Source organism: Polyangium jinanense, assembly GCF_028435365.1.
The window spans coordinates 1-85,761 of record NZ_JAGTJJ010000051.1 but is presented as its reverse complement, the minus strand read 5'-3'; the positions used below and the strand labels follow the sequence as shown (position 1 = coordinate 85,761).

Annotated in this window: 64 protein-coding genes and 2 pseudogenes; 25 read left to right on the top strand and 41 right to left on the bottom strand. The window is 68.4% G+C overall.

Annotated features, from left to right (window positions below):
* Positions 1-144 precede the first annotated feature (144 nt).
* Both KEG57_RS43270 and KEG57_RS43265 read right to left on the bottom strand, forming a co-directional pair.
* Complete coding sequence (locus tag KEG57_RS43270; protein WP_272423696.1) at positions 145-1,194, bottom strand: hypothetical protein; 1,050 nt, start codon at positions 1,192-1,194, stop codon at positions 145-147.
* Positions 1,191-2,309: a bifunctional chorismate mutase/prephenate dehydratase gene (locus KEG57_RS43265; protein ID WP_272423697.1), complete on the bottom strand. Its 1,119-nt coding sequence runs from the start codon at positions 2,307-2,309 to the stop codon at positions 1,191-1,193. Before KEG57_RS43265 ends, KEG57_RS43270 begins: the two co-directional genes overlap by 4 nt.
* Before the next feature lie 124 nt (positions 2,310-2,433).
* Here KEG57_RS43265 and KEG57_RS43260 point away from each other — a divergent pair, with 124 nt between their 5' ends.
* Positions 2,434-2,586 carry a hypothetical protein gene (locus KEG57_RS43260; protein WP_272423777.1) on the top strand — a complete coding sequence of 51 codons (153 nt, stop codon included), beginning with the start codon at positions 2,434-2,436 and terminating at the stop codon, positions 2,584-2,586.
* A 26-nt stretch (positions 2,587-2,612) separates the two neighbouring features.
* Here KEG57_RS43260 and KEG57_RS56290 read toward each other — a convergent pair.
* Positions 2,613-2,759: pseudogene (locus KEG57_RS56290) on the bottom strand (FmdB family zinc ribbon protein); the annotation flags it as partial.
* A gap of 260 nt (positions 2,760-3,019) precedes the next feature.
* Between KEG57_RS56290 and smc the strand changes: the two are divergent.
* A complete protein-coding gene (gene smc, locus KEG57_RS43250) occupies positions 3,020-6,625 on the top strand; it encodes a chromosome segregation protein SMC (RefSeq protein WP_272423699.1) in 3,606 nt (1,201 codons plus the stop codon).
* A 326-nt stretch (positions 6,626-6,951) separates the two neighbouring features.
* Here smc and KEG57_RS43245 read toward each other — a convergent pair whose 3' ends face one another.
* The gene (locus tag KEG57_RS43245) at positions 6,952-7,983 is read right to left on the bottom strand and encodes a DUF933 domain-containing protein (RefSeq protein WP_272423701.1); all 1,032 of its coding nucleotides are present in this window, start codon (positions 7,981-7,983) and stop codon (positions 6,952-6,954) included.
* A gap of 72 nt (positions 7,984-8,055) precedes the next feature.
* Here KEG57_RS43245 and KEG57_RS43240 point away from each other — a divergent pair, with 72 nt between their 5' ends.
* Positions 8,056-8,532 carry an acyl-CoA thioesterase gene (locus KEG57_RS43240; protein WP_272423702.1) on the top strand — a complete coding sequence of 159 codons (477 nt, stop codon included), beginning with the start codon at positions 8,056-8,058 and terminating at the stop codon, positions 8,530-8,532.
* On the opposite strand, the gene KEG57_RS43235 is transcribed toward KEG57_RS43240, so the two are convergent.
* From KEG57_RS43235 to KEG57_RS43185, 11 genes are all read right to left on the bottom strand, one after another.
* Positions 8,495-9,946: a class I adenylate-forming enzyme family protein gene (locus KEG57_RS43235; protein ID WP_272423704.1), complete on the bottom strand. Its 1,452-nt coding sequence runs from the start codon at positions 9,944-9,946 to the stop codon at positions 8,495-8,497. The genes KEG57_RS43240 and KEG57_RS43235 overlap by 38 nt on opposite strands.
* Positions 9,928-11,001, bottom strand: a complete 1,074-nt coding sequence (locus KEG57_RS43230; RefSeq protein WP_272423705.1) for an enolase C-terminal domain-like protein — start codon at positions 10,999-11,001, stop codon at positions 9,928-9,930. Before KEG57_RS43230 ends, KEG57_RS43235 begins: the two co-directional genes overlap by 19 nt.
* Before the next feature lies 1 nt (position 11,002).
* Positions 11,003-11,953 carry a 1,4-dihydroxy-2-naphthoate polyprenyltransferase gene (locus KEG57_RS43225; RefSeq protein WP_272423706.1) on the bottom strand — a complete coding sequence of 317 codons (951 nt, stop codon included), beginning with the start codon at positions 11,951-11,953 and terminating at the stop codon, positions 11,003-11,005.
* The gene (gene menD, locus KEG57_RS43220) at positions 11,950-13,737 is read right to left on the bottom strand and encodes a 2-succinyl-5-enolpyruvyl-6-hydroxy-3-cyclohexene-1-carboxylic-acid synthase (protein ID WP_272423708.1); all 1,788 of its coding nucleotides are present in this window, start codon (positions 13,735-13,737) and stop codon (positions 11,950-11,952) included. Before menD ends, KEG57_RS43225 begins: the two co-directional genes overlap by 4 nt.
* Complete coding sequence (locus KEG57_RS43215) at positions 13,734-15,143, bottom strand: isochorismate synthase (protein WP_272423709.1); 1,410 nt, start codon at positions 15,141-15,143, stop codon at positions 13,734-13,736. Before KEG57_RS43215 ends, menD begins: the two co-directional genes overlap by 4 nt.
* Positions 15,144-15,884, bottom strand: coding sequence for a bifunctional demethylmenaquinone methyltransferase/2-methoxy-6-polyprenyl-1,4-benzoquinol methylase UbiE (ubiE, locus tag KEG57_RS43210; RefSeq protein ID WP_272423711.1), 741 nt, complete (start codon positions 15,882-15,884; stop codon positions 15,144-15,146).
* Positions 15,881-17,089, bottom strand: a complete 1,209-nt coding sequence (locus KEG57_RS43205) for a hydroxymethylglutaryl-CoA reductase, degradative (RefSeq protein WP_272423712.1) — start codon at positions 17,087-17,089, stop codon at positions 15,881-15,883. The genes ubiE and KEG57_RS43205 overlap by 4 nt, the downstream gene beginning before the upstream one ends.
* Positions 17,086-18,075, bottom strand: a complete 990-nt coding sequence (gene aroF, locus KEG57_RS43200; RefSeq protein WP_272423713.1) for a 3-deoxy-7-phosphoheptulonate synthase — start codon at positions 18,073-18,075, stop codon at positions 17,086-17,088. Before aroF ends, KEG57_RS43205 begins: the two co-directional genes overlap by 4 nt.
* 5 nt (positions 18,076-18,080) lie before the next feature.
* The gene (locus tag KEG57_RS43195) at positions 18,081-19,151 is read right to left on the bottom strand and encodes a polyprenyl synthetase family protein (protein ID WP_272423714.1); all 1,071 of its coding nucleotides are present in this window, start codon (positions 19,149-19,151) and stop codon (positions 18,081-18,083) included.
* A gap of 62 nt (positions 19,152-19,213) precedes the next feature.
* A complete protein-coding gene (locus KEG57_RS43190; protein WP_272423716.1) occupies positions 19,214-19,783 on the bottom strand; it encodes a GbsR/MarR family transcriptional regulator in 570 nt (189 codons plus the stop codon).
* A gap of 226 nt (positions 19,784-20,009) precedes the next feature.
* The gene (locus tag KEG57_RS43185; RefSeq protein WP_272423718.1) at positions 20,010-21,758 is read right to left on the bottom strand and encodes a phosphoenolpyruvate carboxykinase (GTP); all 1,749 of its coding nucleotides are present in this window, start codon (positions 21,756-21,758) and stop codon (positions 20,010-20,012) included.
* A gap of 139 nt (positions 21,759-21,897) precedes the next feature.
* Here KEG57_RS43185 and KEG57_RS43180 point away from each other — a divergent pair, with 139 nt between their 5' ends.
* Positions 21,898-22,758 (top strand): metallophosphoesterase, encoded by an 861-nt coding sequence (locus KEG57_RS43180; RefSeq protein WP_272423719.1) that lies wholly within the window; start codon positions 21,898-21,900, stop codon positions 22,756-22,758.
* Here KEG57_RS43180 and KEG57_RS43175 read toward each other — a convergent pair.
* Genes KEG57_RS43175 through KEG57_RS43155 form a run of 5 tightly spaced genes read right to left on the bottom strand, consistent with a single transcriptional unit; the run spans position 22,755 to position 29,964 of the window.
* On the bottom strand, positions 22,755-24,731 hold the full coding sequence (locus KEG57_RS43175) for an FTR1 family protein (protein WP_272423720.1): 1,977 nt from the start codon (positions 24,729-24,731) through the stop codon (positions 22,755-22,757). The genes KEG57_RS43180 and KEG57_RS43175 overlap by 4 nt on opposite strands.
* 44 nt (positions 24,732-24,775) lie before the next feature.
* Entirely contained in the window at positions 24,776-25,726 is a 951-nt protein-coding gene (locus KEG57_RS43170; protein WP_272423721.1) for a GNAT family N-acetyltransferase, read from the bottom strand.
* Positions 25,723-26,916: an aminotransferase class V-fold PLP-dependent enzyme gene (locus KEG57_RS43165; RefSeq protein WP_272423722.1), complete on the bottom strand. Its 1,194-nt coding sequence runs from the start codon at positions 26,914-26,916 to the stop codon at positions 25,723-25,725. Before KEG57_RS43165 ends, KEG57_RS43170 begins: the two co-directional genes overlap by 4 nt.
* Positions 26,917-26,932: 16 nt before the next feature.
* On the bottom strand, positions 26,933-28,162 hold the full coding sequence (locus KEG57_RS43160; protein ID WP_272423723.1) for a hypothetical protein: 1,230 nt from the start codon (positions 28,160-28,162) through the stop codon (positions 26,933-26,935).
* A 56-nt stretch (positions 28,163-28,218) separates the two neighbouring features.
* Complete coding sequence (locus KEG57_RS43155) at positions 28,219-29,964, bottom strand: M14 family metallopeptidase (protein WP_272423725.1); 1,746 nt, start codon at positions 29,962-29,964, stop codon at positions 28,219-28,221.
* A gap of 123 nt (positions 29,965-30,087) precedes the next feature.
* Here KEG57_RS43155 and KEG57_RS43150 point away from each other — a divergent pair, with 123 nt between their 5' ends.
* Positions 30,088-33,534: a serine/threonine-protein kinase gene (locus KEG57_RS43150; RefSeq protein ID WP_272423727.1), complete on the top strand. Its 3,447-nt coding sequence runs from the start codon at positions 30,088-30,090 to the stop codon at positions 33,532-33,534.
* Positions 33,535-33,884: 350 nt separating this feature from the next.
* Here KEG57_RS43150 and KEG57_RS43145 read toward each other — a convergent pair whose 3' ends face one another.
* The 4 genes from KEG57_RS43145 to KEG57_RS43130 form a co-directional block, all read right to left on the bottom strand.
* The gene (locus tag KEG57_RS43145; protein ID WP_272423728.1) at positions 33,885-36,173 is read right to left on the bottom strand and encodes an Rv1355c family protein; all 2,289 of its coding nucleotides are present in this window, start codon (positions 36,171-36,173) and stop codon (positions 33,885-33,887) included.
* Entirely contained in the window at positions 36,170-38,470 is a 2,301-nt protein-coding gene (locus KEG57_RS43140; RefSeq protein ID WP_272459603.1) for a hypothetical protein, read from the bottom strand. The genes KEG57_RS43145 and KEG57_RS43140 overlap by 4 nt, the downstream gene beginning before the upstream one ends.
* A gap of 880 nt (positions 38,471-39,350) precedes the next feature.
* A complete protein-coding gene (locus tag KEG57_RS43135) occupies positions 39,351-39,815 on the bottom strand; it encodes a hypothetical protein (RefSeq protein WP_272423731.1) in 465 nt (154 codons plus the stop codon).
* Between the two features lie 163 nt (positions 39,816-39,978).
* A complete protein-coding gene (locus KEG57_RS43130) occupies positions 39,979-40,977 on the bottom strand; it encodes an RNA polymerase sigma factor (RefSeq protein ID WP_272459602.1) in 999 nt (332 codons plus the stop codon).
* A 116-nt stretch (positions 40,978-41,093) separates the two neighbouring features.
* Here KEG57_RS43130 and KEG57_RS43125 point away from each other — a divergent pair, with 116 nt between their 5' ends.
* From KEG57_RS43125 to KEG57_RS43115, 3 genes are read left to right on the top strand one after another with little or no spacing between them, the layout of a single operon-like run.
* Entirely contained in the window at positions 41,094-41,633 is a 540-nt protein-coding gene (locus KEG57_RS43125) for a L,D-transpeptidase family protein (RefSeq protein ID WP_272423734.1), read from the top strand.
* A gap of 47 nt (positions 41,634-41,680) precedes the next feature.
* Complete coding sequence (locus KEG57_RS43120) at positions 41,681-42,130, top strand: EVE domain-containing protein (protein ID WP_272423735.1); 450 nt, start codon at positions 41,681-41,683, stop codon at positions 42,128-42,130.
* A gap of 32 nt (positions 42,131-42,162) precedes the next feature.
* Positions 42,163-42,933, top strand: a complete 771-nt coding sequence (locus KEG57_RS43115) for a hypothetical protein (RefSeq protein ID WP_272423736.1) — start codon at positions 42,163-42,165, stop codon at positions 42,931-42,933.
* 345 nt (positions 42,934-43,278) lie between these two features.
* On the opposite strand, the gene KEG57_RS43110 is transcribed toward KEG57_RS43115, so the two are convergent.
* Entirely contained in the window at positions 43,279-44,097 is an 819-nt protein-coding gene (locus KEG57_RS43110; RefSeq protein ID WP_272423737.1) for a fatty acid desaturase, read from the bottom strand.
* Between the two features lie 86 nt (positions 44,098-44,183).
* On the opposite strand from KEG57_RS43110, the gene KEG57_RS43105 reads away from it, so the two are divergent.
* From KEG57_RS43105 to KEG57_RS43085, 5 genes are all read left to right on the top strand, one after another.
* The gene (locus KEG57_RS43105) at positions 44,184-45,134 is read left to right on the top strand and encodes a fatty acid desaturase (protein WP_272423738.1); all 951 of its coding nucleotides are present in this window, start codon (positions 44,184-44,186) and stop codon (positions 45,132-45,134) included.
* Positions 45,135-45,138: 4 nt separating this feature from the next.
* On the top strand, positions 45,139-45,990 hold the full coding sequence (locus tag KEG57_RS43100; protein WP_272423739.1) for a hypothetical protein: 852 nt from the start codon (positions 45,139-45,141) through the stop codon (positions 45,988-45,990).
* A gap of 61 nt (positions 45,991-46,051) precedes the next feature.
* On the top strand, positions 46,052-47,137 hold the full coding sequence (locus KEG57_RS43095; RefSeq protein ID WP_272423740.1) for a 3-oxoacyl-[acyl-carrier-protein] synthase III C-terminal domain-containing protein: 1,086 nt from the start codon (positions 46,052-46,054) through the stop codon (positions 47,135-47,137).
* On the top strand, positions 47,134-48,240 hold the full coding sequence (locus tag KEG57_RS43090) for an NAD(P)/FAD-dependent oxidoreductase (RefSeq protein ID WP_272423743.1): 1,107 nt from the start codon (positions 47,134-47,136) through the stop codon (positions 48,238-48,240). The genes KEG57_RS43095 and KEG57_RS43090 overlap by 4 nt, the downstream gene beginning before the upstream one ends.
* Positions 48,241-49,124: 884 nt before the next feature.
* Positions 49,125-49,892, top strand: coding sequence for a hypothetical protein (locus KEG57_RS43085; protein ID WP_272423744.1), 768 nt, complete (start codon positions 49,125-49,127; stop codon positions 49,890-49,892).
* On the opposite strand, the gene KEG57_RS43080 is transcribed toward KEG57_RS43085, so the two are convergent.
* Positions 49,889-51,124 (bottom strand): tyrosine-type recombinase/integrase, encoded by a 1,236-nt coding sequence (locus KEG57_RS43080; RefSeq protein WP_272459605.1) that lies wholly within the window; start codon positions 51,122-51,124, stop codon positions 49,889-49,891. The genes KEG57_RS43085 and KEG57_RS43080 overlap by 4 nt on opposite strands.
* Before the next feature lie 489 nt (positions 51,125-51,613).
* Positions 51,614-52,042: a hypothetical protein gene (locus tag KEG57_RS43075; RefSeq protein ID WP_272459601.1), complete on the bottom strand. Its 429-nt coding sequence runs from the start codon at positions 52,040-52,042 to the stop codon at positions 51,614-51,616.
* A gap of 1,959 nt (positions 52,043-54,001) precedes the next feature.
* On the opposite strand from KEG57_RS43075, the gene KEG57_RS43070 reads away from it, so the two are divergent.
* Positions 54,002-55,186: a hypothetical protein gene (locus KEG57_RS43070; RefSeq protein WP_272459600.1), complete on the top strand. Its 1,185-nt coding sequence runs from the start codon at positions 54,002-54,004 to the stop codon at positions 55,184-55,186.
* A 2,002-nt stretch (positions 55,187-57,188) separates the two neighbouring features.
* Here the strand turns inward: KEG57_RS43070 and KEG57_RS43065 are convergent.
* From KEG57_RS43065 to KEG57_RS43055, 3 genes are read right to left on the bottom strand one after another with little or no spacing between them, the layout of a single operon-like run.
* The gene (locus KEG57_RS43065; RefSeq protein WP_272459599.1) at positions 57,189-61,229 is read right to left on the bottom strand and encodes a DUF6531 domain-containing protein; all 4,041 of its coding nucleotides are present in this window, start codon (positions 61,227-61,229) and stop codon (positions 57,189-57,191) included.
* Positions 61,207-62,691: a hypothetical protein gene (locus KEG57_RS43060; protein ID WP_272459598.1), complete on the bottom strand. Its 1,485-nt coding sequence runs from the start codon at positions 62,689-62,691 to the stop codon at positions 61,207-61,209. Before KEG57_RS43060 ends, KEG57_RS43065 begins: the two co-directional genes overlap by 23 nt.
* A gap of 9 nt (positions 62,692-62,700) precedes the next feature.
* Positions 62,701-65,004, bottom strand: a complete 2,304-nt coding sequence (locus tag KEG57_RS43055) for a type VI secretion system Vgr family protein (RefSeq protein WP_272459597.1) — start codon at positions 65,002-65,004, stop codon at positions 62,701-62,703.
* Positions 65,005-65,311: 307 nt separating this feature from the next.
* Here KEG57_RS43055 and KEG57_RS43050 point away from each other — a divergent pair, with 307 nt between their 5' ends.
* The 6 genes from KEG57_RS43050 to KEG57_RS43025 all read left to right on the top strand — a co-directional run bounded on the left by KEG57_RS43050 (position 65,312) and on the right by KEG57_RS43025 (position 70,658).
* Positions 65,312-66,193, top strand: coding sequence for an RNA polymerase sigma factor (locus KEG57_RS43050; protein ID WP_272459596.1), 882 nt, complete (start codon positions 65,312-65,314; stop codon positions 66,191-66,193).
* 39 nt (positions 66,194-66,232) lie between these two features.
* Entirely contained in the window at positions 66,233-67,471 is a 1,239-nt protein-coding gene (locus tag KEG57_RS43045; protein WP_272459595.1) for a hypothetical protein, read from the top strand.
* 2 nt (positions 67,472-67,473) lie between these two features.
* Entirely contained in the window at positions 67,474-68,658 is a 1,185-nt protein-coding gene (locus tag KEG57_RS43040; RefSeq protein ID WP_272459594.1) for a hypothetical protein, read from the top strand.
* Positions 68,659-69,374: 716 nt separating this feature from the next.
* On the top strand, positions 69,375-69,680 hold the full coding sequence (locus KEG57_RS43035; RefSeq protein ID WP_272459593.1) for a hypothetical protein: 306 nt from the start codon (positions 69,375-69,377) through the stop codon (positions 69,678-69,680).
* 9 nt (positions 69,681-69,689) lie between these two features.
* Complete coding sequence (locus KEG57_RS43030; RefSeq protein WP_272459592.1) at positions 69,690-70,052, top strand: hypothetical protein; 363 nt, start codon at positions 69,690-69,692, stop codon at positions 70,050-70,052.
* A 36-nt stretch (positions 70,053-70,088) separates the two neighbouring features.
* Positions 70,089-70,658, top strand: a complete 570-nt coding sequence (locus KEG57_RS43025; protein ID WP_308215665.1) for a suppressor of fused domain protein — start codon at positions 70,089-70,091, stop codon at positions 70,656-70,658.
* Between the two features lie 178 nt (positions 70,659-70,836).
* On the opposite strand, the gene KEG57_RS43020 is transcribed toward KEG57_RS43025, so the two are convergent.
* Entirely contained in the window at positions 70,837-71,166 is a 330-nt protein-coding gene (locus KEG57_RS43020; RefSeq protein WP_272459591.1) for a helix-turn-helix domain-containing protein, read from the bottom strand.
* Between the two features lie 545 nt (positions 71,167-71,711).
* Here KEG57_RS43020 and KEG57_RS43015 point away from each other — a divergent pair.
* A complete protein-coding gene (locus KEG57_RS43015; RefSeq protein ID WP_272459590.1) occupies positions 71,712-73,046 on the top strand; it encodes a hypothetical protein in 1,335 nt (444 codons plus the stop codon).
* 184 nt (positions 73,047-73,230) lie between these two features.
* A complete protein-coding gene (locus tag KEG57_RS55935; RefSeq protein WP_272459589.1) occupies positions 73,231-74,934 on the top strand; it encodes an N-6 DNA methylase in 1,704 nt (567 codons plus the stop codon).
* 503 nt (positions 74,935-75,437) lie between these two features.
* Here KEG57_RS55935 and KEG57_RS43005 read toward each other — a convergent pair.
* The 5 genes and pseudogenes from KEG57_RS43005 to KEG57_RS56280 all read right to left on the bottom strand — a co-directional run.
* On the bottom strand, positions 75,438-75,971 hold the full coding sequence (locus KEG57_RS43005; protein WP_272459588.1) for an RNA polymerase sigma factor: 534 nt from the start codon (positions 75,969-75,971) through the stop codon (positions 75,438-75,440).
* Entirely contained in the window at positions 75,928-76,401 is a 474-nt protein-coding gene (locus KEG57_RS43000; protein ID WP_272459587.1) for an RNA polymerase sigma factor, read from the bottom strand. Before KEG57_RS43000 ends, KEG57_RS43005 begins: the two co-directional genes overlap by 44 nt.
* 123 nt (positions 76,402-76,524) lie before the next feature.
* Complete coding sequence (locus KEG57_RS42995) at positions 76,525-77,037, bottom strand: hypothetical protein (protein ID WP_272459586.1); 513 nt, start codon at positions 77,035-77,037, stop codon at positions 76,525-76,527.
* Positions 77,038-77,067: 30 nt separating this feature from the next.
* A complete protein-coding gene (locus tag KEG57_RS42990; RefSeq protein ID WP_272459585.1) occupies positions 77,068-77,898 on the bottom strand; it encodes a hypothetical protein in 831 nt (276 codons plus the stop codon).
* A gap of 246 nt (positions 77,899-78,144) precedes the next feature.
* Positions 78,145-78,294: pseudogene (locus tag KEG57_RS56280) on the bottom strand (SEC-C metal-binding domain-containing protein); the annotation flags it as partial.
* Positions 78,295-78,348: 54 nt separating this feature from the next.
* On the opposite strand from KEG57_RS56280, the gene KEG57_RS42985 reads away from it, so the two are divergent.
* A complete protein-coding gene (locus KEG57_RS42985) occupies positions 78,349-78,510 on the top strand; it encodes a hypothetical protein (RefSeq protein WP_272459584.1) in 162 nt (53 codons plus the stop codon).
* Here KEG57_RS42985 and KEG57_RS42980 read toward each other — a convergent pair.
* The 3 genes from KEG57_RS42980 to KEG57_RS42970 are packed head-to-tail and all read right to left on the bottom strand — an operon-like array spanning position 78,500 to position 81,447.
* Positions 78,500-79,843: a hypothetical protein gene (locus KEG57_RS42980; protein ID WP_272459583.1), complete on the bottom strand. Its 1,344-nt coding sequence runs from the start codon at positions 79,841-79,843 to the stop codon at positions 78,500-78,502. The two genes, KEG57_RS42985 and KEG57_RS42980, sit on opposite strands and share 11 nt — an antisense overlap.
* A 15-nt stretch (positions 79,844-79,858) precedes the next feature.
* The gene (locus KEG57_RS42975; RefSeq protein WP_272459582.1) at positions 79,859-80,377 is read right to left on the bottom strand and encodes a hypothetical protein; all 519 of its coding nucleotides are present in this window, start codon (positions 80,375-80,377) and stop codon (positions 79,859-79,861) included.
* 2 nt (positions 80,378-80,379) lie between these two features.
* On the bottom strand, positions 80,380-81,447 hold the full coding sequence (locus KEG57_RS42970) for a plasmid mobilization protein (RefSeq protein WP_272459581.1): 1,068 nt from the start codon (positions 81,445-81,447) through the stop codon (positions 80,380-80,382).
* Between the two features lie 1,249 nt (positions 81,448-82,696).
* Here KEG57_RS42970 and KEG57_RS42965 point away from each other — a divergent pair.
* The gene (locus tag KEG57_RS42965) at positions 82,697-83,569 is read left to right on the top strand and encodes a GGDEF domain-containing protein (protein WP_272459580.1); all 873 of its coding nucleotides are present in this window, start codon (positions 82,697-82,699) and stop codon (positions 83,567-83,569) included.
* Positions 83,570-83,864: 295 nt separating this feature from the next.
* On the top strand, positions 83,865-84,689 hold the full coding sequence (locus KEG57_RS42960; protein ID WP_272459579.1) for a hypothetical protein: 825 nt from the start codon (positions 83,865-83,867) through the stop codon (positions 84,687-84,689).
* A 26-nt stretch (positions 84,690-84,715) separates the two neighbouring features.
* Here KEG57_RS42960 and KEG57_RS42955 read toward each other — a convergent pair whose 3' ends face one another.
* On the bottom strand, positions 84,716-85,447 hold the full coding sequence (locus tag KEG57_RS42955) for a hypothetical protein (RefSeq protein WP_272459578.1): 732 nt from the start codon (positions 85,445-85,447) through the stop codon (positions 84,716-84,718).
* A gap of 131 nt (positions 85,448-85,578) precedes the next feature.
* Positions 85,579-85,761, bottom strand: a 183-nt coding sequence (locus KEG57_RS42950) for a hypothetical protein (protein ID WP_272459577.1), incomplete at its 5' end; no start/stop codon positions are given.

Genomic DNA, 85,761 nt, shown 5'->3' with positions numbered 1-85,761 from the left:
GTCTTGCCTCGGCCTGTTCGATGAACTGCGCATCGCGCAGTTCATCGACCCCGGGTCCAGCGCTTGCGCTGGTCCGGGTCCAGGGGTGGACAACCCCTGGTCGGGGTCCGGGGTGAAACCCCGGCGCTACGCTGCAGCGCACCGTCAGCGCGTCAAAAGCGGCCAAACCCACCCGCTCGACGGTGCCTGCCCTGTCGTCGCCTTCTTCGCGACGTCGCCGAGCATCCCCAGCAGAAACCGCGCGAATGACGTGTCGACCGGCATCGTGAAGGCGACGTCGTTCTCGCGCTGCGCCACCTGGATCTGCGGCACCGGGCCCATCAGCCCGAGTGACGACAAAAGCCCCATGAAGCCCGTGAGCTTCTGCAGATCGGCAAGATTCGTCGTCCCGGCCGCTGCAGACGCCGCGTCCGCGTACGTCAGCGACCCGGCGAGGTTCATGCCTGGCGGTTGGAAATTGCCGATCGTCCGCACCTTTTGCAGCCCCGTCAGGAACGGCATCTTCTGCGTCGCGGCCTCGACCGTCCCCTGCCCGCTGATGTCCCCCGCGAGCGCGAACGCCGCGTTGGGCGTGTTCAGGAGCTCGATCATCCACGGCGGCACGTCGCGCTTGATCTCCGTGGTCCGCAGCCGATCGAGCGCGCGGCGCATGCCCGTCTCGTTGCCCGTGAGTGCCGTGTGCGGCGTGAGCAACACGAAGCCCACGTTCCCTGCGGTGTACAGGTCCATGTCCGCGTACCGCGAGCGCACGAGGGGCAGGCCTGAGCTCACCTTCGTGCGCGCCTCGGCTGCGCGGTGGATCGAGGCGACGTCGAAGTTGCCCTGGACCACGGCGCAGAAATCGGCGCCCTGCATGGCGTAGATCCCGCCGTAGAGCCGCGTCACGTCGCGCGATGCGACGAAGTTCGACTCGGGTCCGAGCGGCAAGACCGCCGTGATGATCGAACCGACGTCCGGGCCCAGGCTCGACTGGAACATCGCCGCTGCGTCGAGGTAGCCGAGCATCACGGGGTTACTCGGCAAGAGCGCGACGGGATCCCGATCGATCACTGCCGGATCGACCTGCCGACCGCCGACGAGGACGACGTTCTCGTTTCCGCCCCCGCAGCCGGAGGGACCGAGGGCGAGGAGTGTGGCGGAGAGGGTGAAAGCAAAGAAGCGCGCCGGGCGGGCGCGACGAGCCGCAAAGGTCATGACGTTCGACGACGATCCTCCGCCTCGGGCGTTCGGTACGTGGGCCGCTCGAGCGGGAAAGAGCCCACGATCTTGAGCATCTTCGCCTCTCGCTTGATCCCCTCGAGGGCGGCGACGAGGTTCCTGTCGGTCACGTGGCCGAAGACCTCGACGTAAAACACGTACTCCCAGCCCTCGCCCGGCACGGGCCGCGACTGGATGCGGCGCAGGTTGCAGCTCCGCTCCTTGAAGTGCTGGAGGATCTCGTGCAGCGCGCCCGGCTTGTCGTGCACGCCGAACAGGAGCGCGGTCGCGTCGGAGCCCGAGCGCGGCGCCGGCAGGCGCGAGACCACGCCGTACCGCATGCGCACCTCGCCTTGATCGCCGATGTTCTCCCGCGCCACGCGCACGGGCGTGTCTGGAGCGAGCGCCCCGCGCGGGACGATCGCGGCGCTGCCGTGGTTCTCCGCGGCGAGCTCGAGCGCGACGAACGGCGAGCGCACGTCGGAGACCGCCGTCCGCGGGTGGTTCGACTCGAGGTACCGGACCGTGGCCCCGTGATCTTGCGGCGTGACGTGGATCTTCTCGACGTCGCTCGGGTTGCCCGTGGCGTTCGCGAGGACGAGGACTTGCGAGAGCTCGTGCTCGCCGACGAGCTTCAGGTCCGCGGCGGCGATGCCCTGGATGGTCGGGAAGATCGGACCGTCCTCGAGCGACTCGTAGGGCACGACCGCGAACTCGGCGCGCTCGCGGGCGACCTCGTCGAGGGCGCCGAGGACGGTCTCGCCGCGGACGAGCTCGGCGCTTGGGCCGAACTGCTCGCGCGCGGCCATCCAGCCGAAGCCCCCTTCCGAGCCGAGGAACACGACACGCGGCGCCACCTCGAAGACGCGGCAGGCGGCGTCGATGGCGGCGAAGGCCGTCCGGACAGCACTTTGCGGAAGCGGCGGCTCGGCCGCTCGTTCGAGAGCGAGCAAGTGTTGCCCGTCTGCGATGGGCGCAAAACGAGCAGTCCCGCTGCGCAGCTTGATGATGTCCTGGGCGACACGCGCGCGCCGCTCCAGCTGGCGGAGCATCTGGTGATCGATCTCCGCGAGCTGCGCACGAAGCTCATCGAGCCGCTTTCTCTCGTCCATACCCCGACAACCTAGCATTCCTCGGACCGACGCGGGGCGGCCTTACCGTACACGCTTCAGGGCTCCGCTCCCGAAAGGAGCTCTGCACCCGAGCCACGCGCGTCGGGACGAGAGGCCCGCCCGCGTGGGGATCGCGCCGGATCAGGACGTGGCTGCGGAGGACGTCGAGGACGTGCTCGACGAGCTCTCCGAGGACGAGGTCGACGAGGAGGAGCTGCTCTCGGAGCTACTGCTGCTCTCGGACTTGGACGACGACTTGTTGCTGGACGAGCTGTAGAGGTCGGCGTACCAGCCGCTTCCCTTCAGGATGAAGCCCGTGCCACGGGAAATCTGCCGTCGGGCGGTTTCCTTGTGGCAGCTTGGGCACTCCTTGAGGGGATCTTCACGAATCGACTGCTCGGTTTCCCACTCGTGAGCGCAGGACATGCAGGCGTACTCGTAGGTAGGCATAAAGAATACCTCGCGGAATTTCGCCGTGCAGGTACGGCTTCGTTGGACGCCTGTCAAGGCGCCGGGCGACTGCCAGCCATTCTGGCCACCCAGGCGCCTGGTGGCTAGCCCTTTCGTCTCCACTGCGGACGTCTGACGCCCCGAACATCTGAACACCTTGCCGCGCCCCCCCGGCGGGTGTAACCCTAGCCCTGCGCGATGCGTGGCGGTACGTGGCATTATGTGACGCCATGTGACCGTCCCATCGCCGGTGACGTCGGATGCGTATTCGGAAGCTCGAGATTGCCGGCTTCAAGTCGTTCGTCGACCGGACGGTGGTCCATTTCGACGTCGACGTCGTGGGCATCGTCGGCCCGAACGGCTGCGGCAAGTCGAACATCGTCGACGCCATCCGCTGGTGCATGGGCGAGCAGAGCGCCAAGCACCTGCGCGGCCGGAGCATGGCCGACGTCATCTTCAACGGGTCGGAGTCGCGCGGGCCGCACGGCATGGCCGAGGTCACGCTCACCTTCGACAACACCGACCCCGAGCTCGCCCAGCAGCTCCCGCTCGAATACAAGGACTACGCCGAGATCGCCGTCACCCGCAGGCTCTACCGCGACGGGACGAGCGAGTACCTGATCAACAAGACCCAGGTCCGCCTGAAGGACATCACGGACCTCTTCCTCGGCACGGGCGTCGGCACGAAGGCGTACTCGATCATCGAGCAGGGCAAGATCGGCCTCATCGTGTCGGCCCGAGCCGAGGATCGGCGCATGCTGATCGAGGAGGCCGCGGGCATCACGAAGTACAAGGCCCGGAAGAAGCAGGCCGAGCAGAAGATGGAGCAGACGCGGCAGAACCTGCTGCGCATCGGCGACATCGTCTCGGAGATCTCGCGCAGCCTCTCGTCGCTCAAGCGCCAGGCCGCGAAGGCGGAGCGCTACATCGCCTACCGCAAGGAGCTCGAGGACCTCATGCTGCACGAGGCCTCGCACAAGCTGCTCGAGATCATCGTGCTCAGGCAGCGCGAGACGATCGCGCGGGCCGAGTACGCCGAGAAGGTCCTCGCCTCCCGCACGGCGCTCGCCGCGCGCGACGCCGAGCTCGAAGTGCAGAGGCTCGCCGCGCACCAGACCGAGGAGCAGGCCGAGAAGGCGCAAAACGCGGCGTTCTCCGCCGACAACGACGTGCGCACGTTCCAGGCCGAGCTCACTCGCGCCAAGGATCGGTTCAAGCACCTCGAAGAGCGCAGGGCCGCGGCGACGGTCGAGCAGCAGGACCTGGAGAAGACGATCGCGGATCTGCGGGTCGAGCGCGCAGAGCTCGAGAAGCAGCTCGAGAACGTGGCGTCCGAGGAGCAGCGCGAGAACCGCGAGGCGCTCGAAGAGCACGAGCGGCTCGAAGAGGTGCGCGCGGGCGAAAAAGAGGCCGAGCAGGAGGCCTCGCGGCTGCGCAAGCAGGCGGCGGACGCGGCGGCGAAGGTCGCGGCGGCCGAGGCGATGCTGACGGGCTACGAGCGGCGCTTCTCGGACATGATGGTGCGCCGCGAGAAGCTCGACGACGAGCACGGGCGGCTCGTCTACGAGCTGGAAGAGCTCGAAAAGAAGCGCGAGGTGCTGGCAGCGCAGGTCGCGGAGCTGGCGGCGCAGAAGAAGACGTCGATCGAGCAGCGGGCCACGCTCGAGAACGAAGCGAAGACGCTGCGGGAGCAGGCGGTCGCGAGCGATCGCAAGGTCGAGCAGGCGAAGAACGAGCACAACCAGAAGCGCAGCCGTCTGCGCGCGCTCGAAGAGATCCACGCGCGGCTCGAAGGCGTGGGCGCCGGGCCGAAGAGCCTGCTCAAGACGAAGGATCCGTCGATCGTGGGCCTCGTGGCCGATCGGATCGAGGCGCCTTCCGAGCTGCTCCCCGCCTTCGCGGCGCTGCTCGGCGACAAGCTGCAAGCGATCGTCGTGACGAACACGGAGCGCGCGTCGGCGCTGCTCGGCGATCTCGCGGCGAAGAAGCAAGGGCGCGCGACGCTCGTGCCGGCGCGGCCGCGGTACGTGGCAGGCGGGCCGACGTCGCTCCCGTCGGGCGAAGACGTGGTGGGTCCGCTGTTCGAGCGGCTGCGGTTCTCCGCGGAGGACGAGCCGCTCGTGCGAGCGCTCGTGGGCGACGCGGTCGTCGTGCGCACGGCGGAGGCGGCGATCCGGCTGGCGACGTCGGGAGCGACGGTGACGCTCGTCTCGCTCGACGGGACGGTGGTTCGTCCGGATGGAACCGTGAGCGGCGGCGCGGGCGACGCGGTGGCGGCGGGGATGCTGGAGCAGAAGCGGGAGATCCGCGAGCTGCACGACGTCGTGGCGAAGCTCGGCGATCAGGTGACAGCGCTGCTCGAAGCGCAGACGGCCGAGCGGCAGCGGATCGCGGAGCTCACGGCGGCCGTGGACAAGGCGCGGAGCGAGGCACACACGAGCGAGATCGCGCTCGTGACGGCCGAGAAGGATCTACGTCGCGCGGAGGAGCAGCTCGCGGCGTCGCAGAAGCGGCGCAGCGCGGTCCAGCGGGATCTCGAAGAGATCATGGGCGCGCTGGAGAACGCAGGCGGCGAGCAGGAAGAGGCGCGCGAAAAACTCGAAGAAGGTCGGCGGCTGCGCGAGGAGGTCGGCGGGAGGCTCGCGACGAGCGAGGAGCTCGCGGCCGAGTGGAAGGAACGCGTGATCGCGCAGCAATCGGTGGTGACCGAGCGCAAGGTGCGCCTCGCGCGCGTGCGCGAGCGGGCGACGGCGGCGCGCGCGACGGTGGAGCGTTTGGCGCGGTCGTGCGACGAGCTCAGCGGGCGGATCGCGCGGCTCGACGGGGAGCGGACGGACTGCGCGGAGGGCGCAGGCGTCGCGGCGGCAACGATGATGCTGTCGCGGGAGAAGCTCGACGACGCGGTGCAACGGGCGCAGAAGGCGCACGCGTCGCTCGAAGATGCGCGGCGCAGGCTCGACGAGGCGCGGCAGATCCTGGCAGCGAAGGAGGCCGATCTGAAGGGCCTCCGGCAGGACCTCACGGACGCCACGGAAAAACTCCGGCAGCACGAGATGGCGCTCGCGCGGCTCGACATCGAGGAGAACCACCTCATCGATGGCGTGCGCGAAAAGTTCCGTGGCCTCTATCTGCCGACGGTCGTGGGCGACTACCACAAGCGCGCGCCGGTCGATCAGCAGCACCGGGCGCGCATCCAGGAGCTCGGCGAGCTGCTCGATCGCATGGGTCCGGTAAACCTCGACGCGATGCGCGAGTACGCCGAGGCCGAGGAGCGGCACAAGTACTACGCGCAGCAGAAGGACGATCTCGAGAGCGCACTCTCCGATCTGGAGAAGGCGATCGCGCAGATGAACCGCGAGTGCAAGAAGCTCTTCAAGACAACGTACGACGCGATCAACGCGCGCTTCAAGGCACTCTTCCCCAAGATGTTCCGCGGCGGCGCGGCGGAGCTACGGCTCACGAACCCCGAGGACATGCTGGAGACGGGCATCGAGATCCTCGCGCAGCCGCCAGGCAAGAAGCTCGGCAACATCGAGCTCATGAGCGGCGGCGAGAAAGCGCTCACCGCGGTGAGCCTCATCTTCGCCATCTTCCAGTTCAAGCCCTCGCCGTTCTGCGTACTCGACGAGGTCGACGCGCCGCTCGACGAGGCGAACGTCGCTCGTTACAACGAGGCGATCCGCTCGATGACGGCGCACTCGCAGTTCATCCTGATCACGCACATCAAGCGCACGATGCAGTCCGTGGACGTGCTCTACGGCGTGACGATGCAGGAGCCAGGCGTGTCGCGCATCGTGAGCGTCAAGGTCAACGAGAACGCGAAGTCCTCGAAGGACAACCCCGCCGAGGCGGTGGCGGTGGCGTAGCCGCTGCGCCGGGGCTCTGCCCCGGGCCCCGCGGGGGCTGTTCGCCCCTCGACCCGAACCAGGGCAAGCCCTGGACTCGGGTTGGAAGAACTGCGCGATGCGCAGTTCTTCCACAGGCCGGTGGCAAGACCAGGGACAGCGTTGCCAGTCACGGCGGTCTTGGTTGGCAGGGTCGTCGCTGGTCTTGCCTCGGCCTGTTCGATGAACTGCGCATCGCGCAGTTCATCGACCCTGGGTCCAGCGCTTGCGCTGGTCCGGGTGCAGGGGCGGATAGCCCCTGCTGGGGCCTGGGGCAACGCCCCAGCGCAACGGCCCCAAGAAGAGACTCAGGTCCCGGCGCGGAAGTGCACGACATCGCCGTCCTTGACGATGTAGTCCTTCCCTTCGAGCCGCATCTTGCCCTGGGCCTTCAGCGCGGCCTCGGTGCGAGCGATCTCCAGGTCCTCGGGCCGGTAGATCTCCGCGCGGATGAAGCCTCGTTCGAGATCTGAGTGCACCTTGCCTGCGGCGCGCTTCGCGTTCGTGCCGCGACGGATCGGCCAGGCGCGGCATTCGTCGGGGCCCGCGGTCAGGAAGCTGATGTAGTCGAGCAGGCGGTAGGCCTCGCGCACGAAGACGTTGCGCGCGGGCTCGCCGAGGCCGAGTCCTTCGAGGAAATCTTTCTGCTCCTCGGCTGGCAAGGCCGCGATTTCCGCCTCGATCGAGCCGCAGAGGGCCATCTTCACCCACTGCTTGCCGTGCTTCGTCTCGCGAAGGTGCGCGCGGGCCGGGTCGTTCCATGCCTCCTCGGAGAGGTTGTAGAGCGTGATGAGCGGCTGCATCGAGAGCAGCTGGATCCCCGGGCCGAGCGCGCGCAGCTCCTCCTCGGAGAGGTCCAGCGTGCGTAGCGGCTCGCTCTTCTCGAGGTGCTCGATCATCTTCGTGTTCACCTCGACCTCGGGGCCCTTCTTCGACTCTTTTTTGAAGCGCTCCTTGCGCTTCTCCAGCGTGCCGAGGTCGAGCAGGAGCAGCTCCTCGTCGAACGCCTTCTCGTCGCGCGGCGGGTCGGACGGCGCTGTGAGCGAGGGGTTTTCGAAACCTCGCACCACGTGCACGATCACGTCGGCATTGCGCATGCCCTGCAAGACGGCGGGCGGGAAGGCGCCGCCCGAGCGGGTGCCGCTGCCGACGTCGACGAACGTGATCTCTGCGAAGGTCGTCTTCTTCGGGCTGAAGATCGAGGCGAGGAAGTCGACGCGCGCGTCGGGCACCTTGATGTTGCCGTAGGCGATCTCGCGATCCGCCTTGCCGCCAGGCGCGAGCGCCCGAAACACCGTCGTCTTGCCTGAACCTGGGTAACCGCAGATTCCTACGTGCATCCTCGCCCCTCTTTCCGAAGTCCCCTGCTTCGAGCCGCGCGACGATACCACGCTTGCGGTAGGCTCCCGGCCATGTCCGACCGACCCCGCCTCCCCGCCGACGAGCTCGTCCACGCCACCACCGTCCTGCATGCCGAATCGCGCCCCGTCCGCTTCCAGGACGTCGACGCCGCCGGGATCATCTACTTCGCCCGCGTCCTCGAGTACTTCCACGACGCGTTCCTGAGCCTTCTCCGACGCGCGGGCATCGACCTCGCGGCCGTCTTGCGCGAGGGCAAGTGGGGGATGCCGCTCGGGCACGCCGAGGCGGATTATCTGGGACCGATGCGGTTCGGCGACGACGTGGTCGTGGAGGTCGTGAAGCTCGTGCTCAGCGAACGGTCGCTGCACGTGGGGGCGCGGGTGCGTTCGACCGAGGGGCGCGTGCTTGCGATCGGGCAGGCCGTGCACGTGTGCATCGATCGGGAGACGTTCCGGTCGAGGGGCCTCCCCGAGCAGGCCGTGGCAGCGCTCACGGCCGTCGGGGCACAGGTGAAAGGCGCGGGCTGAGCTCGCGGATGGCCCGGGCGCGATCGAGCTTGCCCGAGGCCGTGAGCGGCAGGGATTCGACGGCGGCGACGAGGCGCGGGCGCTTGTGGGGGGCGAGGCGCGCCGAGGCTTCGGCGACGAGGGCGGCGGCGCGGGCTGGGTCGGGCGCGTCGAGGGCGAGGCCCGCGGCGACGATCTGGCCCCAGCGTTCGTCCGGGACGCCGAAGACGACGGCGCGCGTGACGCCGGGGAGCGCTTCGAGGGCCTGCTCGACCTCGGCGGGGTAGACGTTCTCGCCGCCGGTGACGACGAGGTCGGTGCGGCGGGCGTGGACGAAGAGGCGGCCTTGTTCGTCGAGGGCCCCGAGGTCGCCGGTGTCGAAAAATCCGTCCACGGTGAGCGAGGTGCGAAGGGGCTCGCCGGGGCCGGCGAGGTAGCCGCTCATGAGCATGGGGCCGCGTACTTGAATGCGACCGACGTCGCCGGGAGCCGCGAGCGTGCCGTTCTCGAGAACGGTGCGCACGTCCACACCAGGGAGCGCTTTTCCAGATCCTGGCTCGGTGGTTCCAGGGGCGCGGAGGGGCTGGCAGGTCACCTGCGAGCAAGCTTCGGTGAGGCCGTAGGTCGTGAGGGCGAGGACGCGGCGGGCGGCGGCCTCTTCGAGGAGCGCGGGGGGCGCGCCGGCGCCGCCGACGAGGACGAGCCGGAGCGTGGCGAGGGTGCCGTCGCGGTCGGCGTCGAAGAGGGCGCGGAGCATGGTCGGGACGACCGAGAGCAGGGTGACGCGCTCGCGACGGATGGCGCGAAGGACGGCGTCGGGGTCGAAGCGGGGTTCGAGGACGATGGGCCGTCGGGCCTCGATGCAACGCGTCACGATGGAGAGGCCACCGACGTGGGCGAGGGGCATGCATGCGAGCCAGCGGTCGTCGGGGGTCCAGCCGAGGTTCTTGGCGCTGGCCGTGGCGCTCGCGACGAAGGCTCCGCGGGAGAGGACGGCGCCCTTGGGGCGGCCCGTCGTGCCCGAGGTGTAGAGGATCGCGAGCGGCGTGGATGGGGTGGAGGTTGTCCGTGAAAATACGCCAGATTTCGGAAGGTTGTCGCTTCGGATGAAAGGCTGAATCTGAAGATCTGGGCGCGCATCTTCGGTGATGACGCGCACCTCCGCATCGGTCAGCCGCGGGTGAATCGGAACGAGGGCGACGCCGAGCTCGATCAGGGCGAGGATGGTGACGACCGTGCCGACGTCACACGTCGTTCGCAACGCGGCGCGGCATCCAGGACCGAGTCCCTGCGCCGCGAGGGATGACGCGACGCATTCCACCTGGGCCGCGAGCTCGCCGAACGAGGTCACGCGGCCGTCCTCGATCAGTGCTGCCTGACTCGCGACGCCGGGCTCCCGGATCGCTTCGAGCACGCTCAGTCCGTCGTGATCCATCGTGTTCGGGCCTCCTCCGAGAAGCCGAGACCCGGAAGCGCCGCCTCCCGGACCGTGCCCGGTCGTCCCCGCTGGGGAATCGCCATCGCCGGATAGGCCGACAGCCCCGGATGGGGTTCCAGACCACAAGCGAGCGGCGGCTTAGGCAGGGCACGCGCGAGCTCGGCGGCCGCGGCGAGGCCGACCGGACCGTCGGCGAAGTGCGTGACGACGAGATCGAGGCCCGCCGCGGCGCCGATCGCGGCGACGGCGAGCGCACGATCGAGGCCTCCGAGGGCGGCGGGCTTCAGGATGAAGGCGGCGCACCCCTCGGCGCGCGCGAGGCGCTCGGCCATGCCCGGGAGGAGCAGGGACTCGTCCGCGGCCCAGGGGACGGCCGCGGGGCCGAGCTCGGGCAGAAGGGCGGCCGGGACGGGTTGCTCGACGTACCGAGGCGCGACCTCGGCAAGGCGGGCGAGTTTTTCGTGGGCCTCAGCCACCGTCCAGGCTCCGTTCGGGTCGAGGCGAAGCTCGAACGGCAGCGGGAGGCTTTCCCGCAAGGCCCGGAGCGCGGCGAGCTCCTGCGCGAAGCCGGCCTCGTCCCGGGCGCGGAGTTTTACCTTCACGGCGTGGAGGCCCGCTTCGGCGACCCCGCGGGCCCGCTCGACGAGGTCGGGCGCCGAGGCATCGAGCAGGGCGTTCGTGGGCACGGCGTCGAGGCGACCCACGCCGGCGAGGCAGGCCGCCACGGAGAGGCCGCGTCTCCGGCCGACGACGTCGAAAAGGGCCGTCTCCAGGGCGAACCGCGCCGCGGGGTACGGGGCGAGCGCACGCTCGACGGGCGCCATCGCAGCGGCAACGGCCTCGCGCGGCGGGCGGTCGTCGGCCGTCGTGGCGAGCTCGGGAAACGCTTCGCCAAGGACAACGGCGAGCACCGACGCGACGTCCGCGCTGAACGGGGGCAACGGGGAGGCTTCGCCGATCCCGAGGCGCTCGTGCTCGTCGCGCATGCCGAGGCGCACGAACTGGCGGTTCGGGCCGTACGCTGGGTGCGCGGCGCCGCCCTGGATCCGCACGCTACGCTCCCCCGACCACGAGCCCGACGCTGAACAGGACGCCAAACAGCAAGAGGAGCATGGCCGTCCGCGCGAGGACCGCATTCAGCGGGCGGCCTTCCCGTGTCGCGAGGGCCCGGAGCAAGCCGAGGCCGAGGGGCAAGGACACGAGCGGCAAGAGCGCCCACGGCGAGCGGCCGAGGCTGGCCACGCAGACGACGGGCGCAGCGTAGGAGGCAGCGAGGAGCGCAGCATACTCGAGGATGCCGGCGCGGCGGCCGAAGCGAACGGCGAGCGTGCGCTTGCCAGCCTTCACGTCGGTTTCGCGGTCGCGGACGTTGTTGACGACGAGGATCGCGGTGGCGAGCGCGCCCACGGGCACGGCGGCGAGGAGCGCGAGGGGCGGGACGCCGCCGACCTGGACGAAGGCGGTGCCGCAGACGGCCACGAGGCCGAAGAACAGGAAGACGAAGACGTCGCCGAGCCCGTGGTAGCCGAGCGGGTACGGTCCGCCGGTGTAGGCGATGCCGGCGAGGATCGAGGTGATGCCGATGGCGACGATGGGCCATCCGCCCACGGACGCGAGGTAGAGGCCGGGGAGCAGGGCGAGCGCGACCGTGACGGCGAGGCCATTGCGGACCTGGCGCGGGGTGAGCAGGCCCGTGGCGGTGGCGCGGGTCGGGCCGAGGCGCTCCTCGGTGTCGGCGCCTTTTTCGTGGTCGAAGACGTCGTTCGCGAAGTTCGTGGCGATCTGGATGAGGATCGAGCCGAGCAGGGCCGCGAGCGCAGGGAGCGCGCGGAACGAGCCACTCGCATAGGCGACGGCGCTGCCGACGGCGACGGGGACGACGGCGGCCGTCAAGGTGGCGGGGCGGCAAGCGAGGACCCAGGCGCGGACCGAGCCCGGGCGGATCGAGGGCGCGGAAGCGGCGGAAGGCAAGGACCCGAGGGTCGCGGTCTTTTCGGGGCTCATGAGAGATCCTCGCGGGCGAGCGCGGCGGAAAGCTCGGTCCGGAAGCGGGTGACACGCGCGCGACCGTCGTCCGGCGGGACCACGGCCTCGATCAGCGTCGCGCCAGCCGTCCGGAGGGCGTCGGCGAACGCACGGCCAAGGGCGTGCTCCGACGCGACACGGGCGAACCGAACGCCGAACGCGGCCGCGGCGGGCGCGAGATCAACGGGCTCGTGCATCGTGAAGTACTTATCGAAGCGATCGACATCGACGGCGCGGGCGATGGGGAGGCGCTCGAAGATGCGGCCGCCCTGGTTCTGGACGACGACGACGACGAGGGGGACGGGAGCACGGCGCGCGAGCGAGAGGCTCGTGAGGTCGTGCAGGACGCTGGTGTCGCCGAGGAGGAGGACGACGGGCCGACCAGCGACGCTGGCCGCGCCGGCGGCGGAGGCGACGAGGCCGTCGATGCCGCTGGCGCCGCGCTGGTGGAGGACGCCGAGGGGGTTCGTTCGAGGCGGGGCCCAGAGGTCGACGTCGCGGACGGGCAAGCTGTTGCCGACGGAGAAGAGCGCGCCCGCGGGGGAGGCGGCGACGACGATGCGGGCGACGGCGGCCTCGGTGAGGTGGACGGCGGGAGCGTGGGCCTCGGCGAGGGACCAGACGAGGGCGTCGGCGCGGCGGAAGCTCTCGGCCCAGGCGCTCGGCGAGGAGCGGCGCGGAGGGCCGAGGCGCGCAGCGAGGGCGCGGGCCGTCTCGGCGGGATCGGCGAGGACGAGGGCCGTCGCGTCCTGCGAGGGATCGTTCCAGCCGTGGGGCGCGATGACGTAACGCGCGGCGGTCGGGTGTTTTCCGATGTAGTCGGCGTACCCCTGGGACGTGGGGGGCGCGCCCAGTTCGATGAGGAGATCGGGCGCATGGCGCTCGGCGAAAGCGCAATCGCGCAGGAGGGCGTCGAAGGAGGCGCAAGAGACGACGTCCGGCGCGGCGGCTCCGAAGCGGGCCTGGCTCGTGGTCTCGGCGAGGAGGGGGAAGCCGGTGGCACGAGCGAGCGCGACGGCGGCTTCGCGCAGCGGGGATTCGGGGCGATCGACGGGCGCGGGGCCACAGACGATGAGGCCTCGTTCCGTGTGGGAAATGCGCGCGGCGAGGTCGTCGAGGGCCTCGGGCGGCGCCGTGATCCGGGGCGTGAAGACGCGCGTCGTGCCGCGGCGAAGGACGTCGGCGAGGCGCGTGGCTCGATCGGGATCGGGCCACGGCTGTGAAGGCTCGAGCGGCTTGCGGAAGCGCGCGTTCACGTGCACGGGGCCGGGATCGGGGCCGAGGGCGCGGGTCGCGGCGTGGATCGCGACGCGGGCCGGGGCCTCGCGCGGCGCGCCGGGATCGGGAAGGCCGAGCTCCACGAAGAAGCGCACGTGCGCGCCGAAGAGCTTGGTCTGGTCGATGGTCTGCGGCGCGGCGACGTCGACGGCCTCCCAGGGCCTGTCGGCCGTGACAAGGAGGAGCGGGACGTGGCTCTGCGAGGCCTCGATCACGGCGGGCATGAAGTGCGCACCGGCCGTGCCTGACGTGCAGAGCACGACGCTCGGAAGGCGGGTCACGCGGGCTTGTCCCAGCGCGAAAAAGGCTGCGGCCCGCTCGTCGACCGCCGTGTGGATCTGCAGGCCCTCGGTGACGTCGGCGGCGAGCGCGAGCGGCGTGGAGCGGGAGCCCGGACAAACCACGACATCACGCACGCCGGCCGAGGCGAGCGCGGCCATGAAGGTCTCGGCCCAGGCGAGGTGATCGTTTCCGTTGGTGTTCATACGATCCCCAGGGCCACGAGCATGGGCGCTTGCTTCGCGCGGGTCTCGGCGTACTCGGCGGGCGGATCCGATCCCTCGACGATCCCGGCGCCCGCGTAGAGCCAGGCCTCGTCCTCCGAGACGAGTCCGGCGCGGATGGCGACTGCGAAATCACCATCCCCGGCGGCGTCGAACCATCCGACGGCGCCCGTGTACCAGCCGCGCGCGTCGGGCTCGTGCGCGGCGATCCACGCGGTCGCGCGATCACGCGGCGTGCCCGAGACGGCCGGCGTCGGGTGCAAGGCCTCGACGAGCGCGAGCACATGCGTGTCGTCATGAAGGGCGCCGCGGATCGGCGTCCACAGGTGATGGACGTTGGGCAGGCTGCGGATCGTGGGCGTCTCGGGTACGTCGAGCGAGGCGCAACGAGGGCCGAGCACGGATGCGATGGACTCGACGACGAGCGCGTGCTCGCGTCGCTCCTTGGGGCTCGCGAGGAGCGCACGCACGAGAGACGCATCGCCTTCGCCACGTCGCACCGTGCCGGCGAGCCCGTCCGTGCTGAGGACGCGGCCACGACGCGAGATGAGCCGCTCGGGCGAGGCGCCGAGGAAGACACGCTCTCCGCGCTGCACGGCGAACCGCGTGGTCTCGGCGTAGGCGTCGGCGATCCGCGCAAGGACGGCACGCGCGTCGAGCGAACGAGTCGGACAGACGCGGCTCGCGGCGACGGGGACGACCTTGTCGATCTCGCCCGCACGGATGGCGTCGAGCGCCTCGCGCACGAGCGAACAGAACGCCTCGCGGCTCGTCCCTTCGATCTTCGCGCCCTCCCCTGCCCCATGCGAAGGCGCATCCTGCGCAGGCTGCGCCGCGGCCACGAAGGCCGCCTCGATCGACGCGAGCTCGGCTTCGATGGAAGAACGCTCCGATGCAAGGTCCTCTTCGCGGACCAGAAGCCAAAGCCACGCCTCGCCTGCGCGGGCCACGTAGATCCACCGCGGAAGGGAAAAACTCGCATCCGCGAACGACGTCCACGGCGGCTCGTGATGCGCCTCGGTCCGGAAGGACAAACCCCCGACGAACCGCGGCCCCGGCGCGCTACCGGCATCCGCGTCACGCTCCTCGCGCAGCGACGCGAACAGCTTCCGCGCCGCGCTCGTGACCTGCACGAGCCGCTCGGGTCCGCTCCCCTCGACCCGCGCGATCTCGCCGAAGCCGACGATGCCGAGCGGCTCCTCGTCGTCGCGCGGAGGGGCCTGGAACAGCACGATCGGCGTGGCGGACGCGCACGCAGCGACGAGCCGGGCCGCGGGCACGACCGGCGCGGGGGCCACGACGGCCACGATCTCCCCGGCCGATCCCGCTCCTCTCCTCGTGGCCCGCGAGAGCCGCGCGAGGAGGTCTGTCCCGAGGCCCGAAGACACCTATGCCTCCTCCCGCCGCGCCCCTTCCCCGAGCGGCGTGCCCACGAAGAGATGCGCGACGCCGAACGTGAGCGGCGAAGCTTCGAGCACACGGAGCCCCGCCTCCTCCATCATCCGGCCGAAGACGTCGGGCGGCGGAAACGCCTCGATCGAGCGCTGCAAATAGCGGTACTCCTTCGCCCCCGAGAGCGCCGCGCCGATGCGCGGGACGATCTCGTGCACGTACGTGCGCGCGAGCAGGCCCATCACGCCGGCCCGAGGCTCGGAGAGCTCGAGGATCACGACACGCCCGCCCGGTCGCGTGACGCGCGCCATCTCGCGGAGCGCTTTTGCGCGATCGGGGACGTTGCGGATCCCGAACGCGATGGCCACGCCCTCGACGCTCGCGTCCTCGAACGGCAAGGCCTGCGCGTCGCCGATCCGCAGCGTGATGCGACCTTCGAGCCCAGCCGCGGCGAGCTTGTGCGCGCCCTCGGCCAGCATGCCGCTCGACGGATCGAGGCCGACCACCGTCACGTCGGGGTATGACTTCGCGATCGACATCGCGAGGTCCGCGGTCCCCGTGGCGAGATCGAGCACGCGTGCGCCTGGGCGCAGCGCGAGCGCCTCGACCGCGCGGCGCCGCCAGCCTTGATCCATCCCGAGCGAGAGGATCCGGTTCAGGAGGTCGTAACGCGCCGCAATCGCGTCGAACATCTCGCCGCTGCCCGCGCGCGGAGCCTTCGTCGACACCTCGCTCATCGTCCCACCTCGCTTCGCGACCCGTTCAGCGCGGGCGCCGGATCGGCCTGCACGTTGTGCTTGCGCTCGTGCAAGCGCATGTGACCTCGCTGGATCCCCTCCCCCGCGAGCGCGCGAAGCGCCGCGAGGTTCGACGCGAGCCCGACCGATGCGAGCGCCACGGCGAGCTCGCCCGCGTTCGATGCGCCCAGCATGTCGAGCGCCGCGCGCACGCCCGGATGCGCGCTCGACAAGCCACCTGCCGTGCCCACCGCGAGCGGCAGCTCCGCCTCGCCGACGAGCCCGCCGGGCTTGCGCTTCCACGTGCTGAGCGGCCGGTATTGCCCGCGGTGCGCGGCGAACGCGTGCGCGCCCGCCTCGATCGCCCGAAAATCCTGCCCGAGCGCGATCGCGGCCGCGTCGAGCCCGTTCATGAAGCCCTTGTTGTGGGTGACGGCGCGGAAGACATCGAGCTCGGCGAAGCGACTGGCGCGCGCGATGCCGTCCGCGAGTTCCGCTCCGCCCACGTCCTCATCGCGCACCTCCGCGCGCACGCGCACGAGCCGCCGAAGCGGCAAGTTCGTGAGGATCCGAAGCCCCATCGTGCCGCCCGCGATCTCGTGCACGGTGGGCGCCATGGCCTCGGCCACCGTGTCGACCGTGTTCGCGCCCATGCAATCGCCCACGTCGACGTGCACGTGCAGCACGATCACGCCGAGCGCCTCGTCGAGCACCCGCACGTCGAGATCACGCACGCCGCCGCCACGCGCCACCATGCGCGGGATCGACGCATCGCCGAGCGCGACGAGCCGCGATCGCGCTTCGAGGATCCGCGCACACGCCGCCGTTGGTTCGGGCACGTCGTCGAGCTGGATCTGGGCCGTCATGATCGGCGCATCCGCCTCGCCGAAGAACCCGCCCGACGCGCGCACCATCCGCGCCGCGTTCGACGCCGCGGCCACGACGCTCGGCTCCTCGACGGCCATGGGCACGAGGACATCGCGACCGTTGATTACGAAATTCAGGCCCACGCCGAGCGGGAGCGCATGCGTCGCGATCACGTTCTCGCTCATGTGATCGGCCACGGTGACGTCGAGCGATCCGCCCCGCGCGAGGTGCGCGAATGAGGCGTCGTCGACGGCGCCCATCTCCCGCAGCACGACGAGGCGCGCCTCCGGTGAGCGCTCGTAGAACTTGCTCAGGCGGCTCGTGATCGCGCGCTTCATCGGGCCCCCTCCGCCGAGACGAGGCGGCCGAGCAGCGAGCCGAGCTCGCCGAGCGGCACCGCCTGCGGGCCGTCCGAGAGCGCCGACGCGGGATCCGGGTGCGTCTCGATCATGAGCCCCGCTGCGCCCGCCGAGAGCGCCGCACGACCGAGCGGCGCGACGAGATCTCGCCGGCCGAGGCCATGCGAAGGATCCACCACGACTGGCAGCCGATGCACGTACCGGAGGAGCGCCACGGCCCCGATGTCGAGCAGGTTCCGCGTCGAATCGTCGAAGCCGCGGATGCCTCGCTCGCAGAAGATCACGCCCTTCGCGCCGTGCGAGAGCAGATACTCGCCCGCGAGCAGCCACTCCTCGATCGTCGCGGCCATCCCGCGCTTCAAGAGCACCGGCTTCTCCGTCTTGCCGATCGCCTTGAGCAACGAAAAATTCTGCATGTTGCGCGAGCCGACCTGCACGAGATCCGCGTACGCCGCGACCGTGGGGACGTGGCCCTCACCGAGCGCCTCGGTCACGACCCGCATCCCGGTCGCATCGGCCGCGCGCCGCACCCATTCGAGCGCGACGTCGCCGTGGCCCTGGAACGCGTACGGGCTCGTCCTCGGCTTGAACGCGCCGCCGCGGATGAACGAGATGCCGAGCGACGAAAGCACCGAGGCCGTCTCGTGCACCTGCGCCTCGGATTCGAGGCTGCACGGGCCGCACATGAAGACCGGTTTGTCCGTGCCGATCTTCAAGCCGCCGACATCCACGACCGGGCCCTGCGCCGAGACGAGCGGGTGCGCGGGTTTCGGCGTCGTCACCTCGGCGACGCCGTCGATCCGGGCGAGATCCTCGGGATCCGCCGGCTGCGAATGCGGCGCGATGACGTAATGCACGGCGCCGCCAGACGTACTGCGCTCCACGCGCGAGACCCAGAGCCCCCGCCCCGTCAGCTCCCTGAGCACGTTCGCCGCGTCGGCGCCGCTCTTCAAGGACACGATCATGGCGCTTACCTCCTGCGCTCGGGCGTCGCGCGCGCGACGGTCACGAGCGCACTCTTGGCGACTCCATCCGGGATCGAAGACAGCCCCGCGATGGCCTCTTCGCAAAGCTTCCGCGCGAGCGCGAGGCACTCGTCGACCACGCCCGACGAGCGGAGCTGCGACGCCACGCGACCGCCCACCTCGGGCCCGACCTCTTCCCCCGCGCACACCGCCTCGAGCAGCGGCACGAGCTCCGGGCAACGCTCGAGCGCGCAGAGCAAGGGGTACGTCATCTTCCCCTCGCCGAGATCCGCGAGCAGCGTCTTGCCGGTGGCCTCGGGATCACCCGCGACATCGAGGACGTCGTCGACGAGCTGGAACGCGACGCCGAGCTTCTTGCCGTAATCGACGAGCGCCTCGCAGCCCTCGTCGCTCACGCCGCCGGCGCGCCCGCCCGCGAACATCGCCCAGCGGAAGAGCGAGGCCGTCTTGCCATCGACGATGTGGAAGTAGTCGCTGACGCTCGTGTCGAGCTTGCCGCGACGCGCGAGCTGCATCGACTCGGCGATGACCATCTCCTTGATGACATCGAGCATGCGCGCGAGGACCTCGGCGCTGCCGGCGCGCTGGATGCGGCACAGGGCCTCGACGAGCAACCAGTCGCCGCCGAAGATGCTCGCGGCGTTGCCGTAGATGACGCGCGCCGCGTCGGCGCCACGCCTTCGCGCGCCGACGTCGACGACGTCGTCATGCAGGAGCGTCGCGTTGTGCACGAGCTCGACGGCCACGGCGTAGGCGCGCGCCGCGTCGTTGAAGCCCTTGCCCACGTGCGCCGCGAGCGCGACGACGATGGGCCGCAGGCGCTTGCCGTCCTGCGAGAGCAGGTGCCGCGCGCTCGCCTGGGCCGGCGTCTCCGCTCCGAGCCCCACGGCAGCGATGGCGCGATCGACCTCGTCGAGGTCATGCGCGAGAAAGAGGCGGAGCTCCGCGAGCTTGCCCGCGAGCGGATCGAGGCCGTGCTCCTGGCAGCCACGCTCGAGGGCCCCGACGACGTCGTGATGAGGGACGCGCTGGATGGGATACGTTGCGATCGACATGGGTTCTCCCGCCGGGGCACGGCATTTCCGCTCCGTCCCCGAACCGAAGGGTCTCGAGATGGCTAGGCCCTGCGCTTGCGTGAAGCCACGCGAAGCGGAAAACGGATGAGGTCGCCGAACGGCGAAAAGTCCACGCGGCGCGATCGAATGAAGCCGTCGAGCGCGGTCTCGGCGACGATGACGAAGGAGAGCAGCCGGCGCACGCGATCGGCGCGCTGCTCGGCCCCCGGCAGACGCGGCCGGGCCTCGAGCATCGCCACCGCGCGTTCGAGCCGCGCCCGCACCGACTCGGCGAGCAGACGCTCGCGCTCGTCGAAGACCTTCGAGATCATCTTCCAGAAGTCCGTCTCGGCCTCGAAGTACTCCTTGCGCTCGCCGGGCCGGAACACGCGCCGCACCACGCCCCAGCGCTGGAGCTCGGTGAGCGACATGCTCACCGCCCCTGCCGACAAGCTCAGCCGCTCTCCGATGACGGCCGCAGGCAAAGGCTCCGCCGCGATGAACAGGATGGTCCACACGCGCCCGAGGACGCGACGAAACCCCCAGTGCTCGATCACGTCACCGATCGCCTCGGCCGCGATGAGCTCGGCCTCGTGGCCGTCGTCCTGTCTCGGGGTTTCGCGCTCGGACATGGCAGAATGAACTTTCAAAAGATTTTGAAACTGCAAGTAGCGATAAAGGACGATGAGGTCAAGACGGGGCGCAGACATTTCGCGCGCAGCGCAATGCGTCGTCGTGACGGCGCAGTGTGACGACGCAACGCAAAAGGCTCGGGCAGAGGTCCACGCAGAGGATGGAAACGACGCGGCCCCGACGTCGTCGCCGGGGCCGCGGGTGCGGATGCGCGGAGAAGCCGCGTCAGGTCTTTAGGTGCGAACGAAGCGTGCGGTGCTCGTTCCAGATCCCCTCGGGCATCTTGCCCCCGAACGATCCGAAGAACGCCTCCTGATCGGCGAGGTCCGCGAGCCACGCCTCGCGATCGATCGAGAAGAGCTCGCTCATCGCAGACTCCGGTAGATCGAGCCCGCTCGTGTCGATCTCGCCCTCGTTCGGGAAGATGCCGAGCGCCGTCTCGTGGCCCTTCGCGCGGCCGTGGACACGATCGTTGATCCAGCGCAGCACACGCAGGTTCTCGCCGAAGCCGGGCCAGAGGATCTTGCCCGCGTCGTTCGTGCGGAACCAGTTCACGTGGAAGACCTTCGGGAAATGCGGGCGGCCGCGCCCCATTTCGAGCCAGTGCCCGAAGTAGTCGCCCATGTTGTATCCGCAGAACGGGCGCATCGCCATCGGGTCGCGGCGCACGACGCCGACCTTGCCCGTGGCCGCCGCCGTCGTCTCCGAGGCCATCGACGCGCCGAGGTACACGCCGTGCGCCCAGTCGCGCGCCTCGTACACGAGCGGCGCGAGCTTGGCTCTACGGCCGCCGAACACGAACGCGCTGATCGGCACGCCCTCGGGCGCCTCCATCAACGACGAGACGCACGGACACTGCTTCGCAGGCGCGCAGAAGCGGCTGTTCGGATGCGCAGCGGGCTCCTTGCTCGCGGGCGTCCAGGCCCTGCCCTGCCAGTCCGTGAGCTCGTCCGGCACGTGGCCGTCCATGCCCTCCCACCACGGATGCCGATCGCGCGTCATCGCCACGTTCGTGAAGATCGTGTTGCGCTGGACCGTGGCGAGCGCGTTCGGGTTCGTCTTGCGGCTCGTGCCAGGCGCGACGCCGAAGAAACCAGCCTCGGGGTTCACCGCCCAGAGCCGACCATCGGGGCCGACGCGCAGCCACGCGATGTCGTCGCCTACGGTCCACACCTTCCAGCCCTGCTGGCTCGCGGGCGGGACGAGCATCGCGAGGTTCGTTTTGCCGCAGGCGCTCGGGAACGCGGCACAGATGTACGTGACGTTCCCAGCGGGATCTTCGAGCCCCATGATGAGCATGTGCTCCGCGAGCCAGCCCTCGTCGCGCGCCATGGTGCTCGCGATGCGCAGCGCGAAGCACTTCTTGCCGAGCAGCGCGTTGCCGCCGTAGCCCGAGCCGACGCTCCAGATGAGCCGCTCCTTGGGGAAATGCGCGATGAAGCGGCGGTTCGGGTCGAGGTCGCCAAGCGAGTGCAAGCCGCGGCAGAAGTCGCTCGACGTACCGAGGTGATCGAGCGCGACCTTCCCCATGCGCGTCATGATCCGCATGCTGGCCGCGACGTAAGCGCTGTCCGTGATCTCGACGCCGACCTTCGAAGCGGGCGAGCCGACCGGGCCCATCAGGTACGGGACCACGTACATCGTCCGTCCGCGCATCGAGCGGTCGAACAGGCGGCCCACCTTCTCGCGCGCGTCCGCGGGGGACATCCAGTTGTTCGTCGGTCCGGCGTCCTCGGCCTGATCCGAGCAAATGAAGGTAAGGTGCTCGGTGCGCGCCACGTCGGACGGATGGCTCCGGTGAAGGTAACACCCGGGGTACGCCGCCTGGTCGAGCTCGTGCAGCGTGCCGTCCCGGAGCATGGCCTGCACGAGGCCGCGATACTCTTCCTCGGAGCCATCACACCACACCACGCGGTCGGGCTCCGTCTGGCGGGCCACCTCGTCGACCCACGCGGAAAGGCTCTGATTGTTCATGGCGCGGTAGAGTAGCCCCCAGGCCAGCGAGACGCTACCGGGTGACATTCCGCTCAGATCGCGGCCACCTCGCCCGATGTGACGAGGGCGTGCGCGCTTTCACGAGCAAGAAGACCGAAGTGCGGTACTCTCGCCCGCTGTGCGACGCGTCGTCGTGCTTCCAGAACGCGGCAAGCTCATCGTCGCCACGGACCTCCAGGGTCACGTGGACGACTTCGAGCGCATCACTGCCATTTTCGAACGCGCCGCCCGCGAGCCCGACGGGGCCGTCCTGGTCGTCACCGGCGACCTGGTACACGGGCCCGAGCTCGCCGAGATGGATTGGCCCGACTACCTCGGCAGCTACTACGAAGGCGATTCGCCGGCGCTGCTCGAACGAGCACGCGAGCTGCAAAACAGGTACCCGGGCCGCGTGCACTATCTGCTCGGCAACCACGAGCACGCGCACGTCGGCGGTCCGATCGTAGCGAAGTTCTTCCCGGACGAAGCGATGCGGCTCGAGGAGCTGCTCGGCGACGAAGGCACGCTGGCGATGCGCGCCTGGTTCCGTACGTGGCCGTTCGTCGCCGTGGCCCCGAAGGCTCAGCTCGTCATGCTGCACGCGGCGCCGCACGCGCGCATCCAGAGCCGCGACGATCTCGAGAACCTGTCGCTCGACGGGTGTACAGGCCTGACGCTCGAAGAGATGGCCGCCCGCGGGACGCTCGGGGCGCTCCTTTGGGCTCGGACGACATCGTCCGAGCGCGCCTGGTCCTTCCTCCGCGCCATCCATTCGAACGCGCGCGTCGCCGTGTACGGGCACGACGTCGCGCGGACGGGCTACGCGATCGATCGCGAGCCGATGCTCTGCGTGTCGACGAGCTTCGGCTGCTTCGACGGGGACAAGATGTATCTGGAGTGGGATCTCGCGGAGTCGGCGACGAGCGCCGAGGACGTCGCCCGCCGAGGCCTCCGGCTCTTGCACCCGGGGGCCCCAGCGGTTCACCGGGTTGCGTTCTAACCCTTCGCCGGCGCGGGCGTCGCGCCGCGCGGCGGGGGGCCGGCCGCGGGCGAACGCTTGTTCCACACGTACGCGCCCACCGCGAGCGCGAGCAGGACGAGCTGCGCGGTGATCGTCTCGAGCGTCGGATAGAAGCCAACGACGGGCACGCTCGGCAGGCCGACCCGGTGCGCCGGCACGACGCCCGCCATCTGCAGCGCCGAGAGGCCCTGGCCGATGAAGACGACCGCGAGGCCGTAGAGCAGGTAGCTGGAGATGCGGAAGAAGACCTGCGGCGGCGCGAAACGTCCAGCCCGCGTGTACATCGCCACGATGATCACGAGCACGACCGCGCCGACGGCCGCACCCACGACGGCTGCGAGCGACGAGGCGTCGGAGGCGAGCAGGGCCTGGTAGAAGAGGACGGTCTCGAACGCCTCGCGGTAAGCCGCGAGGAACGAGACGCCGAAGAGCGAGAGCGCGGCCTTGCGCGGCGAGATGTGCTCCTTGAGGAAGCGCATCCAGCGCTGGACCTCGCGTTTCGCGAGCAGCGAGTAGCTCACGTAGAAGAGCACGGCCGTCGCGAGCAGGGCCGTGATGCCCTCGATGAGCTCGCGCTTCGCGCCCGAGATCGTGACGAGCCGGAGCGAGAGGATGAACGTGAGCACGCCGAGGAGGATCGCCGCAGCCCACCCGGCGTGGACGTAACGCTTCTTGTCCGAGTGGCCCGCCTGCGCCGCGAGGCCGAGCAGCGCCGCGACGAGCAGCGCGGCCTCGACGCCCTCGCGCACGACGATGCCGCCGCTCGAGATCGCCGTGGACACGAAGCTCGTCCGCTTCGCGCCTTCCTTGAGCCTCGATTCAGCGGCCGTGAGCTCCGCGAGCGTCCGGCCGATCGCCGCACTGAGCTCGGCCGGCGTTTCGCCCCGATCGAGCGCGGCGCGCATGCCCATGTAGTGGTCCTCGATGCGCGCCACGACGCCGGCGTCCATCGACTTGAGCTGCGCCTCGACCGGCTCGACGCCTTCGAGGTAGCTGTCGATGATCTGCCCCTTCGCGCCCTCGCGATCGCCACGCTGGAGCGCGACACGCGCCCGATCGAGCTTGGCCCGCGCGAGCGCGAGCGGCGAGCGAGCCGCGCGATCCTCGTAAGGCGCGCGCTTCCGCAAATCCGCGAGCACCGCGGAGACACGATCCTGCGCCACGCCCGCGGCGAGCAGCTCCGCGCGCAGCGACGCATCCGAGCGGGTCGCAAGCTCCGCGAGCGCGTACGTCGGCGAGCCGTCCGCGGCCGCCTCCGTGTGCCGCAGCGAGACCACGTAGAACGCGACATCCCATCGCTCGGCCTCGCTGAGTTGCGAGAACGGCACCATCGCGGTGCCTTGCACGCCGAAGCGCACGGTGCTCGCCACGCGGAACGGCGTCATGCCGTCGGCCACGTCCGGATCCCAGAAGTTCGCGGGCCGCGGGTTCAGCGTCGCGGCCTTCGGCGTGTCGCCGCGGCCTTGCTCGCCGTGGCACTCGGTGCAGTGCTTCTGAAAGATCTCACGGCCGCGCTCGGCGTTCGGGGCCGTCGCCGGCGCCTCCGCGAGACGGAACGCGCCGAGGATCGCCGTGCGCGCATCGAGCGTCGCTGCCGTCACCTCGCTCGCGGGCGCCTTCTTGTCGACGAGCCCGCGCACCTTGCCGACGAGCGACGGCAGATCCACGCGCGGCGCATCGGCGGGCAGCGCGGGCTGGATCCGCCCGGCGATCTTCGCGCCGTCGTCGAGGAGCGAGAGCTGCTCGTCGTACTCGCCCTGGTTCGTGATCGCGCCGTGCTCCACGGCGCCGCCGTAGTCCGCGCCCACGTAGCCGAGCACGTGCACCAGGCGCTGCGCCTCGACCTCGGGGGGATCGCCGTAATCGGCCCTCGCGAGGGGCGCGGCCACGAGCACCAGCGCCGCCGCGAGCAGCGCAACGAGTGATCGGAGACGGGCGAAGATGACAATCATGTTCAACAAGGGTACCGGAACCACGAAACGTTGCAAGGGCTGGATCAGAAGTGATCCAAGGACGAGAAAAACGTTTGGCCGGGATCGATGCTGGGAAGGGGCCCGCCGAGCGCGCGGACCATGGCGATCGCCGTGGATCGGTTCCGCGCGACGAACGGTTTGCCTTCGAGGTGCGGCGGGAGCCAGCTCGCGACGTACGCGGCGCCCTCGGCGAGCGCGATCCGCCGGATGGCGCCGAGGACGTCTTCGCGCGGGATTCCAGGCGCGGCCCACTCGTCGACCCACAACGTGCGGGGCGGCGGTTCGGCCCCGTCGTCGCGTTTGCCGTCGTGGAGCGCGGCGAGCACGTAGCCGACGTCGCGGCCGTCGCGACGAAGGATCCAGCCGAGATCGCCGTGGTTGCGGAAGCGGAAGTACCGCAGGATCTCGAGCGTGCGCGCGGGTCGCACGAACGAGGGATCCCAGGACGCGTCGTACGCTTCGAGCATCCAGCGCTCGTCCTCGGGCGTGGAAGGACGCGCGTCGAGCGAGGTCTCAGTGGGGAACGCGGAGACGGTCGCCGTGTGTTCGAGCGAGGGCAAGGTGACGAAGCCGAGTCGCTCGTAGAAGCCGGGATCGATGTCCGAAAACAGAAGCGCGAGCGCGACACCGTCGTCCCGCGCCTCGTCGAGCACGGCGCGAAGAAGCTCGCTCGCCGCGCCCGTCCCGCGTGCTTCGGGCCGCGTGAAGACCGCGCCGATGCCCACGCCCGGGGCCTTGCCGCCGCCGGGCACACTCACGGAAAGGCCGTATCGCTTGATGCCCGCGACGAGCCGCCCGCTTTCGTCGAGCAGGCCCGTGTACCGCAGGATCGCGGGCCCGGCGCGGCGGAGCTGCGCGCGCTGGCCCTCGATGTGCGCTTGGAGCGTGCGGCCGCCCGACCAGATCACGTGCGTCTGCGTCGCCGCCTCGGCGACGCGCGCGTCATCGAGGTGGGGCACGTACGTGCGACTCACGACGCGACCTCGCGGCGGATCTCCTCGGCGACGGCGATCGTGCCGCGATCGATCTCGTCGTCCGTGAGGTAGGGCGCGGGGCCGATCCGCACGAGATCGCCACGCGAGTCGACGAAGACCTCGCGCGCCCGCAGCCGCTCGACGACGTGCCCGGCGCCCGGAGATCGTACGGCGACAAAAGGTCCGCGCCGCTCGTCCACCCGGGACGAGGCCACGCGATCAGCAAGCCCCGCCGCGTCGAGCTTGGCGAGGATGCGGCGCGTTTGGCGGAGCGAGATCGCGCGAAGCGCCGGAACGTCGAGCCCGAACGCATCCCAGTGCCGAAGCACCGCGTCCGCACGATAGACCGGCGTGGGATCGAACGTCGCGCCGGAGAACCGCGCGCCGCCCGGCCCGTACCCGACGGTCCCCGTGCGCTCGCCGTCGAGCGCCGAAAAATCCGCGAACCAGCCGGTATCCGCCGGCCGAAGTTTTGTGTTTGCGGGGGACCGCAAGAAGCAGATCCCCTCCCCCAGCGCCGCGTACTTGTAGCCGCCGGCCGTCACGAAGAGCGCGTCCTTCGCGGGTCCCCACTCGATCGGCACCACGTTGAACGCGTGGTACGCGTCGACGAGCGGGATGGCGCCGACCTCCACCGCGCGCGCTGCGATCTCCGCGATCCGCGGCACGACGAAGGCATCCTCGAACAGCACGGCCGAGAGCGCGACGAGGCTCGTGCCAGGCACGATCGCTTCGAGGAACCGATCCACGAGCGCCTCGCGATCCGCCGTGTCGACCCACGTCACGCGAAGACCGTCCTCCGCGAGGCGCGATAGTTGGCGGTGCAACGAATGGAACTCGGACCGCGTCGTGACCACGCGCGGCGCCGAGGCGAGCGGGAAACACGAGAGCAGGCGCGTGACGAGCTCGTGCGTGCTCTTGCCGAAGGTGATCGCATCCCCCTCGTCGAACCCGAGCCGCCCGAGGATGCGACGCCCGACGGACTCCATCTTCGGGAAGACCGCGCGGTACCACTTGTCGTCCACGAACCGCGCGGCGTCGTCGAACGCCTCGAGCATCGCCGCGCGCGCGACGTCCGGCCACGCCTGGTGCGAGTGGCCCGTGAGGAGCACCCGATCACCCTTCAAAAAGTGGCCGTACGCCGCCCGAAACGCGCCGAGATCCAGCGCGCGCCCCGCCTCGTCGCTCATGCGCCTGCCTCCCCGATCACTTGCGCGCGTATGACACGGTCACGTTCGTGTTGACCGAGGTGTTCTGCTTCTCGGTCTTGCCGCCCGCGTTCACCTGCACCTCGAGCGTCATCGAGCTCTTCACGGTCATCGACCCGCCCGACGGCGCGACGTCCTTCGTGTCGAGCACGCTCGTGCCGCTGCCCTGCGACTTGAACGCGACGAGCCGCGCCGACGCGCCCGGCGGCATGCCCGGCGGCGCCACCGTGTCCTTCGCCGCGAGCTGCTTCACCGCGACGTCCAGCGTGAGCACGTCGCCCTTGCGCTCCTTCAGCGTGAACGTCGAGACCTGCAGGAGATCCGCGCCATTCGCCGTGAGCCGGCCGATGACCTCCCACTTCGCGCCGCTGCCCACGGCCTCGTCCGGCAAGGGCGCCATCATCGACTCGATCGACTGCGTCATGCCCGTCATCATCTGCTGCGCCGCCTGCGGCACGGCCTTCGGCATGCTCATGGTCACGTCGTGGACGCGGCCCTTCTCGTCGACGAAGTAGCGCATCCCGAGCCCCTTGATCGGCTCGAGCTGCGGCCGCAGCGCCTCGGCGATCTTGGCCTGCTCCGGCGCCTTCGACTCGACCGCGACGTCCTTCAGCGTGCCCTCGATCGGCCAGTCGCTCCCCTTCTTGTCGCCGGTCGAGAAGTCGAACGTCATGACCATGCGCGGCATCTTCGTGGGCGGCAGGTTCATGCCCGCCGCGCTCATGCTCATCTCGAGCTCCATGCCCATGCGCAGCGGCTTCGACGTGCCCTTCACGAGCGCGTAGGACGCGACCGATCGCGGCTCGCCGCCCGCCGCGAGCAGCCGCACGACCGGCCGCCCGCCCGCCGGGACGAGTTTGTCCGCGGCGCCCTTCGGCAGAATCCCGTTCGGCGCGTCCGGCACCGAGGTCTTCGCGGCGACGTCTGCCGCGGGCTTCGTATCGCCCTTCGGCGCCGCCGCCTTCGCCTCGTCCTTCGGCTCGGTCTTCGCCTTCTCGTCAGCCTTGGGCTCGTCCTTCGGGGCCTCGACCTTCGCCTCCGCCTCGGGCTGCTTCGCCTCTTCGGGCTTCGCTTCGGCCTTCGCCTCGGGCTTCAGCGCGTCTGCCTTCGCCTTCGCCTCGTCGACCTTCTCCGGCGCGGGCGCCGGCGGGGTGTCCTTCGATTCACACGCGAAGAGCGAAAACGCGAGCAGGCCGGCGAGCGGCAAGCTGAGGAGCGACCTCGACATGACGAAAAACCCTCCAGAGCCGGCCCGACCGAACCTCGGCGGCGGCCGAGCCTGCTTTATCCCACTTCCACGCGCGCTTCCACTTTGCCCACGCGCGGCGAGCCCGCGCGGATCGTCACGACCCCGCGCCCCCGTACGATCCAGCGCACGCGCCCGCGCCGCGGACCGCCGCCCGTCCGCGGAAAACCGGGCGAGCTCATCGCGTCCACCGCGCCCCAGCCTTCGAGGTGCCCAACGGCCGCCTCGCGTTCGCCCGACACGAGCGTCACGCCCTCGCCGAACGAAATCTGCGCCCGCACCACGTCGTTCCAGGGAAGGCTCCGCGCCGACGAGAGCACGAACGTCGGCAAGAAGCCGAGGTTCTCGACGACGGCCGACACCTCCCAGAGATCCCCTTCCAGACGCGTCGCGCGCGCCTCCACGAGCCGCGGCCGCGGCGCGAGCGAGGCGAGGCGCAGGAAGAAGCGCGATTGCCGCTCGCAGAGCTCGCCGAGGCGATCCGGCGGCGGGTTCCAGATGCCGAACCGCGGATCGTGCCCGCCGATCTCCACCGGCCCGAGCTGCGGATGCACGAACGGACGCCATGCGCCGACGATCCGCTTCTGGTTGTGCTCGCGATCCCACGCGGCCATGCGCATCGTGTCCTCGCGCGTGCGCCGCTGGTAGTTCCAGACGAACGGCCGCAGCACGGGCAAACCCACCTGCTTCCAGAAGTCCCAGAGCTCGCACACCATCGAGACCGTGCCTCGCTGCATGTACGCGTAGGAGCTCAGTTCACCGCGCAGAGGCTTGTCGGGCTCGTAGAGGAACTCCTCGAAGCCGCTCACCATGGGGTAGCCGGTGATGTCGTCGGCCCAGCGCTCGAGCGTCCGGTAGAGCGTGAGATCCGTGGGATCCATGCGGTTGTCCGGCTGCTCGCCCGACGGGCGGATGAACACGCCGCCGAAGCAGTGCAGGTTCACCCACGCGAAGATGTTCGGGTGCTTCGAGGTGAACTCGACGACCGCGCGCGACTCGGGCTCGCTCGTGGCGTACGCGCCCGCGCCCTTCTGCTGCGGCTCGGGCGCCCAGCCATAGGGAAAGTTGCGGTTCATGTCGACCGCGTTGTCCGAGAGGTAGTCCGGCGCCGGGATCGAAAAACCGTCCCAGTGCTCGATCGTGCCCTCGGGATACACCGTGTAAAACGGCCCCGCGTCCTCGATGCGTCGCGGCAGCATGAGGTCCGGATCCTCCGGCGAACCGACGAAATCTCCCGCCGGATCGAGCCTGCGCATCGAGAGCGCGAGCCCGTCGCCATCGACGTCGCCGCTCTTCCAGAACGGCGCGCCCTTGCCGAGCCGATCGTCGCGCGGGTTCGATCGCACGTACCCGCCCGTGCGGAGCACGCTCTCCGCGCCGTCCGGGCACATGCGCGGCAGCACGTAAAACACCACGTCTTCCCGCAAGAGCGCCCCGAGGTGCGCGGGCAGATCGTGCAGAGGATCGCTCGGACAAACCAGGTTCCGGATCACGTCCTCGGCGACGGCGAGAGCCACGCTCGACCCGGCGAGCTCGACCGCGTGCATGTTGCCGTCCACCCACGCCGCCGGCCCGTCTCCCTCGGGATCCCGCCCGATCGCGAGCAACCAGATGTCGCGTCCTTCCAGCGTTTTTCCGATGCTTTGGAGCCGTACGATCTCGGGAAAACCTTCGGCCCAGGCCCGCACCTGCCGCGTGAGCTCGTCGTACGTCACGTACTTCGCGCGAAACCCCACCGACATCGCTTCGAGCCGCGCGCGCGCCTCGCTCGGATCCTTCGACATGTCTGCACCCTTGCAAACGGATCGCCGCCTCGCAAGCGCGCGAAATCCTTCCGCTCGAGACGATGGTAAAAACGTTGCCCACATCCGTCGTTCGGGGAATCATCACGATCTAGAGGCACACCCTTGCGCGCGCGCGCCGAATTCCTCGACGGACTCCTCGAGCTCCACAGGTACGAAGATCGCAGCGCGCGCCGCAGCGTCTTCCGGCAGAGCATCGCCTCACTCGCGATCGAGGCCTCGCTCGACGGCCCGCCGCCGCTCGATGGTCTCTCCGCAGAAGCGCTGCTCGCAGGCATCCGCGTCGCGCTCGCCGACGGGCTCTTCGATGACCTCGGCTGGCTCGCGCCCGCGGCCGCCGCCGTCGCGCTCTACGAGATCGCCGGCGCCTTGCCGCTCGGTCCCGAGCGACGCGAGATCGGAAGGCGCGTCCTCGCCCAGCTCTACGACGGCAGCGCCGCCACGTTCGTCGCGCTCGCCACGCGCATGGCCCTCGGCAGCGCCCGCGCCCTCGCCGGCGCGCCCGTGCGCGCGCGCATCGCCCTCGCCCTGCAGCTCCCGAGCAGCGTCGACGTGCCCGTCGATCCGCTCGCGCTCGCGCTCGTCTCCCGCCGCGACCTCGCGCGCGACTGGGTCGGCAGCGCCTCCACCGGCTCGCTCCCCGAGCGCCGCCTCGCCGCGCGCCTGCTCGAACGCGCGGCGCGCGAGGCCGTCCGCCGCGCAAGCCAGGGCGACGACGACGCCTTGCGCCTCTTCCGCGGCCTGAGCGCCGACGCACCCGCTTCCTCGAGCCGCGCCACCGCGCCCGACGTCGTCCTCGAGGCCTACCACCTGCTCCTCGCCGATCGCGAGACGCTCGTCTGGCGCCACGTCGCGGCCGCGCGTGGCTTGCTCTCCGGCGCGCTCCCCGAGCTCGAGCGCGAGATTCGAAAAAACCTCGCGCCGAACCTCACGCCCACCGAGTGGCGTCGCGCCGCGACCTCGCTCGTCGCGAGCATCGCCGTCGATCCGGAGAACAACCTCGCCACGAGCCGCGATCTCCTCGCCTCGGGCCTCTTGCGCGAAGATCCCGGCCTCGCGATCGCCATGGTCTGGGGCCTGCCGCGCGCCGCCGACGCCGAGCCCGAAGCCGCCGAAGCGCTCCTCGAAGCGATCACCGCCGTTCACCCGATCGCCGTCGCCGACAGCGTCGCCGATCTCCGCGTGGAGCTCGGCCCCGCGTTCGGCACGCGCGCTCGCGCCGCATGCGTGCAGGCCCTCGCCGTGAGCCTCGCCGCCCCGCAGACCGATGACGGCCTCACGGCCCTCGGCCAGAGCATTCTCCGCGATCTCGAAGGTCGCGAGCCCTCCGAGCTCGCCGCCACCGTGCGCAGCGCCGTCGACGCGTTCGTGGAGAGCGGCTCGCGCGAGGCCCACGCCCGCGCCCTCGGCGCGCTCGATCTCGCCGCGAGCACGCTCGACGCCCTCGACGCCCTCGACGCAGGCCCGAGTCCCACGCCCTCGGCGCGCGGCGGCCTCCCCATCAAACCGAGCGCCCTGCCGCCCGGCCTTCCGCAGACGAACCTCTCCCGTCGCGCCGCGGCCCGCCTCGTCCGCGAGCTCGATTCGAACCTGTACGAGTCCGGCGCGCTCCGCAGCCTGCTCCTGCTCGAACGACGCGGCTCCGGCACCGACGGCACCGCCCAGGGCCTCGACGCCCTCGACGATCGCATCACGCGCTGGCTCCTCCGCATCGAGGCGCAGTCCCCGCCCGAGGGCACGCCTCCACACGCCACGTTTCACCAGCGAAACCTCCGCGCCCTGCTCCACGTCGTCGACGGCGAGAGCACCGACGGCGACAGCGACGGCGACGCCGCCCGCAGTCGCGGAAAACGCCGCCTGCTCGATACGTGCGACGTGCTCTCGAAGCGCCTCACCGCCGAGCCCGGATCGCCCCTCCGCCGCGCCGTCGTCGCCACCGTCGCCCGCGCCTTCGACGCGCTCGTCCGCACGCACGCCGCCGACGCCGCCGACGTCCTGCTCTTCGCCTGCATGCGGAGCGGCGATCCCGAGACGCTCGCGATCCTCGCCGAGGCGAGCGTGCACCCCGACGTCCGCCAGCTCCTCGCCTGCCACTCGCGCTTCACCGACGCGATCAACGCGGCCGCGGCCGATCGCGGCGCCGAGGAGCGCATGGACGCGGCCCTCGCCGCGCTCGAGTCCCTGGTCACCGAGCTCCCGCAGGGCGCCTCGCAGCGCACCGAGGCCTTGCGCACCGCGCTCGCCCGCCTCGCCCGCGGCCTCGACGCCGTCCGCGCGGCGCGCGCCCTCGCTCCGCTCGCCGAGTCCGCCACGAAAGAGGGTTCTCCCCTCGTCTCCCTCGAAGACGCGCTCGTCGCGCTCGCGCGTCTCACAGCTTCCGCGCGCCGCCGCTTCGGCGACGGCGAGAGCGACGAGAACCCGCACTCGACGATCCTCGGCGCCCACGCGCTCGCCCTCGCCGCCGGCATGGCCCGCGAAGGCGGCGCCACATCCGAGCTCCAGGCCGCGATCGAAAAACTCGTCGCAGCCGCCCGCGCCTCCGTCCCTGCCCCGATCGCGCTCGTCGCCTCGCTCGTCCTGCCGCGTCTCTGCGTGCTCCCCGGCCAGCGCGCCGGCACGAGCGCGAGCGAGCCCGACGACCTACCCACGACCGATCTCCCCCTGCCCGCGTGGCTGCCGCCACGCCGCACCATCGGCGGCTACTTCGTCCACCGCCGGCTCGGCGGCGGCGCGATCGGCACGGTCTTCATCGTCACGCGCGCCGAAGAGCGGCACGACGCGAACGCCGAACGTTTTGCCCTCAAAGTACCCGACTACGACGCAACAGCCGCGCGCAGCGTCTCCGAAGCGGAGTTCTTGAAGCTCTTCCGCGACGAGGCCGGCGCGCTCTTGTCGCTCCCCGATCACGCGAACCTCCCGCGCTTCGTCACGTTCGACGCGGGCGCGCGGCCGAAGCCGATCCTCGTGATGGAGCTCATCGAGGGCGTGCGCTGCGATCAGCTCATCGACAGCCGGAGCCTGACGATCCAGACCGCGCTCGCGCTGCTCGACGGCGTCCTCGCGGGCCTCGAAGCCATGCACTCGGTCCGCATCGGCCACCTCGACGTAAAACCCTCGAACATCATCCTGCGCGGCGGCAAAGGTCCAGTGCTCGTCGACTTCGGCCTCGCAGGCCGGCACATCCGACCCGGCTGCGCCACCGCAAACTACGGCGCGCCCGAGGTCTGGGACATCGTGCCCGAGGGCGCGACCGCGACGCCACTCACGGCCGACATCTACAGCTTCGGCTGCCTCGCATACGAGGTGCTCACCGGCGACACGCTCTTCGACGGTCCGAGCGACGTGGCGCTGATCTCAGCGCACCTCACGCACGACGGTCTGCCCCCGAAGATCCGCCGTCTCTCGCAGGGTCGGCTCGCCTCGGTGGGCATGTTCCTGTTCCAGTGTCTGCGCCACAACCCAGAGCAACGCATGACAGCCACGTCCCTGCGCGCCGAGCTCCGCCGCATCGCCCCCGAGATCCTCCGCCTGCGCTGGCCGATCGCGGACTAGCTGGGGCTAGGGCTGGGGCCGCCGCGCCGGGGCGCTGCCCCGGACCCCGCGGGGGCTGTTCGCCCCTCGACCCGAACCAGGGCAAGCCCTGGACTCGGGTTGGAAGAACCGCGCATCGCGCGGTTCTTCCACAGGCCGGTGGCAAGACCAGAGACCGCGTTGCCAGTTGAAAGGGCAGCGTGGCTGTCTTGATGGGCAGGGTCGCTCGTGGTCTTGACTGCGGCCTGTTCGATGAACTGCGCATCGCGCAGTTCATCGACAAAAGGTCCAGCGCTTGCGCTGGTCCGGGTCCCGGGGCGGACAGCCCCGGGTGGGGCCTGGGGCAACGCCCCAGCGCAGCGGCCCCAGGCCTACACGAACGTCAGCACATCCTCGACTGGCTTCCGGAGCGACCGCGCCGTGGGCGGCTCCGCCTTCGAGAGCCGGAACAGGAGGATCTCTGCGTGCCCTGCGGGCACGTCGAACACCCGCAAGAACCGCTGCCGGAGCTCTCCGAGCTGCTCGCGCACCTTCGGCTCGAGCCCCTTGGCTCCGCCCCGTTCGAGCCGTGCGAACAGATATAGCATCGCCGACCATGGCTGGAGCGCGATCCCCTGCGCCGTCGCATCTAGCCACACGCGCTCGAGTGCTCGCCCGCCCTCGAAGTACGAGCGCGACGACGTCCCCGGAAACACCACGAGCGCCATCGCGGACGACGACACGACCAACTGCCGGGCGGACTTCGCGAGCGCCCCGCCGCCGCCCATCTTTGCCGCGAATTCTACGGCCTTCCACGTGGTCGCGAGCCGCACCGCCGCGAGCGCCGACGGCGGCACGTCGAGCGTGAGCACGTCGAGCCCGTCTCGCGTCCGGAGCGCCTCCTCCTCCGTCCAGCGCAGCTCCGCGCCCATCTCCTCGTTGTGCTTGCGCGACAGGAACAGCATCCGATCGGCCTGCCCGAGGATCTCCCCGATCTCGGCGATCGCTGACCGATCGGTCACGAGCAGGAGTTTTCCCCCGCGCACCTCCGCCGCCTCTGCGAGCCGCGCCGCTGCGTACTCCGAGAGCGCCGCGCCCGTGCCGGGCTTGCGGTTCGTGGATCGCGCGCCGATCACCGCGCAGAGCGGATCGACCGCGTACGACGAGTCGTCCACGCGGAACACCACGTCACATGCGGCGCGCGGATCGTTCGCGTCCGGCGCATCGACGACCTCGGCCGACAGCCCCATCGCGGGCGCGGCGAGCACCATGTTCTCCACGGCCGCGCCGAGCGCCACGAAGCTTGCGGTGTTCTGGAAATCGTTCAGCGACCGGCCCCCGTCCGGCGACACCTTGCACCGCACCCGCCCGCCCTTCGCGACGAACCGCCACGGCTGCGCGTTGCCGCCCGAGGGCGCGAGCACGCCGAATCCCACGAGCCTGCGCACGTCCTCCCGCGTCACCGTCCGCTTGTCGGCCGGCCGCGCGAGCGGCGGCGCCTCGGGCGCCGGGAGCGGCTTCCGCACGAGCGCCTCCTCCAGCGCTGCGTCGACCAGCACCTCCGCCTCGCGCCCGTCCTTCACGAGGGCGTCGAGGTCCACGAAGTACCGCCCCGATCGCGTCAACTCACCGAGCAGCACACGCCGCGCTGCGTCGGTCGACACTGCGCCGCCGAGCATCGTCCCCGAGGCGAGCTGCGGCCACGACGTCGTCGTCTCCTCGACCTCGAGCAGCGACGCCCCGAGGCGACCCTTGAGCGCGTCCGGCCCGATGATCCGGAGCACGATGGCCACCTTCTGCGCCTGCGTCAGCCCCTTGAGATCCGCCGCCGACAGCCCCCGCAGGAGCGAATGCAACACGGGCCGATCCGGCTCCTGATCGAAGCGCTCGACGTCGAGCATCCCCCGATCGTTCGTCTCCATCAGCACCGGGATCCCGTGCGCCCGCGCCCGCTCGCGCAGAAACACCTTCGTATAAAGGTCGTCGCACTCCTCGATCACGAGATCGAGCTTTCCGCCCTCGTTCAGGAACGCCTCGACGTTCTCCTCGGTGATCCCCGTCCGGATCACCTCGACCCGCACATACGGATCGATCTCCGCGATCGCGCGTGCTGCAATCACGCACTTGTGCAAGCCGATCTCGTGCACCCCGGCGCGCAGGCGGTTCATGTTCGAGAGCGCGAGCTCGTCGAAATCCGCGAGCCTTAGCATCCCGCCCACGCCTTCGAGCGCGAGCGTCACCGCGCTCGCCTGCCCGACGGACAGCCCCACGACGCCGATCCGTTTGTCCCGGAGCCGCGCTTGCTCGTCGGGCGTGATCTTGTATCGATTGCGTGAAAAACGGAGCTCGCGATATTCGGCCTCGCCGAGCACGTGCACGAGCCGCCCGCTCCACGGGTAATGGACCCAGGTCCCGCGCTCCTCCGGCGGACCGTCCCCGAGCGCCGCCCGCACCACCTCGTCGAGCGCTGCGCCGCGCAGCCTCTGCTTCGGCGACCGCGTCGCGCAAAGCTCGGTGAGCTGCTCGACGTACCGATCGTGCACCTCGCGGACTTGACCCCCGGCGACGAGCTCCTCGACTTTGCGGCGATCCCACGAATCGGCGAGCGAAAACAGCGCCGGCTGGTATGTCCCCTGATCCACGCCCGCGGCCAGCGCCGCGAGCCGCTCGGCGAGCTTCATTCCTTCCCCTGCTTCGGCTTGTACCGGCCGATGGCCGTGAGCTCGTAGACGTGCTCCAGAAACTCCGGGAGGATCTGCGCCGATATCGCCCAGCAATTGCCCGGCCCGAGATCCAGCATCTTGCAGCGCTCGATGTGCTCGCCGTCCGGGTGCTCGTGCATGTACACAAAGCTCGACTTCCCGCGATTGCGATAGAACTGCCGCGCCTCCTCGATCAGCGGCACGAACGCGGCCCGCCCGCCGCGGCCGAGCTCGTAGAGCCGAACGCAATCGAGCAGCCGGAACAGATTCGTCCCCGTCTCGCCCGTCTCCACGATCGCCGCTGCCACGGGCACGCCCGCGCGCCGCGCCGTGAAGAACGTGCGCTCGCGCCCCATCCCCGCTTCCTTCCAGAGCCGCGCCGTCTCCCCGAGATCCACCCGCTCCGGCACGAGATCGAGCGCGTCGAGCAGCGCCGCCGTATGCGTCTTGCCGAGCTCGTCGAGCAGCCACGCCGTCTCGAAAGGTGCCGCCGGCCCGACGTCGAAGCGCTCGCCCGAGACCGTCTCGCTCGTCCCGGCCGATTGCAGCTCGAGCAGCCGGAACGGCCGGATCGCCGCGAGCCCCTGCTCCACGTACGGCCGCGCGAAATCGAGGTGCGCCATCGACCACGGCACCTCGCCATCGATGAACGCGAGCGCCCAGGTGAAGGCCGGATCGAGCTGCGGATACTCGAACGCCCGCAGATAGATGTCGCGCAGGATCTGCCGCACGTGCGCGACGCCGGGCGCCTTGCCCGGCCGCTTGGCGAGCTGATGAACGAGCCAGCTCCCGCCGTAAATCTTCGCCACCGACAGCGATGCCTCGATCCCGCGCTCCGACGGCCACACGGCCTGGCAGATGATCCGCGGCGCTGCCGCCGCCCGCGCGCCGAACTCGAGGAACGTCTTCTTCAGCGGCTCGAATTGATCCGGCGTTTTACCGGACAAATTGAAATATCCCGATTGCTGCAGCAAGCTCCACATCGACTCCGGCGTCTCCGATCCGCCGAGCGTCTTTTCGTGCAGCTCCTGGCTCACGAGCCGCATCCACGGCCCCTCGTCCTTCGTCGTCCGCGGCCCCACCTTGACCCCGCACCGCGCCTTCCCGCCATTGCGCGCCGGGAGCACGTACCGGACCTCGCCGTGCAAGTGCAGCGGCGCGTCGTCTCCCACGCAGACCTCGATGTCCGGCATCTCGAGGCCCGGGAACACGAGATCCTGGTCGGCGTCGACCTCGAAGCACAATCCCGCGAACGAGACGTCGAGCACGGGGCGCCCGGACACGACCACCTCGGGCCATATCGGATGCTTGAACGACGCCGTGACCGGGCGCTGCACCTTGCACCGACGGAACCATCGGTGGCGCACCCGCTCGATCCGCGTCGGCATCGGCGTCGTCACGCGCCCGTCGGCCTCGAACTCGGCCTTGTCGAGGTGGATCCGGTGAATCGAGTTGTACCCGCCGAGATCGATGACGTACGGCGGCGCGCCCCAGCTCTGCGCCGATTTCCACACGACCCGCGTCTCCTCGCGCGTCTCGATCTTCTCGGCCTTGACCGGCACCTCCGACCCCACGACGAGCCCTTCGCTGCCCGCGTGGATCAGCGCCCGCAGGATCGCCCGCACCCGGCCCGGATCGTCGATCTGCTCGCGGACGCGCGACAGGCTCCGCGCGAGATCCGCCTGCCCGACGACGCAAAGCTCCTGCAGGAGGCCGAGGATCTTCCGGCCGAGATCCCGCGTGACCCGCTCGAACTGCACGCTGACGATCACGCTGCCCTGCGGCCCCGTCGGCTCGATCGAGACCACCACGCCCTCGACGGGACCCACCGCGCCCTTGCCCGAGAGCATGTACGCCGTGACGCGCCCGCCGAGCCGCGGGATCAGCCCGTCGCCCGGGGAAAACCACACCGCCGAGGGCGAGAGACGCACCACGGACGCCGGCAGGATCCAGCGCCCCTCGGTGAAAAGTGCGACCGCGCACGCCCCCTCGCGCAGCCGATATCCCGGCCCCGCCTCGCCGCTCACGCGCCGGAAGCGGACCGACGGCGGGCTCACCGAAGGCGGATTCTCCGTGTAGTCCGCCGAGCGCGGCGCCTCCGAGGGCCGCGGCGGACGCATGTCCGACAGGCGCCGCGACGGGAACCGCACCGACGGCGCCTCCCCGAGCAGCTCGTCCTCGCGCATCCCGAGCGCCGCGCGCCCCTCGGCCGTCAGGCGCGGCAGCCGCACCGACCCCTGCCCCTCGGAGAGCACCTCGTCGTCACGCCCTGGCACCCGCTCCGATGCCGACGGCGCGATCGACCGCGGGAACCTTACTGACGGCGGCGGCTCCGCAAGCCCCTCCTCGTCGCTGCGCATCCCGAGCGGCGGCCCCGAGAGCGGCCGCGGGAACCTTAGTGAAGGCGGCGGCTCGCTGAGCCCCTCGTCATCGCGCGGCGGCCCCCACGACGAATGCCGCGCCTCCGGCATCGGCCGTGGAAATCGCACCGACGGCGGCGGCTCCGTCAAATGGTCCTCGTCGCGCGGCGGCCCCCACGACGAGTGCCGCGCCTCTGGCATTGCTCGTGGAAATCGCACCGACGGCGGCGGCTCCGTCAAATGGTCCTCGTCGCGCGGCGGCCCCCACGACGAGTGCCGTGCCTCCGGTATGGCCCTCGCAAACCGCACCGACGGCGGCGGCTCGCTCCGGCGCTCCTCGTCCAGCATTCCGAGCGCCGCTCGCCCCTCCGCGGTAAGCCGCGGAAAACGCACCGACGACGGTCCGTCCGACAACGGATTGACGCTCGGCGGGGCGGGTGACTCCGTCGTCGAGACGGGTCGAGGCTCACCGCCTGTGCCTGGCGCCCGTTCGCTGCTCACCCCGCACCCCCTCGGGGAGCCCTCGAAGCACGGAAGCGCCGACTCTTCGCGTCAAGCAAGGTGCGATGCCTCCAGCGGTCTCACGTTCGGGCAGCGAAAAGCCTCGGGGCCCGACCTCGGGTCCGACATTCGTCAGTAGCCAGAGCGCGCTCACACGCGTTCGAGCCACGGACCAACACCCGTTTTTATCGAACGGCCCCGACAGCGTCAAGACCGTCGTCATGCGCTTCCGGTGTAATTATCAACACCAAGGCATGATCGGGTTCGTCCCCTGGTCGCTCGAATTTCCGCGGAGTCAGCCTTCGTCGGGCATCGTCTTCGACGGCCCGCCGGCCTTCGCCTTCTTGAGCTGCAACCGGAGCGTCTGGACCGCGGTCTTCATCGCAATGTGATACCGCGGTGGAACGTCGAGATACGTGAGCGCCTGATTGATGTGCTCCGGCGGAAAAGCCGCATACGCATCATGGTAAAACCATCGGAGCGCCGTGATCACACCGCGGACGAACGACGAGGCCGTGACCGTCGCCACCTTCGGCTCTTTCTTGTTCGGCACGTAGGACGGTGACGCGCGCAGCTCGTCCACCCGCATTTTCAAGCGTTTGCGTTGCGAGGCCGTCGGCGCTCCCCCGTCCGTTACGATCAGAATGGATGCATACGTGTAGTGCTGCATCCAATCCTCCCACTCCTCGTCGGTGGGCGCCATGGCGTTGTGGACGAGGACGAAGTAGTCGCCCACTTTCTGGAAGGCCAGGTTCTTCATCCAGATCGCTCCAGCCGCACCGCCGACGCAACGCTACCGACCACTCCTCGCCTCGGCCAGCGTACAGGAGGGCCGAAAGCTTGGCAAGCAAGGGCGAGGCCTCGCGGGTTTCGCCGGACAAGACGCGGTTCGGGCCTGAAGGCCGGCAAAAACGAACCCCGGCTCACTTCTTCAGGAAGTCATCGTCCCCCTTCTTCCGCTGCTTCGGGACGGGCTTGGCCTTCTCGTTCTCCGTGCCCCGATCGAGGAGCTCCGGATCGAGCTTCGGCTTCACGCTCGTGGGCACGGGTTTCGGCGGCGGAGCGACCTTTTTCGGCGCCGGCGCCTTCTCGTCGACCTCGCCCTTCGTGTCCCGCTCGGTCGACGTCGGCACCGGCGGCGGTGTCGTGAGCGCCCGCCGCGCCTGCTCGCGCGCGGCCTGCACCTCGGGCGCCTGATCCCCCGTGGGATCGAGCTGCTTCGCCGCGTCGAGCTCTTCCACGCAGATCCGGTACGACCCGCGCTCGCACCACCAGAGCGCGTCCGCCCGGAGCGCTCTCGCCCGATCGAGCGGCGTATCCGACGGCGCGGGCACCCGGTCCGGCAGCGGCAGGATCGCCTCCTCCGGATCCTCGGCGTCCTGGGCCACCCGCCAGAGCACGACCGCGAGGACCGCGAGCGCCGCCACGGCCGCGAGCTCCGCGAGCCATCGCTCCTTCATCCAGCGCCGCATGCGCGACACGCGTTGCCGCACCCGCGCCGCCGGGACCTGCTCCTCCTCCGCGATGCTCTCGAGCTTCTCGCCCTCCCCTTCCCGCGCCATCCAGGTGAGCGTCTTCTTGGCCTCCTCGGTCGCCGGGGCCTGACGCTCGGCCCAGCGCATGAGCGCCTCCTCCTCGACCGGCGGCGGGCTCGCCACGAGCTCCGGCGGATCCCGCACTTCCTCGCGCGCCGTGCGCCGGTGCGCGTCCGCGACCTTGTGCCGCGCGATCCCGAGCAGGTACTTGCGCAGCTCCGCGCCGTTGTCCGGGCGGTTCTTCGCGGTAAGCGCCTCGCAGAGGACCGTCTGGACGATATCGTCGGCGTCCGCGGGCGACACCCTGCGGCGCACGAAATCGAGCAAGAATCGCCGCAGCTCCGGATCCGCCAGCGACTCGGCAAGCCTCGGTTCGTCCATGGTCATCGGAGCGCTCATCGCCCCCTCATCGGAGAACGTACCCGGAGTGTGACAGCCGAAAAAATGTTTTTTTTCGCGTGGCCCGATCGTCACGCTCGCCCGGAGATCCCCGACAGCGGGGCATGAACGCCCTCTTCGCGCTGCTCATGCTCCCGACGGTCCTCTTCTCCTCCCCGCTCCCCGGCGCGCCGGCCGCAAAGCCCAGCAAACCCGCGGCGGACGTCGTGTCGCTCGTCCGCGTCGACAAGAGCGAGCACCGGCTCGAGCTCGTCGCCCAGGGCGGCCGCGTGATCAAGACGTACCAGGTCGCGATCGGCAGCGGCGGCGCCGGTCCCAAGCGCTTCGAGGGCGACAAGGTCACGCCCGTCGGCACCTACCGCGTGAAAGGCCGCTTCAAGGGCCTGTTCCATCAGTTTTTGAACGTGACCTACCCGAACGACGAAGACCGCGCGCGGTTCGCCGAGCTCAAGCGCCGCGGCGAGGTCCCGCCCGGCCGCACGATCGGCTTTGGCATCGGCATCCACGGCGTGGGCCAGCGCGACTGGAACGGCGTGCACAAGCAATCGGACTGGACGCACGGCTGCATCGCGCTCGACGACGCCGAAATCGACGAGTTCTCCCGGCTCGTCCCCGACGACACCACGCTCGTGATCACGGACTGATTCCTGTTGTTGGATCGGGGAGTCGGGCTGTATGGTCCCGACGAACCATGACGACGGAGACGCATTACTGGCTCGTCAAGAGCGAGCCCTACAAATACTCGTTTGCCCAGCTGCTCGCCGACAAGCGGGCGGTCTGGGACGGCGTGCGCAACTACGAGGCTCGAAACAACCTGCGCGCCATGAAGAAGGGCGATCTGCTGCTCTTCTATCACTCGAACGAGGGCAAGGCCGTCGTCGGGATCGCCCGCGTCGCCCGCGAAGCGTACCCGGACCCCACCGCCGAAGGCGAGGACTGGAGCGCCGTCGACATCGAGCCGGTCGTCGCACTCAAAGCCCCCGTCGAGCTCGAGGTCATCAAGAGTGACCCAGCCTTGACCGACATCGCCCTGCTCAAGCGCTCGCGCCTCAGCGTCGTCCCCGTCTCCGCCGAGCACTTCGAGCACGTGCTCGCGCTCGGAAAAACAAAGCTCCCCGCCCGGAAAGCGCGCCGGACTTGACGAAAGGCCCCCCACGGGGCGACGCTGCGCGCGTGATCCGCCCCAGCCTGCGCTCGCGCCCCGCGTTCGCCGCCCTCGCGCTCCTCGCGACCTCCCTCGTAGCCTGCTCCAACACCCAGGTGACTTCGACCGTGACGGGCGAGCCCGTCTGCGCCGATTTCACGCTCGGCGGGGCGAACAACAAGATGCGCGGCGGCCTGCGCCAGCCAGTCCGGGTCACCGTGCTCGACGACGACGATCAGATCGCGCGCGTCATGATTCTCGGCAAGCGCGCCGAGGGCGATCCAGGCGCGCGGCTCGTCCTGCCGGACGCGAACGCCGAGTACAAGGTCGAGTGGGCGCAGTGCGGCAACGAGCGCGCCTCCGTGCCACTCCGCGCAGGCAAGACCCCCGAGCGTGACCTGACGACGTACGAGTGCGGCGAGGCCAAGGTCTACAAGACCGACCCGCTCGTCACGAAGAAGGGCGATCGCGCCTCCCACGCGTTCACCTTCCAGCCCCCGCCGAACGCCGCGTGCTGGACCGACGAACGTCCCACAGAAGAGCCCCCGAAGCCCGCCCCCGAAGCCGCCCCGCCCGCCGAACCAGCCGACGCAGGCGCCGAAGACGCCGCGACCGACGCAGCGACCGACGCCGCCCCGGCCGACGCGGGCACGGATGCCGGCAAGCCCACGGGTGCGACGGAGAAGCCAGCCGACGGCACGAAGGACAAACCGGCCGAGGCCCCGAAGACGGAAGCCCCGAAGCCCGCCCCGGCGGCGCCCAAGCCCCCCGAGGGCCCGAAGCCTGCGACGACGCGGTGACCCGCTCGAAGCCGTTGCGCTGGGGCTTTGCCCCAGGCCCCACCGGGGCTGTCCGCCCCTGGACCCGGACCAGCGCAAGCGCTGGACCCGGGGTCGATGAACTGCGCAACGCGCAGTTCATCGAACAGGCCGAGGTAAGAGCAGCGACGATCCTGCCAGCAGCGCTGACGTCTCGACCGATGACGCCGACGGCGTGAAACACACCTTCGCGGTCTTGCCACCGGCCTGTGGGAAGAACTGCGCATCGCGCAGTTCTTCCCCCTGAGGTCCAGGGCTTGCCCTGGTTCGGGTCGAGGGGCGAACAGCCCCCGCGGGGTCCGGGGCAGCGCCCCGGCGCAACGGCCTTCAGCCTGGCGGCGGCGTGATCGGCAGACTCGGCTGCAGCTTCGCGGGATTGAACATTCCTGCGCGCTTGTGGTGGTTTGCGTGCATGTAAATGCCGAACCACAGCCAATTGCCGATCTTGTAATAGCCGTGGTCGAGGTTGACCGGCTTGAAATCGTTGCTTGGCGAGAATGCGTTGTGCGTCGACCAGTTGAAGTGCACGAGGTGGAAGAAGCCTATGATCGACGCCGGCACGAACAGGAAGAAGAAGCCTACCTTCCCGAGGAACAGGAACCACGTCGCGATCAAGAGCAGGTTCGTCCCGTAACTCACGTACGCCCGCAGCCGCTCGTATCGACGGTTCTCGGGCGTGTCGCCGTACAGATCGAAATAAATCTGCTGGAGCTGATGCTCCACGTTCACGATCGTGTTTACCAGAAACTTGAAGTAGCTCGGTAATACCGGGTGTGGGTCCTTTGCGACGTCGTCCGAGTATCGGTGGTGCCGCTGGTGGATCACCTCCCAGGAGGCGAACCGCGTCAGCACCACCATCCCGCAGAGCTCCCCGACGATCCGGTTGATCGGCCGCGGGAAGTTGTTGTGCGTCGCGTTGTGGATGAACACGCTGCACAGGATCTGCAGGTGACAGGCCAGCGGCAGCACGAGCCACAGACGAGCGTCCCAGGCTGGCGCGAGCCCTTGGAAGCCCGTCGTCACCATCACGGCGACCAGCGCTCCGCAGAGGACCAGGTAAAAGCCGTCGTACCACAAGTAAAAATAGCGGTTTCGACGGAGCTGGGTGAAGGGTAAGGACGTTAAGGTCGAGACGATGGCTGTCACGGCGTTCTGAACGTATCGGTTAACGCAAATCTGTCCGTTCGTCCATGATTGTCGACTGACCGGGACGGATGGTAGAAGGCGGAGCCGTGTCCTCTTCGCTTACTGACCGAAGCCCCTGGCTGGTGAAGCACCCGGCCGAATGGCGGCAGATCGGCATCGTTCTGGCCTACCTTGGCGTCCTTGCCTCGATGGTCTTCGTGCCGGCCTGCCGGAACGTCTTGTTCCTCGCCGCGGCCTGTTATCTGAGCTTCCTCAACACGGTGGTCATCCACAACCACCTCCACCAGGGCATCTTCCAGAGCCGCCGGCTCAACATGCTCTTCCGCGTCGTCTTGAGCTTCGGCGCGCTCTACCCCGCCTCCGCGAACATCCCCTCGCACAACCTCGTCCACCACCACTTCGAGGATGACGGCAAGCCCGACTGGGCCGCGCCGACGCACGTCTCCTTCAAGTGGAACCTGCTCAACCTGATCCACTTCCCCAACGTCGCTGGCCCGAACACCTTCGCGGGCGTCTCGCGCTGGGCCCGCATCAAGGGCCGCGAGGAGTTCGTGCGGCAGTACCTCGTCGAGCAGGTCTTTGCCTTCGGCCTCACCGGCGCCCTCCTCGTCTACGACGTCTGGACGACGCTCTTCTTCGTGCTCGTCCCGCAGCTCTACGGCGCGCGCTGCATCCTGCGCATCAACCTCATCCAGCATGATCGCTGCGACACCACGAGCGAATGGAACCACTCGCGGAACTTCGTCGGTCGCGCCTTCAACTGGGTGATGTGCAACAACGGCTACCACACCATCCACCACAACCGCGCCGGCCTGCACTGGTCCGCGCTCGCCGAGGCGCACCGGCGCGAGGTCGTCCCCCGCGTGGATCCGAGCCTCGACGAGCCGAGCATGGTCCTCTACCTGCTCCGGACCTACCTCCTCCGGCCCTCCCGTCCCCTGATGCGTGACGTCGCCAAGGCGGAGACGGAAGGCCCACAGATCGACCTCGCGCCGCGGGAGATCCGCCGCGCCGAAGCCGAAGCCGCGAGCGCGTAAAAGGATGGGAAAGCCCCTGCCCTACGAGCTCATGGGCCTCTTCGTCCTCGGGGTCCTGTGGGTGAACACCCTGCTCGTCGTCGCCGCCGCGTACAAGGAGATCGCGGCCCTCTCCGCGCTCGCGCGGCGCTTCGTTCCGCTTGGCCCGAAAACCGAAGGCACGGGCCTCCTCATCGGACGCGTGACGCGCGGCGACGGAGAAGGCCGGGCCCTCGCGGCGCACGGGATCCCGCAGGTCGGAAGGCTCGCACGTGGTGACGAACCCGTCGTGCTCTTCGAGGACAGGCCCGCGGAAGGCGCGTCCTTCGGCGGCGCGATCGAGGCGGAGGGACGCGCTGTCGAGATCCCGCCGCGCACGGGCCCCGGCGTCGAGGTCTGGCACGGCCCGGACGCGCTCCGTGCCGCCGCCGCCTGCCCCTCGCCCGAGGCCTTCGACGCGGCCCTGCCCGACGCCCGAAAAGCCCGCGGCTTTTCCCGAAAGGTCACGGCGCACATCCCCGAGGGCAGCGCCCTCTACGCCTTCGGCGCCCTCCGGAGCGACGGCCCGACGCCGCGTCTCGCGCCCGCCGAGGACGGCACGCTGATCCTCTCGACGATCGATCCACGATCCTTTTGTCGTCAAAAGACCCGCCTCGGCTGGCTCTTCCTCGTCGGGGTCCTCGCGCTCGCCGCGGGCGTGACGGCGCTCGCCCTGCACGAGCCTTTCGTGTCGACGACGAGCAAGCTCGGAGGCGTGCTCGGCCTCGCGTTCTTCCTGCTCGTGCAGCCCGCCGGCACCGGCCTTCGCGACGCGCTCGCGCGCCCGAGCGTGGCGGCTCTGCGCGGTGAATGGCGACGCCCCGGACGCGCCTCCTGATCCGTGCGCCCCCTGCCCAGCGCCCTCCCGCGCACGAAATTTGCCGCTGTCGCCTGCTCGAATGGCGATCATCGAACAGACGTGGACGTTCTTTCCGGGGCGCTCGTATAGCCAGGACGAGCTCTCCGAGGCGCTCCCTCGGTGGCTCGATGGACGCGCCCTCGGGCTCGCCCGCCAGCTCTTCCGCAGGAGCGCGGTCGAGCGCAGGAACCTGGTCATCGCCCCGCACGAGCTCCTCGCCGTCGGCCGCTCGTTCTCCGCGAAGAACGAGCTCTACCGCACGACCGTCCGTGACGCCTGCGGCGCGCTCTCGCGGCGCATCGCCGAGGGGACGACCGAGGACGAGCGCGAGAGCATCGACCTCGTCGTCACGGTCTCCTGCACGGGATTCCAGATTCCTGCGATGGACGCGACGCTCGTCGCGGCCCTCTCGCTCTCGCGGAACGTCCGCCGCATCAACCTCACGCAACACGGCTGCGCGGGCGGCGCGGCGGCGCTCGCGATCGCGCACGAATGGCTCGCCGGCCACCCCACGGCCCGCGCGCTCGTCGTGTGCGTCGAGCTCTGCTCGGTGACGTTCTTGCCCGAGGATCGGAGCGAGGAAAACCTGGTATCCGCGGCGATCTTCGCCGACGGCGCCGCCGCCGTGCTGCTCGCGGGCGAGCGAGCCGAGCGGCAGAACGCGAAGGCTCCGGCGCTCCAGATCCGCGACACGTTCCGCGAGCTCTTCGCCTGCACCGAGCACTTCATGGGCTTCGAGGTGCGCGAGGAGGGGCTCAAGATCAAGCTCTCGCGCGACGTCGTCCCCTTCGCCGAGCGTGGCTTGCCGGACGTCTTTGCGCGGGCGCTCGCGCGGTTCCACGTCGAAGACCCGAGCCAGTTTTCGTTCGGCGCGGTGCATCCGGGCGGTCGGCGCGTGCTCGAGGCGCTCGAGGATCACGCGCGTTTGCCGAAGAGCGTGACGCGCACGAGCTGGGACACCCTCGCGCGCCACGGCAACATGTCCTCGGTCACCGTGCTCGTCGCGCTCGACGAGCTCCTGCACGAGCACGCGCCGCTCGGGCCAGGCGCACTCGGGCTCGTCACGGCGTTCGGCCCAGGGTTCTGCACGGAGATCGGCCTCTTGGAGACGACCTCCGGGCGATGAGCGAACGACCTCCGCTCGGCATCGTGGGAGGCGGGCTCGCCGGCCTCGCCGCAGCCATCGCGGCAGCCCAGCGCGGCCGCGAGGTGCTCGTCTGGGAGAGCGGCGTGATCGGCCGCGACAAAGTCTGCGGCGAGTTCCTCTCACCCGAAGCCGAAGAAGACCTCGACGCCCTCGGCTGCGGCGACCTCGTCTCCGCGCTGAAGCCCGCCCATCTGCGCGCCGTCGCCCTCTTCGGCGCAGGTGGCGCGCGTCTCGATCTGACGCTCCCCGGCCACCCCGCACTCGGCATCACGCGCGCAGCCCTCGAGGCCTTCCTCGCCCGTCGCGCCCGAGAAGCAGGCGCCACGGTCCTCGAACGCACGCCCGTCCGCGCCATGGCCCCCAAGCCGCCGCGCGCACTCGAAATCCAGAGCCAGGCCGGCACGCATGCCGTGCGGAGCCTGGTCCTCTCGATGGGCAAACGCTCCACGCTCGACGCCCCGCTCGATCTGCCACGCGCGAGCGCCGCGCGCCCAAGCTTCGTCGCGATCAAGGCCTACTGCGCGCCGACGCCACTCGAAGCCGACGTCGAGCTCTACCTCGTGCCCGGCGGATACATCGGCGTGAACCCCGTGGAAGACGGCCGCATCGGCGTGTGCGCGCTCCTCGAAGGCAACGCCCGCCCCGTCTGGCAAACCCTCGAAGACCACGCGACGCGCCACCCCGCCCTCGCGCGGCGCCTCGCATCCCTGGGCGCGCCCACCCAAAAACCCCGCGGCCTCGCCCGCTTCGGCTTCGGCGCCCAAGCCGTCGCACGCGCCTGCCCCACGACCGGCGTCCCCCTGCTCTTCGCCGGCGACGCAGCACGTCTCGTCCCCTCCTTCACGGGCGACGGCATGGCCATCGCACTCCGCAGCGGCCGTCTCGCCTCCCTCGCAACCTTCTCGCCAGACCCCATCCGCGCGTACACGCGGGCATTTTCGCGCGCCTTCGCAGCCCGCTTCCTCGTCGCCGGCGCGCTTCATGGCCTCTTGCTCCATCCACCCGTGTTCGAGCTGCTCGCTCCACTCGTGGGCCGCGCGCCGAGGCTCGTAGACATGCTGTACCGCGCGACGCGTGGGTAGTCTGAAGCGTGGTCGCCGGGGTTTCACCCCGGGCCCCGACCAGGGGTTGTCCACCCCTGGACCCGGACCAGGCACGGCCTGGACCGAGGGTGCATCGACCGCGATGCGGTCGATGCAAGGGGATGGGGAGTGGGAAGCGCAAGGTGAAGCGCATGGCGAGCCCCCCGGAGGGTCGTGAGGCGCATCGATCTGCGTGTGCAATGCCCCGCGAGGGTCAGGGAACGCTCGCCGATGCGATCGTGGTGCCTTCGAGGGGGTCTTTTGTAGGAGGACGTACCGGTGGGGGGTACCCTCGGAGGGTCGTCGGGCGCTCGTCGTTGCGGTGGGTGAGGCTCCGGAGGGCATCACGCCGGTTCGATTTGCGTCGTGCGAGGCTCCGCCGGGGTCACGGTCGCAATCGGAAGCGCGTCGGGGGCCTCGTGAGGCCACGAATCTCACAAGACGGAGCCATTCTCGACCCCTCCAAAGGGGTCTTCACCGCTCGATGTTGCGTCCCCCGACCCTCCGGGAGGCACGACGCACGCAACGTGAAGCGTTTCGACCCCCTCCGGGGGGCCCGTGGAACGCTTGCGCTTGCATGGAGGGATGCCCGTCGAGGGGCGTCGAGCGCGTGCAGCCATTGCCGCCACCGCCCGTTCGTCCCGGAACCGAACGTTTGTCCAGGTGCTTGACCCCCCCGTTTGTCCGCGGTACGAGTGGACCTCGGAGGCCGGCGCTGAGCGTGCGCACCTGACCTGGATCGCATGAAATGCTCGCGTCGGCCTCCACCTGTTCCCGCGTGGATGACGGTATCTTTCGTCTCCGGGTGGACGAGGAGCACGCGGTCCCCCCCAACGCACACGGGGATGGACATCCGGTGTGGACGGCTGGTAAGGTCGCCCGCCATGACAAGACTCCTCGAATCCAACTCAGTGATTGCCCTGCCGCGTCTCGATGCCAATCAGGCCATGGTGCTCGCCCAGCAGCTCACGGCCGCGGCGCTCGATGAGAAGGGCGATCCGCGCCCTCTTCCGGAAGCCGTCGAGGAGGCGCTCGGCGACGTGAAGGAGGACCGCGCGGCCCTGCAAGACGTGCTCGGTCCCCAGGCACAAGGCGACGTCCGGGCCATCGACAAGCTGGAGGACAACGCCATCGCGGCGCTCATCCTCATTCTCGCCGGCTGGTCGCGCGTGCGCGGGCAGCTCGACCTCGGCGACATCGCCGTGGAGGTGGGGACGCACGTCGGCGTCGAAGACGGCCTCGGCTTCATCAACATGCGGCCGCGCGACGAGTATGGGATCGTCGATACCAAGCTGAACACGATCACGCGGGAAAACCTCGATGGGAAGCTCGAAAAGCTCGGCCTCGGCCCGCTGCTCGCCCACCTGCGCGAGGTGCACGAGCAATATGGGAAAGCACTGGGAATGGTGCACGCCGTGCCCGGAGAGGAGCGCGCCGTCGTGCGCCCCCGCCTCGATGCGCTCACGGATTCGCTGCGCCATTACGTGACCGCCGTGCTCGGCTCGGTGCAGCGCAAGAAGCCAGCCACCAAGGAGCTCGCCGACGCGCTCCTGCGGCCCCTCACCACGTGGCAGGCCGATCCGGTGAGGAAGGCGCCCAAGGAGGAGGGCACGACGGGCGCCGCCACGGGCTCGTCCGCGGATCAGGGCTAGAGCGTCGAACAGTTCGACTGTTCGACGCTCTGCGAGATCGCGTAGCGATCTCGCCTCGGGGAGAAGTTCTGATCATCCTGACCCGGGGCCGCCAACCCCGCGGATCTTGGCTGGATCTCAACAGGTAGAGGGGTTCCGCGCCGCGAGCGTGGTGCCCTTTCCGCCGCCCTTTCCGTCGTGCGGGCCTGCTCGGGGATCGTCGCGTCGATCGGACGGGAGCCCAGCTCGGGGATCACCTCATGGAGCGGACGGCACTCCTTGAGCCCGAGCTCGGCCGCCGTGCGTGCGGCACGCCGGTAGCGGTTGATCATCTCGCTTGACTTGTGACCCGTTCGGTCCTGCACCCACGCCTCCGTTCGTCCGTTCGCGAGCGCCAGCGTGACGAACGTGGCCCGCGCGTCGTGAAGCCGGATCCGCGTCCTCGTCTCCGTCCGCGCGAACAGCTCCGGCCGGCGAATGCCCGCCAACTCCAGATGTCGACGGAACCGGCCGGCCGTGTCGCTCGTGGTGAGCCGCTGTCCCTTCTGGCTTCCTTCGTCGTACACGAAGACGTGCGCGTCCCCTGAGACGCGCACGCCTCTCGCCGCGCAGTGATCTCGCCAGGCGCGCAACGCCGCGACGACCCCGGGCGATAGTGCCCACGCGCGGGGCTCATCCGTCTTGTTCACGTCGAGCACGATCACCCCGAGGTCCAGGTTGATGTCAGACCACCTCGTGTTGAGGGCCTCCGAGCGGCGCATTCCTTCCCGATGAAGGAAGCCGTAGAACAGGCGCCATTCAAGCGGAACCTGCGTGCAGCCCAGCAACGTCGCATCCTCGTCGGGATAGAGCCACCCCTTCGCTTTTCCTGCCTGATACCGCGGCACGAATCCCCGCGGGAGCGGATGCACGGTGATATGGCGCAGAGGAAGGACCGCCAGCGAGCAGATCCGATACACGAGTTGCGCGACGGAGCGCCGCGAGTTCGGCGCGAGACTCGCGGGCAGGCTCCGCATGACGGCTTCCGCGTGGTCGAGCGTGAACTTGTCGATCGCCACGTCCCCGACCATTGGATAGACGTACCTGTCGAGCACGTACCTGTTGGTCCTGGCACTTCGTCGTCGCTTGACTCGGTCAGGATGGAGATCCGCCAGCTCGCCGCTCGTCCACCGCTTGCCAATTTGCTCGATCGTCGGCGTCAGGTTCTTCTGCACCACCTGTCCCGATGCGATCATGTCAACGGCCTTGCGCACCTCGTCCAATGCCTTCCCGTCACGCACCGCGGCGCGCTTGATGATGTCCGGCGCGATGTCGTCGCGTCCGCATTTGCGGAGCTTCGCGGCCAGCTCCGCGAGGATGGCTTGACGCGCGACGGCGCTCCGCTCGTCCTTGCATGTTTCGAGCATGAAGCTTTGCCGCTTCTTCGTTCCGATGGTGAGCCGCGCGAACCACTTGCCGCGCCGCTCGTAAACGTTCCCCGTGGCTAACCTGGGCATGTCCGACTCCTCCAATCAGTGACTATCCAGGGAACAGCCAAGCGGCCGTGCCCTGCGATTTGGGCTCCTTCCGCGGAGCCATGGGAGACACGAGGGAGACTCCCCCGTCGTGCCCCCCGGGGCCATGACGGCATCGCGGCACGTGTCAAGCAACGGACGGCGCGGGAGGGAGGGTATGGCCCGTCTACGGGCCGCAGAGGCGAGAAGGCAAAGGCGACCGTACAACCCGCGGGGGCCGGGCGGTTGTCAGAGGCGCCGAGCACGGCGGTTCGTCGCTCGCATGCGGCTCGGACTGGCCGGGCGCGGTTGTAGGCCGACGGCGCCGAGAATGTCGTCCGCGTGCTCCGCGGGCGCGGTGTTGCCGGTGGACGCGGCGTCAGTCGCGGCCGATGGGGAGGACGGGGCGGCGATCTGCTTTCGGGCGTTGTCTTCGAGCCACGCGACGAACGCAGCACGATTGACGATCCGAAGCTTCCCGAGCCGCGCGACGGGGACCGGGAAGTCCGGCGCGCGGATGGCTTCCAGGAAGACGCGCCGCGGGATGCCCGTCACCGCCTCGACGTTGCATTGCGAGAGGGTCTCGGGCGGGGGCGCGACGAGCTGGAGGACGCCCCGTGGGATCGACAAGGTCGCCGTGATGTTGCCGTCCGGGCTGCGGGACTCACCGATGGACATGTCCGCCCTCCCATGGCGCACGAAGGGGCGCCGTTGCGTGGATCCGATTCTCCCGCCCGTGGGGGACGCGAGACAAGGGAAAATCGAGGTCGCCGTCGAGTTCTATATATATAGCCGACTATACGTATAGCCGGCTATACGTATAGTCACATAGCAATATAGTCATATAGCTAACTATACAGGTAGGGGCCCCCTCCCTGGCGGAGCGTGTGTAGCTGTTTTCGCGCAACTGGCGCCGGTGGGCCAAGAGGAATCGAAGCCCGAGGCGGCGTTCTATACATAATTCACATTACATCAACACGTATTACGTAACGTATTACGGCGCGGATGCTGGGTCGGCGCGGGCCCGAGCCCCCACTCCTCGGCGCATCCTCGGCCGGTCTCTCGGGGGGCGCTCGGCCGGCTCTCGGGAGTTCCCCGGAAGCCATGGCCGGAGAGCCACTCGAACCCGATGGCTCTTGCCATGGAAAAGCCATGGCTTTCCATGGATCCGAAGGGCATGCACCGCACCTCCCCCAGGGCGCCGCGGGACCGCGAAATCAGGCTGATTTTGCAGGGTACGCGAATCCCCCACATCGTGAAACATTTCCGTGGCCCGTTGCCATGGCTCCGGCGAGCAAAAAGTGGATCGATTTCTGGACCCTCCATGGCCCCCGAGTCTGTGAAACAAGGGTGCTGAACCGGCCCCCATGGCTCAACCACGGCGATTTCGAGGTCTGTCCGCGGAGGGCATGGCTCTTGCGCATGCAGCGAACGTGAAGTCCGATACCGATCCCGGCTCCGTGAAACATTTTCTGGGCCCGAGGCATGGCTCCGACGAGCAAAAAGTGGATCGATTTGTGGACCCTTCTCGGACCCCGAGCCTGTGAAACAAGGGGGCACACCCGCCCGGTATGGCTCAAACACGGCGATTTTGCGGTTTGTCCACGGAGGGCACGGTGCTTGCGGTGTCGGGAAAGGTGAACTGAAGTACAGGACCCGGCCCTGGGGAGGTGCCGAGCCCCGGCGTTCTATCGAAAAATACGTCGAAAACCGATTACATTGAGCGGCTTTTTCACGTCTTGATGCGACGAAACAAGGGGGCTGTTCCCTGACTTCGGACACGTTGCTCGGCTTTTGTGGGTTTGCTTTGAACAACTCGTCCCGAAGCCTTGGAGCATTCCAGCGCAGACGTAGCAGGCTACGCCGGTTTCCCGCTGATTTTTGTGGATCGCGGGAAGCCAAATGTGCATAGTGGTCGGCTGGAGCTTCTGTATGGGTATGAGCGACGCCGCCGTACGCCCCGGTTTGCCAATGCAAACACCAGAGGTGCAGCCTTCCGCAGTCTGCACTGCGGTCGTGCTCATCGGTGTTTGCGAATCCTCGCCGGATCTCGTGGCACTCGGGACGGCGCTGGGGGCGTTCGCGGCTGGTCTTGCCGATGTTCCGAACGTCGGTCCCGCATCGATGATCGAGTCTATCCGGCGCAGCTTCGCGGACGCGGCATGGCGCCGAGCGGCGCAGGAGACGCTCGCGGATCAGCGTGTGGGATTGCTCGCGGGCGCGTTCCTCAAAGCCTGCGAGCAGCGCGTGCCGAGGCCAGTGTCCACCCCGGATGACCCGGCATGGCTTGCCGGAGTCCGGGGCGCGTATGAGGACGACGAGCGTCTCCAAATCCTCGCCGACACCCTGCTCGGAATGCTTCGGTTCCCACGCGAGGCGGCATCCCCGGCGCCGTCTGCGCGCCCCGCCCCCGCGACCACGCCTGTACGCCCGGTAGATCCGGCTGCGGCTCCCGCGTGCCCCGCGCCCATGCCCGCGCCGTCCGCGCGTCCTGCGGCGTGCCCCGCGCCCACGCCCGCGCCGTCCGCGCGTCCTGCGGCTGCGGCTTCTGCGCCCGCTGCGCATCCTGTGCCGCCCCTGCCGCCGCCCCCACTTGCCACCATATCGCTCCATACGGAACTCGCGTTGTACACGTTGATGGCAGTGACACACGCGGACCGAGGGCTCAAGCACGCTGAATGGCAGCACTTGAACCTCGTGCTCGGCGAGAAGTTCGCGAGGTGCCAGCGTGTGCTCATGGACTCGAGCGTGCTCGCCATTGCGGGAGCCATCGTCGCGTACTCCCGCGCGAAGGGCGCGAACGCCGCCACGTTTGCCTTGTCTCCGACATCCGACGTGCCTGCTGAACTCGTGGCGGCCGTCGTCGGCGAAGTTCTGGCCGCGTGCCAGGACGCCCCTCCGATACCGCTCCGCGCGGAAGTCGTGGTCTACACGGCCCTTGCGGTGAAGAACGCGGATCGGGGGCTCACTCCGTCGGAATGGGAGAACATCAACCGCGGGTTCGGCGGTCGGATCGAGAGGTGCCAGCGCGTGCTCTCGCATCCGAAGGTTCGGGCGGTGGCTGACGCCATCGTCGCGCGCGGCCGTGCCAGGCGCATCGACGTGAACACGTTCGCCTATTCGCCAGCAAACGAGGCGTTCGGCGAGATTTTGGCGTCAGCCGTCGGTGGCATGCTGATCGAATCTCGACCCAAGCCCGCGGTACCGTCGCCGCCCGCGGCACCATCGCCGATGGTCCCCGCGCCCGTCCCCGCGGTCCCCGCGGCAAGGGCGCCTCGGGCCCCCGAGCCGGCCCCGCCGGCACACGTTCCCGAGCCGCCCATCCCCGCGCCAGCGGCACAGGGGCGCGCCGAGATGCCCTCTCGCGACGAGCTGCCGGTCCCCACGCCCGCGGGCGCCGAGCCGCCCGCCGTCCCCGCGCCCGTGGCGACGGCCCGCGTTGAGCGCGCGTGCCCCAGGTGCGCGCGACGGATGCCGTTGGCGGCACGGCCGTGGCGGAGCACCGCGGCCAGGTCGGGCATCGGGCGGGACCCAACGCCGCCGGTTCCGCCGCCTCCCGCCGTTGCCGCGCCCTTGCCGCGTGAGCCGGTGTCGCCCGTTGCTCCGGTGGCTCCCGCGGCTCCCGCGCATCTCGTGGCCCTTCCGGTCGCCATGCCGACGTTGATCACCGGGGCGACCTCGGGCCCCGCCTCCGGCGCGCTGCCCGTGCCGGAGACGATAGCGACCCCGGCGCGGACCGCCGCGAGCAGCTCGTCGGCGCGAAGTTCTCCGTCGCGCTTGACGTTCCACGAGCCGCTGCCCCGAGGCCGATCCCCGCCGTGAGGCGGCGCCCTTTCGTGCTGACGACGAATCCGAGCACGACCTATAGGTTCCCGTCGATTGTTCGGGGGCGCTCCTCACGCGGAGGAGCAGCCGATTCCCCCGAAGAGTCGGGAGCGATTGCTGGACCTACCCCAGAAGGCGCGGGCGACGAGCCTGACGTCGCGGGTCGAGGCTTCTCCCATTGATGGGCGAACTTGCTGGGGGCGTGCAGGTGAGCGTGATGCTGGCCCCACGCTACGCGGCCGTTGCGCTTCGATCATCGCGAGCTGTTCGCGTATCTCGGGGCCGATCGGTTGAGCAATCGAACTCTCGGGCGATTGCGACGACACCGCGACCCCTACGCAAAGCGCGAAAAGGCAAACACCGCCAAGCCCCGCGCAAGCTACAAGAGGCAACGCACAACCTTTCAACATCTCTTGCGTTTGCGCCCATTGCGCAGCCTCCGCACGTCGTCGTGCGCACGTTGAGCGGTTGTGGCCTTGCTGGCCGCAGATCGAGCACGCCATAAACGAACACCGTACCGGAGCACGCGCCGAGCAGGAAGACTGCACGCGCGAACAGCCTTGGTTAGCGGGGCGGACATTGTGAATCCGATCCGATATCCCGATGATCCATGTTGCATCCGCAGAACGGATCGTCAGGAAGAACGCGGGCACGCGCACACCGCCGTGGGGGTAGCTTAGGCATGGCCTTCGACCGCCAACGGGATCGCGGCGGGAATGTCAAGCTTTTTCTGGTTCACCCGGGAGGCGTTCGCCACCGACGCGGCCCTGCCCGCCGCGGGACGCTTTCGGCGCTGTAGCGCGGGAAGGCCTTATTTAAAGTGCCCGAGGCATCCACGCCTTCCTTCGATCCGACAGACTCCAGACGGCGCCCGCTGTTTTTGTCGGCGGCACCATCCCCCTTGACCCTCACACCGATCACCGTAGCAATCGCCGGCCATGCATTCACCGCAACCATGAAACCACCATTCCCTAGTCGAAGTTCTTCGACCGCAACAATAGGCGCCGGAGAGCACCAATCTCGGACCGCCTCTTCGTATGCTCTGCGGACGCTTCGTGCTTCAGTGTCAGATACGGGCTGGTAGCTGACCCGTTTGCCGACGCGCGCATCTTCTACTGCACCCACAAGAATGGTCCCGCCTGACGCATTAGCAAAACCTGCGACGTCCTTCGCCATCGAGCCGGGGGGCGCCGAGCGTGGGGCCGGTGGCGTCGCTCACGATCGGCAGTATTTGCCGATAACCTCCCAGGGGGCATGCCTGATTGCAAGCCTTCGCATAGTGTCTGCGAGGCCGTCGTTTTCAGAGCGATGGAGTGGCGGATCATGTCCACCGAACGGCGAGGTCAAGGCGATTTCCCATCCCGCCCCCACGTCCTGAACCACCACGCCCGGAACATTGGTCCAATCAAGCGACAATGAAACGTCTGCTTTCGGAAAATAGGCCATTCCAGGGGTGAAGCGCGGTCCGGAGTGACGACACACTTCTGCAACAGACGGCCCTCGGCCGAACCCAAAGCAGAGCGCCCATATCAGTGGAAATCTCGAATACACGACTTTGAATTCGTCGATCATCTCGCGAATAGCTGGGTGTGGTCGGCGCCCCTCGAATGCGTCTGGCGGCATCTTGTAGCGGATGTCGACGGAATGAAGTCCCAGTTCGCAAGGTATCGTGCTAGCTCCGAATTCGATCACCCGAGATTCCATCGGGCCCGAGTGCCCAGCTCGGAGTCGCGATAGCTCGATCTGTATAGGCAGTAAGCCACCTCGTATTCCGGACGGATCCTGCATAGGGCGTGCGTGCCCCGATCCTTGTATGACGTCGAACGCGGCATCAAACTCATTCTCGTCGATCCCACGCGCGGCTGCTCGGCGCCATGGTGGTTTCTTGGCTTCCAACCATGTTGCAACCGCATCCACGCCGGTTGCATCGATCCAATCTGGGCACCATAGGCTTATGACTGCGTCCTCTGTCATGACTGGCGTTCCTGTGCTGTATCGTTCAGGGGCCACATTTGCTCATCCTGGGCACGATCCGTGCGATTTGGTGCTTCTTCAGGAAGAACGCGGACGCAACCTGTCCGACGTATGGGCCATCGGCGAAGAAGAAGATCGCGGCCTTCCTTCCGCGCAGGGTCGCCAAATGACCAATCACCTCTGTTGCTCCCAGCTTATGCCGGAACGTGTAATTGCTCCTCCTGAGCTGATCGAGAGTCTGGCGAAGCTCCGCGATGTCTCTTCCTTTCGATACGGGGCGCCCGAGAAGCTCATGGGCGTGGCGGTCCCAGAGGTGATCAAAAATCTCGTCGTCCGTGAGGGCGCGGGTCTGGCGCGTGAGCTTATCGATTGGGTGGAGCCCCAAGGGGTCGATCCACGCATAAGGATCCTCGACGTAGGAATACAACCCGAGACTGCCCAGCAAACCAATCGGGTCCTTACTGATATACGCCCCCGTCTGCGGGTCGTAATACCTGAGCCGATTGTAGAATAGCCCCGTCTCGGCATCCTCGTACTGCCCCGGAAACCGCCACGGAACCGCGGTCTTCTCCACATCGGCCGACGCCTTCCCATAGACATCGACCTCGCCTTGCCACGCGACCCCGCCCCACTCATCAAACACCGCGCACGGAGCGCCCACCTGATCCGTGACGATCGCCCACCGCCTGAGCCCCTGCACCTTCGCCGCCGGAGTGAACGTCCCCGGCTCGAACACCCACGCGATCGGCCCTTCCTTCGTGGAAAGCTCGTGCAGCAGGACGTCGCCATCCCAGATCCACATCCGCTCCTCCGCGCCCGAGGTCTTCTTTACCCGGCGCCCGAGTGCGTCGTATTGGAACCTCACGATCGAGCCGTCCGGCTTCGTTACCGCGACGAGCTGCCCCGCGGCGTTCCACGTGTACTTCTCGCGCCTTCCGTCCGGCCACACCTTCGCCGACCGGTTCCCGTCGCGATCGTACTCGTACGTCACGCCATCCGCCGCGACGAGGACACCGCCCTTCTTGTACGTCTGGGGCTCCCCCTCCATCGCCTGCTGAATGTTCCCCGTCACCGTCGGCCGCCGCCAGCGCACGCGTCCCCCGGGCTCGGTCGCAGCGGTGAGTCGTGCGCGCCTGTCGTGGAAGTACCGCGTGAGCCCGCGTCGCGAATCGTCGCGCTCCTTCAAGAGCGATCCCGGCTCCCACGTGTACGCGACGCGCCGCAGCTCCTCACCGCCATCGAGCATCGACGCCTCGGCGACGCGCCCGATCCGATCGCGCCGCGTCCGCACCGCGATCCCACCAGGCAGCCGCCGCTCGGCTTCGAGCCCCGCCGCGTCGCGCGTGATCGACATGCGCCACCGATCAACGCCCGTGCCGAGCGAGATCGCATCGAGCTCGCCCATGGCGTCACGCAGGAACGCCCCATCGAAGCCGAGCGAGGACGACACCTCGGCTACCAGGCCCCGCGCGTCGTAGCGCTTCTCGACGACGTGCGGCCCTTGCAGCTCGCGCACCACGCGCCCGAGCGCGTCACGCTCGAACCTGACACACGCGGCGTCATTCTCGGCCTCGATGAGCGCACCATCCGCGCGGTACGCGAAACGCTCCGCCGTGCCATCCGGGTAACGAACACACGTCACGCGCCCGAGCGCATCACGCTCGAACACGACCGCGCGCCCACTCGGCTGCATGCTCTTCACAAGCACGCCGCCCGCGTCGTACACGTACCGCAGACAGCTCCCGTCGAAGCCGATCTCTTGGATCACACGCCCGCACGCGTCGTGCGTGAGCGTGTGGATCTCGCCGGCCTCGTTCTCGATCGCCATCAGTTGCCCTTCGGTATCGTACCGCAGACGAACCGCCTCGCCCGCCTCTTCGCGCAGCGCGAGGTGATGGAACCCGGTGTAGCCAAACCGCACGTGCCGCGTGTGGTCCTTGGCCTCGATCGGGTTTCCCTCGGGATCGTACTTGAGCCGCAGGTGGTTCCCGTCGGGCTCCTCGACCTCGACCAACCGGAGCGCGTCGTACCTGTACCTCGTGACGCTGCCGCGAGCGTCGCGATGCTCGACCACACGGCCCAGGATGTCGTGGACGAGCTTCTCCTCGCCCCAGTTCGGGTAACGAATGCTCCGCATGTTCTTCGCGTCGTCATACTCGACTGCAAGCCGCCCCCCCATCGGGTCCACGACCTCGCGAAGCAGCCCTCGCTTCCAGCGGTATCGCGTCTCCTCGCCGAGCGGGTTGACCGCCGCGCGCACCCGCCCCGCGCCGTCGTATCGCCAGCGCCACTCCGCGCCGCATGGGTTCACGTACCGCGCCACGCGGTCGCGCTCGTACTCCATGCGCTCCGTCGCTCCATCGGGACGAATGACCGCCACGCAATTGCCGCGCTCGTCGAATTCGCGCCGCACCTCTCGTCCCGTCGGATCCGCCTCGGCGGACTCCTGCCCACTCTCGGGATCGTAGCGATATCGCGTGATCTTCCCTTGCTGGTTCGTCACTTCCACGACGTTCCCCAGCTCGTCGCGCTGAAACACGCGAAGGTTGGCGAGGCTGTCGTCCACGAACGTCTTTCGGTTGCGTTCGTCGTAGCGGATGACGTGGTCGTAAATGCCGCCGTCCCCCCACGTCCGCACGCACTTCGCATATTCGTTCAGCCCGTCGTACTGGAAGTAAAACGACAGCCCCGTGCGATCGGTCTCCTTCACCAGGAGGTGCCCATTGTACGTGTACGTCTCCGCGTGTCCAAGCGCATCGACCACACGCACCAGGTTGCCCTGTTCGTCGACCTCATACTTTACGTGACGCACCCATCCTTCGCGTGGATGCGGCACCTTGATCTCGCGGAGCCGATTGTTGCCGTCGTACCCCAATCGAAGCGTCCGCCCACCGCTATCGGTCACCCGCGAAAGCCTGCCCCGTTCGTCGTACTCACACTCGATCGTGATGCCATCCCTCGTCGCGATCCGTTGGAGGCGGGCACGCGTGGGGTCCGCCGCATCCTTCACCCGCGCGAAGTGCAGCACGAGCCCGTCGCGCGTCTCGATCTCGAACCGATTCCCGCGGCGAGCTTTCAACGTCAGCCGGTTGGTCGGCTCGTACACGCTCTGACCCGACCTGATCATGCGATCGGGGAGATGGCCGAGCAGAAACTCGATCTCGCGCCCGTCCTCCGCCAGGTACACGACCTTGCCCCGCTCGCACCACACCGCCTGATCGAGGCTATGCGACCACCCATACCCGAGAGGACCATCCCGCCACGACCGCGACGACGAGTAGATCCGCTCGATCACGAGCGGCAGCGGCCCCGGCAGTTCTAGATCCCGCTTCTCCGTGAACATGCGCCCCGTCGCGACATCCACGGGATGCCCCGTGGCGAAGCAAATGGCCGTGTGAATACGGTCGCGATAGCGCCGCGGCGCGATATGATCGACGGCCTGGCGCAGCCCTTGGCTGATTCGAGCCCACTTCCCGCTGCGCCGCTGCGCAGCCCGCAGCTTCCGGAACAGCTTTCCACCCGCCCGAACCACGGCCCCGAGAGCGCGCAGCGTGGCCTTGATCCCGGCAGCAAACGCAATCGCCTTTACATCCGGCACCATCGGCCGATTCACGAGCACGGGCGCGCCCTTCGGCACCGCAAGCACGACGCTCGTCGGCAAACGGACGGGATCGCTGCACGACAGCGCGAGATCCCCGAGGCGCACGGCGAGGCTCCCGCCGAACGTGACCCCCAGCGATCCGAACATCAACTCGGCATCATTCCCGGGCCCCGTGGGCGGCAAAAACGTCACGCCCGGCGCAGGCACGTGGGGCATCGTGAGCAGGTTGGTCCCGAGCGTGCCCGTATTCGCTACAGGCATACCATTGACGAGCACGAGCCCCGGCCCAGCCCCCGCAGCCATTCCGATCGCCGCCGACACCACGACCCCGACCGGATCGAACACCATGCCGACATACGCCATCGGCACGAGCGTCGGGACCGGCGCCGGAGCCGGCGGAGCAGGTACACCGACCATGTGGAAATCGAGCCCGAGGACGGGGTCAAACTGCGTCGCGACAAGCATCGGTCGTCTCCATCGACGGCATATCCGCCTCGCTCTCGCCCATTGTCTCCATTTCGACCGCCACGCGCTCGAGCCAGTCCGCTCGGTCCGCGCTGCCATGCTCACGGAAGATCCGCCCCAGCGCGCGCGCCGCTTCCGGCCCACTCGACAAGCGCCACTCCTCCGGCTCGCCGTCGCTCGCGATCTGCACCGCCCGCCAGAATGCCCCTGCGGCGTGCTCGAAATCTTGCTGTGAAACGAGGACCTGCCCGGCCATGCGATACGCCTCGATCGCGAACATCCGCTCCCCCTGCGCCGCGGCGAGCTGCCCGGCCTCCGCGAACGCGAGCGCCGCCTCGCTGGCCTTGCCCGCCGCGAGCAGGCCCGAGCCGACCGCGAGCTGCGCCTGGGCGGAGAGCGCCGGCAGCTCCGCCGCGTCGGCCTCCGCGCGCGCCTCGCGGAAGATGGCCGCCGCGGTATCCGGCGCGCGTGCCTGCATCGCAAAGCCGCCCATGACGAGCCCCATCATCACGGCGAGTTTCCCGAGCCCCGCCGTGCGACAGAGCGCCTTTGCCTCGCGCATGAAGGCCACCGCCCGCGATGCGTCACCCTTGATCATGGCCCCCGCCGCACCCATGACGAACCCTCGAAGATCGCGCATGGGCTCGGGCCGCAGAAGTGCCTCGGGAGTTCCTTTCTCGATTGCCTCGGCGCGGGCCTTCTCCCGACCCTCCGCAATCACGCGAGCTTGCTGCGGCGTAAGCGGCGGAGTCCGGACCTTGTGCGTAGGCGGAGCCTCATCCGGGCCGGCCATACCCGCGATCCGCATCCCATCGGCCCCCGGGGGAGCCGATGCCGCCGCCGAGAGCATAGCCTCGACGTCGCGTTGCACCTCCCCGGTGTCGAGCCGCGCATCCACGACGAGCGCTGCCTTGCCGAGCTTCTCGGCGACGGGCGCGCAAATGGGTTCGTCCAAGTCGACGATAACCCACCGAACGCGCGCAAGCTCCCGGCGCTCGACGAGCGCGGCGACGTCCTCCATCCACTGCTTCGCATCGCGCACCCAAACGGGCGAGAGCACGACCACGAGCCCCGTGAGCGGGGCGCCGAGACAGCCGAGGGCCGCGCGCAGCTCCAAACCGAAGCGCCCCAGCGCGGACGGCGCGCACGATTCGCCGGGCATGGCACGGACTGTAACGCCTTCGCCGGCCTTCTCGTGCAGCTCCGCGATCTCGTCCAGGTCGGCCCGCAGCTCCTCGCTGCGGATCTCCCACCCGTCATCTGTCGCCTCGGTTGGTGCTTCGAGAAAGACGAACGGGCACAGATTTTCCTGGTGATGCTCCGCCGCGGCGATGTGTTCGAGCGCCGAGATCCGGATGGGATCCGACGTCGTGACATGCAGCATCCGCAGCTCCGGCTCGGCAATGAACGTCTGGATCGCCTCGGCCACGCGGACGAGGGGATCGGTGATGCTCTTAAACATGGCGCCCCCTCAATTCACGCTGGCAATGCCCGCGGCTACGTTGAACGCGCCGCCGCTCACGTCCACCTTGCCCCCGGATGACGCGACTCCGCCGCCGTCCGCTGCGACGACGCCGCCCGGTCCCGAGAGGATCGCCGCTGCGCTACCCGAGACCGTCGCGGTGCTGCCGCACATCGTCGCCTCGGCAGGGCTGCTCATTGTCGCGTTTCCGTCGAGAAGGACGGTGCTCCCGCCGGTCGACGACATGCAGGCGTTGCCGTCAAGCAGGACCTGGCTACCCGCGGCCGACTTCGCGCAGGCGTTCGCATCGAGCAGCACTTCCGCGCCGCCCGTTGCCTTGGCGAGCGCGTTCGCGTCGAGGAAGACGCGGGAGCCCGCGGCCGATTGCAGGAGCGCATTCGGATCGAGCACGAGCGTCGCGCCACCACCCGCCGTGATTGTGATCTTCCCGGGCTCGATCAGCACAAAGCTTCCGCCACATTCCAGCCGGATCGACGTGGGAGCCTGAACGCGCACCGTATCCGACGTGTCGAGCGCGTAATTCCCGCGCACAGTGACGGCGCCCCCGCGGACGCCTCCGGGCTTCGGCTCGTCGCCGTCGATGATCGTCCGGTGATTGCCGCGAACGTGGACGTGCTGGCTGCCATCCACCGTGAGGGCGTGATTTCCACGCACGTGCTCGGCATCGTCACCATCCACGGTTTGCGTCCGCTTGCCGCGGACCACCGTGGCGCGATCGTGCTCCACGACCTCGTTGTAATCGCGCTGCGCGTGTACATACAGCTCCTCCGCTCCCGTAGCGTCGTCGAAGCGGATCTCGTTATGCCCGTCTCCGCCGAATGTCTTTGTGCGGATCCCGCTCCGCGTCTTCTGCTGCGGGAGCGCGTACGGCGGCACGTTCGCGGCGTGGTACAGGCTCCCGATGACGAAGGGCCGATCGGGGTCGCCCTCCAGGAACGCCACGACGACCTCGTGCCCGACGCGCGGCAAGAACTGCGCGCCCCAGCCCGCGCCGGCTGACGCTTGCATGACGCGAAGCCAGCACGAGCTACGCTCGTCCTTCTTTCCCTGCCGATCCCAATGGAATTGCACTTTGACGCGGCCGTAGGCGTCCGTGTGCAGCTCCTCCTTTCCGGGCCCCACGACGAACGCTGTCTGCGGCCCCGAGACGACGGGCCGGGGAGTCGTGCGAGCAGGACGAACCCTCACGTCCGCGCCCACCACCTCGAAGCCATTTTCATAGGAGGATTCCCCGCCAGCCAAGATCGAGTCAGGGATCGGCGCCGTTCCGCGATGCTCGACGCGCATCACGAGGTAGGCGCCGTTCATGCGGTCGTCAGGGTGGTCCATGAGAAGAAACGTCTTACCAGGAACCAGTCGGCACGAATCGCTGTCCCCCGTCCCGCTTCGGACTCGAGTCCGCAGCTCCTCGATCTGCATGGCCGCGATTTCCGCGCCGCGCTCCGGCGTTTCGTAGCGCCCCGGGTACTCGTAGACCTCCAGCTCCGCGTCATCGTCGGACTTCTTCACGGTTGCGAGCGAGAGAGCGGGGTTCCTGAACTCGTAATCCCGCAGCGTGACCTTGCCGGAGCACACGCGCTCCGCCCATGCGAACCTGGACACGTGCTCCCCATGCGCCATGGCGCCAAGCGGTGCACGAAAGGCGAGCGTTCCTCCGGAGATCGGCGCGTGTGCCGTGGGCCCGTCAGCCATCACGAGGACGCTGTCCTCGTCGAAGAAGTAATGGATGCCCTCCTCTTCGAGGAGCCGCGAGACGAAGGCCCAATCGGTCTCCCGGTACTGTACACAATAATCCCGGCGCGGCCGATCCTTTCCCAGCGCGAAGCGATAGCTGCCGCCACGGATGCCAGCAGAATTGAGCACCGCGGCGATGATCTCGGGCGCGGACTTCTCCTGAAAGATTCGGTTGTCTTTGCGATGGAGAAGTCGCGCGACCTCCGGGACGAGCACGGCCCTGTACGCGGTCCCCGTCTTCCCGTCGTCGAACTGCACGAACTCGGCGATCATGCCGCGAACTGTCCGCGTGCTCTCGCCCGTATCGAACGTCAGGCTCGCCGTTTGGCCGGCATGATTGGCCATGGCCGCGTGGATCGTCTGCGCGATGGACAACGGATTGACCGGGAGGGACCCGACGCCCAGCTTGTCGAGCAACCCGCCGACGATTCCCTGCATCGGAAAGCCGCGAACGACGTCGATCTCGAATCGAAAAAGCTCGGACACACCTTCGGAGCCGGAGAGGCGAACACCACGCAATAGCTCACCCGCCCCCTCAATCGAAAGGAGGATATTCATTGCCCTGACCCCTACGTACAGGTTCTCCGGAGATACGGAGAGCCTGGATAGGCGGCAGGTTGTCCGACCGACATGCTGACCGTCAAGGATAGAAGTGCGAAGCGTGCTTCGCGTAGGACATTGTGCGTCCTATGGCCTTAGATGCGCAAGAATCGGACCGTGGTATGGGTCACCGTGCGTCGGGTTTCTGACGTCGACAGTGCAGCGGAACGCATCCTACCTGACAAAGGGATCTCACGTTAGGTTCGGCGGAGCGAGCCGGGTCGATTTTCGGTTACCGTTCTCCCGCTGCGGGCAAGAGGCGAGTGTGGGGAAGAAACTGAACCAACCTGATCCTCTCGCCGAACTCCTCGCCCTTCGTCCGGACCTCGTCCAGCGCTTCGCGCGTCTCCGCTGCGGGCGCGCCGACGCCGATGATCTGGCGCAGAACACGTTGATCCGCGGCGTCCGCAGTCTGCACACCTACCGCTCCGACGGAGAGCTGCGGCGCTGGGCGATGGGCATCGCGAACAATGTGTACCGGCGCCATCGGCGGACGGTGCGTCGTCGCAGCAAGGTGATCGTGACGGAGCCCATGGCCGCGGTGGAAGCATTTGCCCCCGGCCCCTCGCCCGACGTGAACGCGCAGCTCGGCGAAGCGCGGCAACGCCTCTACGCGGCGGTCGACGCGATGCCCGACGTCTTGTTCGAGGTGTTCTTCCTCGTCTACCTCGAAGAGTACACGCTCGATGAAGCTCGCAAGGAACTCAGGATCTCGAAGAACGCGGTGAAGATGCGCGCGCTGCGCGTGCGCCGATACCTCCGCAGAGAGATGCGCGACTTCCGCGACGCGTACTACAGCGTCGTGCCCCCGATGCCGCCGAGCGGGCCGCTCGCTCTCCTCGTGCAGAGGGCCGCGCCGATGCTCGGGCACGTGGCGAGCGTGATCATGGCAGCTCTGCTCCTGCTTTTTCCGCACGACGAAGCGCCCACGGCCGCGTACGTCGGCGTCGCACGCGAGGTCAATGCGAGCGCGGCGAAGCTCTCGATCGCGAGTGACGCCGCGCTCGATGAACCAGCGATCGAGCCGCAGGAAGCCCTGCTTGGGAGCGCACCGACGCCCGAGCCCGCGCCGCGGTCAAACGCCCACACGAAACGCAAGGAGATCAAGTTCAAGCTCCCCGCGATCACGCTCGTCGACGTGCGGTAGCTCCTTCTCGCCCGACGCCGGATGCCGTATCCGTAGAGCGTGCGCGCGCGTCTCGCCCCGATCGTGCTCGTCGTCGCTCTCGCCTCGCCCGCGCGGGGCGAGGGGCCGCAGTTCGTTCACGCCGACTCACTCGCGCTAGCGGCGCGGGAGAGCGCGTTCGCGGCGCACGTCGCGAAGGGAGATCGCGAGCGCGCGCAGGGGCGTCTCTACGACGCGGCGGCTGCGTACGCGGAAGCGCTGGCGATCCGGCACGATTCGGTGGTCGCCGGGCGGCTCGGCGTGCTCATGGCGCACGACCGGCCCGCGCACGCGGCGGAGCTGCTCCTCGACGCGATCAAGCACGCGAACACGACCCCGGCCGAGCGAAAGACGTTCTCCGACGCGTACGAGGTCGTCAGGACGAAGGGCGCTTGGGTCGACGTGATCATCTCCCACGCGGGCGCGCGGACCACGCTCGACGGCAAGCCGCGGAACGAATCCGGGTTCTCGGCCTTCGCGATCTTCGTGCTCGTGGGCGAGCACGAGGTGCGCGCGAGCCTCCCGGGGCACGTGGACGACGCGAGGACGTTCCGCGTGGTGCCGAAGGAGGACATGCGGATCGAGCTGACGTTGAAGCCGATCGCGGACTTCGACAGCGAGCCGAGGCTTCTCACACGTGAGAACCGTTCATCGTCGGAGACACCGAACGAGCTTGGACACGAGTCCGCTTCCGACGAGCCGACCTACACGAAGCAGGAGGATCCCTTCGGGTACGAGGACCCCAAGCAGGCGGAGAAGCCCGCGCCGACACGCTGGTCGATCGGAGGCGGACCGGTCGTCGTGCTCGGGGTGGCGTCGTGGATGCCGGCCGTGGGGGTCGTGGCGGGAGGCCGTTGGAGGGCAAACGAGTACGTATCGCTTGGGCTCGAGGGGCGCGCGGCGTGGCTGACGACGGGGGTCGGGGGCTTGCCGATCAGCGCGATGACGGCGGGCGGGATCGCGAGCTTGTGCGGGCACTATCGATGGGCCTTCGGGTGCGCGATCGGACATCTCGGGGTGGTCAACGTCTCGTTTTCCAGCGATGCCTTCAAGCCTCGAACGGATCACTTGTTCAAACCCGGGATCGGCGGGCGCCTCGGAGCGCGGTTTGTCCCCGCACGCTCCTTTTCTGTACAGGGCGCGGTGGAGTTGTTAGGTTTGTCCAACGGCGGAGTGCTGGTTGGTGTCGGGACACGTGTCGTCTCCGAGACCCCACCGATCATGGTCGGCGCTTCGATCCTTGGAGCGTGGGAGTTCTAATCATGCGCAGCATACTTCCCGTGATCCTTGCGTTGGTCTCCGGTTGCGGTGTGCCGCCCACGTCCACATGGAGCGACTGTGATCCGAACGCGCGCTTGCCGCCGGAGGAGTGCCTCGCCCAGCTCGATGCCGGCACCGACGCAAGCGACTCCGGCACAGACACGAGTAGCGACGCGAGCGACGATGGGACGCAGGCCGCCACGTGTCCCGGCCGCTGCGTCCCCGAGCCGAGCAGCGAGTCGGCTGGCGACTGGCCACGCACGCCGATGCTCCTCTGGCTAGGCCCGCGCGAGCTTGCGCCCGCGAACTGCGACGAGGCCCGCAAGCTTGGCGGCTACGGCGATGATGTGGAGTTCTTCGAGAAATACCGACGCTTCGCGTACCTCGAAGCGCCGCCCGCGACATGTGAGTGCACGTGCCCGGCCTCCGAAGGTTCGTGCACCAAGCTTCCCGAGACGATCGAGGTCCGCGCTGGCACGTGTGCGGAGAACGGAGCGCCTGCGCTCCCTTTCGGCGGTCCCGTCGGCTGGGACGGCTCGTGCACGAGCACGAACGCCCTGCCGGCGGGGGCTGATTGTGGCGGCGAGCCTTGCGCGCAGTCCGTCTACGCCTCGCCGCTCCCTGGTCCCACGAGCGAGACGTGCCCGTCGATCACGAAGCCGGCCACGTTGACCAAGACCACCGAGTGGCTCTGGACGGGCCTTGCGTGCGAGGCGAAGGAGCGCGAGGGCACATGCGATCCGGCCACGTGGCGATGCATGTACGATCTCCCCTACCCGTGGCTCCAGTGCGTCGCGCTCCGGGGAAAACATGACAAGTGCCCCGGCAACTACGACCAGTTCAAGCCCATCCACCTCTACGGGGAGCAGCCGGTGGACACGCGTGGCTGCACGGCGTGCGAGTGCGGCGGTAACCCCGTCGGGAGCGCGTGTGTCGCCTCGCTCCGGCTCTACGACGATGCGGCGTGTTCGTCTGAGTTCTCCAACGCCCCGATCTCCTCGGTCATCGATCAGTGCACCAACGTCTCCCTGCCGGGCCGCGCGCTTGGGGGCAAGGCGATCACGGACCTCGCGTACGTTCCTGGCCTCTGCCTCGCGACGGGTGGGGAGCCCACCGGCACAGCCTCGGAAGACCTTACGGACGCCGTGACGTTCTGCTGCTACGCGCCGTTCGAGTTCCCCAAGTAAAAATTCGGTTACCGTTTGCCGCGTCCGGGCAAGAGCGTAGGTGAGGGGGCGATGTGACACGTCGCTCTCGACGGCCTCGCGTGGTTGACCCCTACGGCGAGCCCGCGGCGTGCGGCACAGAGCGTCGCCCCCTCGCTCGTCCCGAGCCGAACGCGGTTCCTCCTGGCCTCGTAAACGAAAAGGCGCCGTGTTCGGCCTCGGGCGGGTTTGTCCGACGATAAACGACCCGCAGAAGAGGGCGATGGGGATGCGTTGCGGTCTCTGGGCGGCACCTTCGCGCCTCCGTCGTCCTCTCCTGCCGGTCGTTGGGACTGAAAGAGTCACCGATCCGAGGCGACTGCGCCGCGCGGCGTTTCCCCGTACGCGCGTGACTTCCTGGAGAGAGGTAACCGATGAGCGCCGCACCCGACATGGATGACGACGACGCCGCGACAACCGTCATGGATCGCGCGGCCCTGCCCCCCGCGAGCGGAATGCGCGTCTCCGTCGCCCATTCCGAACCGCCCCGGGACACCATCACAGACCCGCCCTCCCCGTGGAGCCGCGCCCGTGCCATCGCGGGTGCCGTTTGGCGCGACTTGCGCGAGCGCGTTCGCAGAGCGCGCCTTTCGGATCGCCTGCCACCTGTGCCGCCTCCGCGCTCTGCGAGGGCGACCCGGGTATCCGTGGGCGCCGTAGGTCACGACGAGCGCGGGGAGCTGCTTCTTCTCGAAATCATGCGCGCGGATCCGGCGTACCAGCGCGCCTCCGTCTACGTCGCAAACTACGCCGCGTCGCTTCGCAAGCATGGGACCGAGGCGTATGCCGAAGGGGTTGTGCATTTCGCACTCTCGCGCATTCGGCCGGATGCCGATGGCTTCGTCTCCTTTGCGCGGCTGCGCGACATCCTGTGCGACGTGTCGGTTTCCGGTTTGCTCGTGCCGGCGCTGGACCGTCTCGAGAAGGCTGGCATCGTCAACATCGAGAGAATCCCGGAAGCACCGTCGCTTCCAAATCGCGTTCAGCTCCGGATCCCCCTCTGAGACCCCACCATGACCAACCGCCCCCGCACACCCCCCGCCGAGATAGAAACCGACCTCGTGCTCGCGAGCGATGGTGCGATTTACGCCCGATTCGACGAGGAACCACCCGCGGGCAGGCGCGTATTCACCGGCTATGCGCTGACCGCCGAGGAACGCGCGAAGCATGGAACGCGGGGCTTGCTCCGCTGGGCCTGCCTCCAGCTCCTCGCGCTCGGGAGCGATGGATGCGTGTACGTCGAAGACGGCGTGATCGAGCCCGAAGGGCGCAAAGAGTTCCGGGGTTACGCCCTGACCCCCGAGGAAGCCGAACGCCTCGCTCGGGAGGTCCACCGGACGGCCTTCAACGTGACCATAGCCGCGCAGATCAAGTGAAGGTCGATCCCGCCCGCGAGAAGGATGGCTTGATCGATGATGACTCCGAGTGAGCTGCGAGCAGCCATGGCTGCCCATTTCGAGCGGCATCTGGGCAGGGGCCAGCTCGTGCTAAGAGATGTAAGAAGACTCACGTTCCCGGCGCGCGTCTACGGCGCTCTCCCGTGCGAGGGTCGTCCCCATTGGGTTTTGCATACCTTGGGGGCGAGTCTCCTCCCGATGGCAGGGCGAAAGGGAGAGGAGCGGCGCTTTGAATTCGTGATGTCGTTGCCCGAAGACTGGATCCCGAGCGAAAGATGGCCGGCCTACATGTTCCAGCGGGCATCGACCGCGATCTTGGCTCGTAGTTTAGCGCCGGACGCGGGCGGAGTCGTTTCCAACTCGGCGGAGGCCGTTCATGGTTCGCCGCGCGCGTTCGGCCTTCTCGTCGCGCCATCGCGGCAGCTCGGAGAGCACGCCACGTTTCGGACCCCGTCGGGCGGGTTGGTCGAGGTGTATGCGATGTATCCGCTCACCCTCGACGATTGGGAGCTTCATCAAATGGGTCGCCTCCACACCGCCACGCTCCCGGAGGTCATCGAGCAGTGGCGAGACATGCTTAGGTAGAAGGGGAGTTCGATGAGGATCACCGCGGATGTGTTCCGAGCATGGCGGGCGAAACGGAAGGCAGAGGACCCCTCTTGGTTGCTCTGCGAGGTAACGCAAAACTCCAATCCCGTGTGGTTCGTTGGCCAGCACGACCTACCGGCGCGGCGGTATTCTGAGGGGGAGCGGTGACAGTTAACTACGTGCGCCGAACTACGCCGGATGCCGGAGGCTCGTGCGTCGTTCGCTCTTCGAGTACCTTCCGAAGCTTCCGATGATCGCCCTTCGACAGCTTGCGGGCGAGATCCGCGATACGATTCAGCTCGTCGTCTGTCGGGAAGGTGATGACGCAAAACGGGGACACGCCGAGCGCGGCTGCGATGTGTTCGACGGTGTCGATGGTGATCGTCGCGAGGCCATGCTCGATGTTCGACAGGTGGCCTTTCGACAGCGCGCCAGCGTCGGCGAGTTCCTGCAAGGACATGCCGCGCTCCTCTCGTAGTTCGCGGATACGAGCGCCAACTTTCACAGCGACTGGCTTTGCTTTGATTTGTCTCGGCACGTTTCCTCCCTGCTCGCGTGAGGGTTGTCCGACATCCCTACCACGGCTCCAAGGCTGAGACAAACCCCAAGGACAAACGGTTGTGCGAGGCCCCCTCGGTCGCGAGGGGGCCCCGCCGCTGGTTGGGACATCGAGCGTCGCCGCGCCCGCGGGTGGACGATGGCGCGCGGATCGGCGCGGTGCTCGACGCGCTGGCGATGGGTACGCACATGTGCGCAACACAGGCGCGGGGGCCGCGCGGGGGCCCTGGCTCCCTGGGTCCGCGCAGAGCCCCGCAGGGCCTTCTTCCTTATCCTTAATTCGCGCGGCCGTTTTGTAAGCCACCCCTCGATCGCGAGACGAGTGGATCCGATCACCGCGGCGTCAAGGTCGCCTGCCGCCGCCGCCGGTCGGGTAGGCGTGAATCGGCAATCTAGCATACTAGACCGTGTCGGTTGTGACGCTGGCTCCCATAGTTCCGGGCGCCGACTCCCTTGACAAGCGTCGGGGGGTGGCGGTGTCCTGGAAGTGTCATGCGTGGCATCTCCCTTGTGTTTGCAGAAGAGTTCCCCGACCAAACCGAGCGGGACATCTGTAAGCGCTACTGGGAGCGTTCACCGGCTGGCGCATTCACCCATCCGGTCAAGGCCCTAGCGAAGGCTGCGCGCGAGCGAGAGAACACATTCGATTACTTCGTGGTCGTGCGCTGCGCGGCAGTCTCGCATGTTCAATGCGCGTGCGGTGCTCCCTATATCTACGAGAGCCGCAGGGACTTCCAAGCACGTGAGCACTTGGAGACTTGGCAGTGGAAGTGCGAGACGTGCACCAGAGAGCAGATAGACGCAGAGAACCGGGCGCGCGCACTCGTTCGCGCGGAAGCCTCCGAAGCTGCCGCCGCGAGAATCGTGGCTCGTGAGGCAGTGCTCGCTGCCAATGAGGCAACGGAAGCTGCGCAACAGGACCGGTTGCGTCAACGGGTACGCCGGGCATGGCCGCTGGGTGAACCCGTGGACCCGTGCTCGGTGCATCTCCGGCACATCGCCCCCTGGTTTGCCCTCTTGGGAAAGGCCGACTTGAACTCGGGCAGGCTTCCGGCCCTCGACGAGCTAGGGATGCCGCTCATCGGCGAAATAAAAGCGGACGTCCAAGCAGTCCGACATCTGCGCGCACAGCGCCTCCTCTACCTGGATACGGAGGGCACTCTTTCGCCCTTCAGTGTCCGACGAGGCCGCGCGGTCGCACAGCTACGGGCGGTCGGGTGGCGCCTAGCTGCACCTCAATACGAGGCACTAGCCCGCAAGTACACCGCTGACGCCCTGCGAATAGTGCCAAATCCAGCACACTGGCCCACGTGGTGGCAGAACCAGTACGTCGACCTATTCTCTGAAATTGCTGGGGCGGAGTGTTGGCGTCAGTGGTACAAATTCTTGCGCCGTCACGATATGAAAGTCGTTGATCGAGAAGAATTGGCGGACGTACTCGACGAGGCGCTGACTGTGTTCTCGGTCGGTCAGGTTGCGTGTCTGATGTGGCGGTCCGTCATGAAAAGCCTGGACATCGCTAAGCACTATGACGCCTCTTGGATTAAACGGGAAACAAACATTGAACGCATCAAGTTTCGTCATCACTTTCAGAAGAAAAAAGGACGCTGGGCGTTGAATTGCTTCGCCGGTTTGGTTCGTTATTGGAGCCAAAGACCGGATGCAGTGAAAACGTTTAAGATCACGCCTCGGGGCATGGTGACGACGGTGGGCCTGGGCATCATGTCAGGAGTGCACAAGCCGTGGTATGCGGTTAGGCTGATCGATGTAGACACCATCGTGCACCGCGCACGCGGCGCGCGAGCGGTGCCTATGGGTTGGCGTTGAAAGCGGCCACTTACCCCGCAGACCGAGTGCCCAGCGGTCGCCCCCCCCGGCTTGCCCGGATTCCGGAGGACCTCGGGCCTCGACGCCGCGCACAGGGACCTTGGAGCACGTCTAAGGAAGAGCGAAGGGGAAAAGGGGTGTGATCCTCTTGACAGGGTGATGCCCAAGGCGATATGACCCCGCCGTGAGTGCGGTAGAGCGCAACAACAATGAGAGGTTGCTAACCGCAGCTTGCCGGATTCTTGGCTTGGTGGACGGCTGCTTGTTGCCGGCGACCCCTGCTCCGACCGAGGACAACCTCGCGTCTTGGACTGACAAAGGGGATTGGCTCGGCCTCGCTGCCGAGGTCGGCGCCGAGAAGGTATTCTTCGTCGACAATGAGCCCATATTAGTCCTAGCGGAGCTTCCCGAGGACGAGGACGCAGCGGAGTTATTCAACCGTGTTTGGAGTATGGCACGGCCGCAGATCCTTTTCCTTGCACGTGAGGGAGAGCTTGCGGTCTATCGACTGGGGGCGTCCCCCGTACGAGCAGACGAAGCGCTCGACAGCGGAGATAGGCTGCTAGCCCTCGCGAAGGGCGTGGCCGACATCGCGACGAACTTGGCCTCGTTTCGTCGGGAGAGCATTGAGACGGGGCAAGTTTATGGGGATGAGCGGTTCGGCGACGGGGCCGGGCGTGCGGATCGGACGCTCGTGCGCGACCTCAAAGCCGTTCGCGTCGAATTAACCAAGGGCCCCACGGGGCTAAAATTGCCCATCGCGCACAGCCTTATCGGTCGAGCCTTATTTGTACGCTATTTAGAGGATCGCGCGATCCTCGTTCGTGAGTACTTCGAGGCTGTCGCCAGCGCGCGCCCGGAATGGCAAGAACTCCTCGACCAGGAACCGCGAGAGACCTTTGCCGATCCCAGACTTGCGCAGGTTATGTTCTTCCGAGTCCTCAAGGACAAGGATTTTGCATACGCATTCTTTGCAAAGCTTGCGTCCGATTTTAATGGCGACACGTTTCCCGTCAGCCTCCAGGAGGAAGCCGCTGTTAATCCGGAACACCTTGAATTGCTTCGCGCGCTGCTCGTAGGAAACGCGCCATCCGCCCAGGGGAGGCTGTTCCTTTTTGCCTATCGTTTCGATATTATTCCGATCGAGCTCATCAGCAATATCTATGAAAACTTCTACGCAGCGACGCGTGGAAAAGGCAACACGCAATCGTCCTATTACACTCCGCCGGCGCTGGTCGATTTCCTCTTATCGCGCGCGCTCACAGTGGAGGTGCTCGACGGGCGCCCGCGCGTCACGGACGCGGCATGTGGATCGGGCATCTTTCTCGTCGAAACTTTTCGACGAATGGTACGTCATCGTGTGGCAAGGCAGCGGAGGCGGTTGTCCCAGAGGGAGCTACGCGTTATCCTGCGCGATCAGATCCGGGGGATTGATCTGAACCCCGAAGCAGTACCCATCGCGGCATTCAGCCTCTACCTTGCCTACCTTCATTACCAGAATCCACGCGAAGTAAACGAGCGCCGAAAACTGCCGAACCTGCGCTGGGATCCGGAGCGAGCGGAGGCGCGGGATCCGGATCAACATTTCGATATATTGTTTGCTGGCAATGCCTTCGACGCAATCACTCAGGAGGACCCAGTGGTACGTCGGCATTTCGGTCCCGGGTCCGCCGATGTCGTGGTGGGTAATCCGCCTTGGGGGGCCGTAGCGTCGGGGGACAAACTCGGGCAAGCGGCACTGAGGCAAACCATGCGCTGGTGTGCCGATAAGTCCGAGCGCATCATTGGCGACAAGGAGATGTCGCAAGCCTTCGTCCACTTGGCATTAGAACTCTTGCCGCCCGACCGCGGAAGGGCAGCTCTCCTCTTATCGTCGGGGGGGATATGAGATCGAGCCGATCGACATCGAACCCGCGGAGATCGAGCCCGAGACGGTCGAGCCGATCGGGCCGATCGGCGAGCGTAACCCCGCGATTCCTGGTCGCTCGACAGAATCCCGACGAGAACACGAGGCGACCACGGCCCCCCCGTCGAGCCCCCTCCTCCAGGCGACCGCGGCCGTCCGTGCGATGCTCGACGCGGCGCTCGCGTCGGGTGACATCGAGGGCGCGCGGCGCGCTACGGTCGCCCTACAGGCCCTCCTCGGCGAGCCCCCGCCCGCTGGCCAGGAAGCGCCGGCCTCGGCGGTGAAGAGCAGCCGCAAGCGCCGGAAGGCGTAGGCCGCTCCCATGGCCCCGGGCGAGCTCGTGAGGGTTCGCCCGGGGCTCACCCCTTCCCGATCCCCCTGCACCATGTGTGCGTCGCGCCGGGCGGCGCGCGCTCGCGGCGTAGCCGACGCGCGAGGAGCGCCACCGCAGCGCGCCCGCTATTGCGCGGCAGTGCTCCCGTGGATCATCTCATGATCGCCAGCAAGTCACGCGCTCGAGACAGCCTGCTTTTGGCCGTGCCGAGCACCACGCCGACGCTCTCAGCGGTTTCGCTTGTCGTGTACTCGAGCGCGTCGAGCTCAACCACCCTGCGCAGGTTCGGAGGCAATCGCTCAACCATCCGCAGAGCTTCGCGAGCCTCGAAACGGAGAGCGGGATCCCCCCCGCGCGAGGGTGTTTCGTCTGCCGGGCCCCCACCGCTCCGCCTTGCCCTACGCCGGTAGTACCGGGAGGTGCGTACTGCAAACGCCGCGATGAGCGTCCGTGCGGCGTCCACGTCGGCCTTCCCCTCGATGACGCGGATCCGTCGCTCCTCGGAATAGCGCCAGAATGCGAAAAGCACGTCCTGCGCCAAATCGTCACGGTCGGCAGGGATAACGCCTACCCGGCGAGCAATGCCGCAGACGTAGGGCCGAAGTTTCTCTAGATCGGATTGATCCAGCGTGATCCGTTCGCTATGCTCGCCTGTCTCTTCGTTGACCACCCATTGCCGTTGCATGGCGTCCCTCCGTTCGTTTCAGCCGCTCCTGTCCAGCGCGCAATCGTTTCCAAGCGGTAGCGCGCGAGGTTTCGAGCCTCCGCGCTATCTCATCGATCGAATAACCTTCGAGGTGGAGCCGCAGCGCGGCGCGCTCGACGGGCGGCAGCCGTTCGGCGCGGTCACACCATTGCGCAAGCGCGGCGCGCTCGTCCGTCGAGGGGGACGGATCCGGGGCTTCCTCGATGCGCCCGGGGCTCGTGGCCACCTCGATCCGCCAGCGGTGGAGCCTGCGATAATTCGCGGCGTGCCCGAAAGCGATCTGCCGCAGATAGTCGGCGGGTCTCTTGATAGACGCGCCCTCGGCTTTCCGCCGCGCGTACGTCGCGAAAACCTCGTGCAGCATGTCCGGCGCGTCGAGCTCACGCACGCCGCAACGGAGCAGGGTCACGATTAACCGCTCCCTGAATTCGGCGTAGACGTGCCCTATCCCGCTCGCGCCCGTCGGGCGCTCGGGTCCCTTGCGCTGCATTGTGCATCGCTCCCGGACCGCGTAGGACGGCCCAGGCTCGATTTACGAGCGGCCGTGGCCCGGTGGCAAGCGCATTTGCTCGTGACGAGCGTTTTTCCTGGCCACATGTTGCACGAAGACGATATGCCACGTCGCACGCATGCAGCATTGATCGCGCATGTTCGTGACACACGGACGCGTGAATCGTTGGTGATTGACAGATATTCGCGGGGCTACCGTCGACGAATATCCGGGCGGCCGTCCCCATGGCCGCGCCGAGGCCGAGGACGAGGGCGCCTCGATGCAGGGCGCTCGCGGTCGTCCTCGCGCGTCGAGCCGCGCCGCCCGGGTGAAGTGCACGAGCACGAGCTCGCGGCCGTCCTCGCGGCGCTCGCGGCGCTCGCCGGGGTCATGGTCGAGCCGCACGAGGCCGAGGACGAGGGCGCCTCGATGCAGGGCGCTCGCGGCCGTTCGGTGACGTCGAGCCCGCGCCGCCCGGGTGAAGTGCACGAGCACGAGCTCGCGGCCGTCCTCGCGGCGCTCGCGGCGCTCGCCGGGGTCATGGTCGAGCCGCACGAGGGCGCGCCACTTGCGATCGCCCGTATATCACACGGAAGCCAAAGTCGAAGACAGCGGACGCAAGATGCCGTCGTGAAGCTCGTAAAGGCCCATCACCTGCCACGCAATTGCCCGCATTCCGTCGTCCTCCAAACGAGCCGGGAACGGCACGATACTCATCATGCGTTCCGTCAGCCGTTCGCGATGCTGACGACCCAACCCCTCCCACCATTCAGGACGGAGGTAGAGATTCTCGAAGTTTTCAAACGCAAATCTAATCGCGGCGTGCGGGATCTCTTGAACCGGCAGCCTTATTAACGAGTCTAGGAGACGTCTCGCAGGTCCACCCATCTCCGAATGCCATACAAAAACAACCATCCCGCCGGTGCTCGTTGCCAAGATATTAAATCCTACGGACAGTGCGGGCCGAATCGTGTCCGACAGATCTTGCAGCAGGACTCCATCGAAGGAGAAGTCTGGTTGCGTGACTCCTGCGCATAGTACATCGGGAGTTCTGTCAAGGTCGATAATGAGGGCCCGCATCTTCTCGTATTGTTGTCTCGCGAGTTCCTCATCGAGCATGGCCTTTAGCTCGGCAAGGTGGCGGATAGCTGCGTCGGTGCCCAAGCTCCTGTGATCGCACCATTGCTGAACGATGACTTGGTCCGCATAATCACGCCCTCGGTCGATGTCACGAAAAACGGCGGTGCTTCGTTGCTGTGCAATTTTCTTGTATAATTCATGGGCGACGGGACGGTAAAGTAATCGATGGGCCTGCTCGGGTGTGCAACGAAACTCGTCTGTCTCAAGCGGGGCAAAGAGCGCGCTGTCGTGCCGCGCGCAAAAGCCAGTAAAAGTGGATGCGCGGTTTATTCCCACGAGCCTTGGCTCCGCCTTGCCGCCGGTTCGGTTCAATGTCTGAAAGTCGGGGGCCACATAGTAGACGTGACCCCGTCGTGCAATGCGTGCGAGATCGGCCGCGCGTCGAATTGTATGAGCACGGATGCTGGGACCGTTACAGGTATGGGAGCCTGCTTGCGGGTGAAGGCAAGTCTTCCAAGAAAATTCGGTTCGAATTTTCTCCGCGATCTCCCATGGGTTGGGTCGCATCTCAGATTCGCGATCAAGGTGACACCGCTTGTATTTCTTTCCAGAGCCGCACCAACATAGAACATTGCGACCAAGCTTCACGCTGCTTGGGTTCTGACAAAACAGGAACGAAGTCAAATTACTGGCGAAGCTAGGGGCCGAGGCCGGTGAGCCACGACGCCGCATCGACCTCCTCGCGCCGCGCCATCCTTGCGCGTCGAGCCGCGTCGCCCGGGTGAAGTGCACGAGCACGAGCTCGCGGCCGTCCTCGCGGCGCTCGCGGCGCTCGCCGGGGGTCACGTCGAGCCGAACGAGGCCGACGCCCCAGGCGCCTCGATGCAGGGCGCGATTGTCCAGGAGAGCGGAAGGGAGCGGCGAGGGGGAGCGGCGCTCAATTCGTGACGAACATCCCGCGCCCATCCCGACCTTGCACACGGGCGCGCGCCTCGGCCGCCGTCTGCTCGTCCTCATCTCGCATCGCTGCCAGCCTCGGAGCCGTCCCCCGTCCCTGCTTCTCCTCGTATTCCAGCGCCTTCCGATCACCCCGCTCGACCAAGCGCGCATGATCGGCGCGCAGCATCGCCCGGGGCTTCCCGGCCGGATCGCGTAGAAGCAGGCGCGCCCGCTCCTCGCTCGAAAGGGCCCGCCCGAAGTTTCCCTCGTGCAATCGATCCGACAGGCTCCATTGCGTCGAGAGTGCTCGCATGATCGCGACATCGATCGTGTACGATTGCCGCTCGGCTTCGGTCCGCTCCTCGGCGGGTCTTCCCAGGAACCGACCGAGCATCACGGCCGCCTCGGCGAGCTTCGGAGTCACCGGCTCGAATTCGCTTCCCAGCTTGCGCGCATCGACGCCGGCCTCGTGCGCCTCGGCCGCGAGCTCGGCGAGCATCCCGCGCGCCTCGCGTTCGAGCTCGCCCGCGAGCGCCAGCATGGCAACGGCCGGCGCAGCGTGCGCATACCAGCGCTCGACATCGGCGAGGGATTCCAGGACGGCACGAGCGGCGGCGCGGCGCTCCTCGGCCTCGGCCTTGATCTCCCGGGCCCGATGCGGCTCCGCCGCGAGCGCTCGCCGATCGCCCGCCTCCCCCGCGTCGAGAGCGGCGAACACCTCGGCGCGCAGCGCTCCGGCGCGGGCCCGCGCCTCGCCGAACGCCTTGCGCGACATGTCGAGGATCGCCGCGAGCTTCGGCCCGGGGTGCGTCGAGACGTAGGCCGCGCTCGCCTTTTGCGCGTCCTCTCCGGCCCGCACGATGCGCGCCTCGGCCTCGGCCCGATCGGCGTCCGCGCGAGCCCCCTCGAGACGCGTCCGCGCCGCCGCGAGCGCCGCGCGCGCCTTTTCGAGAGACGCGCCAGCCGCAGCATGCCGCCGCGAGAAGGACGCGAGGATCCCAGCGGCGCGCGCCTCGGCTTGCTGCGCCGCCGCGAGCGTCGATGCCGCGCGCTCGTCGTCGGGAGCCGAGGCCGCCGCGTCCTCGGCCTCGTGCAACGCTCGACGGGCCGCTTGGTGCGCGCGCTGCGCGTCCTCGTAGGGCAGACGGGCCGCCGTGAGCACCGCTTGCGCGTCGGCCTCGGCCCGCTCGCATTCGAGGACGGCCGCCTCGGCGCGCTGGACCTCGACAGACGGCGACGAGGGGGGAGCGGGCGGCAATGCCGGGCGAGACGGGGGCGCAGCGGGCGCGGGCGCGGAGGTCCCCCCGAGAGCGGAAAACAGACGGCCGAGAGGGTTTTTCATGGGAAACGCTTCCTTTCATCGAGCGCCGCCCGCGGGCGGCGAAACACTCATTGCGGCGGCTCGATCGGCTTCCGCGATGATCGGCGATTTCGTGGGCGGAGAAAGAGCAGCGGCGCAGCGGCGGCATGCTTCCGCGAAAACCCCGGCCGCGCGAGCGGCGAGCGCTGGATCCTTGCGCCTCGCCTTGACCAGCATAGGGGCAACGACATTGATCGTCCGATGCTCGTTTTGAATGGTCCACCCGGGCGTGCGGTACGCCGCGCCGAGGACGTGCATGACCTCGTGACAGACGGCCTCGGGCCATTGTCGTAGCTGGCGAAACGTGCGCGGCGTGCAGATCCGGATCCTTGCGGTCCGCGCAACGCGATCGGCGTCGCACAGTCCCGCCATGCGTTCCCCCTTCGTCGGGTATCCCGCGCCCGCGTCATGGCACGGATACCGGAGATCCTCGACGTGGCGCGCCTCGATCGTCCAATCATCGAGGCCGAACGCCTTTTGCCAGAATGCCACCTCGGCCGCGAGGTTCGGGAGCACGGTCAACCCTCCAATGCGGTCGCGAGGCGGACCGCGGTGATCGTTCGTCCGGACGCATCGACGGGCGCGAGGCCGCTCGCGTCGTCGCCCGCCTCGGCCGCGAGCTCGCCGCGCGTGACGAGCACGAGCACGGCCGCGCGCGCTTCCTCGAGGGGCATCCCGCCGACGTGCGCCTCGAGGACGAGCACGGGCGCGGGGATCGGCGCGGAGGGATCCAGCGCGGCGAGGGACCGCGCCGCCGCGAGGACGGCCGCCCCTGCTTCGGAGAGCTCCGGGGCATCATCGAGGCGCGCCTCGTTCGCGGAGACCTCGGCGAGCTCGTGCACGGAAGCGGGCGGCGCGTCGAGAGCGTGATCCGGATCGGCCTCGGCGGGCGCATCGACGGCGGCCTCGTGAGCCTCGCGCGTCGCGCTCGCGGCGAGCGTCGGAAGCGCCGGCCGGACCTCGAGAGCTTCCTCGGCCTCGGCGGGCGCAGCGGCGGCGCGAGGGGACGCCGGGCGGCCCGGATCATCGAGGCGCGCCTCGTGCTCGCCGATCGGCTCGCGCGGCTCGCGGCGAGGCGCCTCGGCCTCGGCGGGCGCAGACGGGGGACGATCGGCCGGACCGGCATCGAGGGGAGCGGCGAGCGGCGCGGCTCCGTTCGTCTCGACAGACGGGCGCAGCGGGCGCGCCTCGGCGAGCACGGGCGCGGCGTCGAGAGGCGGATCGGCGAGGGGAGCGGCAAGGGGTGCGCTCGTCCCGATCGATCGGCGCGCAGCGGCCGAGGACGGGCGCCTCGGCGAGCGCGGAGGGGGGCGCGCATCGAGGCTCACGACGTTGCGGCACGCAGGCGCCTCGGCGAGCGCGGGCGCGGAGGATGCGCGCAGCGGGATCGGCTCGCGCGGCTCGCGCGGCCCGGCATCGACGGGAGAGACGCGGCGAAGGGCGCGAGGCGGCGCGGGCGGCGCGTAGCCTCGGCTGGACAGATGGCCGAGCATCGTGCGCCGGGCGTATTCGTTCCTCGCGATCCCGGCCTCCTCGGCCGCTGATTGCAGCGCCTCGGCCTCGGCCCGCGTGAGCCGAAAGGACACGAATTCGGAGGCCGGCTCACTGAAACATCGTCGGGGGCGGCCCATTGTGCACGCGGAGCATAGCAACGCGGCGCCATTGCGGCCAGGGGCGAGGCGCAGCGACGCGCGTTTTTCGCGGATAGCGTGCACGAAACGAGAGCGGTAAGGGAAACCAGCTCCGACATTCACGTTCACGATACGCACGAGATCGCAGGATTCGCCGTGTTCCCAGCGTCACCAACGATTTTGACGCGTAGGGAGGCTCGCGGGAAAGTCGCCTCCCACTTGCCTGCCTATCCCCCTACACTGTTTCCAGAGGTATGCCGACAGAATGCACAGCCTCGCCAATCTGTGCAAAGCCCTCGGCCATCGCGCGAGGAGCGCGAGCGGCGGCGCGGGAATGGCCCGCCCTGACGCATCCTTGACGGATCACTGACGCATCGAGGGGAAGAACCGTCAGCATTTTTTGCAGCGGTTTCGCATGCTTGCGGCCGTGCTGACGGATCTGACGGATAACGGCCCCTATGGCGCCATAGGCGCGCGTGCGCGCACGCGTATAGGTCCCCCCCTGCAAAGATGTGTCAGTTCCGTCAGGGTGTCCGCCAAGGGCACGGAACGCTTGGCAAAAAGACTGACGGATAGGGGGGTCGATCCGTCAGCGATCCGTCAGAACCGTCAGCACGAGCGGCGCCCCATGGGAGCCGGAGAGCATCGAGGGTGAGGACGAGCACGAGCGCCGCGAGCACCTTGCCGAACGCACCCCCTCGCCGCTCTCCCCCGTCCGCGCAGCGGCGGCGCGCAGCACGAGCGGCGCCTCGGCGCGCGCATGGTCTCCCAGCGCCCCGCGGACCTCGCCGAACGCCAGCGGGCCCCCCAGCGGCCCCCAGCGGCGCGAGGACGCCCGGTAGCAGCTCCCCACGGGCGCGAGGTCCCCCCGACGAGCACGAGCACCCCGAACGCCAGCGGCGGCGCGGAGCGGTCCCCAGGACGAGCTACAGCGGCTCGACGCGGGCGCGAGGTCCCCCCGTCCCCCGTCGATGCGTCCTCGGCCCGGTAGCAGGCGACCGTGAGCCGATCGGCGAGCGCCGCCCCCCCCGCCGAGGACACCCCGCGCCGAGGAGCACGAGCACGAGGCCGGCGTCGAGCCTCGCGCCATGGCGCACCCCAGCGGCCCGCGCGACGCGCCCGCCGAGGCCGAGGAGCTTCTACCGCGCCCGTGCGTTTGCCGGTCGCTTGGCCCGCCGTGAACGGACCATGATAAGTTCAAACAATGAGCCGGACGGACGCACGCGTCAGGGAAATGCAGTTTCTTGCGCGACTGGATCGCGACGGGGAAATCAAGCATCCGGGGCATTTTGAGCGCATTGAAGATCAGCAGATGGTTGTCTCGCTCATTCACGACGGCTATCTGAATGACGGGTTCGCCCAACTGAAGAGCCTCAGCCCAGGAAGAGAGGGGGAATTGCTGGCAAGAAGGCAGCTTGTGCTCGGCGAGCACATTCACGCGACACTCAACAATAAACCTATAACCCTAAAAATTAGTCATCGTGGCCGCGTGCGCCTTTCCGAGCTTCAGCAGCAACTCCGAACCGGCCGCGACCGAGACCCCATGGGATTGTGCTTGGCGAAGCGGCACTTGGAGACCGACCTTGCCATTGCGATGCTTTCAGCCAGCAACGAGGCGCCGCTGTCGGTCGTGTACCTCGACATGAACGGGCTCAAGGCAATCAACGATAAGCACCGGCACGAAGGCGGAGACGCGGCGATCCGGGCATATCTGGAGGCCGTCGTTGCGACGTTCGGAGAGCGCGGCGAAGCCTACCGTGGTGAGGGAGGCGACGAGGTAATCGTCATCCTGCCAAACGCGGACGATGCAGCCGCCGGCAGGCTTCTCGACAGTTTCGCGCGGCAGCTCGCAAAGGATGTCCTCGTCCTCGGTGAGGAAAGTCTGGTCCTCACGGCCTCGTGCGGGAGCGCGCGCGCAACGGACCCCAACACGGACGCAAAGACGCTTCTGGATCTGGCAGACAAGGCGCAATACCGCGCTAAAGAAGAGTCGAAAAGGCACACCCCGCGCGTGAGTGCGATCGCCGTTGGCGCTGGCGATGTGACGATCTTCAACCCTCACAAACGCGAAATCTAGGCAGCGGAGGGGGCGCGAGGGGTCAAAATGCCGATCGCCCTACCTGGCCGTCCTCGGCCCGCTGCGCCCGTCACGACGCGTGACCGCCGAGGCGCCTTGATCCCGTTCGCGGTCCCCTCGATGCCACTTGACCCCGTTGCGCGCCGCCGCGGGCCAGCACGAGCACGGCCGCGAGGTGGACGAGCGCTGCGAGCAACGGTATCGCAGCGGCCCCCGAGAGCATGCCGCGCTGTTGATCCGACCGAGGATCTGTGCGAAGCCAAAGCAGCCATCCCAACGAGACCCAGGACGACCAATGAGCGAGAGCAAGAAACCACCCCATCCCATAGAATCGAAGGATATCGTTTCGGCTGTAGCTGCGACGGCACTCAGCGTCGGCGCTGAGCTTGCCAAATCGTCCAACGCAGACATTGGGCAGCTCGCGTTAGTTGGTGGCATCTCCGTCTTGCCCACTATTCTCGGTTGGGGGACTTCATTGCATGCGCAGCGCAAGGTAAAGGAGGCCCATCGGCTTTGGGATACCATCACGAGCGAATGGGCAAAGCACGAAGAAATGCAACCCGAGGAAATCGCTGCTCGTCTTGAGGAGCGTCTTCGGAGCGAGCGCAAGGAAGCGCGTTACATGCATGAAACGATTTGGCGCTCGATCCGTGGCCTCATGGAAGCCGTAGATGACGCGGCGACAGTTCCCCTTGCCGTGCTTGCACAAGAGTACTTGCGAAACGAGCAGGGCCCAGACGCGTTTTTTCGCGGCGTCGTCTCCCTCTTGCAGGAACTCAACCGGCGCGAAATGCTCGAAGTTTGCGCAATGCTGAAATGGGCATTAAATTCCGACGTAAGCAATACGGCCTGCATCGTGGCAGATCACCGAGACGGTCGCTGGATGCTGCGTCTAGAGCAAATTATGCCAAAGGATGAGTCGGGAACGTGGACAACACGCAAAGGACCATACGTGGACAGTATGATATCGGAGCCCGACAGGATTCTATTTCTGCTGGAACAAAATCGGCTCACTGTGCAAACGCATATTGAACGCGGCTTGCCGTCAATTGTCGACACAGTCTTAGTACGTACCACTGCGGAGCGGCTGTGTTCGTATCTAGATCTTATAGAGGATTAGCTCTACGCAGCAAGAATGGAATGTAATCACTGCGCGCGCCCGCTGGGCTCCGCCTCGTGCTCGCCGCGCTTCCCGCACGCCTCGGCCTCGCCGCGGTACGCTTCCCACGTCTCCCCCCACGACGCGCCCCCGGGCGGCGCGAGCTCGTGCACCTTCACCCCGCGAGCGGCGAGCCGCCGCGCGAGCTCGTAGCCTTGCGGGCGCGGGATCGAAACGTGGACACGATCGCCCGGCGCGAAGGGGAGATCATCGAGGGGGAGCCATTCGAGCCACGGCACGACGTATGCGACGGCCGCCCGCCCGCGCACCTCGGCGTACGCGAGCAACGCGAGCGCGTCCAGGGCATCGGGGACGAGCACCTTGCGCGCCTCGTTCGTCGCGCCCTCCGGGCCGATCCGAAGCAGGCCACGGGCGCGCCGCCCGGGGGGCCATATCGTGACCGGGAAGCGTTCGTCCGGGGGGAGTAGCGAGCGCCGGGCGAAGGTCCGCTCGTGCTCCGCGCCGGCCTCGGCCGTCCAGGGGATCAACAGGCGATGCGCGGGCCATTGCGGGCGCATGCCGCCCGCGTCGAGCCGCGCGAGCCCAGCGCCGACGAGCTCGGCCGTCGAGAGCGCCCGCGCGAGGACATCGAAGGCAGGAAGCGCCGTCCACCCCTCGCGGCGCGCATGGTCGAGCAATCCAGCACGGTCGAGAGCGCGCGCAACGGGCGCAGCGTGGTCGCTCTCGAGGGATCCGAGACCCGCGAGGGTGTCCAGCACGCGAGCGAAGGGCGCATCATCGAGGCGCACGCGCGGCGAGGCGGAAGCAGGCGACGAGCGCGCGGGCGGCCGTCTCCCGGACGTCGAGCCCCACGGCGAAGACGGGCGCCGCTGGGGGTAGCTGTAGCGCGTCATTCGTCGCCCCCCTCGTGGTCGTAATCGCTCGCGCCATAGGGCCCGGGGACGCTACGCATCACCGTGACCGGGTACATGCGAGCCGTCCCGTTCGAGGCGGACCTCATGCCCGTGCGCCTGTAGAACTTTCTCGACGACATCGGCTGATACTGATTGCGCTTCCGCCAAGCGTCGAATTC

Coding starts and splice junctions, on each gene's coding strand:
- KEG57_RS43270 (WP_272423696.1), bottom strand. CDS start 1,194: ATGACCTTTGCGGCTCGTCGCGCCCGCCCGGCGCGCTTCTTTGCTTTC.
- KEG57_RS43265 (WP_272423697.1), bottom strand. CDS start 2,309: ATGGACGAGAGAAAGCGGCTCGATGAGCTTCGTGCGCAGCTCGCGGAG.
- smc (WP_272423699.1), top strand. CDS start 3,020: ATGCGTATTCGGAAGCTCGAGATTGCCGGCTTCAAGTCGTTCGTCGAC.
- KEG57_RS43245 (WP_272423701.1), bottom strand. CDS start 7,983: ATGCACGTAGGAATCTGCGGTTACCCAGGTTCAGGCAAGACGACGGTG.
- KEG57_RS43240 (WP_272423702.1), top strand. CDS start 8,056: ATGTCCGACCGACCCCGCCTCCCCGCCGACGAGCTCGTCCACGCCACC.
- KEG57_RS43235 (WP_272423704.1), bottom strand. CDS start 9,946: ATGGATCACGACGGACTGAGCGTGCTCGAAGCGATCCGGGAGCCCGGC.
- KEG57_RS43225 (WP_272423706.1), bottom strand. CDS start 11,953: ATGAGCCCCGAAAAGACCGCGACCCTCGGGTCCTTGCCTTCCGCCGCT.
- menD (WP_272423708.1), bottom strand. CDS start 13,737: ATGAACACCAACGGAAACGATCACCTCGCCTGGGCCGAGACCTTCATG.
- ubiE (WP_272423711.1), bottom strand. CDS start 15,884: ATGAGCGAGGTGTCGACGAAGGCTCCGCGCGCGGGCAGCGGCGAGATG.
- KEG57_RS43205 (WP_272423712.1), bottom strand. CDS start 17,089: ATGAAGCGCGCGATCACGAGCCGCCTGAGCAAGTTCTACGAGCGCTCA.
- aroF (WP_272423713.1), bottom strand. CDS start 18,075: ATGATCGTGTCCTTGAAGAGCGGCGCCGACGCGGCGAACGTGCTCAGG.
- KEG57_RS43195 (WP_272423714.1), bottom strand. CDS start 19,151: ATGTCGATCGCAACGTATCCCATCCAGCGCGTCCCTCATCACGACGTC.
- KEG57_RS43190 (WP_272423716.1), bottom strand. CDS start 19,783: ATGTCCGAGCGCGAAACCCCGAGACAGGACGACGGCCACGAGGCCGAG.
- KEG57_RS43185 (WP_272423718.1), bottom strand. CDS start 21,758: ATGAACAATCAGAGCCTTTCCGCGTGGGTCGACGAGGTGGCCCGCCAG.
- KEG57_RS43175 (WP_272423720.1), bottom strand. CDS start 24,731: ATGATTGTCATCTTCGCCCGTCTCCGATCACTCGTTGCGCTGCTCGCG.
- KEG57_RS43165 (WP_272423722.1), bottom strand. CDS start 26,916: ATGAGCGACGAGGCGGGGCGCGCGCTGGATCTCGGCGCGTTTCGGGCG.
- KEG57_RS43160 (WP_272423723.1), bottom strand. CDS start 28,162: ATGTCGAGGTCGCTCCTCAGCTTGCCGCTCGCCGGCCTGCTCGCGTTT.
- KEG57_RS43155 (WP_272423725.1), bottom strand. CDS start 29,964: ATGTCGAAGGATCCGAGCGAGGCGCGCGCGCGGCTCGAAGCGATGTCG.
- KEG57_RS43145 (WP_272423728.1), bottom strand. CDS start 36,173: ATGAAGCTCGCCGAGCGGCTCGCGGCGCTGGCCGCGGGCGTGGATCAG.
- KEG57_RS43135 (WP_272423731.1), bottom strand. CDS start 39,815: ATGAAGAACCTGGCCTTCCAGAAAGTGGGCGACTACTTCGTCCTCGTC.
- KEG57_RS43130 (WP_272459602.1), bottom strand. CDS start 40,977: ATGACCATGGACGAACCGAGGCTTGCCGAGTCGCTGGCGGATCCGGAG.
- KEG57_RS43125 (WP_272423734.1), top strand. CDS start 41,094: ATGAACGCCCTCTTCGCGCTGCTCATGCTCCCGACGGTCCTCTTCTCC.
- KEG57_RS43120 (WP_272423735.1), top strand. CDS start 41,681: ATGACGACGGAGACGCATTACTGGCTCGTCAAGAGCGAGCCCTACAAA.
- KEG57_RS43100 (WP_272423739.1), top strand. CDS start 45,139: ATGGGAAAGCCCCTGCCCTACGAGCTCATGGGCCTCTTCGTCCTCGGG.
- KEG57_RS43095 (WP_272423740.1), top strand. CDS start 46,052: ATGGCGATCATCGAACAGACGTGGACGTTCTTTCCGGGGCGCTCGTAT.
- KEG57_RS43090 (WP_272423743.1), top strand. CDS start 47,134: ATGAGCGAACGACCTCCGCTCGGCATCGTGGGAGGCGGGCTCGCCGGC.
- KEG57_RS43085 (WP_272423744.1), top strand. CDS start 49,125: ATGACAAGACTCCTCGAATCCAACTCAGTGATTGCCCTGCCGCGTCTC.
- KEG57_RS43075 (WP_272459601.1), bottom strand. CDS start 52,042: ATGTCCATCGGTGAGTCCCGCAGCCCGGACGGCAACATCACGGCGACC.
- KEG57_RS43070 (WP_272459600.1), top strand. CDS start 54,002: ATGGCAGTGACACACGCGGACCGAGGGCTCAAGCACGCTGAATGGCAG.
- KEG57_RS43065 (WP_272459599.1), bottom strand. CDS start 61,229: ATGCTTGTCGCGACGCAGTTTGACCCCGTCCTCGGGCTCGATTTCCAC.
- KEG57_RS43060 (WP_272459598.1), bottom strand. CDS start 62,691: ATGTTTAAGAGCATCACCGATCCCCTCGTCCGCGTGGCCGAGGCGATC.
- KEG57_RS43055 (WP_272459597.1), bottom strand. CDS start 65,004: ATGAATATCCTCCTTTCGATTGAGGGGGCGGGTGAGCTATTGCGTGGT.
- KEG57_RS43040 (WP_272459594.1), top strand. CDS start 67,474: ATGCGCAGCATACTTCCCGTGATCCTTGCGTTGGTCTCCGGTTGCGGT.
- KEG57_RS43035 (WP_272459593.1), top strand. CDS start 69,375: ATGCGCGCGGATCCGGCGTACCAGCGCGCCTCCGTCTACGTCGCAAAC.
- KEG57_RS43030 (WP_272459592.1), top strand. CDS start 69,690: ATGACCAACCGCCCCCGCACACCCCCCGCCGAGATAGAAACCGACCTC.
- KEG57_RS43025 (WP_308215665.1), top strand. CDS start 70,089: ATGATGACTCCGAGTGAGCTGCGAGCAGCCATGGCTGCCCATTTCGAG.
- KEG57_RS43015 (WP_272459590.1), top strand. CDS start 71,712: ATGCGTGGCATCTCCCTTGTGTTTGCAGAAGAGTTCCCCGACCAAACC.
- KEG57_RS43005 (WP_272459588.1), bottom strand. CDS start 75,971: ATGCAACGGCAATGGGTGGTCAACGAAGAGACAGGCGAGCATAGCGAA.
- KEG57_RS42980 (WP_272459583.1), bottom strand. CDS start 79,843: ATGAAAAACCCTCTCGGCCGTCTGTTTTCCGCTCTCGGGGGGACCTCC.
- KEG57_RS42965 (WP_272459580.1), top strand. CDS start 82,697: ATGAGCCGGACGGACGCACGCGTCAGGGAAATGCAGTTTCTTGCGCGA.
- KEG57_RS42960 (WP_272459579.1), top strand. CDS start 83,865: ATGAGCGAGAGCAAGAAACCACCCCATCCCATAGAATCGAAGGATATC.